Raw genomic sequence first — 113,234 nt, 5'->3', positions numbered from 1 at the left:
GCCACGATCTGCTTGAACATCTCGACCATGCTGCCGGCAATCGTGATTTCTTCCACCGGATACTGGATGACGCCGTTTTCCACCCAGTAGCCCGACGCGCCGCGCGAGTAATCGCCCGTCACGTAGTTCACGCCCTGCCCCATCAGCTCCGTCACCAGCAGGCCGGTACCCATCTTCTTGAGCATGCCGGCGAAGTCGTCGCCCGGCTGGGTCTGGGTGCTGGTCAGCGTCAGGTTGTGCGAGCCGCCGGCGTTGCCGGTGGTCTTCATGCCCAGCTTGCGCGCCGAGTAGGTGGAGAGGAAATAGCCTTCCACCACGCCATCGCGCACCACGTCGCGCTCGCGCGTGCGCACGCCTTCCTCGTCGAACGGAGCGCTGCCCATCGCGCCCGGCACGTGCGGCCTTTCATGGATCTGGATGTCCGGGCCGAACACGGCCTTGCCGAGCGTGTCGTACAAAAACGTCGATTTACGATACAGCGCGCCACCGGACACGGCCTGGACGAACGCGCCGAGCAGGCCGGCGGCCAGCGGCGCCTCAAACAGCACCGGGCACTTGCGCGTGGTCAGCTTGCGGGCGTTCAGGCGGGCCAGCGCGCGCTCGGCGGCGTAGCGGCCGATGTCCTCGGGCGCGGCCAGCGTCAGCGGGGAGCGCTTGGACGAATACCAGTCGTCGCGCTGCATGCCGCCGCCCGAACCGGCGATCGGCGCGCACGAGATGAAATGGCGGGAATACGGGTAGCCGCCCGAGAAACCGCGCGAGGTGGCCAGCACGAATTGCGAATGCTGCGCCGAGACGCTCGCGCCATCGCTGTTGCGGATCTTCGGCGAGACCGCGAATGCGGCGGCCTCGGCACGGCGGGCGATGTCGATGGCGCCCTCGGCGTCCACCGTCCAGGGATGGAACAGGTCCAGGTCCTGCGGGTTCTTCTCGAGCAGGTCTTCCTCGGCCAGCCCGGCGCAGTCGTCCTCGGCGGTGAAGCGGGCGATGTTGTAGGCGGCCTCGGCCGTGGCGCGCAGCGCCGCCGGCGAGAAATCGGACGTGCTGGCATTGCCGCGCCGCTGGCCGATCATCACCGTCACGCCGACTACCTTGTCGCGGTTCTGCTCGATCGTCTCCACCTGGCCCTTGCGCACCGTCACCGACAGGCCGCTGCCCTCCGAGATCTCGGTGGCGGCGTCGGTCGCCCCAAGCTCGCGTGCCACGCGCAGCACATCGGCCGCCATGGCCTTGAGCTGGTCCTGGGAATAGGTGAAATGCGAGGTTTTGTCGGCAATCTGGTCCATGCGGTGGTCCATGTGGGCAAGCGTGATCAAAAGTCCAAACGGGAATCATAGCAAGATAAAATGCCGGCTATGACGCGAAATACCCGTAGCCCCTCCAATTCCCGTTTCCCCGGCGGCTTTGCCCCCGAGCCGGACGACGACCTGCCCAAGAGCAAGTCGCAGCGCAAGCGCGACATGACCGCGCTGCAAGACCTGGGCGTCGAGCTCGAAGCCCTGGCCAAGGACCGCCTGGCGCGCGTGCCGATGCCCGAGTCGCTGGCCGATGCCATCCACGCCGCGCGCAAGATCAACAGCCACGAAGGCAAGCGCCGCCAGATGCAGTTCGTCGGCAAGGTCATGCGCGGGCTGGACGACGACGAAGTCGACGCCATCCGCGCCGCGCTGGAAGGCTTCAAGGGCACCAGCAAGGCCGAGACGGCCCGGCTGCACCTGATCGAACGCTGGCGCGAGCTGCTGCTGGCCGACGACGCGATGCTGACCAAGTTCCTTGGCGAGCACCCCAGCGTGGACGTGCAGGCCGTGCGCAACATCATCCGCAATGCCCGCAAGGAACGCGAAATGGGCAAGCCGCCCAAGTACTTCCGCGAGCTGTTCCAGGCCGTCAAGACCGCGCTGGAAGACAAGGATGCCGCCACGGGCGCCGCAGCCGACGCCACCACCCCGCCCGCACAGGAGCCCGAGGCATGACCCCTCCCCTGACCACCCCCCTCGGTTCCCCCGTATTGCGCAAGCATCCGGACGAACTGATCGTCGGTTTCGTGTCGATTTCTGACCGGGCGTCGTCCGGCACCTACCAGGACGAGGGCATCCCCGCCCTGCGCGACTGGTTCGGCCGCACCCTGACGTCGCCGTGGCAAGGCGTGGAACGGCTGATTCCGGACGAGCAGGCGCTGATCTCGCGCACGCTGGTCGAACTGGTGGACGTGGCCGGCTGCGACCTCGTGCTGACCACGGGCGGCACGGGTCCGGCCCGGCGGGATGTGACGCCGGAGGCAACTTTGGCGGTCGGCACCAAGGAAATGCCGGGATTTGGGGAGCAGATGCGGCAGGTCAGCCTGCATTTCGTGCCGACGGCGATCCTGTCGCGCCAGGTGGCGGTGATCCGCGAGACGCCGAGCCGTGCCGCGCTGATCATCAACCTGCCCGGCCAGCCGCGCGCCATCCGCGAGACGCTGGAAGGTCTGCGCGATGCCGACGGCAAGTCGGTGGTCCAGGGCGTGTTCGCGGCGGTGCCGTACTGCATCGACCTGATCGGCGGCCCCTACGTGGAGACCGACGAAGCCGTGGTCAAGGCGTGGCGCCCGAAGCACGCCATCCGCGCGAAGTCCTGACTAGATATATAGAGAAAGGGCTACTTCAGGCCGAGGTAGAGCCCGATGGGCACGAACACCACGGCCGCGATGTTGCCCAGCAGCACGATGGAGGCCACCTGATCCGGCTCCTGCCGGAAATGGTCGGCCACCAGGAAATTGAGCACCGCCGGCGGCAGGGCCGCGAAGACGAACAGCAGCCCGCGCTGGAGATCCGTCAGCGGCACCCACAGCGCCAGCGGCAGCGCCACCGCAATGCCCACCAGCGGGCATACCGCCGCGCCGAGCAAGCCCATCCCCCAGTTCCGCAGGCTGACGTCCTTCATCCGCACGCCGAGCGCGAACAGCATCAGCGGTACCGTGGCATCGCCCAGCAGCTTGATCGATTCAAAAACCGGCTCCGGCAGCGTGAACCACGGCCGCGCCAGCGACAGCGCCACCCCGGCCACGGTCGCCAGCACCATCGGGTTACGGGCGATCTGCGTCAGCGAGGCATGCCGGTTGACGATCTTGAGCCCCAGCGTGAAGTGCATCAGGTTCGATGCCGCGAACAGCGCCACCGCCGGCGCCAGGCCGGCCGGGCCAAACGCGAACACCGACAGCGGCAGACCCATGTTGCCGCTATTGTTGAACATCATCGGCGGCACGAAGGTACGCGGATCGGCCTTGATCAGCCGGGCCACGATCCACGCCAGGATGCCGGAGCCGATCACCACCGCCACCGCGCAACCGAGCAGCGACAACTGGTCCGCCAGCACGAAATCCTTGCTGACGAAGGCCGAGACCACCAGCAGCGGCGCGATCACGTCGAGCGTGGCGCGGTTGATGCCGGTCATGTCGGGGTGGGCGCGCCGGCCGTAGAGCCATCCGACCAGGATGATCAGGATGACCGGCGTGATGATCGAAACGATACGGGTGAACATGGCGGAGGGGGCGGCGTGGCCGGGGGCCCCTCCCGCCAGGCGGAAGGACGGACCGGCCCGCTGGGTTCTTGTTTTGCCTTAGGCAGCCGGGGCGGCCGGGGCCGCCGTGGCAGCGGGCGTCGCCGGGGTGTCCGTGGGGGCCGGCGTGGACGCCTTGATAAAGTGCGTGCGGTAGTAGCGCAACTCCTCCACCGACTCGAGGATATCGGCCAGCGCCGTGTGCAGTTGGCGCTTGGCAAAACCCTTGTGGATGGCCGGCTCCCAGCGCTTGCAGAGCTCCTTCAGCGTGGAGACATCGAGGTTCCGGTAGTGGAAGAACGATTCCAGCTTCGGCATGTAGCGGGCCATGAAGCGACGATCCTGGCAGATCGAGTTGCCGCACATCGGCGACTTGCCGGCCGGCACCCAGCGCTTCAGGAAGGCCAACAGCTCGGCTTCCGCCTGGGCCTCGGTGAGCGTGGACGCCTTGACCTTGTCGATCAGGCCCGAGCGGCCGTGCGTGCCCTTGTTCCAGTTGTCCATGCCGTCGAGCACGGCGTCGGCCTGATGGATCACCAGCACCGGGCCTTCGGCCAGGATATTGAGTTCGGAGTCGGTCACCACCACGGCAACCTCGATAATCCGGTCGGAATCCGGCTGCAGGCCGGTCATTTCCATATCCAACCAGATGAGGTTGTTTTCACTTTTGACGGAGGTGGCGGCTGGGCTTGTCATCTGGGTACGGCTCGATATTGGGGACAGGAAGAAAACCGGCCGGACAGGCGCCCGGCGCGAACAATTTATAATTCTCGCATATCCGCCACAATTGCCCGGTTGCGCACCCTCGCCGCCGGTCGGCAGTCTCACCGAGCGACTTTCGCGAAACTACTATGGCCTTGCCGATGTTCACGTTGATTTTCCTGGCCGCGCTGGTCGTCATGGTGCTGACCAAGCTCTGGCTGGCCGCGCGCCAGGTGCGCCATGTGGGCCGCCATCGCGGCGCCGTGCCGGCCCGCTTCGCCGACACCATCACGCTCTCCGCCCACCAGAAGGCCGCCGACTACACCATCGCCCGCACGCGGCTGTCGATGCTTGAGGTGCTGGCCGGCGCCGCCGTGCTGATCGGCTTCACCATGCTGGGCGGGCTGCATGCGCTGAACCATTTCTGGCTCGGCGTGTTCGACGGCGGCGGCTACCTGTACGGCGTGGCGCTGATTGCCAGCGTCGCGCTGATCGGCGGCCTGGTGGACCTGCCGTTTTCGCTATATGGCCAGTTCGGCATCGAGCAGCGCTTCGGCTTCAACAAGATGACCGTCGGCCTGTGGCTGCTCGACCTCGCCAAGATGACGCTGGTTGCCTGCGTGCTGGGCCTGCCGCTGCTGCTGGCCGTGCTGTGGCTGATGGAGCGCGCCGGCACCTACTGGTGGGTCTGGACCTGGCTGCTGTGGATGGCCTTCAGCCTGCTGCTCCAGGTGATCGTGCCCACCTTCATCGCCCCGCTCTTCAACAAGTTCGAACCGCTGGCCGACGAGGGCCTGCGCCAGCGCATCGAGGCGCTGCTGCGCAAGTGCGGCTTTGCCAGCAAGGGCCTGTTCGTGATGGATGGCAGCAAGCGCAGCGCGCACGGCAACGCCTACTTCACCGGCTTCGGCGCGGCCAAGCGCATCGTCTTCTTCGACACGCTGCTCTCCCGCCTGGACGGCGAGGAAGTGGAAGCCGTGCTGGCGCACGAACTGGGGCACTTCAAGCGCCGCCACGTGGCCAAGATGATCGCGGTCACCTTCGCGCTCTCGCTGGTGTTCCTGGCGCTGCTGGGCTGGCTGTCCACACGGGCGTGGTTCTACACGGGGCTGGGCGTGCTGCCGAACTTCGGCGCCAGCAACCACGCCCTGGCGCTGGTGCTGTTCTTCCTGACGCTGCCGGTGTTCACCTTCGTGCTGGGGCCGCTGGCCAGCCAGTCGTCGCGCAAGCACGAGTTCGAGGCCGACGAGTTCGCCGCCCATCAGACCGATGCCGGCCACCTGGTCTCCGCGCTGGTCAAGCTGTACAAGGACAACGCATCCACGCTGACGCCCGACCCCATCTATAGCGCGTTCTACTATTCGCACCCGCCCGCGGCGCAGCGGATCGACCGCCTGCTGGCGCACGCATGAACCGTCACGCGCGCCATCACAACGCCGGCAAGGGCACCGGCGAAGCCTCCCAGACCGCACTGATCATCGCCGCCCATGGCCGCCACTATGTGGTGGAGCTGGGCGACGGATCGCGGCTCCATGCCTTCCCGCGCGGCAAGAAGAGCGACTGCGCCGTGGGCGACCACGTGGCCGTGGACATGGCGGCGGCGGACCAGTGCGTGATCACCGTCGTCTCGCCACGCAAGAACCTGCTGCATCGCTCGGACCAGTTCAAATCCAAGCTGCTGGCCGCCAATATCGACCAGGTGGTCATTGTGCTGGCCACGGAGCCAAGTTTTTCCGAGGATCTGCTTGGCCGCGCGCTGGTGTCGGCGGAGGCGCTCGAAATTCGCCCCCTCGTCATCCTGAACAAGACCGACCTGACCGCGCGACTCGATGATGCACGGCGCCGCCTGAAGCTCTATCAGGACCTGGGCTACGACACTGTCGAGCTGTCCGTCCACGGCCGCCCGGAAGAGGCGCTGGCGGCACTCCAGCCGCGCACAGCCGGGGTGTCGAGCATCCTGATCGGCCAGTCTGGCATGGGCAAGTCGTCGCTGCTGAACCTGCTGATCCCGGGCGTGGAGGCGCAGACGCGCGAAATCTCGGCCAAGCTCGATTCCGGCAAGCACACCACCACGTTCACACGGCTCTATCACCTGCCGGCGGACTGGGGCACGGTCGAGGGCCGGCCCGGCTACCTGATCGACTCCCCCGGCTTCCAGGAATTCGGCCTCCATCACCTCAGCGAAGGCATGCTGGAGCGCGCGTTCCCTGAGTTCCGGCCCAAGCTGACCGAATGCCGGTTCTATAACTGCCATCACATCAACGAGCCCGGCTGCGGCGTGCTGGCGGCCATCGACGGCGGTGAGATCTCCGAGCGCCGCCATCAGCTCTACACGCAGCTGCTGCACGAGTCCCGGCAGCAGAAGCCGTGGTAACCGTGGAATAGTGGAATAGCCTGATGAAGCTGCTATTGCGGTCCACATCGCTGGTTCATGCCGCGCACTGCGAGAACGTGCTGCGGGCGGCGGGCATTCGCGCCGAGGTTCGCAACACGTGGCTGGGCGGTGCGGCCGGGGACATCCCGCTCCAGGAGAGCGCGCCGCAGGTCTGGATTCTCGACGATGCGGCCGAAGCCGACGCCTGGGCCGTGCTCAACGCCGCCGCCAACCCGCCGCCGGGGCCACGCTGGCAATGCGCGGGCTGCGCGGAATGGCACGAGGCGCAGTTCGCATCGTGCTGGCGCTGCGGGGCCCATCGGGATTGAGCAAGGGGAAATAAAAAAACGCCACGATCGTGGCATTTTTTGTTGGCGGATGCGGGCGGTCAGCCCACCCAGAGCGCCAGCGACACCATCGCCAGCAGCAGCATCCACAGGATGACCGCGCGCCAGACCAGTCCCACCGCCGACTGCAGCGTACGCACGCCGGGGTCGGCGCCGTATTCGGGCGGCACCGGCTCGGCGGTGTCTTCCATGCCCGGCGCGTAGTCCACGCCAGCCAGGCTCGTGCGCAGCATCACGCTGGAGTCGTCCTCGGCCAGCGGCGCGCCAAGCCGCACGCCAAGCGCCCCGCCGCCGCTGGCGAGCAGGATGCCGTTGATCGCATCATTCCATTTGCGCGCGTGGTTGCGCCACGCGTACACGGCATCCTCGAAATTGCCGACGATGGCAAACCCGATGGCCGTCAGGCGCGAAGGCACCCAGTCCAGCACATAGAACGCCTGCGAGGCAAAGCGCCCCAGCGCCGGGCTGCGCTCGTTCGACGGCAGGTTCCACTGCCGGCTCAGGAACTCGGCGGTGCGGTACAACACGACGCCGCCCGGGCCGATCGGCACCAGGAACCAGAAGAACACCCCAAATACATGACGATGGACAGCAATGATGGCCGCCTCCAGCGTATGACGCACGATCTCGCTGACCGGCATGTCGACGGTATCCAGCCCGGTCCACTCGTGCAGCAGCGTGCGCGCGGTGTGCGGATCGTCGCGGTTCAGCGCCTCGTGGATATCGGTGAAGAAATGGCTGAACTGGCGGAAGCCCAGGGTCAGATACAGCAGCAGGACGTTCCAGGCCAGCGTCAGCGCCACGCTGATCGACGCCAGCAGGTAGTGAACCAGCACGGCGGCTACCGTGAGCGGCAGCACCACGGTCAGCCAGGCCAGCGCGGCGTCGCGTGGGCGGCCCGTGTCGAAGGCGTGTTCGGCCCGCTCGCCCAATACGCGCACGATGTCGTAAATGGGGTTATTCCGGCCCAAGGCTCGGAACTGTTCGGCGATCAGCGCCAGAAGAATGGAAACAAAGGTCATCGCGTGACGGTGGCGACGGACGTTGGCGCGACGGCGAAGTGCCGGTCCGGTCGCATTGCGGTATAGCCAGACGATAGCATAGCGTCACGCCGCACCGTCAATGGGAAAGACCTGTAAGCAGGTGTTAAAGGCCAGATGGAAAACGCCCGCCGGGGGCACCGGCGGGCGGATGGCTACGGACTAATGTCGTGCTCAGGGCAGGTCGAAGACCAGCACTTCGGCCCCACTGCCTTGGGCCAGCGTGATGGCCTCGACCGCTTCCAGCTTCGCGGCATCGCCGGCCCCGAGCACCTGCCCGTTGACCGAGATCGCACCACGCGCCACGTGCACATAGGCACGGCGGCCCGGGGCGATGGCCAGCGTGGCGGCCTCGTCCCCATCGAACAACCCGGCATAGAGCCGCGCGTCCTGATGGATCACCACCGAACCCTCAGCACCATCCGGGCTGACGACGAGGCGCAGCTTGCCGCGCTTTTCCTCGGCCGGGAAATTGCGTTCCTCGTAGCCCGGCTCGATGCCGTTCTCGGCGGGGATGATCCAGATCTGCAGGAAGTGCGTGGTGTCGTGCGCGGCATGGTTGTATTCCGAGTGCCGCACGCCGGTACCGGCGCTCATCCGCTGCACATCGCCCGGACGGATCACGCTGCCATTGCCGATGCTGTCCTTGTGCGCAAGTTCACCATCGAGCACATAACTGATGATTTCCATGTCCCGGTGACCGTGCGTGCCAAAGCCCATGCCAGGCGCCACGCGATCCTCATTGATCACACGCAGCGGCCCGAACTGAACATGGCGCGGGTCGTAGTAATCTGCGAAGGAGAAGCTGTGATAAGACTTGAGCCAGCCATGGTCCGCATAACCGCGTTCGTCTGACTTACGGATTTCAATCATTTTGATGGCCCTCCTTGTGGCCTCCGAGATTCCCAAAATCGCCTGTCACTATCGGACTGGCTTGGGTCAGCGGCGTTTCGATGCTAGGCAGTTTAGGGGAGTCGGCGTATATTGACGGGCACCCGGTTAGAAGAATTCATTCAGATTTTCTGAACATGCCCCTCTCCCTCGAATCCCTCGAAGTCCTGGACGCCATCGAGCGCAAGGGCAGCTTTGCCGCTGCCGCTCACGAAATGGGCAAGGTGCCCTCCGCGCTGACCTATGTGGTCCGCAAGCTGGAGGAGGACCTGGACGTCCTGCTATTCGACCGCCGCCGTCACCGCGCCGAACTGACCCCGGCCGGCCGCGCCCTGCTGGACGAAGGCCGCCACCTGCTCCATGCCGCCGATGACCTCGCGCGGCGCGTCAAGCGCCTTGCCACGGGCTGGGAAGCCAACCTCAGCATTGCCCTGGACGACCTCGTCAACTTTCGCGCGCTGCTGCCGGTGATCCAGGATTTCTATGCCGAGAACACCGCCACGCGGCTGCGCTTTTCGAAGGAAGTGCTAGGCGGCGCCTGGGATGCGCTGGTCAGCAATCGGGTCGATCTGGTCATTGGCGGGGCCTATGAGGCGCCCAGCACGCAGGGTTTCCAGGTGCGGCCGCTCCGGTCGGTGCCGTTCGTGTTCGCGGTGGCCTCGCACCATCCGCTGGCCACCGAGGAAGGGCCGCTGACGACGATGCAGATCGCCAAGCACCGCATCGTGGCGGTAGGCGATACCTCGCGCAACCTGCCGGCGCGTACGCACGGCGTGCTGGCCGGGCAGGATGTCCTGGTGGTGCCGACCATGCGCGACAAGCTGGAGGCGCAGATCCGTGGCCTGGGCTGCGGCTGGCTGCCGGCCCCGATGGCTGCGCCCCATATCGAGAGCGGCGTGCTGCTGGCCCGCGAGACCGTGGAAGTGCGCGCGCCGGGCAATTTCAAGGTGGCGTGGCGCACCAGCTCGCGCGGCAAGGCGCTGCAATGGTGGACCAGCAAGCTTGAAGACCCCCGCCTTGCGCAGGCGCTGATGCAGCAGCCGCTGAACAGCCAGCCGGCCTGAGGGAGTTGCCGATGCCCCGCTATCGCGGGCGCTTTGCGCCCTCGCCCACCGGCCCATTGCACCTGGGCTCGCTGGTCACGGCACTGGCCAGCTGGCTCGACGCGCGCGCCCATGGCGGTGACTGGCTGGTCCGCATCGAGGACATCGACTATCCGCGCTGTGTGAAAGGCGCCGATTTCGACATCCTGCAGACCTTGGAACGGCTCGGGCTGCGCCCCGACGAGGCGCCGGAGTGGCAGAGCCGCCGCGAGTCCCTCTACGCCGATGCGCTGCGCCGCCTCGACGCCAGCGGCCAGCTCTACCCCTGCGGCTGCTCACGCAAGGAAATTGCCGACTCGCTGGTACACGTGCGCGAGCGCCACCAGACGCTCGGCTACCCCGGCACCTGCCGCAACGGCCTGCACGGCAAGCTGCCGCGTGCGTGGCGGGTGCGCGTGCCGGACGGCCCGGCCGCGACGATCTGCTTCGACGACCGCTGGCAGGGCCGCCAGTGCCAGGATCTGGAAAAGGAACTCGGCGACTTCGTCCTGCGCCGCGCGGACGGCCTGTGGGCCTATCAGCTCGCCGTGGTGGTGGATGACGCCGCGCAGGGCATTACCCATATCGTGCGCGGGTCCGATCTGCTCGACTCCACGCCGCGCCAGATCCACCTGCAACACCTGCTGGGCCTGCCCACGCCGTCCTACCTGCACGTGCCCGTGGTGGTGAACGCCGATGGCGAGAAGCTGAGCAAGCAGAGCGGCGCGCAGGCCATCGACACGGCCGCCCCGCTGGATGCGCTGCGCGTGGCCGGGGCGCACCTCGGCATCGCCAATGGCGAGACCAACTTGCCGGCCTGGCTGGCGGCGGCAACCGCGCAGTGGGCGGCGATGCAACGCTGACCAGGCTTTCCGCCAGACCAAACAAAAAATGGCACCCGAAGGTGCCATTTTTTGTTGCCCGAGCCGTCTGTTACGACTTGCGCGGCGCGCCGCCCAGCAGCGCGGCCACGGGGCGCTTCGGCGCCGGGCGGCCACGGCTCAGCGCGGCGGCCAGTTGCTCGTCGGCCGGCTGCGCGTTGGCGTGGTGGTTCGACGGCTCGTAAGGGCGCGAGAAGAACGGATCGTCCGACGGACGGAACGCCTGACGGCCACCGCTTTCGGTGCGACGACGACGGCCCGGCGCGGCTTCCGCCTCCGCCGCCGCTTCGCCACCGTTGTCACGGGCGCGACGCACATCGCCACGCTGGCGGCGACGGTCCGATTCCTCGCTGCGCGCACGCTCGCCGGTCGGGTCGAAGCCTTCCAGCGTGCCGCGCGGAATGCTGCGCTTGATCAGCTTCTCGATATCGGCCAGCAGGCGGTCATCGCCGCCCGGCACGTAGATCGACAGCGCATCGCCGCTGGCGCCGGCACGGCCCGTACGGCCGATGCGGTGCACATAGTCTTCCGCGCTGAACGGCAGGTCGAAGTTGATCACACACGGCATGGCCGGGATGTCCAGGCCACGGGCAGCCACGTCGGTGGCCACCAGGGCGTCGATCGTGCCGGTCTTGAAGCCTTCCAGCGTCTGCATGCGCTCGGTCTGGGTCTTGTCGCCGTGGATGGCGGCGGCGTTGATGCCCTCGCGCTCCAGGTGACGCGCCAGGCGCGAGCAGCCGATCTTGCTGTTGACGAAGACGATGCACTGGCGCGAGTCGGTTTCCGTCGCGCGCTGCTTGAGCAGGTGCACCACGGCGGCCTGCTTGTGGCCGTCTTCCACGCGGTAGACCATCTGGCGCACGTTCTCGTTGGTCGAGTTGCTGCGTGCCACTTCGATCGTCACCGGCTGCTTCAGGTAGCTCGAGGCCAGCCGCTTGATTTCCGGCGAGAACGTGGCCGAGAACAGCAGCGTCTGGCGCTGTGCCGGCAGCAGGTTGATGATGCGCTGCAGGTCCGGCAGGAAGCCCATGTCGAGCATGCGGTCGGCTTCATCCAGCACCAGCATCTGCACCTGCGACAGGTTCACCGACTTCTGCTGCACGTGGTCCAGCAGGCGGCCCGGCGTGGCGACGAGGATTTCCACGCCACGGCGCAGCGCATCGGTCTGCGGGTTCATGTCCACGCCGCCGAACACCACCGTGCTGCGCAGGTCGGTATGCTTGGCGTAGCGCGCCACGTTGTCGTAGACCTGATCGGCCAGTTCGCGCGTCGGCGTCAGCATCAGCGCACGCACCGGGTGGCGCGCGGGCGAGGCACTCGCGCTCGACATCGGCAGCAGGCGCTGGATGATCGGCAGCGCGAAGCCTGCCGTCTTGCCGGTGCCGGTCTGCGCGGCGCCCATCACGTCCTTGCCGAGGAGGACCACCGGAATGGCCTGCGCCTGGATCGGCGTCGGCGTGGTGTAGCCCTGTTCGGTCAAGGCGCGCAGGATGCGCGAATCCAGCCCGAAGCTTTCGAACGTTTGCTCTGCGGCTGGGGTCTGGTCTGGGGTGGTCGTCATCGTCATGGTTTCGGTGTCTGGCGGGCGAGGCCCGCGCCAACTGACACGCGTCTCGAGAAAGGCATGCCGGGCTGCGCCAACGCGGGGCGTTGGGTCACGATCGGCAATTGCCCAGAAAATCAAAGACTTGGATTCTACCATCAGTGCCCGGTGCTTCGTGAGTATCGCCAGATGTCATGTCAACGCCGTGTCACATGGCGCGGCGACGATACTGGCCCGACGATGTGCCGGCAGCGGCCCACCGGACCCCGATTCCAGACCCATCCATGCCGAATACGCCACAACTTGTGCCTTCTCCGACCGATCTGGCCCGCCGGCGCTTCCTGCGCACGTCGAGCCGCTTTCTGGGTCTCGGCGTCGGCCTGAGTACCTTTAGCGGCACATTGATCGCAGCGCCGGCCGTGGTGTCCTCGGCCCGGCCCGGTGCGCCGGCGGGCCTCCAACTGGGCGATCCCTCGGATGACGGCCTCGTGGTCTGGGCGCGCGCCGACCGCCCGGCGCGGATGGTCATCGAATACAGCGCCGACCCGGCGTTCCGCAACGCCGCCCGCCTCTCCGGCCCGCTGGCCAGCGCCGAGACCGATCTCACCGCCCGTACGCTGCTGACCGGCCTGGCGCCGGGCCAGCCGTACTTCGTGCGCGTGGCGTTCGAGAATCCGGGCGAGCGGCGCGGCCTGGGTCCGTGGCTGGACGGCAGCTTCCGCACACCCTCGCTGGCCGCCAACCGCCCGGTGCGCTTCGTCTGGTCCGGCGATACGGTCGGCCAGGGCTGGGGCATCAACCCGGAACTGGGTGGCATGCGCATCTACGACGCCATGCGCCAGCGCAACCCGGACTTCTTCATCCACAGCGGCGACACGATCTACGCCGACAGCCCCATCCAGGCCGAGCAGAAGGCCGAGGGCGGCCGGATCTGGAAGAACGTCGTCACCGAGGAAGTCAGCAAGGTGGCCGAGACCCTGAAGGAATTCCGAGGCCGCCATCGCTACAACATGCTCGATGAGAACGTGCGCGCCTTCGCCCGGCAGGTGCCGCAGATCTGGCAGTGGGATGACCACGAGGTGACCAACAACTGGTCCGCGTCGAAGGATCTGTCCGGCGATGCGCGCTACACCGAGAAGGACGTCAGCGTGCTGGTGGCACGCGGCCGGCGCGCCTTCCTCGAAAACGCGCCGATGCGCTGGCACCGCCAGGGGCTGGACGAGCGCGTGCATCGCCACATCGCCCAGGGCCCGCTGCTTGATGTGTTTGTGCTCGACATGCGCAGCTTCCGCGGCCCGAACGGCTACAACCGCGAAACCGTGGAAGGCGCGGACACGCCCTTCCTCGGCAACGCGCAGCTGGAGTGGCTGATGGCGGAGTTGGTGGCGTCGCGCGCCACATGGAAGGTGATTGCGGCGGACATGCCGATTGGCCTCGGCGTGCCCGATGGCAAGGATGCACAGGGCCGTGCGCGCTGGGAAGCCATCGCCAATGGCGACGGCCCGGCGCTGGGCCGCGAACTGGAAACCGCGCGGCTGCTGACGCGGATTCGCCAGGCCCGGCTGAAGAATGTGGTGTGGATCACCGCCGACGTGCACTACTGCGCCGCGCACCATTACGCGCCCGAGCGGGCGGTCTACCAGGATTTCGATCCGTTCTGGGAATTCGTGGCGGGGCCGCTCAACGCGGGCAGCTTCGGCCCCAATCCGCTCGACAACACCTTCGGGCCGCGCGTGGTGTTCCAGAAGGCGCCGCCCGCGCAAAACCTGTCGCCGCTGGCCGGTTTCCAGTTTTTCGGCGAGATCAACATCGATCCGGCCTCGCGCGCGCTGACCGTGGACCTGCGCGACCTGAACGGAGTGTCGCAGTACGCGCAGACCTTGCAGGCGCAGGGCTGAGCGGCTGGTGGCTCCCCGATCCCGGAGGGAGAGGGGTTGGAGGATAGGGCCGGAATATCAACGAAGTACGACATGTTGATCGGCAAAGGTCCGCCCTATCCCCCGCCCCGCTCCGCTCCGGTATAGGCGAGGAACCGCCAAACGGCTGTCTGAATCGTCAGCCAGCCTTAGTCGCTCTTGATGTTGTTGTCCTTGATGACCTTGCCCCACTTCGCATAGTCGTTGCGCATGCGCGTGGCGAGCTGGTCGGGCGGCATATAGGACGCCACCGTGCCGGCGCCCAGCATCTTCTGCTGGACGGTCGGATCGGCCAGCGCAGCCTTCAGTTCGGCAGACAACTTGGCGACGATCTCCTTCGGCGTGCCGGCCGGCACCAGCAGCCCGCCCCACGACGACGCATCGAAGCCCGGGAAGCCCTGCTCCGCCACGGTCTTCACATCGGGCGTGAAGCTCACGCGCTTGGCCGACCCCACCGCGATCGGCCGCAGCTTGCCGGCCTTGATGTGCGGCAGCGCGGCGATCATGTCCGCGAACATCATCGGCACCTGGCCGGCCAGCAGATCGGAAATCGCCGGCGCGCTGCCCTTGTACGGCACGTGCTGGACATCGAAATGACCGAGGTTCTTCAGCAGTTCCGTCGACAGATGACCGAAGCTGCCGTTGCCGGCGCTGGTGTAGTTGGTTTCACCCGGCTTGGCCTTGACCTTGGCGATGTACTGCTGGAGGTCCGTCACATCGGGCATCGACTGCGGATTGACCACCATCACGATCGGCAGCTCATAGGCCGCACCCACGGGCGCCAGGTCCTTGAACAGGTCGTAGCTCTTGCGCGGGATCAAATGCGGGGCCAGCAGCGTCGGCGTGGCCAGCATCAGCAGCGTGTAGCCATCGGGCGCGGACTTGGCCACGGCTTCAGCGCCGATGGTGCCCGAGGCGCCGGGGCGGTTGTCGATCACCACGGTCTGCTTCAGGCTCTCGCCCATTTTCTGGCCGATGATGCGCGCAGCGGTGTCGGTAGGGCCGCCGGCCGGGAACGGCACGACGAGCCGGATCGGCTTGTCCGGGTAGCCCTGCTGGGCCAGCGCGGGTGCGGCGGCCAGCGGCAGCGTGGCCGCGACGGACAGCGTGAGCGCGGAAATCGTAAAACGACGACGTTGGTAATGCACGGTGTTTCCTCCAATGGGCCGGTCATGGCCGGCCTGCTTCTTAGCGTTCACAAACTAATCGATTCAGTGCGAGATTCAGAGCGTCATCACGCCGGGGCGGAACAGGCGCGGGTCCATCTGGCGCAGGTCGTCGGCCACGGCCACGGGGGTGGCGCACTGGTCGAGCACGTCGCGCTGCAGGTCCATGCCCGGGGCGATCTCCACCAGCGTCAGGCGTGCTTCGCCATGCGCATCGGCGCGCATCTCGAAGACCGCGCGCTCGGTCACGTACAGCACCGGCACGCCGAGCGAGGCCACATACGGGCCGTTGAAGCTCAGGTGCGAGACCTCGGGCACGATCTTCTTGACGCGGCCTTCGCGCACGATGCGTAGTTGATCGTCCTCGACGCGGATTTCCAGCCCGCCCGCCGTCAGCGTGCCCATGAAGACCAGCGCGCGGGCGCTCTGGGTGATGTTGATGAAGCCGCCCACGCCCGCGATCAGCGCGCCCTCGCCTTCGCCAAACTTGCTCACGTTGACGTTGCCGTGGCCGTCGAGTTCGGCCAGGCCGAGGATGGCCAGGTCGATGCCGCCGCCTTCGTAGAAATCGAACTGGGCCGGCTGATCCACCACGGCCTCGGGGTAGGCGGAGGCGCCGAAGCTCAGGCCATCCGCCGGCGTGCCACCGATGGGGCCCGCCTCCACGGTCAGCGTGAAGCCGCCGAGCCCGGCCTGGTGCGCCAGCGCGCCCACGGCGGCGGGCATGCCCACGCCGAGGTTGACCACGCGCGGCTGGCGGCGCGCGATCTCCATGGCGGCGCGGCGCTGGACGATGGTGCGGGCGTCGAGCGGCGCGGCGGTGGTTGGCAGTGCCTCGGCCTCGCGAGCCGCTTCCGCAGCGGCGGCGGCCTCCCCGCGCCACGGCGTGACGTAAGCCGCGTTATAGGTCTCGGCGAACGTCATCTGGTGGTGCGCCGGCTCCTCGCTGACCACCACGTAATCGACCAGGATGCCCGGCACGTGAATCGCCTGGAGGTTCTCGTGATAGTCGACGATGGACTCCACCTGCGCGATCACGATGCCGCCCGAGTTGTGCGCGGCCTGCGCCATCGCCAGCAGCTCATGGTGGAACGCCTCGCGGTGCGTGCTCAGGTTGCCGCGCGTGTCCGAGGCGGTGCAGCGGATCAGCGCGCAGTCAATCGGAAAACTCGGATAGAACAGGTATTCGTCACCCCGGAAATCCACGGCCTCGACCCAGTTGGCACGGCCTGCCGCGATGGCGTCGCGCGCACGCTGGTTGATGGCGCCGCCGTGGTAGCGCGCGTCCTGCGCCGTGCGGGGATCGACAAACGTATGGAGGCCGATCTTCGTCATCACACCCGGCTTGCCGCCGGCGATGGCGCGGTACAGGTGGGTCAGCACGCCCTGTGGCAGGTTGAAGCCCTCGCAGTCCTCGTTCATGGCGAGCGTGGCCAGCCGCGTGGCCGAGCGCCAGTGGCCGCCGACGATGGCCCGGGTCATGCCGGCATTGCCGAAGTGATTCACCCCACGCGCGCCGCGGTCGCCCTGGCCGGCCGAATAGACCAGCGTCAGGTCGCGTGGCAGGCCGTGCTGCAGGAAACGCGACTCCAGTGCCTCGGTCACGCCCTCGGCGTGGCCGGCGCCCACGAAGCCCGCGCTGGCAACGGTCCAGCCGCTCTGGACAAGCTCGGCCGCCTGCCGGGTGGTGATCACCTTCATTGCTGTCTCCAGGTTCTTCTTGTGTCGTGGTTTCTACTGAGCCACGATTCCCGAACAAATGTTCGCAAAACGCCTATCATACGGATCGGACGCCCGGACGCAAGTCTGCGCCGCATCCCGACAAACCCCTACTTTCCCTTTATCCCCCTTTTCCACCCTCGCATGACGCGCTCCGACGCCACCGCCGCCACCGCCGCCAACGACGTCCCCCACGACGCCCCGAAGAAGGACGAGCTGCTCGATTCGCTCACCAAGGGGCTGGCGCTGCTGCGCCTGTATGCGAGCGGCGTGGAGCGGCTGACCATGCAGGAAGTGGCCGAGCACCTCGACGTCACCCGCGCCGCTGCGCGCCGGCTGCTGCTGACGCTCGAGCACAACGGCTACCTGGCGCAGGACGGCCGTTACTTTGCGCTGACGCCCAAGGTGATGGACCTCGGCTATGCCTACTTTGCCTCGATGAACCTGCCGCAACTGGCCCGCCCCTATCTCCAGGCGCTCTGCGCCGAGGTGGGCGAAAGCTGCTCGATCGGCATGTTCGACCGCGACTCGGTGGTGCTGGTGGCGCGCGAGGAGCCGAGCCAGATGCTGCGCGTGGACATGGCCATCGGCCGCCGCATGCCCGCGTATGCCCACTCGCTGGGCCGCGTGCTGCTGGCGGGACTGGACGATGCCGCGCTGGTGACCTATCTGGATGCCGCCGAACTGCGCAAGCTGACGCCGTTCACGATCGACTCGCGGGCGGCGCTGGCGCGCAAGCTCGAACAAGTTCGAGCCGATGGCTTCTGCACGCTGGTCAGCGAACTCGTCGATGGCTTCGCCGGCATTTCCGTGCCGCTACGCGACCAGACCGGCAAGACCGTGGCCGGCCTGGGGCTAAGCATGGTGCTGGGCAGCCGCAACCAGGCCTATCTGGAATCGCACTACCTGCCCCCACTGCGCGCGGCGGCGGAGAAGATCGAGGCGATCCTGCGCGCGCGATAGGAAGATTCCGAAACCTGGCCCCGGAATGAAAGAGCCCCGCAGGCCGGGGAGGTCGCGGGGCTGAAGTGGTAGCGGGGCAAGGATCCTGTCGCCCCGGGACTATCTTGCGCGAAGGCCCCTCTGCCGACATCACCCATTTGTGGGGAAATTAGTGGGGTATCGCACCTCCGGACGGGTGCACCCTCAGGCGTGTGGCCAATTGCGGAAAACGTCGAATTGCTCTATGGCGGCGGTAAATGCCGCGAGCGACGGATGTTGCGCAGGCGCCACCTTGCCCGGCAGCAGCGCCTGCGTGAAGGTCCAGACCACGGCGGTTGTCACGTCGGCCTGAGTCAGCGTGCTGGCATCGGCCGGCACGGCGCGCGTCGCAATTTCCTGTTCCAGCAGCGCATAGGCGCGGGCGAGTTGCCCGTCCACGCGGTCCAGCCAGGGCTGGTGCTGCTTCTCGGCCGGGCGCAGGTTGTGTTCGTAGACATCCTGCACGGCCTTCTCGCACGCAGCCAGCGCCAGGCCGATGATGCGCAGCACCGGCTGACGCGCGCCAAGCTCAGACGGCATGAGACTGCGCCCCGCCACGGCTTCCGCGTAGTCGATGATCAGCGAGGAATCCATCAGCACGGTGCCGTCGTCGCAGACCAGCGAGGGCGCCTTGACCACGGGATTGATCGCGCGGAATTGCTCGAAGGTGCTGAACACCGATACCGATTCATGCCGGAACGGCACGTCGAGCAACGCCAGCGAGATGGCCGCGCGCCGCACGTAGGGGGAATCGAGCATGCCGATCAGTCTCATTTCTTGGGCTCCGTGGAAGGACATCAATCAAGGGGGGGGAAATTCCGATCCCCATATGATGCGTCGCGCACGTGCGAATGCCAACGGTCTTGTAGGGCGCCGCTGAATTCCTGTCGACCTTTGTCGACATTGTCAATCGCGACTTCAGCGGATCAGACCGGTGACCGTTAAAGGCGTCATCGTCACCAACCAAGCTGTGCCATGTTCAACGACGGTGGCATCGTTCCGGCTGCCGGTGCTGTGGCGGGCTAAGTCGTCCCCGAAAAAAAAGGGGTTACGGCATAACCGTAACCCCTTTTTGCTACCACGTAAGTTGGTGGGCCTCCCGTGAGTCGAACACGGCACCAACGGATTATGAGTCCGCTGCTCTAACCAGGCATGAGCTAGAGGCCCTTGGAGGGCTTAGTTGCCTTCCAGGAAGCTCTTCAGCTTGTCGGAGCGGCTCGGGTGGCGCAGCTTGCGCAGTGCCTTGGCCTCGATCTGGCGAATCCGTTCACGTGTCACGTCGAACTGCTTGCCCACTTCTTCGAGCGTGTGGTCCGTGCTCATTTCGATGCCGAAACGCATCCGCAGCACCTTGGCCTCGCGCGGCGTCAGGCTGTCCAGCACGTCCTTCACCACGTCGCGCATCGAACCATGCAGCGCGGCCTCGGCCGGCGCCAGCGTGTTCGTGTCTTCGATGAAGTCGCCCAGATGCGAGTCGTCGTCGTCACCGATCGGCGTTTCCATGGAGATCGGCTCCTTCGCGATCTTCATGATCTTGCGGATCTTGTCCTCCGGCATCTCCATCTTTTCGGCCAGCGTTGCCGGATCGGGCTCGTTGCCCGTTTCCTGCAGGATCTGACGCGAAATCCGGTTCATCTTGTTGATCGTTTCGATCATGTGCACCGGAATCCGGATCGTGCGCGCCTGGTCCGCGATCGAACGCGTGATGGCCTGGCGGATCCACCACGTGGCGTACGTGGAGAACTTGTAGCCGCGACGATATTCGAACTTGTCCACCGCCTTCATCAGGCCGATGTTGCCTTCCTGGATCAGATCCAGGAACTGCAGGCCACGGTTCGTGTACTTCTTGGCGATCGAGATCACCAGACGCAGGTTGGCCTCGGTCATCTCGCGCTTGGCCTCGCGGGCGCGCTTCTCGCCCTCGGACATCTTGCGGTTGACGTCCTTCAGTTCCTTCAGCGGCAGCACCACGCGCGCCTGCAGGTCGATCAGCTTCTGCTGCAGTTCGTGCACGGCCGGCACGTTACGCTCGACGATCGTGCTGTAGCCCTTGCTGTCGGCCACCACGGTCTGGATCCAGTCCAGGTTCGTCTCGTTGCCCGGGAAGCGGGCGACGAAATCCGAACGCGGCATGCCGCACTTGTCCACGACGATGTTCAGGATCGCGCGCTCGAGCTTGCGCACCTCGTCCACCTGGCCACGCAGCGTGTCGCACAGGCGCTCCACGTTACGCGCGGTGAAGCGGATGCCCATCAGTTCGGCCTGGATCGCTTCCTGAGCCTTCACGTACGGCTTGGACTTGTAGCCTTCCTTCTCGAAGGCACGGCGCATCTTGTCGAACTGCTCGGCGATCACGCGGAACTTCTCCAGCGCGTTCTGCTTCAGTTCTTCCAGCTGGCGAGCCGAAGCCGCGCCGCCAGCAGCGCTGTCGTCCTCGTCTTCCTCGTCGCCGTCGCTTTCCTCGTCGGACTCGACATCTTCCTCATCGGCTGCCGCCGCGGCCGCAGCCGGGGCTTCCGCCACTTCGTCGGCGTTCGGGTCGATCAGGCCATCGACGAACTCGTCGATCTTGATCTCGTCGTTCGCCACGCGCTCGGCGTGCGCCAGGATCTCGGAAATCGTGACCGGGCAGGCCGAGATGGCCATGACCATGTCCTTCAGGCCGGCTTCGATCCGCTTGGCGATCTCGATTTCGCCCTCGCGCGTCAGCAGCTCCACCGTGCCCATTTCGCGCATGTACATGCGGACCGGGTCGGTGGTGCGGCCGAATTCGGAATCGACGGTAGAAAGTGCGGCTTCCGCCTCTTCCTCAGCCTCTTCCTCGCTCGTGGCGGACGGTGCGTTGTCGTTGAGCAGCAGCGTTTCGGCGTCCGGCGCCTGCTCGTAGACGGCGATGCCGATGTCGTTCAGCGTGGCGACCAGCGTGTCGATCGTTTCCGAATCGACCATGTCGTCCGGCAGGTGATCGTTGATTTCCGCGTAGGTCAGGTAGCCGCGCGACTTACCGAGCTTGATCAGCGCCTTGAGCTTCTGGCGGCGGACCTCGAGTTCCTCCTCGGTGCCCTGCTGGGTCGAGGCGAACTCCTTGAGCAGCGCCTTTTCCTTGGCCTTGCGGTCCTTGGCCTTCTGCTTCTCGGTCTTGGGCGCAGCGGCAGGTGCGGCGGCCGCTGGCGCGTCGTTTTCGTAAAACTCTTCAGTCACGTCTTCTGGGGTGCTGTCGTCTTGCTGCATCTCGGCCTTGGGCTTGCGGCCACGCTTCTTGGGCTCCGGCTTGACGGCCGGGGCAGCGGGACGCTCGGATGCAACGGGTGCGGGAGTCGCGGCACGGGCCTTGGGCGCCACGGCGTCAGCGCCAGTCTTGGCGCCTCCGTTCCGGGTGCTGGCCGTCGTTGCCGCACGCTTGCTCTCGACTTCGGTATTCTGCTGTTTCGCCACGGTGATACTCTTGCCTTTCACGGGTGCAGAAGCGGCATGATGCTTGCCGCTCGTATTGGCGCTCTCGCCGCTCTCGCGTGCCGAAGTCGAGGGCTTTGTCTTTTCGGATATGCGATTCCTGGCGGAAGTGGTCCCTGCCGGTGCAGTTGCACCGTGCGCGGGCTTTGCTGGCGCAGACCGGGCTGTTGTCGTCCTGACTGTCGCGGTCGAAGTCTTCGCCGCCGTTGTTTTCACGGACGCCTTGCCGCTCCCTGATTGGGGAGCTTTGGAGGGCGCCTTATCGGCTACCCTTTCGGTTGCTTTGGCCTTTGCCATTGGCACGCTCACTTTCGCCAGTACTGGAGAGAGATTTCGCAATCCAAACCGGGCATTGTAGCACGTCACCAACACCCGGCTTCCACTCAGGTAAGGTTTTCACCTGAAAAATCAAGGCTTAAGCACCGGACAAGCGCCAGATATCCCCGTCTGGGCACCCGCCGTTGTGCACTCAAGCCCCCATTTCACCTTTCCGCCGCATCCTGTCCAACCCTTGCCGGCTCAGGCCCCATCGGCCGTGGCGGGCCGCAAGCCGAGCTGACGGCGGCGCTGCACCTCGGCCACCAGCCAGACCATGCGGGTCTTGTCCGCCTCGCTGGCGCCACCGGCCGAAACTGCCTTTTGAAGCACTTCCAGCTCGCGTTGCAAGGGTTCTGCCAATAATTTGTGGATGGCGCCGTCGAATTCCATCGTCGCCGGCTCCTCGTCGATTTCTTCCTTGAGCACCGCCGTCCGAGCCCCTGCGTAGACCTCGGCATACGGCGTTTGCGCCAGGTGCTCGCTGAATGCCGCGAAGTTCACCGCCCCCTGGAGACCATCGCAGGCCTCCACCAAGTGAGCGAGCACTTCGGCTTCTGGCCTTGCGCTATCTAGCAGCAGCGCCCGTGTATCGGCATCGAGACGGCTGGCAAGTGACGGATAGCTCATCAGCAACTGAATCACGCGCTGTTCCAGCCCGGTGGGCGCCTGACGGCGCGCGCGCGGCCTTGGCTGGGCGAAACGCCCCACCCGCGACGAATCGCTGCCCAACCCACACACGGCCTCGATCTCGGCAGGTGTCGTACCGGTAGCATCGGCAAGTTCGCGCACGATCTGTAGCCGCAGGCCGCCAGCCGGCATCGACTGGAGCAGCGGCTTGGCCTCGTACTGGGCGCGGGCGCGGCCTTCGGGCTGGCGCAGGTCCTGCTCCTCCGTAACCACCTGGAGCAGGAAGCGCGACAGTGGCATCGCGGTTTGCACCTGGCGGGCAAAGGCGTCCGTGCCCTCTTCCCGCACATAGCTGTCCGGATCGTGTTCTGCCGGCAAAAACAGGAAACGTATCGTCTTGTTGTCGGCAACGTGCGGCAAACATGCCTCCAACGCCCGTCTTGCCGCACGACGGCCCGCTGAATCGCCATCGAACGAGAACACCACGGCGTCGGTCTGGCGCAACAGCTTCTGCACGTGCACGGTCGTGCACGCAGTACCGAGCGTGGCCACGGCGTTGGCAAAGCCGAGTTGGGCCAGCGCCACTACGTCCATGTAGCCTTCCACCACCAACACGTAGCCATTTTCGCGGATGGCGTGCCGGGCCTCGAACAAGCCGTACAGCTCGGTTCCCTTGCTGAAGAGCGGCGTTTCCGGGGAGTTCAGGTACTTTGGCTCGCCCTGGCCCATCACCCGGCCACCGAAGCCAATCACATTCCCCTTCGTGTTGCGGATCGGGAACATGATGCGGTCGCGGAATCGGTCGTAGCGGCGCGGCTTGCCGTCTGCGTCCCGCTTATCGCTCGACTCGATCAGCAACCCGCCTTCCACCAGCGGGGCAGCCACGTTGTCGTCCCGATAGCTGCCGAAGACCGCTTCCAGGCCCTGCCAGTCGTCCGGCGCATAGCCAAGGCCGAAATTCGCCGCGATCTCGCCGGTCAGGCCCCGCCCCTTGAGGTACTGGATGGCCTGCGGCGCACTGCGCAGCTGCTTGCGATAGAACTCGGTGGCGCGCGTCATGGCGTCGGATAACGCCACGGACTTGGCCTGTTGCTCGGCACGCTGGGCCGGCGGCAGGCGATCACGCTCCTCCGGCACCGTCACCCCCACGGACTGCGCCAGCTCGCGCACTGCATCGGGGTAGGACTGGCCCGAATACTCCATCAGGAAGCCGATGGCCGAACCATGGGCGCCGCAGCCAAAGCAGTGATAGAACTGTTTGGTCGGCGAGACTGTGAACGACGGGGATTTCTCGTTGTGGAACGGGCAGAGGCCCATGAAATTGGCGCCGCCCTTCTTCAGCTGCACATACTTGCCCACCACATCGACAATGTCGACACGGTTGAGCAGGTCCTGAATAAAGGATTGCGGAATCACCCGACTGACCGTCCTGATGGAGGCGGCCTGCCATGTTGGCGACCGCTTTTCTGTGAATGCGTGACCGGAACGTCGCCCGGTGGCTATCGAATCATTGTAGTGCAGATGCAACGTGGCGCCCGAAAAACCGGGCTTTCATCGCCAAGCCCCGTCAACCTGACGGCATCTTCGCCCAACGCCACGCCAACACCCTGAACCTGCCGATTACTTGCCCGTCAGCGCCGCCTTGACCAGCGCGGAGACGGCGGTCATGTCGGCGCGGCCTGCCAGGCGCGCCTTGACCAGGCCCATGACCTTGCCCATGTCCTGCGGACCGGCCGCGCCGGACTCGCTCACGGCCTTCTGGACTTCGGTGGCCACCTCGGCTTCGGACAACTGGGCCGGCATATAGGCGGTCAACACTTCCACCTCGGCCTTCTCCTTGTCCGCGAGGTCGGTACGGCCGGCCTGCTCGAACTGCGAGATCGAGTCCTTGCGCTGCTTGAGCATCTTGTCCACGACGGCGGTGATGCCGGCGTCGTCCAGTTCCACGCGGTCATCCACCTCGCGCTGCTTGATGGCCGCCATGAGCAGGCGGATGGTGCCGAGCCGCTCGGATTCACGGGCGCGCATGGCGGCCTTCATGTCGTCGTTGATACGGGCTTTGAGGGACATGGCAGATTTCCGAAAAAATGGATGGACAGCAACCGGGCCCGCCAGCGCGGCGTCGCCCGGACCGATTATTGGACCATAACGCAAAAACCCGCCGGAGCCATGCCCGCAGCGGGTTCGGAGCTGACGCAAGACGCGATCAGTAGAGCTTCTTGGGCAGCGTCTGGCTGCGGATGCGCTTGTAATGGCGCTTCACTGCAGCATCCCGCTTGCGCTTGCGCTCGGCGGTCGGCTTCTCGTAAAACTCTCGCGCCCGCAGCTCGGGAATCAGCCCATTCTTCTCGATAGTGCGCTTGAAGCGGCGCATCGCGACTTCGAACGGTTCATTTTCTTTGAGGCGAATCGTCGTCATTTGGCCAAAAAGGAAAGAAGAGATTGCCGGCTGCCAGCCCTTGCCAGCGTGATGAGAGCGCCGATTGTAGCGCAAGGCCTGTGACGCTGCACGCGCATCGGCCGCGCCTGGACGGACCGTGCCCGCTACGCCACAGCGCTCGCGCCACGTGACGCTTCGGCCACTGCCTCGCCGGCTGCGACGGCCGACGCCCAGGCCCACTGGAAGTTGTAGCCGCCCAGCCAGCCAGTCACGTCCACCACCTCGCCGATGAAGTACAGGCCGTCCACCTCGCGCGCCATCATCGTGGCGGACGACAGCCCGCGCGTGTCCACGCCGCCGATCGTCACTTCGGCCTTCTTGTAGCCCTCGGTGCCCGAAGGCACCAGCCGCCAGCGGTTCAGCGCGTCGCCTAGCTGGCGCAGGGCCTTGTCCGGTAGGTCCGCCACCGGCAGGGCGCCCGACAAGCCGGCCGCCGCGCACCATGCGTCGGCCAGCCGCGACGGCAGGCGCTCGCCGAGCAGGTTCGCCAGGTGCTTCCGGCTGCCCTTCTTATGTCCGATCAGCCACTCGGCGGCATCCTCGCCATCAAACAGGTCGATCTCGATTGGCGTGCCGGGGCGCCAGTAGCTGGAAATCTGGAGCACGGCCGGGCCGGACAGCCCGCGGTGCGTCCACAGCAGGTCTTCCTTGAACGCGCCGGCCGCCTTGCCGCTGCCCGTGCGGATATCGACTTCCATCGACACCCCGGCCAGCGGCACGAAGGGCTGCCACGCCTGGCCGTCGAACGTCAGCGGCACCAGCGCGGGCCGCGTATCGATCATCTTGAGCCCGAACTGGCGAGCGATGCGGTAGCCGAAATCCGTGGCCCCGATCTTCGGAATCGACAGACCACCCGTTGCCACGACCACCGCGCCGGCGCGCACCGCGCCTTGCGTGGTCAGCAGCAGATAGTCATCGCCTTCACGGCGAATTTCGTCGATGGTGCAGCCGGTGCGCCAGTGCACGCTGCCTGCGTCACATTCGGCGCGCAGCATCTGGATCACGTCCTCGGCGCTGTTGTTACAGAACAGCTGGCCGCGATGTTTCTCATGCCAGTCGATATCGTACCGGCGCATCAGCGCCAGGAAGTCCTGCGGGGTGTAGCGCGCCAGCGCCGACCGGCAGAAATGCGGGTTCGATGACAGGTAATTGGCCGGACCCGCCTGCAGATTCGTGAAATTGCAACGCCCCCCGCCCGAGATGCGAATTTTCTCAGCGAGCCGCGTCGCGTGGTCGATCAGCACCACGCGCGCCCCGCGCTGCCCGGCCACTGCGGCACACATCATGCCGGCCGCCCCTGCGCCCAGCACTGCCACGTCGAACCGGTCGGCCTTGCCCTTCATCGCCCCTGTTGTCATACCTGCCTTTCAAGAAGCGTGGATTGTAGCGAAAAGCCGCGCCGGCGCGCCGCCTGCCGCTGTGCTACCCTGCTGTCCTTCCCTGTTTATGCGCACTTGCCGGCACGATCGACGCCAATTCCGCGTTTGTCGCACCGGCCGTTCCTGTTTTTCATGCTCGTCCTCGGTATCGAATCCTCCTGCGATGAAACCGGGCTGGCCCTCTATGACACCGAGGCCGGCCTGCTCGCGCACGCGCTGCACTCGCAGATCGCCATGCACCGCGAATACGGCGGCGTGGTGCCCGAACTGGCCTCGCGCGACCATATCCGCCGCGTGCTGCCCCTGCTGCGCCAGGTGCTGGACGACGCCGGCCGCACGCGCCAGGACATCGACGCCATTGCCTACACCCAGGGGCCGGGGCTTGCCGGCGCACTGCTGGTGGGCGCTTCGGTCGCCAACGCGCTCGGTTTCGCGCTGAACGTGCCGATGGTCGGCGTCCATCATCTGGAGGGCCATCTGCTCTCGCCGCTGCTGACCGACGCGCCGCCGCCCTTCCCGTTCATCGCGCTGCTGGTCTCGGGCGGCCATACGCAGTTGATGGAGGTCAAGGGCGTAGGCGACTACACGCTACTCGGCGAGACCCTCGATGATGCTGCCGGCGAGGCCTTCGACAAGACCGCCAAGCTGCTCGGCCTGGGCTATCCGGGTGGCCCGGAAGTGTCGCGGATGGCCGCGTTCGGCTCGCCGGGCGCGTTCGACCTGCCCCGGCCGATGCTCCATTCGGGCAACCTCGATTTCTCGTTCGCAGGGCTCAAGACCGCCGTGCTGACACAAACCCGCAAGCTTTCGAACCCGTGCGAGCAGGATCGCGCGAACCTCGCGCGCGCGTTTGTCGATGCCATCGTCGATGTGCTCTCCGCCAAGTCGTTCGCCGCGCTCAAGCAGACCGGGCACAAGCGCCTGGTGGTGGCCGGCGGCGTGGGCGCCAACCAGCAACTGCGCGAGCGCCTGAACGAAATGGGGCGGCGCCGCAAGGTGGACGTCTACTATCCGGATCTCGCCTTCTGCACCGATAACGGCGCGATGATCGCGTTTGCCGGCGCAATGCGGCTCCAGGCCGCGCCACAGGTGGCTCGCCACGGCTACGACTACGGCGTCACGCCGCGCTGGGATCTGGCCGATATCCGCCTGCCTGCCTGAGGTCCGAGGCGGTGCTGGCAGTAAAAAAGCCACCCGAGGGTGGCTTTTTTCTTTGCGACGACGCGCTCAGGCGGGCTGCCGCTTGTCGTGCTCGATCACGGCGTAGGCGCTGTGATTGTGGATCGACTCGAAGTTCTCCGCTTCCAGCGTGTACGCGACGATCCGCGCATCGGCATTGAGCCGCATCGCGATGTCCCGCACGAGGTCTTCGACGAACTTCGGGTTCTCGTAAGCGCGCTCGGTCACGAACTTCTCGTCGGGGCGCTTGAGCAGGCCCCACAGCTCGCACGACGCCTCTTCCTCGGCCATGCGCACCAGCGCTTCCACGGGCAGGTCGCCAGCCAGCTCCACGCGCATCGTGATGTGCGAGCGCTGGTTGTGCGCGCCGTACTGCGAGATCTTCTTCGAGCACGGGCACAGGCTGGTCACCGGCACCAGCGCGGTCAGCCACAGGCGCGATTGGCCGTCGCGGACCTCGCCGGTCAGCGTGACCGCGTAGTCCATCAGCGATTCCACGCCGGACACCGGCGCGGTCTTCGAGATGAAATACGGGAACGAGACCTCGATGCGGCCGGCGTCGGCTTCCAGTCGTACCAGCATATCGTCCAGCAGCGTGCGGAACGCGGCCAGGTCGAGCGGGGCGCGGTGGTCTTCGAGCAGCGCCACGAAGCGCGACATATGCGTGCCCTTCTGGTCTGCCGGCAGGCGCACATCGAGATCGAAAGTACCCACGGTGGCCACCACGCCGGCCGGGGTCTTCAGCGAGAGCGGATAGCGTACGCCCTTGACGCCCACGCGCTGGATCACGATCTGGCGGGTGTCGACGCTCGACTGCACGTCGGGCATGACGAAGGCGGGATTGATATCGTTCATCTATGGTTTCCTTTACGGTCGCGGCGGTCATCCCCCGCGCAACGAGTGTGAAAAAAGAAACCGGCGCGGGATGAGCCGCGCCGGCTTTTACTGCCTGGTAATGCCGTGCGGGTCAGGCCACGCGCGGCGTGGCGACCTTGACGGGCGCCTCGGCGATGGCGAAGCGCTCGCGCACCGAACGCTCGATGCCAGCGGCGTCGAGGCCGCACTGCGACAGCAGGAACCCCGGATCGCCATGATCGATGAACTTGTCGGGCAGGCCCAGCACCAGCACCGGAATGTCGATGCCGGCCTCGGCCAGCGCCTCGAGCACCGCGCTGCCGGCACCACCCATCGTGCTGCCCTCTTCCACGGTCACAAGGTAGTCGTGGTTCGCGGCCAGCGACTTCACCAGCTCCACGTCCAGCGGCTTGACGAAGCGCATGTTGGCCACAGAGGCGTCCAGCGCCTCGGCCGCGCCCAGTGCCGGGTGCAGCATCGAGCCGAACGCCAGGAACGCCACGCGCTGGCCCGCGCGGGCATGGCCCTCGCGGCGCATCTCACCCTTGCCCACCGGCAGGGCGGTCAGCGCGGCCTCGGTGGCCACGCCGGCGCCGGCGCCGCGCGGGTAGCGCACGGCGGTCGGGCAATCCTGCTGGAACGCCGTGGTCAGCAGCTGGCGGCACTCGTTCTCGTCGGCCGGCGTCATCACCATCATGTTGGGGATGCAGCGCAGGTAGGCGATGTCGTAGGCACCGGCGTGCGTGGCGCCATCGGCACCCACCAGGCCGGCGCGGTCCAGCGCGAACACCACAGGCAGGTTCTGCAGCGCCACGTCGTGGATCAGCTGGTCATAACCGCGCTGCAGGAAGGTCGAGTAGATCGCCACAACGGGCTTCAGGCCCTCGCAGGCCAGGCCGCCGGCGAAGGTCACCGCGTGCTGCTCGGCGATGCCCACGTCGTAGTAGCGGTCCGGGAAGCGCTTCTCGAACTCGACCATGCCCGAGCCCTCGCGCATGGCCGGCGTCACGCCGATCAGGCGCTTGTCGGCGGCGGCCATGTCGCATAGCCATTCGCCGAAAACCTGCGTGTAGGTCTTGCGCGACGGCTTGGCCGACGGACGGATGCCCTCGGCCGGATTGAACTTGCCGGGGCCGTGGTACAGGATCGGGTCGGCTTCGGCCAGCTTGTAGCCCTGGCCCTTCTTGGTCACCACGTGCAGGAACTGCGGGCCGTGGCCTTCCAGCGCGCGCTGGCGGATGTTCTGGAGCGTCGGCACCAGCGAGTCGAGGTCGTGACCGTCGATCGGGCCGATGTAGTCGAAGCCGAATTCCTCGAACAGCGTGGCTGGCACGACCATGCCCTTGGCATGTTCTTCCAGCCGTTTTGCGAATTCCAGCACCGGCGGGGCCACCGACAGCACACGCTCGATGCCCTTCTTGGTGGCCGCGTAGAACTGGCCGGAGAGCAGGCGCGCGAGGTGGCGGTTCAGCATGCCCACCGGCGGCGAGATCGACATGTCGTTGTCGTTCAGCACCACCAGCAGCGGCAGGTCCTTGTACACGCCGGCGTTATTCATGGCTTCGAAGGCCATGCCGGCGGTCATTGCGCCGTCGCCGATCACGGCGATGCCGACGCGCTTCTCGCCCTTGGTGCGGGCGCCCAGGGCCATGCCCAGCGCGGCCGAGATCGAGGTGGACGAGTGCGCGGTGCCGAAGGTGTCGAACTCGCTCTCCGCGCGGCGCGGGAAGCCCGAGATGCCACCGTACTGGCGCAGCGTGGACATGCGGTCGCGGCGGCCGGTCAGGATCTTGTGGGGGTAGCTCTGGTGGCCCACGTCCCAGACCACGCGGTCAGACGGGGTATCGAACACATAGTGGAGCGCAATGGTCAGCTCCACCGTGCCGAGGTTGGACGACAGGTGCCCGCCGGTCTGGGAGACCGATTCCAGTACATAGGCGCGCAGTTCGTCGGCCAGCGTGTTGAGCTGGCGGCGATCCAGCTTGCGCAGGTCTGCGGGGTCGTCGATTTTGTTGAGCAGCGTGTAGGTCATGATGTCCGTTCGGCCGCCGGATTCTCTATGTCCGGCTTGTCAGTTCAATTGGAGCGCAGCACGATCAGGTCGGCCAGTTCGGCCAGCCGGCCTGCCCGGGTGCCGAATCCCGCCAATGCCTCGTGGGCATCGGTGCGCAACTGGGCGGCCAGCTCGCGCGCGGCATCGAGGCCCATCAGCGACACATAGGTCGGCTTGTCATTGGCGGCGTCCTTGCCGGCAGTCTTGCCGAGGGTCGCCGTATCGGCCGTGACGTCGAGAATATCGTCAACCACCTGGAACGCCAATCCCACGGCGGCCGCATAGCGGTCCAGCGCGGCCAGGCCGGCCGGATCGATGTTTCCGCACAACGCCCCCATGCGCACGCTCGCGCGCAGCAGGGCGCCGGTCTTCATCCGGTGCATGGCTTCCAGCGCGTCGCGCGACATCGCCAGGCCCACGTTCTGCAGGTCGATGGCCTGCCCGCCCGCCATGCCGACCGAGCCCGAGGCCACAGCCAGCTCGTCCACCAGCGTCAGGCGCGCTTCGGGCGCCAGCGCCGGGGTGCGGGCCAGCAGGATGAACGCCTGGGTCTGCAATGCGTCCCCCACCAGCAGCGCGGTGGCCTCGTCATAGGCCTTGTGCACCGTGGGGCGCCCGCGCCGCAGATCGTCGTCGTCCATGCAGGGCATGTCGTCGTGAACCAGCGAGTAGGCGTGGATCATCTCCACCGCGCAGGCTGCCGCGTCACATGCCTCGGGTGTGGCACCGGCCACTTCGCCGGCCGCATGTACCAGCAGCGGGCGCACCCGCTTGCCACCGCCGAGGACAGCATAGCGCATGGCCTCGTGCAAGGTGTGTGGAATTGTGTCCGTGGACGGCAGTGCCGAGTCCAGGGCGGCCTCGGTCCGGGCGCCCTGCGCCCGCATCCAGGTAGCGAAATCGCTCATTCGAAATCTGTGCCGTTGCTGTTGTTATCAGGACGGGACTCGCCAGCCAGCGGCTTCAGCGCGTCGCCCTCCAGTACTTTGACCTGCTGCGCCACCCGCTCCAGGCTCTGCTGGCAGTAGCGCACCAGTTCGGCACCGCGGCGATACGCGGTGAGAGAGGCCTCGAGGGGCAGTTCGCCGCTTTCCATGCTGGCCACGAGGGTTTCCAGCTCCGCCATGGCGGCCTCGTAAGAGGCTGGCTGCGCGCCGGCTGCGGGCGCGTCGTCAGGCTGGACCGGTGTGGTCGTCGGTTTTGGCATGTCGGGCCTTGTTCAGGGGAATTCGGGATTTTACGCCAATCCCGGACTTGGCCGCAGATACGTATCGTCAACGTGGTGTACGCGCACGCGATGTTATGCATAGATCACCCAATTTTATGGAAGTGACTTGTGCGCTATGGTCGTCATTCCGAATGCGATCCAAAGGGCACCTCCATGACGACCCGGGTCGACTTTTTCGCTAAAAAGGCAAAATAATCAGACCCTTAAGTTTTTGGCTCGGGTACAATTCCGCCCTCGTCAGCGAGATCGGCGGCGCCGTGCCATGGGTGCCCGTTGCCAGCTTTTACGTGTCTTGTGTAACGCAGCTCCCGCCCTGTGCCCGCCTGCACCGAATCTCAAGTTTCGGCCAGTCCCGCCGGGGAACCGGACCGCGCCCGGCTCGTCTGACAGGGTTTCCCAAATCGATTTCATATTTCGATGGTTGGGTTGTTCACTGCTTTCGCCTGTTACTAGGGAGTGGGGATAATGTCCAATCTCAGCACCGCGCTCAAGCTGGCGCCGGCTGATTCGCAGTTGCCCGTGGATGTCTACTTTGACGAGGCGCTGCATCAACAAGAACTGGAACTGCTGTTCAGGAAGGGCCCGGGATACGTCGGCCATACGCTGATGGTCCCGGAGACGGGCGATTTCCACACGCTCGCCGCCGAGGATGAGGGCCGCATGCTGGTCCGCAATCCGGACGGCATCGAGCTGCTGTCAAATGTCTGCCGGCACCGCCAGGCCATCATGCTGAACGGCCGCGGCAACGCCAGGAACATCGTCTGCCCGCTCCATCGCTGGACCTACGACCTCAAGGGTGACCTGCTCGGCGCGCCGCATTTCGCGCAGCGACCGTGCGTCCACCTCAACCGGTCGCCGCTCCAGAACTGGAACGGCCTGCTGTTCGAGGGCGCCCGCGATGTGCGCGCGGACCTCGCTCGCATGGGCGTGGCCGAGGACCTGAACTTCGACGGCTACATGCTCGACCACGTGGAAGTGCACGAGTGCGACTACAACTGGAAGACCTTCATCGAGGTCTATCTGGAGGACTACCACGTCGTGCCGTTCCACCCAGGCCTGGGCAGCTTCGTCTCGTGCGACGACCTGACCTGGGAGTTCGGCGAATGGCACAGCGTGCAGACCGTGGGCCTGCACCAGGGCCTGAAGCGGCCGGGTAGCCCGACATACCAGAAGTGGCACGACGCGGTGTTGCGCTTCAACAACGGCAAGCTGCCCAAACACGGCGCGATCTGGCTGACTTACTACCCCAACGTGATGGTGGAGTGGTACCCGAACGTGCTGGTCATCTCGACGCTGCATCCGGTGGGTCCACGCAAGACCCGCAATGTGGTGGAGTTCTATTACCCCGAGGAAATCGCGCTGTTCGAGCGCGAATTCGTCGAGGCCGAGCGCGCCGCCTATATGGAGACGTGCATCGAGGACGACGAGATCGCCGAGCGCATGGACGCCGGCCGCCTGGCACTGATGAAGCGCGGCGTCAGCGAGACCGGCCCGTACCAGTCGCCGATGGAAGATGGCATGCAGCACTTCCACGAGTGGTATCGGCGAGCCATGCGGTACACCGGCTGAGGCATTGACCAGCGGCAGTGGTCGTTTATCGCCCGCTATTCGCCCACCCCCTGTAGCCAGCCCGAAACGGACCGTGAAAACGGTCCGTTTTGCGTTGGAGTGACCATCAGGCCACTGTTAGAATCGGGGTTTTCCCGCGCTGCGCCGGCCGCCACAAAGCCCGGCCGGCTGCCGTTCCACCTCTCTCGCCCCCGCCATGCAATCGCTCTGGATGCTGTTCGCCGCCTTCGCCTTTTCCTTGATGGGAGTGGGCGTCAAGCTGGCATCCGAGTTCTACACCACCGGCGAAATCGTCTTCTATCGCAGCATCATCGGCGTGACGATCATGTGGATCATGCTGCGCTCGCAAGGCATTTCCGTGCGCACGCCGCACATGGCCACGCACATCAAGCGCAGCTTGTTCGGCGTGACTGCCCTGCTGCTCTGGTTCACCTCGATCACCCTGCTGCCGCTGGCCACGGCCATGACGCTGAACTACATGTCGCCGGTCTGGATCGCGCTGATCCTGGGCGCCAGCGCGGCGCTGGCCGGCACGGCGGGTGGCGCGGACCGCAAGCTGATCGGCGCCATCCTGCTGTCGTTCGCCGGGGTGTTGTGCCTGCTGCAGCCGTCGGTCGGCAAGGACCAGGTGACCGGCGGCCTCATCGGCCTGATCTCCGGCGTGTTCACGGCGCTGGCCTATGTGGAGGTGCGCCAGCTCGGCCAGCTTGGCGAGCCCGAAGGCCGCATCGTCTTCTATTTCTCCGCCGTCGGCATGGTCTGCGGGCTGGTCTGGATGCTCTACTCCGGCGTCAGCCACCATACCTGGCACGGCGCCGGGCTGCTGCTCGCCATCGGCATCCTGGCCACGCTGGGCCAGACCTCGATGACGCGCGCCTACAAGCGCGGCAATACCCTCCTGACCGCCAACCTCCAGTACGCGGGCATCGTGTTCTCCAGCCTCTGGGGCATCCTGGTCTGGGACGACAAGCTCAACTGGATCTCCTGGCTCGGCATGGTGCTGATCATCGCCAGCGGCATCGCCACCACCCTCACTCGCGCCCGCGACACCGACAAGCACCCGACCCCGGCCACGCCTGTGAAGTCGGCGGAGGCGGAAGTGCATCCCGAGGTGTAGCAGAACGCTGAAAGCCTGCTGGGCTTTGATGATGGTCAGATCGGGCTGAGCTTGGCTGAGTAGAGTCTGCCGTCGTACCCAACGACGGAGCTTTGTCATGCAGCAGTGCAGTTTGGTGTTGAACGACCAGCCGATGAGTGCGTTCCGTGCAGGAAGTGCCGAGTTTCCTGCCTTTTCTGGCCTGGCTCCCCATATCAACAAGCGAACGAGCATCTGTATTCCAGACCATGGCCCCATTCCACCGGGCACGTACTACATCGTTGATCGTGAATCAGGCGGACGACTGGGGTGGTTTTACGAATGGTACGAACGCCAAACGGATTGGTTCGCGCTATACGCCGACGATGGCCGCATGGACGACTGGACGTTTTGCAATGAAATTCGTCGAGGCAACTTTAGGTTGCACCCAAAAGGTAGGCGTGGCATCAGCAAGGGCTGCATCACGATCGAGCGCCCTACTGACTTCCACGTCATCCGTCATTTGCCGACGGCCTCGAAGAAATTCCCGATCCCGGGAACACGGCTCCTCGCTTACGGAAAAGTGGTGGTCAGATGAGTCAGCTCCGCAATACAGTCCTGCTGGTGATCTGGCTGGTCGTCGCCACGCATATCTACGGGCTCGTATGGAGCCGCTATCCCGACTATTTCCCTGAATACCCTGAGTCAGTGGGCCGTTTCATCGACTGGCTGACAAGGGACTATCAGCCAAGGGGCATCGAGTCGCTGACGACCTACTACTACCTGATCCTCTCGTTCCCGCCGGTGGCCGTCCTGACGGCACTTGGCCTGTTCCTCCGGCGCAAGCTCCGCCGACGCGCGAAACCGCACTGATCGATCCCGCGGTGTAGCATGGATGCCATCGCCAAACCCCATGCTCACCGCAATGCCGACCCCACTGATCACCGCCACCGAACTGAACCAACTGCTTAGCCAGGGCAGCCACGACGTCGTGCTGTTCGACTGCTCGTTCGATCTCGCCGACCCGGCTGCCGGGCGCGAGGCCTATCACCAGGGCCACCTGCCGGGGGCCTACTACCTCCATCTCGACAATGAACTGTCCGGGCCCAAGACCGGATTCAACGGCCGTCATCCGCTGCCCGATGCGGAGCTGTTCGCCGCGCGGCTGCGGGCGCTTGGCGTGAACAACGGTTCGCTGGTCGTGGCCTATGACGGGCAGGGCGGCATGTTCGCGGCCCGGCTTTGGTGGCTGATGCGCTGGATCGGCCATGCGGCCGTAACGGTGCTCGATGGCGGCAGGAATGCCTGGGTGGCGGCTGGGCTGCCGCTCGAGCGCGGGGCGACGCCCGAGCCGGATATGGACACTGATAACGGCACTGGCGGCGACCTGTCGCGCAAGGCGTCGCTAGTCCCGACCGTCGATGCCGAGGCGCTGCTGGCCAATCTCGCCGCCCCGTCCCGGCTGGTGGTGGATGCCCGCGCCGCCGACCGCTTCCGCGGCGAGAACGAGACGCTCGACCCCGTCGGCGGCCATATTCCCGGCGCGGTGAATCGCTTCTTCAAGGACAACCTCGCCCCGGACGGCTATTTCAAGCCAGCGGAGACGTTGCGTGCGGAGTTCGCTCAGGTGTTTTCCGGCAAGGCGCCGGCCGATACGGTGATGCAGTGCGGCTCCGGCGTGACCGCCTGCCACAACCTGCTGGCGATGGAAGTGGCTGGCCTGACCGGCGCGGCGCTCTATCCGGGGTCGTGGAGCGAGTGGTGCGCCGACCCGAAGCGGCCGGTGGCGACCGGCGCCTGAGTCCCGGCGCCAATACGCGAAGCGGCGTCAGTGCGACGCCGCCTCCGTCTTCGCCCCACGGTGGTGGTCGTGCTCCTCGCGCACGCCGTTCGTGATAAACACGATCGCCGCGATGCCCGCCGCCACCAGCACCACCTGCACTGCCGACTCCTTGAGGCGCGGCCGGCGCTGCATCTGCGGCATCAGGTCGCTGACGGCGATATAGACGAAGCTGCTCGACGCAATCACGAGCACGTACGGAATCCAGCCGCTCAACTGGTCCAGCAGGAAATATCCCACCACGCCGCCGATCACGGCCGCCAGGCTCGACAGCAGGTTGAACGCAAAGGCGCGCGCCTTCGAGAACCCCGCGTTGAGCAGCACGATGAAATCGCCAACTTCCTGCGGAATCTCATGCGCGGCAATGGCCAACGCCGTCACCACGCCGATCTTGGGATCGGCCAGGAAGGCAGCGGCAATCACGATGCCATCGGCAAAGTTATGGAAGGTATCGCCGACGAGGATGGTCAGGCCGCTGCGGCCTGCTTCCTCGCGGTCGTGGCCGTGATGATGGTGGTGCCCGTCGCCCTCATGGTGGTGCGAGTGGCGCAGCAACGAGATCTTCTCCAGCAGGAAGAAGCCCAGCAGGCCGGCCAGCAATGTGCCGAACAGTGCACGTGGGTCTGCGCCGGACTCGAACGCCTCGGGCAGCGAGTGAAGCAGCGCCGTGGCCAGCAGCACCCCTACCGAGAAGCTCACCATGCGCTCGACCACGCGCGAGGCCACGGTCAGCGACAGCAGCGCCGCCCCGAGAATGCTCCCGACGCCCGAAATGGTCGCCGCCAGCAGGATGTACAGAAGCGTGGAATGGATGATGGGCTCCCGGCGCCCGGTATGCGGCTGTCAGGCCCGCCGCATACCGATTAACGCAACAAGGTTGCAAAAACTGGAAAGCCGCATTGTACGTATGTCCGCGCCGACTTTGCAATGTCCGCGATGTCCAACTCGGCGCGGGGTCAATCGCCCCCCGCTCGCTCCCGCTCAGGCCACCTTGTTCGCGCGCAGCCAGGCCAGGCAGCGTTGCCAGCCATCCTTGGCAGCGGCTTCCACGTAGCTGGACCGGTAATCGGCGTTAAAGGCGTGGCCCGCTTCGGGATAGACCACGAACGTCGAGGCCTTCGCATTGGCATCGGGCGACGCTACCAGCGCGGCCTTCATCTTCGCGACGTGCTCCTGCGTGATGCCGGTGTCCTTGCCGCCGTACAGCCCCAGCACGGGCGCATGGAGCTGGTTGACGCTCTCCAGTGCGCTACGCGGCTTGAGCGGTGTCGGCTCGCCTACCAGCTGGCCGTACCAGGCCACGCCGGCCTTCACCCGGGGGCTATGGGCGGTGTAGAGCCAGGTGATGCGTCCGCCCCAGCAGAAGCCGGTAATGCCGAGCCGGTTCAGGTCGCCGCCATGGGCGCCGGCCCAGGTGCTGGCGGCGTCCAGGTCGCCCATGACCTGCGCGTCCGGCACCTTGGCGATGATGTTGGTCTGTAATTCCTGGATCGTGCCGAAGCTGCCCGGGTCGCCCTGCCGCGCGAACAGTTCCGGAGCGATGGCCAGATAGCCGAGCTTGGCGAAGCGCCGGCAAATGTCTGCAATGTGTTCATGCACGCCGAAGATCTCGCTGATCACCAGCACCACGGGCAGGTTGGTCTTGCCTTCGGGCTGGGCGCGGTAGGCGGGCATGTTGAAGCCGCCGGACGGGATGGTCACTTCGCCGGCGGTCAGGCCGTGAAAGTCGGTCTTGATGGTTTCGGCCGCCACCGGCAGGGCTGCCGCCGCGAAGGCGGAGCCCAAAGCGGTCTTGACGAAACGCCGGCGATCGAACGTCTGGGCGGGGACGAGGCTTTCCACTTCGGGCTGCAGCATGGGGCGGGCTCCTTGGGTTCGCTGGCGTGACGCATACGGTGCTCACGCAACGCCAGCGATTCTAAGCGCACTTTGCCGCCCCGTGCCACGCCCCCGTCCCCCTCCTCCTCAGTGCCCTCAATGCTCCTCAGTGCAGCTTCACGCGCGGGCTGGTCTTGCTGCGCAGCCAGTGCGTCACCGTATCGAGCCCCATGCCGATGGCACCGTGGAGCGCCAGCACGTGCATCCGATACAGCGAGGTGTACATGAAGCGCGCCATCAGCCCCTCGATAAACATCGATCCGCCGATCAGCCCGCCCATCAGGCTGCCGACCGCGCTGAAATGCCCCAGGGACACCAGCGAGCCGAAGTCCTTGAACGCAAACCGCGGCAGCGGCTTGCCGTCCATGCGGGCGCGGATCGCGTCATAGAGGAAGGTGGCCTGCTGGTGCGCCGCCTGCGCGCGCGGCGGCACGGCGGTCTGCTTCTCCGGCCACGGGCAGCTGGCGCAGTCGCCGAACGCGAAGATGTCCGGATCGGCCTCGGTTTGCAGCGTGGGGCCCACCACGATCTGGCCCTGCTTGCTGACCGGCAGGCCGAGCGTGCGGAGGACGCCCGGCGCGGTGATGCCGGCCGCCCAGACCGTCAGGTCGGCGTCGATGCGCTTGTCGCTGGCGGTGAGCACGGCGTCGTCGGTGACCTGCGTCACGCGCTCGGCGGTCAGCACGTCCACGTCGAGCTTGCGCAGCAGCTTGGTGGTTTCGGCGGAAACGCGCTCGGACAGCGCCGGCAGGATGCGCGGGCCGGCTTCGATCACGTGGATGCGCACATCGCGGCGCGGGTCCAGCTGGTGCAGGCCGTAGGCGTTGAGCACGTGCGCGGTGTTGCGCAGCTCGGCGGACAACTCCACGCCCGTGGCGCCGGCGCCGATGATCGCCACGTCCACGCGCGGCCGGCCATCCTCGCCCGTACGGCCCCGCCCATTCTGGGCGCGCACGCACGCGGCAATCAGCTTGCGGCGGAAGCGCTCGGCCTGCTCGACGGTATCGAGCGCAATCGCATGCTCGGCCGCGCCGGGCACGTTGAAAAAGTGCGTGACGCAGCCGATGGCCAGGACCAGCGTGTCATAGGGGAGTTCGCGCGCGGGCAGCAACTCGGTGCCATCCAGATCGACGCACGCGGCCACCTGGATGACCTTGCGCGCCCGATCGACACCGGTCAACTCGCCCTGCTGGAACTCGAAGTGATGCCACCGCGCCTGCGCGACGTATTCGAGCTGGTGGGTGTTGGGGTCCATGCTGCCGGCGGCCACTTCGTGGAGCAGCGGCTTCCAGATGTGCGTGGGCGAGCGGTCCACCAGCACCACCTGGGCCTGGCCGCGCTTGCCCAGCTTGTCGCCGAGCCGGGTCACGAGCTCAAGCCCGCCGGCCCCGCCGCCCACGACGATGATGCGATGGGCGGATGCCTGCGTCGCGCGCAGCATGTCGCGCTGAGCGTTGGGCGAGGGTTCGACGTGCGTATCGCCCTGTGTACCGATGTGTGCCGCCGTGCCCGCTGCTACCTCGTTACCGGTTGTACTGCCATCCGTGGTGCTCATGGTCTACCCGATCTTCTCTATTTGGAAACCGGTGTCGACCCGCGTCGGCGAGCGTTATGTTGTCGTTGTGGCGCCGCGCGGATCCTATTCGTTGGCCCCAGTTTGCTGCACGGCAATAGAACTGGCAAGCCTCCACGCGATGATGTCGCGCATTCACCGCAACGCCTCTCCTGTACGCATCCGCATGCAGGAGAGGCGTCACCTTCAATGCGCCTCTTCCCAGTTGCTGCCGCTGCCCACTTCGGCCACCAGCGGCACGCGCAGCGTCGCCACCGAGCACATCAGCTCGGGCAGGCGCGTCTTCACCAGTTCGAGTTCGGCCTGCGGCACTTCGAGCACCAGTTCATCGTGCACCTGCATGATCTGGCGCGTGCCGAGGTTGTCGCGCTCGAGCCAGTCCTGCACGGCGATCATCGACAGCTTGATGAGATCCGCCGCCGTGCCCTGCATCGGCGCGTTGATGGCGGCGCGCTCGGCGCCCTGGCGGCGCGGGCCATTGCCGCCGTTGATGTCGGGCAGCCAGAGGCGGCGGCCGAACACCGTTTCGACGTAGCCCTGCTCGCGCGCGGTCTGGCGCGTCTCTTCCATGTAGTGGGCCACGCCGGGATAGCGCATGAAGTAGCGGTCGATGTAGTGCTTGGCCGCCTCGCGCTCGATGCCGAGGTTGCTGGCCAGCCCGAACGCGCTCATGCCGTAGATCAGGCCGAAGTTGATGACCTTGGCGTAGCGGCGCTGCTCGCTGGACACCGCCTCGCGCTCCACGCCGAAGATCTCGCCCGCCGTGGCGCGGTGGATGTCCTCGCCGTTGGCGAAGGCGCGCAGCAGGTTCTCGTCGCCCGAGATATGGGCCATGATGCGCAGCTCGATCTGCGAGTAGTCGGCGGAGACGATCACGTTGCCCGGCGCGGCGATGAACGCCTCGCGGATGCGCCGCCCCTCCTCGGTCCGCACCGGGATGTTCTGGAGGTTCGGCTCGGTCGAGGCCAGCCGGCCCGTCACGGCCGTGGCCTGCCCGTAGCTCGTGTGCACGCGCCCGGTCTGCGGATTGACCATCTTCGGCAGCTTGTCCGTGTAGGTGGACTTCAGCTTCGACAAACCCCGATAGTCGAGCAGCAGCTTGGGCAGCGGATAGTCCTCGGCCAGCTTCTGCAGCACCTCTTCATCCGTGGACGGCGCCCCGCTGGCGGTCTTCTTGACCACCGGCAGCTTCATCTGCGTGAACAGGATCTCGCCGATCTGCTTCGGCGAACCGAGGTTGAACGGCTGCCCGGCGGCCTCGAAGGCGGCTTTCTCCAGTTCCATCATGCGCTGGCCGAGTTCGGCGCTCTGTGCGCCAAGCCGCGCGGCGTCGATCAGCACGCCATTGCGCTCGATCTTCTGGAGCACCACCGAGACCGGAATCTCGATGTTCTCGTACACGTACTTGAGCCCGCTTGCCGCTTCCAGCTGCGGATGCATCTTGCGATGGAGACGCAGCGTCACGTCGGCATCCTCGGCCGCGTACTCGGTAGCGCGCTGGAGATCGATCTGGTCGAAGCCGATCTGGCTCGCGCCCTTGCCGCAGACTTCCTCGTAGGTCAGCGTCTTCAGGTTCAGCAGACGCTCGGCCAGGCTGTCCATGCCGTGGTTACGGTGCGAAGCCAGCACGTAGCTTTCCAGCATCGTGTCCTGGGCGATGCCGAGCAGCTTGACGCCGTGGTTGGCGAAGACGTGGGAATCGTACTTCAGGTGCTGGCCGAGCTTCGGCCGCGCCGGGTCTTCGAGCCACGGGCGCAGCCGCTCCAGCACGTATTCGCGCGACAGCTGGCCGTGGTTCTCCATGCCGGCCACATCCGGGCCGCGATGGGCGACGGGGATGTAGGCGGCCTCGCCCGGCTCCACCGACAGCGACAGGCCCACCAGCTGGGCCTGCATCGGGTCGAGCGAGGTGGTTTCGGTGTCGATGGCAGTCAGCGGCGCATCGATGATCCGGGCGATCCAGGCGTCGAGCGCGGCCTCGGTGGTCACGGTCTCGTAGCGGATCTCGGCGGGGGTGGTGTCGGGCGCGGGGAGGTCGGCCGAGGCATCGGCCGGGCCATCGAACAGCCCGCCCTGCGGCGAAGGTGCCGGCGCCGCGCCGGCACGCGACGAGCGGGCGGCGGCGCGGGCGTTCGGCAGGGACTCGCCCGTGGCCTCGCGCAGCCAGGTCTTGAAGCCATAGCGCGAGAAAAAGGCGATCAGCTTCTCGTTGTCCTCGCCCAGCTCGCGCAGCGCGTGGAAGTCCGCCACGGCGTCGCTGAGGTCGCAGTCAGTCTTGACCGTAACCAGCTGCCGCGCGCGCGGCAGCCAGTCGAGCGTGTTGCGCAGGTTCTCGCCCACCACGCCCTTGATGCCGTCGGCGCCGGCCATGATGCTGTCCAGCGTGCCGTACTCGGTCAGCCACTTCACGGCGGTCTTCGGCCCCACCTTGGGCACGCCGGGCACGTTGTCCACCGCATCGCCAATCAGGGAGAGATAATCGACGATCCGCTCCGGCGGCACGCCGAACTTGGCCACCACACCGGGCGGATCGAGCACTTCGCCGCTCATCGTGTTGACCAGCGTGACGTGGTCGTTCACCAGCTGCGCGAGGTCCTTGTCGCCCGTGGATACCACGGTACGCACGCCCTGCGCCGTGGCCTGGCAGGCCAGCGTGCCGATCACGTCATCGGCTTCCACGCCTTCCACCACCACGATCGGCCAGCCCAGCGCGCGCACGGCCTCGTGGATCGGCTCGATCTGTTTGGCCAGATCCTCGGGCATGGACGGGCGGTGTTCCTTGTATGCGGGGTATAGCGCATCCCGGAACGTCTTGCCCTTGGCGTCGAACACGCAAGCGATATACTCTGCCGGGAAGTCGTTGCGCAGCTTGCGCAACATGTTGATCATGCCGTAGATTGCCCCTGTAGGCAGCCCTTCGCCATTCCTCAGGTCCGGCAGAGCGTGATACGCGCGATACAAGTAGCTCGATCCATCGACGAGCAAAAGCGTTTTTTGACTATCCGACATTCCCATGGACTCTAAATTGACTGGCGCCCCAGCTGGTGGCGCGGCGACCGGCCCCCAGGCCGATACGGACGTTTCCGACATCTCCGGCGATACCGTGAACCCGCCGCCCGAGAAAGCCTCGGCGCATGCCGCCGCCATCGCCGCGAAAGCCGATGCCGCGGCGGCGGGCAAATCGCCCGAAGCCCAGGATGCAGCCGCCGCGGCGGCAGCAGCGCGCGCCAACCCGCGCAAGATGATTCCGAGCCTGCGCGCGCTGGCAGATGAAGACCGCGCCACCGCAAAGAAGGCGCGTGCCTCGTGGCAAATGTTCACGATTATGGCAGAGTTCATCGAGGCCACCGAGTACCTCTCGGAGATCCGCCCGGCCGTCTCGATCTACGGCAGCGCACGCCTGCGCGAGGACTCGCCGTACTACCAGAAGACCATCGAGATCGCCCGGCTGTTCTCGGACGCCGGCTTCGCGGTGATCTCCGGCGGCGGCCCCGGCATCATGGAGGCGGCCAACAAGGGCGCGCACGCCGGCAAGTCGGCCAGCGTGGGCCTGAACATCGAGCTTCCGCACGAGCAGCAGGGCAATCCGTACCAGGACATCGCCATGCGCTTCCGCCACTTCTTCACGCGCAAGGTCACCTTCGTGAAGAATTCGGACGCATTCATCGTCATGCCCGGCGGCTTCGGCACGCTGGACGAGCTGGCCGAGGTGCTCACGCTGGTGCAGACCGGCAAGTCGCGCTCGGTGCCGGTGGTGATGTACGGCAGCCGGTTCTGGAAGGGCCTGCTGGACTGGTTCCGCTTCACGCTGCTGCCGATGGGCCTGATCGCCGAGCATGACCTCGACCTGATGAAGATCGTGGACGAGCCCCAGGAAGTGCTGGAAGCGGTCTATGACTATTACGAGAAGCGCGGCGGCGACCACCCGATCCCGCCGAAGGAAGAAATGTTCTATCTGTGAGGCATTGGCGGCGTCTCCGGTCGGCGAGGGGGCGCAGGACGCACGTGCCGGGGTGCCCCGGGGGTCACGAGAGCGGCCCGTGGGCGGCAGGAATTGCTAGAATGGAAGCCTGTCAGTCTGCCAGGTCCGGCGCCGCCGGGCCGCAGACTCAATCCGCGTGGCGGGGCCTGCCGGCCCGCACGCACAGGAGCCCCAGATGACCTCCCCTTCGCACCCGGCTGCCGTGCTTGCCGCGACCGTGCTGGCACTCGTGCCGGCCCTGGCCGCCGCACAGGGCAACGCGGAAAGCAGTGCGCTGACACAACAAGAACTGAACCAGATCAACAATCAGCCGATCGCCCCCGCGTCGAAAAGCCAGCTCAACCAGCCGCGCGAGCCGAGCTTCGTGCTGCGCGAGCGCGATGGGACCCAGGTGACCGAGTACCGGAACAAGGGGCAGGCCACCGATATCCAGGTGCGCTCCGGCGTGGGCACGAAATACGAGATGAGCAAGCCGGAAGACAGCTCGCCCAAGATTCGTGACCATGACGTGAACCGCGTGCCGTCGGTCAACCTGAAATTCTGAGCGTCTCAACGATCCTATTCACCCACGACCCGGCCGGACGACAACGCCCGACCGGATCGCGCCGGCCCTCCGGCAGTCATGCCGCGGCGGCGGACGGCCTTTGTCCAGAACGGCCTGCCGCGCCCGATTCGCACCAATAAAACAGTATGGCCGTATTCACCACGGTCTCGCAGGACGAGATCGCCCGCTGGCTGCTTGACTACGACCTTGGCGAAGTTCGCGCGCTGCGCGGCATTGCTTCCGGGATCGAGAACAGCAATTTCTTTCTGACCATGGAGCAGGATGGCGTCACGCGCGAGTACGTGCTGACCATCTTCGAGCGGCTGAGCTTCGCGCAGCTGCCGTACTACCTGCACCTGATGGATCATCTGGCCCGGCATGGCATCAGCGTGCCGGCGCCCGTGGCCGCGCGCGACGGGGAGATCCTGCGCGCGCTCAAGGGCAAGCCGGCGACCATCGTCACGCGGCTCTCCGGGGCCTCGCAACTGGCCCCGCAGGCCAGCCACTGCGCCGAGGTGGGCACCATGCTGGCCCGCATGCATCTGGCCGGGCAGGACTATCCGCGCCAGCAGCCCAACCTGCGCAGCCTGGCCTGGTGGCGCCAGACCGAACCCGAAATCCTGCCGTTCCTCGCCCCGGCCCAGCGCCAGTTGCTGGCCGGCGAGATCGCCCACCAGACCGCGTTCTTCGGCAGCGCCGACTACGCCGCGCTGGCCGGCGGCCCGTGCCACTGCGACCTGTTCCGTGACAATGTCCTGTTCGACACCGACGCCAGCGGCGCGCCGAAACTCGGCGGTTTCTTCGATTTCTACTTCGCCGGCAACGACAAGTGGTTGTTCGACCTGGCCGTGACCGTGAACGACTGGTGTATCGACCTGCCCACCGGCGCGCTGGACGTTGACCGCGCGCAGGCCATGCTGCGGGCTTATCATGCGGTGAGGCCACTCACGGCCATCGAGGCCGCGCACTGGCAGGACATGCTCCGCGCGGGTGCGCTGCGCTTCTGGGTATCGCGTCTGTGGGACTTTTTCCTGCCGCGCGAGGCCGACATGCTCCAGCCGCACGATCCGACCCACTTCGAACGCATCCTGCGCCGCCGTCTCGACGGTGCCGCACCGCTCCCCTGGATCTGATTCGCCATGCAACTACTGGAAGTTCCCGCCAAGGAAGGCTACGTCTGGTTCCGCCAGGGCATCTGGCTGTTCCGCAAGAACCCGCTCGCGTTCCTGATGCTGCTGTTCATCTACCTGATTGCCGCACAACTCGCGATCTTCGTGCCGCTGTTCGGCATCATCGCGCTGCTAGTGGTCACGCCGGGCATCAATGTGGGGGTGATGACGGCCTGCCGCGATGTCATCCAGAGCAAGCGCGTGCTACCCACGGTGCTGTTGGCGGGGTTCCGCAGCAATGGCAAGCAGGCCATGCGGCATCTGTTCGTGCTGGGCGGCATCTATGCCGCGATGGTGTTCCTGCTGAGCCTGATCGCCACGTCGCTGGTCGATATCGGCGCGCTGGCGCAGGTGGTGCTGAAGGGCGAGGAGCCCACGCCGGACGCAATGCGCCAGCTCTACCTGGCCATGCTGACTGGCGCGGCGCTCTACACGCCGATCGCAATGCTGTTCTGGTTCGCGCCGATGCTGACCGCCTGGCACGGCGTGCCGCCGGTGAAGGCGCTGTTCTTCAGCTGGACGGCCTGCTGGCGCAACCGGGGCGCGTTCTTCGCCTACGCCGGGCTGTTCGCCGTCCTGATCGTGGCGCTGCCGCTGTTCCTGGAAGTGATCTTCGCCGCGATCGGCGCGGAGACGGTGCTGTCGTTCCTGGTCACGCCGTACTCGCTGCTGATGCTGGCGATTCTGTACTGCTCGTTCTACGCCACCTATCGCGGGTGCTTCAACATCGTGCCGGCCGAGGCCACCGACGCCCAGAACGTCAATCCGTGACGTGTTAGGCACCTGGCCGGGGCAACCCCGGCCAGGTGCCGGTTTCAGTCGATGGTGTCGAGCTTGGCCACCGCCAGCGCCAGCCACTTGGCGCCGTGGCGCTTGAAGTTGATATTGGCGCGCGCGTCGGCGCCCTCGCCTTCCAGCGCCGTGATCTTGCCTTCCCCGAACTTGTTGTGGAACACGTTCTGGCCGACCCGGAAGCCGGTGTCGGCTGCGCGTTTTTCCTCGGCGTAGGTCTTGCCGGTGTCCATGCCGCCCGTGGGCCGGGTGCCGCTGTAAGGCACGTCCTCGGGCTTCTTGTACCAGTCGCGGCCCCAGCCGCTCTCCCGCTCCCCGCCCTGGCGGTTGCGGCCATAGCCCTCCCGGCCATAACCGCCGCCACCGCCCCCACTGTACGAACCGTAGGCCTGCGCCGGCGGCGTGATCCACTTCAGCGACGCCTCCGGCAACTCCTCGAAGAACCGCGAGCGGATGTGGTAACGCATCTGGCCATGCAGCACACGGCTCTGGGCGAAGGACATATAGAGCCGCTCGCGCGCCCGGGTGATCGCCACGTACATCAGGCGGCGCTCTTCCTCCAGCCCATCGGCCTCCATGGCGCTGTTCTCGTGCGGGAACAGCCCTTCTTCCAGGCCGGTAATGAACACCACGTTGAATTCGAGGCCCTTGGCCGCGTGCACGGTCATCATCTGCACCGCGTCCTGGCCAGCCTGGGCCTGGTTGTCGCCGGCCTCCAGGGAGGCATGGGTCAGGAACGCCACGAGCGGCGTCATCACCACCGGCAACTGCTCGGGATCCAGCACCTGGAGCACCTGGTCGCCATCGGCCAGCACCGGCGCGGCGTCGCCGATCCGGTTGGCGGGTAGCACGCTGGCCAGTGCGTCGAGCCCGTAGCCCTCTTCCACCACAAAGGCCTGCGCGGCGGTAACCAGTTCCTGCAAGTTCTCGATGCGGTCCTGACCTTCCTTCTCGGTCTGGAAGTGCTGGATCAGGCCGCTGGTGTTGATCACGTACTCCACCGTCTCCGGCAGGGTCATGCGCCGCGTCTCGGCCCGCATCTGGTCGATCAGGCGGATAAACGCACCCATCGTGCTGCCCGCCTTGCCCGGCACGTGGGCCACGGCCTCGGAGAGCGAGACGTTGTACTGGCGCGCGGCGTCCTGGAGCAACTCCAGCGAACGCGCCCCGATGCCGCGCGTCGGGAAGTTGACCACCCGCCCGAACGCCGCGTCGTTGCGCGGGTTCTCGATCAGTTGCAGATAAGCGAGCGCATGCTTCACTTCAGCCCGCTCGAAGAAGCGCAGGCCGCCGTACACCCGATAGGCGATGCCGGACGAGAACAGCGCGTGCTCGATCACCCGCGACTGCGCGTTGCTGCGATACAGGATGGCAATCTCGGAGCGCGACATCCCCTGAGCGATCTGGTCGCGGATCTCCTCGACGATCCACGAGGCTTCCTGCCCGTCCGACCCGGCCTGGAACACCCGCACCAGCTCGCCGTGGCCGGCATCCGTGCGCAGGTTCTTGCCCAGCCGCCGCGCGTTGTGGGCGATCAGATGGTTGGCCGAATCGAGGATGTGGCCGTGCGAACGGTAGTTTTGCTCCAGCTTGATCAGGTGGCGCACGCGGAATTCGTTCTCGAAGTCGCGCATATTGCCGACGTTGGCACCCCGAAACGCGTAGATGCTCTGGTCGTCATCGCCCACGGCGAACACCGCCGCCGCGCTGCCCGTGCCATAGCCGGCCAGCAGCTTGAGCCACTGGTACTGGAGCACGTTGGTGTCCTGGAACTCGTCCACCAGCACGTGGCGGAAGCGGTGCTGGTAGTGCTGGCGGATGGCGTCGTTGTAGCGCAGCAGTTCGTAGCAGCGCAGTAGCAATTCGGCGAAATCGACCACGCCTTCGCGCTGGCACTGCTCGTCGTAGGCGGCGTACAGATCGACGAAACGGCGGTTGAAATCGTCGTTCGCCTCCACGTCGCGGGGGCGCAGCCCCTGCTCCTTGGCGTTGTTGATGAAGTACTGGAGGTTCTTGGCCGGGTACTTCTCGTCATCGACATTCAGCGACTTCAGCAGCCGCTTGAGCGCGGAAAGCTGGTCCTGGGTGTCCAGGATCGAGAAGGTCTGCGGCAGCCCGGCGTCCTTGAAGTGCGCGCGCAGCATCCGGTTGCAGAGCCCGTGGAAGGTACCGATCCACATGCCGCGCGTGTTGATGGGCAGCATGGATGACAGCCGGGTCTGCATCTCCTTGGCCGCCTTGTTGGTGAAGGTGACGGCCAGCACGCCGGCCGGCGACACCCGGCCGTTCTGGATCAGCCAGGCGATGCGGGTGGTCAGCACGCGCGTCTTGCCGCTGCCCGCCCCCGCCAGGATCAGGGCCGGTTCATCGGGCAACGTGACGGCGGCGAGTTGTTCGGCGTTGAGATTGGCAAGCAGGCTGGACATCGGGGAAGGGGCCTTTTGGCCGCGTGGGGCCGGGGAATGGCGGCAATTATACCGGGGGGACCGGGGCCGCCAGCGGCGCCCGGCGGCGGTCGACGTCGGCAAATGCGCACCGGCACCCCCGCCTCCCCTATAATTTGACGTTTTCCCGGCCCGACGCCGTGGCGCCCCGACTGTTTTCGATGGAATCCGATCAGTCCGCCCAGCGGCCAGCCCCGACCCGCATACCTCGACATCCCCAAGCATGACCGCCCAAGACCAGTCCCTTGCCAAGAGCTTCGAACCCGCCGCCATCGAGGCGAAATGGGGCCCCGAATGGGAGCGCCGCGGCATCGCCCAGCCCACGATGGACGCCAATCGTCCCGATTTCGCCATCCAGCTGCCGCCCCCCAATGTGACCGGCACGCTGCACATGGGCCACGCGTTCAACCAGACCATCATGGACGGCCTGACGCGCCACGCGCGCATGCGCGGCGCCAACACGCTGTGGGTGCCGGGTACCGACCACGCGGGTATCGCCACGCAGATCGTGGTGGAGCGCCAGCTGGAAGCCCAGGGCGTGTCGCGCCATGACCTCGGCCGCGAGAAGTTCGTCGAGAAGGTCTGGGAGTGGAAGGAGGAGTCGGGCTCCACCATCACGCGCCAGGTGCGCCGCATGGGGGCGTCGATCGACTGGACGCGCGAGTACTTCACGATGTCGCCCGAGATGTCGCAGGCCGTGACCGAGGTGTTCGTCCGCCTGTTCGAACAGGGCCTGATCTACCGTGGCAAGCGCCTGGTCAACTGGGACCCGGTGCTGGGCACGGCCGTGTCCGACCTGGAAGTGGACAGCGTGGAAGAGGAAGGCTCGCTCTGGCACATCCACTACCCGCTGGCCGAGCCGGACGCCGTGCACGGCCTGACCCACCTGACCGTGGCCACCACGCGCCCGGAAACCATGCTCGGCGACACCGCCGTGATGGTCCACCCCGAGGACGAGCGCTATGCGCACCTGATCGGCAAGTTCGTGCACCTGCCGCTGACCGACCGCAAGATTCCGGTCATTGCCGATGAATACGTGGACCGCGCGTTCGGCACGGGCGTGGTCAAGGTCACGCCGGGCCACGACTTCAACGACTACGCGGTGGGCCAGCGCCACAACCTGCCGCAGCTCTCGATCCTGACGCTGGACGCCAGGATTGTCGCCGACGCGCCGGCCGCCTACGCCGGCATGGACCGCTTCGCGGCGCGCGAAAAGATGGTGGCCGACCTGAAGGAACAGGGCCTGCTGGGCGAGGTCAAGAAGCACAAGCTGATGGTGCCGCGCAGCGAGCGCACGAGCACCGTGATCGAGCCAATGCTGACCGACCAGTGGTTCGTCGCCATGAGCAAGCCGGCTCCCGAGGGCACGTTCTATCCGGGCCGCTCGATTGCCGAAGTGGCGCTCGACGCCGTGCAGAGCGGCGAGATCAAGCTCGTGCCCGAGAACTGGAACAGCACCTACAACCAGTGGCTGGCCAACATCCAGGACTGGTGTATCAGCCGCCAGCTCTGGTGGGGCCACCAGATCCCGGCCTGGTACGACGACGCCGGCAACTGCTTTGTCGCCCGTACCGAGGAAGACGCCCGCGCCAAGGCCCAGGCAGCCGGCAGCACCGGCCCGTTGCGCCGCGAGGAAGACGTGCTGGACACGTGGTTCTCGTCCGCGCTTGTGCCTTTTTCGTCACTCGGCTGGCCAGAAAAGACGCCGGAGCTGGAGCACTTCCTGCCGTCGTCGGTGCTGGTCACCGGCTACGACATCATCTTCTTCTGGGTGGCCCGCATGGTCATGATGACCAAGCACTTCACCGGCCAGGTGCCGTTCCACACCGTGTACGTGCACGGCCTGGTGCGTGACTCCGAAGGCAAGAAGATGAGCAAGTCCGAGGGCAATACCCTCGACCCGGTGGACCTGATCGACGGCATCGAACTCGAACCGCTGCTCAAGAAGCGCACCACCGGCCTGCGCCGCCCGAAAGACGCGCCGCGCATCGAATCCAAGACCAAGAAGGAGTTCCCGGACGGCATTCCCGCGTTCGGCGCGGACGCCCTGCGCTTCACCTTCGCCTCGCTGGCCACGCTGGGCCGCAACATCAACTTCGACACCGGCCGGTGCGAGGGCTACCGCAACTTCTGCAACAAGCTCTGGAACGCCACCCGCTTCGTGCTGATGAACACCGAAGGCCATGACTGCGGCATGGGCCCGTGCAGCAACGACTGCGGCCCGGACGGCTACCTGCACTTCTCGCAGGCTGACCGCTGGATCGTCTCGCTGCTCCAGCGCGTGGAGGGCGAAGTCGAAAAGGGCTTCGACGAATATCGTTTCGACAATATCGCCAGCGCAATCTACAAGTTCGTCTGGGACGAGTACTGCGACTGGTACCTGGAACTCGCCAAGGTGCAGATCCAGACCGGCACCGAGGCCCAGCAACGCGCCACGCGCCGCACGCTGCTGCGTGTGCTGGAGACGGTGCTGCGCCTGGCGCACCCGATCATCCCGTTCATCACCGAGGAACTCTGGCAGAAGGTGGCCCCGCTGGCCGGGCGCGCCAAGGGTGACGGCAGCGAGACCATCGCCCTGCAGGACTACCCGCTGCCAGCCGCCGCCAAGATCGACGAAGCCGCCGAAGCCTGGGTGGCCCAGCTCAAGGCCGTGGTGGATGCCTGCCGCAACCTGCGTGGCGAGATGAACATCTCGCCGGCCCAGCGCATTCCGCTCTACGCCCGCGGCGACAGCACATTCCTGAACGCCGCCGCGGCGCAAATCCAGGCACTGGCGAAACTTTCCGAGGTGAAGGTGTTCGAAGACGAGGTCGCCCTCCAGAAGGAAGGCGCCGGGGCGCCGGTGGCCATCGTCGGCGGCAATCACCTGCTGCTGAAGATCGAGATCGACGTCGCGGCCGAGCGCGTGCGCCTGGGCAAGGAGATCGACCGGATCAGCAACGAAATCGGCAAATGCCGGGGCAAGCTGACCAACGAAGCCTTCGTGGCCAAGGCGCCGCCCGCGGTTGTGGCGCAGGAAACACAGCGTTTGTCGGATTTCGAACAGACGCTGGCCAAGCTCCAGGATCAACTACAGCGTCTGCCCGCCTGACGGGCCCGCCACTTCTGCGTCGCCGGCACGGAAGTTGCGACTCGACTGGCATCCGGCCTCGTCCATGTGTAACGACATGTGACCATTACGTCAGCGTCGGACGAAGCCGGACAGACGGCGCCCTCCCTGTACGGCACGGTGTTACACCGGATTGAAAAGGAAAGCTGAAATGGAAAACCGCGTCACCAAGGCCGTCTTTCCGGTCGCTGGGCTAGGTACCCGATTCCTCCCTGCGACCAAGGCGAGTCCCAAGGAAATGCTGCCAGTGGTGGACAAACCGCTGATCCAGTACGCCGTGGAAGAAGCCATGGCCGCCGGCATCACGGAAATGATCTTCGTCACGGGCCGCTCCAAGCGCGCCATCGAGGACCATTTCGACAAGGCGTACGAACTGGAAATGGAGCTGGAGGCCAAGAACAAGCAGGCCCTGCTCGATGTGGTGCGTTCGATCAAGCCGTCGCACGTGGAGTGCTACTACGTGCGCCAGCCCGAGGCCCTGGGCCTGGGCCACGCCGTGCTGTGCGCGGCCAAGCTGGTCGGCGACACGCCGTTCGCCGTCATGCTGGCGGATGACTTGCTCGACGGCGAGGTGCCGATCATGAAGCAGATGGTCGACGTCTATAACCACTACAACTGCTCGGTCCTGGGCGTGGAAGAGATCGCGCCGGAGCAAAGCCGCTCCTATGGCGTGGTGGAAGGCCGCGAATGGGACGAGCGCGTGATCAAGATATCCGGCATCGTCGAGAAGCCGGCCCCCGAAGACGCCCCGTCGAACCTTGGCGTGGTGGGCCGCTACATCCTCACGCCGCGCATCTTCGACCATATCCGCGAACTGAAGCCGGGTGCCGGCGGCGAGTACCAGCTGACCGATGCCATCCAGTCGATGCTCGACCAGGAGCAGGTGCTGGCCTACCGCTACAATGGCGTGCGCTACGACTGCGGCAGCAAGCTCGGCTACCTGAAGGCCACCGTCGAGTTCGCCCTGAAGCACCCGGAAGTGCGCGACGAATTCCGCGCCTATCTGGCCCAGCGCGGATAAGCGCGCCGCCCCGGCATGAAAAAGCCGCCTCGATCGAGGCGGCTTTTTTTGTGGCCAGATGGGCCCAGATAGCCCAGGCGGCCTTAGCGGCGCTTCATGTAGAACACGAACACCTTGTCCACCTCGGCGTGCGACAGCAGCTCGTTGCCAGTCTGCTTGGCGAAGGCCTGGAAGTCACGCGTGGCACCCGGGTCGGTGGCCAGCACCTTGAGCACGTCGCCGCTGGCCATGTCCGCCAGCGCCTTCTTGGTCCGCAGGATCGGCAGCGGGCAGTTCAGGCCGCGCGCGTCCACTTCTTTCTGGAAGTCCATTCCTCTCATCCCACTTATTTTTGGTCGATGCCGTATTGTAACGAAGCGGCGACCAGGCTGAAGTCTGTCGGCCGGCGCGGGTCGGGGATGTCCTCGCCCGAGGCGCGGTCAAAGAAGCGCACGGGCAGCCCGCGCCGCTCCAGGAAATCGGCCACGGCAAAGCCGGTGCCGGCGTTCCAGATCCGCACCTTCTCGGGCGCCACGAGCTTGTATTCGGCCAGTTCCTCGGACAGTTCGATGCGCCCCGTCGCCTTCACGTGATAGGCGATGATCAACTCGTTCTTGCGCATGAACTCGTAGACGCCGATCAGCGACGCGGATTCCGTGTCGAGATTGGTCTCCTCCTTGAGTTCGCGCGCCACGCCCAGCTCCGGCGTCTCGTCGCGCTCCATGAAGCCGGTGACCAGCGCGAACATCCCCTCCGGCCATACCGCGTTGCGCGCCAGCAGCAGCTTGTCCTCGTACTCGACCACCGCCGCCAGCACCGGCAGCGGGTTGTTCCAGTGCACGAAGCCGCAGCCGTCCTGCACACAGGCATGGCGATAGCGGCCGGACATCGGCAGGTGTTCCAGCGGCGCCCCGCATTGGGGGCAGAAACGGTACGGTTGCATCGGAGGGGGCTCCAGGGGTTCAGAGGGCGCAGGCCGCGCGAATATCGGCGGCGAACGCTTCTACGGTCTCGGGCTGCAGGTCCCACGAACACATCAGCCGGCAACCGCCCGCGCCGATGAAGGTGTAGAACAGCCAGCCCTTGGCGCGCAGCGCCTCGATGGCCGGCAACGGCAGTTCGGCGAAGACCGCGTTCGATTCGGTCGGGAACATGATCCGCACGCCGGGAATATCGACGATGCGCTGGTGCAGCAACTGCGCCATCGCGTTGGCATGCCGGGCGTTGGACAGCCAGACATCGTTCTCGAGCATGCCCAGCCACGGCGCGGAGATAAAGCGCATCTTCGACGCCAGCTGCCCGGCCTGCTTCACCCGGTAGGCGAAATCCTCGGCCAGGCGGCGGTCGAAGAACACCACGGCCTCGCCCACCGGCAGGCCGTTCTTGGTGCCGCCGAAGCACAGCACATCCACGCCGGCCCGCCAGGTGATCTCGGACGGATGCACGCCGAGCGCCGCCACCGCATTGGCGAAGCGCGCGCCGTCCATGTGCACGCGCAGCTGCCGCCGCTTGGCAATGGCGGCGATGGCGCGCACTTCCTCCACCGTATAGACCGTGCCGACTTCCGTCGACTGCGTGAGCGAGACCACGCGGGGCTTCGGATAGTGGATGTCCGTGCGCCGCGTGACCAGCGCCTCCACCGCATCGGCGGTCAGCTTGCCGTTGACGCCGGGCGCCGTCAGCAGCTTGGAACCGTTCGAGAAGAATTCCGGCCCGCCGCACTCGTCCGTCTCGATGTGCGCCAGCTCGTGGCAGATCACCGAGTGGTACGACTGGCACAGCGACGACAGCGCCAGCGAGTTAGCCGCCGTGCCGTTGAACACGAAGAAGACCTCGCAGTCGGTCTGGAACAGGTCCCGGATGCGGTCGCAGACCTGCTGGGTCCAGGAATCGTCGCCATAGGCCTTCTCGTGGCCGCTGGCGTTGGCCTCGAGGAAGTATTTCAGCGATTCCGGGCAGAAGCCGGCGTAGTTGTCGGAGGCGAAGTGCTGCATGGGCCGGGCTTTACTTCTTGTCGATCCAGAGCTCGCCGCCGGTGGCCCAATTCTCGCGCTTGATATCGGTGATGATGATGTCCACTGCCGACACCGAGCAGCCCAGCGTCTCGCAGGTGACACGCGTCACTGCCTCGACAAACTTGCGCTTTTGCTCGACCGTGCGGCCTTCGAACATCTCGACGTGAAACGTGGGCATGCTGCTGACTCCTTTTTTAGGGATTTTGCGAGACTCAGTCTCGGTAAGAGGGATCGATTCTATCGAGTTTGCGCAGCAGCGAGGGCCATTCCATCTCGCCCTCGACGGCGCCGTTGTCGTACAGCTGCATCGAGGTGCGCTCGGCCACGTCGGCCGGCGGCTGCACCGTGGCGCGGCCCGCCTGCGCCCCAAGCTGGATCTCGCAGGCCTTGACCAGGGTAGCCATCAGCACGTAGGCCTCGGCCACCGTGCGGCCCACCGTCAGCGTGCCGTGGTTGCGCAGCAGCATGGCTGGGTGCTGGCCCAGCGACACCGTGAGCCGGGCCCCTTCGGCCGGAGTGAACGCCAGGCCCTCGTAGTCGTGATAGCCGATGCGGCCGTGGAAGCGCATGGCGTGCTGCGACAGCGGCAGCAGCCCGTCTGCCTGGGCCGAGACCGCGATGCCGGCCGTGTTGTGCAGGTGCATGACGCAGTGCGCATCGGCCCGCGCGGCGTGCACGGCGGCGTGGAGGGCGAAGCCGGTCACATTGACCGGGTGCACGGTCTCGCCGACCACCTCGCCCCGGCCATTGATCTTGACGAGGTCCGACGCGCGGATCTCGTCAAACGCGAAGCCGAACGGGTTGATCAGGAAGTGGTCCGGCTCACCGGGCACGGTGGCCGAGATATGGGTGTAGATCAGGTCGTCCCAGCGCGCCAGCGCAGCCAGCCGGTAGGCGGCGGCGAGATCGGTGCGCACGCGCGCCTCCTCGGCGCTGACGGGAACAGCCGGGCCCGCGGCACGCGCGGGCTGCAAGGCAAAAGACATGGGGACATTCGCTCCGCGGCCGCCCTGCTGCGAGGCGTGCTCCAGACACGTGCGGGTTCAGTCCCGGTCGAGTGGGCGGCGCAGGCGTAACTGTAGCGCAGTCAGCGCGGGGCGGCAGCGTGCCGCACCGGCATGGCGCGGACCATCCAGCCGAGGATGCCCGCCCCCACCATCAGCGCGGCGGCGGCCGTGGCCAGGGAGGCCGCAAAGCCGCCGGTGCGCGCCACCAGCGTGGTGGCCAGCGGCGGGCCGGCAATCTGCCCGAGGGCGTAGGCGGCCGTCATCAGCCCGATCAGCTTCGGCGCGGCGGCGCCCCACAGCCGGCGCGCCTCGCGCATCAGGAACGACACCAGCGCCGTGAACGGCAGGCCGACGAGCAGGCTGCTCAACGCGAAGCCCGGCACGGTCGGCCAGAATGCCGCCACGGCCACGCCAATCGCCTGCACCGTGTACAGGATCATCGCCACGCGGCGATTGTCGTGATGCATGCCTACGCGCGTGACCAGGAAGGCGCCCACAGCCACGCCGACGCCCAGGATCGGCCAGAACAGGTCCGCCCAGACCGTGCCGGGTATTGCCTGGCGGGCGATCACCGGCAGGAAGGTTGCCGTGATGATGTAGCCGAACCCGGCGAGGCCATAGGCCACGGTCAGGGCCCAGGTTTCGAGATCGAGCCGGGGTGCCGGGGCGGGCGCATCCTTGCTGCCCGCCTGCCCTGCCCGCGCCGGAACGGACGGCGGCGGCGCGCCGAATACGCGCCAGACTGGCACCAGCATCAGCACGCCCAGCACCGTGAAGGCGATCCAGCCCCAGTTCGCCAGCCAGTGCGCGCCCACCATGCCGAACACTGACAGCCCGGTCACAACAATCCCCACGCCGGGGCCGCAGAACATGAGCCCGCCCAGCGTGGGGTGGCCCAGTTCGTCCAGCCGCTGCATGCACCAAGCGGTGGCGTAGACCATCACCAGCGCACTGACCACGCCCGCAATCGTGCGCCATACCAGCCACGCGGGCATGCCGCCCGGCAGCGCCATGGCCAGCGTGAGCAATACGGTGAGCACCAGCGACACGCGCACCATCCGCGCGGGATCGGGGCGGATGAACAGGCACAGCAGCGCGCCCAGCAGGTAGCCGATGTAGTTCAGCGTGGCCAGTGCCCCGCCTTCGGCCAGCGTGACGGTGCCGTCGTGCAGCATCATCGGCAGCAGCGGCGTGAAGGCAAAGCGGCCGATGCCCATGGCCAGCGCCACCGACACGAAGCCGGCCATGGCCACCGCCCAGGGTCCGGCGGTTTGGGAGGCGGCCTGGGCGGCGGAGACATCGGTATTCACGAGCGACATGATCGGGGAGGGGTCGGGTTCGGCTGGCGGCCAGCGGGGTTCCTGACTATCCTAGTCGCATTCATCCATCACCTAAAATGAATTATTGAGATAGCATCAATCTCAATTCAAGAAGGAAGTCGATCATGGACCTCGCCGAACTCGAAATCTTCCGCGCCGTGGTGGAGGCCGGTGGCATCACACGCGCCGCCACGCGGCTGCACCGCGTGCAGTCGAACGTGACCACGCGCATCCGGCAACTGGAGCAGTCGCTCGGTGTGGAGTTGTTCCTGCGCGATGGCAAGCGCATGGTGCTCACCCCGGCCGGGCAGACGCTGTTCGACTATGCGCGGCGCATCCTGCAACTGTCCGACGAGGCCCGCCACGCGGTGCAGCCGGTGCGGCCCCATGGGCGGCTGCGGGTGGCATCGATGGAAAGCACGGCGGCCAGCCGGCTGCCGACGGTGCTGGCGCGCTATCACCAGGCGTGGCCGGACGTCGAACTGGAACTCGTGACGCTGCCGACCCGGCAGGCGCTGGACGCACTACGCCGCTTCGAGGTCGATTGCGCCTTCGTCGCCGAGCCGCTCGGCGATGCCGAACTGGTCACCCGGCCCGCTTTCACCGAGGAGCTGGTCATCATCGCCAGCGCAAAGCATCCGCCGATCCATTCGCCCGCCGACCTGGAGCGCCCCACCCTGCTCGCGTTCGAGGCCGGCTGCAACTACCGCACGCGCTTCGAGCAGTGGTACACCCGCGATGGCCACGCGGCGGGGCGGGTGATTCAGCTGGGCTCCTACCATGCCATCGTCACTTGCGCGGCAGCCGGTATCGGCGTGGCGATCATGCCGCGCTCGGTGCTGGCGCTGTACCGCGACCTGCCAGAGATCAGCATCCACGCGCTCGGCGACAAGGGCGACGTGACCACCGTGCTGGCGTGGCATCCGGCGATGGGCAGCGCAGCGCTGACGGCGCTGGCCGACATGCTGCCGGGTGCCCCGGACGCCACGCGGAAGGCCGCCTGACCCTTCCGCTTCGGGTCCCTTGCCCGCGCCGCGGCGTGCAAGATGTGGCCGGTCGCCTACACTCGAAGTGGCGCGGCCACGGCATACTCGCGGGCCGCGCCCCGCCATGACATTCGTCTTTGCGTCGCTACGATCTTTGGTTTGCCAGATGGCGTTGGGGGTAGCCTTGCTCTTCGCCCTGCCCCCAATGGTCTCCGCCCAAGGCGCCTCCGCGCCGGCCGCGAAGGCAGGCGTGGCCCCTGTCTATGTCATCCCGATCAAGGGCGCCATCGGGCCAGCCAGCGCCAGCTTCGTCACGCGCGGCATGGCGCAGGCGCAGAAGCACAACGCGCAGTTGATCGTGCTGGAGATGGACACGCCCGGCGGGCTCGACGTAGCCATGCGCGACATCATCCAGGCCATCCTCGCCTCCCCCGTCCCCGTGGCGACCTTCGTCCACCCGGGCGGCGCGCGGGCCGCTAGCGCCGGCACCTACATCCTCTATGCCAGCCACATTGCCGCGATGGCGCCCGGGACCAATGTGGGTGCGGCGAGTCCCGTCGCCATCGGGGTGGGCGGCCCCAAGCCAGGCGCCGCCCCCTCCCCCGCCAGCGCACCGGCCAGCGCCCCTAGCAACGAGGACACCATGGCGCGCAAGCAGATGCACGACGCCTCCGCCTACCTGCGCGGGCTGGCCCAACTGCGCCAGCGCAACGCCGACTGGGCCGAACGCGCGGTGCGCGAGGCCGTGAGCCTCTCCGCCGACGAGGCGGTGGCCCAGCACGTGGCCGACCTCGTGGCGCCGGACTTGCCCGCCCTACTGCGGCAGGTCGATGGCAAGCGGCTCCAGGCGGCCGGGGTGTCCCGCGTGCTGCACACCGCCGACGCGCCCATCGTCACGGTCACCCCGGACTGGCGCGCGCGGCTGCTGGCTGTCATCACCGAGCCCAGCGTGGCGCTGATCCTGATGATGATCGGCATCTACGCGCTGCTGTTCGAGTTTTCCACGCCGGGCATGGTCGTGCCGGGCATCGTCGGCGCCATCTGCCTGCTGATCGGCCTGTTCGCGCTGCAAATGCTGCCGGTCAACTATGCGGGGCTGGCGCTGATCGCGCTTGGCATTGGCTGCATGGTGGCCGAATTCTTCCTGCCGACGTTCGGCGCGCTCGGGGTGGGCGGCATCATCGCCTTCGCCTTTGGCGCGGTCATGCTGATCGACACCGACGTGCCCGGCTTCGGCGTGCCGCTTACGGTGATCGCCGCGCTGGCCGGGGTGTCAGCGCTGTTCCTGGTCGGCATGTCCGCGATGATGATGCGCTCACGCAAGCGCCCCGTGGTCAGCGGCGCGGACACGCTGGTCGGCAGCCTGGCCGTGGTCATCGACGACACCCAGGCCGACGGCTGGGCGATGTTGCACGGCGAACAGTGGCGAATTCATGGCGAAGGCCCCCTTGCGCGCGGTCAACGGGTACGCGTGACCGGGCGGCGCGGGCTGGTACTGGAAGTCGTGGCCGACATGGCCGCATCCCTGGAACACAACGGAGCGTGATATGGCATTCGGAATCAGTTTCGGCGGGCTGATCTTCCTGCTGGCATTGCTCGTGGTGGCCGCGATCCGCGTGCTGCGCGAATACGAACGCGGGGTGGTCTTCATGCTCGGGCGATTCTGGGGCGTCAAGGGGCCCGGGCTCGTGCTGCTCATTCCCGGCGTGCAACAGATGGTCCGCGTGGACCTGCGCACGGTCGTCTTCGACGTGCCGCCACAAGACGTGATCTCTCACGACAATGTGTCGGTAAAGGTCAACGCCGTGGTCTATTTCCGGGTCGTGGACCCCGAGCGGGCCATCATCCAGGTGGCCAACTTCCTCGAGGCCACCAGCCAGCTCTCCCAAACCACGCTGCGGTCCGTGCTAGGCAAGCATGAACTGGATGAAATGCTAGCCGAGCGCGAGAAGCTCAATCTCGACATCCAGAAGGTACTCGATGCCCAGACCGACGCGTGGGGCATCAAGGTGTCCAATGTCGAGATCAAGCATGTGGACCTGAACGAGACCATGATCCGGGCCATCGCCCGGCAGGCAGAGGCCGAGCGGGAACGGCGGGCCAAGATCATCCACGCCGAAGGGGAATTGCAGGCGTCGGTGAAACTGCTGGAAGCGGCGCAGATGCTGGCGCAACAGCCGGAGGCGATGCAGTTGCGGTATCTCCAGACGCTGACGCAGATTGCCGGGGATAAGAGTTCTACGATTGTTTTTCCGTTGCCGATGGATTTGGTTAGGGGGTTGATGAAGTAATTGGCGTTTGGGTTTTGGCGGCGTTGGCTGTTGATGGCAACGGCATGCTTCACATCGCCCTGCGAACAAAATCCCCCACCGCAACAAAAACAAAAAGGGCGCCCCAAACTCCAGGGCGCCCTTCTCAAAAAGCTAGTAAAACCTTCAAACCTTACCAGCCACCCACTCCTTCACCCCAGCCAGCGCCGCCGGCAGATTCGCCGGCTCCGTCCCGCCAGCCTGGGCCATATCCGGCCGGCCGCCGCCCTTGCCGCCCACCTGCTGGGCCACAAAGTTGACCAGTTCCCCAGCCTTGACCTTGCCAGTCGCATCGGCGGTCACGCCCGCAATCAGCGAAACCTTCCCGTCGGACACCGCCCCCAGCACGATTGCCGCGCTCTTGAGCTTGTCCTTGAGCTTGTCCATGGTTTCGCGCAGCGTCTTCACGTCGGCGCCGTCGAGTTGGGCGGCCAGCACCTTGAGGCCGTTGATGTCGATGGCCTGCTCGGCGAGTTCGTCGCCCTGCGATGCCGCGAGCTTGCTCTTGAGCTTCTCGAGTTCCTTCTCCAGCGCCCGCACCTGCTCCTGCACCTGGCCGATACGCGGCACCAGTTCCGACGGCTGTGCGCGCAGCGCGGCGGCGGCTTCGTTCAGGCGGGCGTCGAGCGATTGCAGGTAATGCAGCGCGTTGTCGCCGGTAATCGCCTCCACGCGGCGGATCCCCGCGGCCACGCCCGCTTCCACGACGATCTTGAACAGCCCGATGTCCCCGGTGCGCGTCACGTGCGTGCCGCCGCAGAGTTCCTTCGAGGTACCGATCGACAGCACGCGCACGTCATCCGCGTACTTCTCGCCGAACAGCGCCATCGCGCCGCTCTTCACCGCGTCGTCGAACGGCATGATCTCGGCATGGGTCGGCGCGTTGGCCAGGATTTCGGCGTTGACGATTTCCTCGACCTGACGGATCTCCGCGTCGCTCAGCGGCGCGTTGTGCGAGAAGTCGAAACGCGTCTTGTCGGCATCGACCAGCGAGCCCTTCTGCTGCACGTGGGTGCCCAGCACCTCGCGCAGCGCCTTGTGCATCAGGTGGGTGGCCGAATGGTTACGTACAGTGCGTGCACGGCGGATCGCATCGACCTGCGCCGCCACCGTGTCGCCCACCTTCAGCGGACCGTTGGTCAGCGTGCCCTGGTGGCCGAACACATCGGCCTGCACCTTGGTTGTGTCAGCCACGTTGAACACAGCCGCACCCGCCACCAGCGTGCCCTGGTCGCCCGCCTGACCGCCGGACTCCGCATAGAACGGGGTGTGATCCAGCACCACCACGCCGGTCTGGCCCGGCTGCATGGTGTCGACGGACGCGCCGTCGACGTACAGCGCCGTCACGCGGGCGCGCTCGAAACCCAATTCGTCATAGCCGTGGAACACGGTCTTGTCGCCCGTGTACTCCAGGCCGGCAGCCATCTTGAACTTGCCGGCCGCACGGGCCTGCTCGCGCTGGCGGTTCATGGCGGCGTCGAACGCGGGTTCGTCCACCGCAATCTCCTGCTCGCGCGCCACGTCCTGCGTCAGGTCGAGCGGGAAGCCGAAGGTGTCGTGCAGCTTGAACGCCAGTTCGCCGTCCAGCACCTTGCCACCCTTGGCCTTGAGGTCGGCCACGGCGGTGTCGAGGATGGTCATGCCGTTCTCGATGGTCTCGAAGAAGCGCTCTTCCTCGGCCTTGAGCACTTCCACCACGCGCGCCTGCGCGTCGGCCAGCTCCGGATAGGCCTCGCCCATCTGCGCCACCAGGTCCGGCACCAGCTTGTGGAAGAACGGCGTCTTCTGGCCCAGCTTGTAGCCGTGGCGGATCGCGCGGCGCACGATGCGGCGCAGCACGTAGCCGCGGCCTTCATTGCCCGGGATCACGCCATCGACGATCAGGAACGAGCACGCGCGGATATGGTCGGCAATTACCTTGAGCGAGTTCTGGTTCAGGTCGTCCAGATGGGTCTCGCGCGCGGCGGCCTTGATCAGCGCCTGGAACAGGTCGATCTCGTAGTTGCTGTGCACGTGCTGGAGCACGGCGGCAATCCGCTCGAGGCCCATGCCGGTGTCCACGCACGGCTTGGGCAGCGGCGTCATGTTGCCCTGCTCGTCGCGATTGAACTGCATGAACACGAGGTTCCAGATCTCGATGTAGCGGTCGCCGTCTTCCTCGGGCGATCCCGGGGGGCCGCCCCAGACGTCCGGGCCGTGATCGTAGAAGATTTCCGAGCACGGGCCGCACGGGCCGGTGTCGGCCATCTGCCAGAAATTGTCCGAGGCGTAGCGCGCGCCCTTGTTGTCGCCGATGCGCACGATGCGCTCGGCCGGCACGCCGACTTCCTTGGCCCAGATGTCGTAGGCTTCGTCGTCTTCGGCGTAGACCGTGACCCAAAGCTTCTCCGCCGGCAGCTGGTAGGTCTTGGTCAGCAGTTCCCAGGCGTACTGGATGGCTTCGCGCTTGAAGTAGTCGCCGAACGAGAAATTGCCCAGCATCTCGAAGAACGTGTGGTGACGTGCCGTATAACCCACATTTTCGAGGTCGTTGTGCTTGCCGCCGGCGCGCACGGAGCGTTGGGACGACGTGGCGCGCGTGTAGGGACGCTTATCGGTGCCCAGGAACACGTCCTTGAACTGCACCATGCCCGAATTGGTGAACAGCAGCGTCGGGTCGTTCGCCGGCACGAGGCTGGACGAGCGGACCACGGAATGGCCCTTCGACTCGAAGTACTGCAGGAACTTGCTGCGAATGTCGGAGACTTTCATGTTGTATCGGGCGCATCCCGCATCGTGGCAGGGCGCAGTCAGTCAGGTTGGATTTGCAAACCGTTGATTATACGGGGCAAGCCCCCTCCCGGGGCATTCTCGCGGCCGGCCGCCCGGCGGCGTGCGCCCGGCGCGCTGGCGATGGCCGAATATCGCCCACCGTTGGCCCGGCGCCGCCCCGTACAGGTGCATCGGCGCGGCGGGCCGGTGGTAGAGTGCTCCCCCACTATATCTACCGAGCCGCCACTGCCATGGGAGCCTTGAGCCATCTCCGCGTCCTCGACCTGACCCGCGTCCTCGCCGGGCCATGGTGCGCCCAGAACCTCGCCGACTTTGGCGCCGACGTCATCAAGATCGAACGCCCCGGCGCAGGTGACGATACGCGCACATGGGGTCCGCCCTGGCTCAAGGCCGAGGATGGCCGGGACACCACCGAAGCCGCCTACTACCTGGCCGCCAACCGCAACAAGCGCTCGGTGACCTGCGACATCAGCACGCCCGAGGGCCAGCAGCTGGTGCGCGACCTGGCCGCCCAGAGCGACGTGGTGCTCGAGAACTACAAGGTCGGCCAGCTCAAGAAGTATGGGCTGGACTATGAATCGCTCAAGGCGGTGAAGCCGGACATCATCTATTGCTCGGTCACCGGCTTCGGCCAGACCGGCCCGTACGCCCAGCGCCCCGGCTACGACTTCATCATCCAGGGCATGGGCGGCTTCATGAGCCTGACCGGCGAGCGGGACGACCTGCCCGGCGGCGGCCCGCAGAAGGCCGGCGTGGCCATCTCGGACCTGATGACCGGCCAGTACGCCACCATCGCCGTGCTGGCCGCGCTGGCCCACCGCGACCGGACCGGCGAAGGCCAGTACATCGACATGGCGCTGCTGGACGTGCAGGTGTCGATGCTGGCCAACATGAACACCAACTACCTCGCCAGCGGCGTGGCGCCGCGCCGCTGGGGCAACGCCCACCCGAACATCGTGCCCTACCAGACCTTCCACGCCGCCGACGGCTGGATCATCGTGGCAGTGGGCAACGACGGGCAGTTCCGCAAGTTCGTGACGGCCGGCGGCCGCCCGGAACTGGCCGATGACCCGCGCTTCGCCACCAACCCGCAACGTGTGGCGCACCGCGACGTGCTGGTGCCGATCATCGCCGAGATGGTCCAGCCGCGCACCCGCGAGCAATGGATTCTCGATCTGGAGAAAGCCGGCGTGCCGTGCGGCCCGATCAACACGCTCGACGAGGTCTTCGAGAACGAGCAGGTGCTGGCGCGCGGCCTGCGCGTCGATTTGCCGCACCCGACGGCCGGCGAGGTCAAGCTGGTCGGCAGCCCCATGAAGATGAGCGCCACGCCGCCCGAGGCGCTGCGTCATCCCCCGTTGCTCGGAGAGCACACGGAGGTGGTGCTGGGCGAGACACTCGGCTACAGTGCGGAGCACATCGCCGCACTGCGCGCCAAGGGCGTGGTCTGACCCCGATTCGGTAACAACGCCGGCCGCAGCCGAAGGCGAGATTCTCTGTTTGCGTCCCCTGACTAATTAGGAGCATGCATGCTGACCGATGCCTTCCTGGCGTTTTTCCATTTTCTGGCGATCTTCCTGCTGGTCACGCTGCTCGCCGCCGAGGCCGTGGTGCTGCGCCCCGGGATGACGCCCGCCATCGTGCGCCGGCTGTCGCTGTACGACCTGTTCTACTTCCTGTCAGCCATGGTGGTACTCGCCACCGGGCTGCTGCGGCTGTTCTACGGTGCCAAGGGCGTGGATTTCTACCTGCACAACCCGTGGTTCCACGCCAAGGTGACCGTGTTCGTGCTGATTGCCCTGTGCTCGCTGCCGCCGACGCTCGCCATCGCGCGCTGGCGCAAGCAGGCGCGCAAGCTGCCCGATTTCGTGCCGATGCCGGACGAGATCAAGCGCGCCCGCCGCTGGGTCATGATCGAGGCCCATGTGTTCATCCTGCTGCCGCTCTGCGCCGTGATGATGGCGCGCGGCATCGGCGCGCGCTGACCCTTTCATCGATTTGTTGAAGACTCCCGAGATGCTGAAGACCCTGCTGACGGCCACGAAGATGGCCGCCTCCGCCACCGCGCTGGTGGCGGCCACCCTGGCCACGCCGGCCCACGCCGCTGCCCCTGCCTCCGCGCCGACCAACTGGCCGACCAAGCCGATCAAGTTCGTGGTGCCCTACCCCGCCGGCGGCCCGCTGGACACCGTGGCGCGCGCCATCGGCGAGCGCCTGCGCGAAAGTCTCGGCCAGCCCATCATCGTGGAGAACAAACCCGGCGCGGGCGGCAACCTCGGCGCGGACTACGTTGCCAAGCAGCCGGCGGACGGCTACACCATCGTGATGGGCGCGGTGGCCACGCACGCCATCAATCCCACGCTGTTCGCCAGGATGCCGTACGACCCGGTGAAGGATTTCGCGCCGATCACGCTGGTCGCCGACGTACCGAACGTGCTGGTCATGCACCCGGGCAAGGCCGCCGAGCTGCATATCAATACCGTGCGTGACCTCGTGGAGTACGCGCGCAAGCATCCGGGCAAGCTCGACTACGCCTCCGGCGGCAACGGCAGCGCCGGCCACCTGTCGGGCGAACTGTTCAAGAGCATGGCCCGCGTCAGCATGGTCCATATCCCGTACAACGGGGCGTCGCCGGCGCAGCTGTCGGTGCTGTCAGGCCAGACCGACCTGATCTTCGACAACCTCGCCTCGGCGTCGGCCAACATCAAGGCCGGCAAGCTCAAGGCCTTCGCCGTGACCACGCCGGCCCGCGCCGCCGCGTTCCCGGAACTGCCGACCATCGCCGAGGCCGGCAAGGGCCTCGGGCTGGAAGGCTTCGACATCTCGACGTGGTTCGGCGTCCTGGCCCCGGCCGGCACCCCGCGTGAGATCGTCGAACGTCTCAACCACGACATCGTGGCCATCCTCAAGACCGAAGACATGAAAGCCCGCCTGGCCCGCATCGGCGCCCAACCGGCCCCCACCACCCCTGAGCAGTTCGGCGCGCTGATCCAGCGTGAACTGAAGAAGTACGGGCAAGTGGTGAAGGTGTCGGGGGCGAAGGTGGATTGAGGGGGTAGGCCCGGTACCGCCGCCGTCAGTCAATAGTGATAGCGGCAAGCCACGATGTTGACCTGGTCTTCCGTGGCTTCATAGACGAGGCGGTTCGCATCATCGATCCGCCTCGACCAGAAGCCGGTGAGGTTGCCGACCAAAGGCTCGGGCTTGCCAATCCCCTCGAACGGCGTGCGTTGCACTTCCTTGATCAACTGATTGATGCGTTTCAGGGTTTTACGATCCTGACCCTGCCAATACACATAGTCTTCCCATGCATCCGGCGTGAATAAGACCTTGCGGGTCATTCATCGCCCTCGGGCTCATGGAGCGCGCGCTCCTTCGTGTTGCCTCCACGCAATTGCGCAATCGAGCTGGCCAGACGGTCTGCATTGGCACGCGAACGGAGAAGATGCAGGGTTTCGGCGATGCTCTCGTAGAGATCCTGAGACATGAGCACGGCGTTCGGCGCGTCACGGCGCGTAATTAGCGTGACGTCGGCGTCGTCGATGGTCTGATCGATTACTGCCTTCAGATTGTTCCGGGCATCCGAGAAGTGGACGGTGCGCATCATGGCCTCACTTGTTCAAGTACTTGTACAAGTATAGCCGATCGGGCGCAGCCGAAGAAGAAGACGATTCTGAAATTTGAAATTGAACCGTCAAGGCGCCTTGCGCCTTAACTGCCACATCTTGTCCTTGATCGTTTCCTCGGTGGCCGGGCCGCGCGGCAGGAGCAGGCCGACCTGGACGATCCGCGGGCCTTCCATGCGGGTCACGGTCAGGCGCAGGCCGGCGATTTCCAGGGCGTCGCCTTCCACGGGGGGCGATGGGAACACCGCCAGCATCGCCTCTTCCAGGGTCCGCGCCGCCTCGTCGGCGGTCAGGGGGCGGGTGGCGTAGAGGGGGGCCACGTCGCGCAGCAGGGCGTCGCCAGTCAGCAGGAAGTCGTGCGAGAGCTGCGCCCAGGCCGGGGCGCGCGCCGCGCTTTGGAACAGCCGCGACAGCAGCGGCACCGACCCGCCCGGGGCCAGCACCGAGACCGCATCGCCCGCGCGCAGCACCACCTGCTCCAGCGGCACCAGCGCGCCGTCGCGGGCCACGGTCATCAGGCGGCTGCGCGGGGGGAGTTCGAGCTGGTCCGCGCGGAGGTTCTCCACCGGCGCGTTGGCCGCCACCACGAACTGCATCAATTCCAGCGCCGGCGACCGCGTACCCTGCAGGCGCTCGCGCGAGACCGGATCCTGGTAGGCCGGCCGCAGCACCCGGGCCAGCCGTGCCGCCAGCGCCACCGTGGTGCCCTGGCACAGCAGGCTGAGCAGCACCACGGCGAACGCCACCCGGAACAGCAGCCCCGAATCCTCCATGCCCTTCAGCAGCGGGAACAGGGACAGCACGATCGGCACCGCACCGCGCAGGCCCATCCAGGCCAGGAATCCCTTCTCGCGCCCGTTGAAGCGGAACGGCAGCAGGGCGATCCAGACTGCCACGGGCCGCGCCACCACCATCAGGAACAGCGCCACGGCCCCAGCCGGCAGCGCCACGTCCCAGATCCGGCTCGGCGTGACCAGCAGGCCGAGCAGCAGGAACATCACGGATTGCGCCAGCCACGCCATGCCGTCCATGGCGCGCATGGTGTCGTCGGTCACGGCCCGCTCGCGATTGCCGACGATCATCCCGGTCAGGTAGACCGCGAGGAAGCCGCTGCCGTGCGCCGACTGGACCAGCGCGAAGACCATGCAGCCGGCCGCGCAGACCAGGATGGCCTGGAGGCCCTCGGCCACATGGATGCGCTCCATCACCCGCGCCACGCCCAAACCCAGCACCACGCCGAGCACCCCGCCCACGCCGAACTGCACCACCAGCCGCCACGCCAGCGCGCTGGCAGTCAGGCCGTCCGGGGCGGTGATCCATTCGATCAGCGTCAGGGTCAGGAAGATCGCCATGGGGTCATTGATGCCCGACTCGATCTCCAGCACGCTCGCCACCCGCTCCTTGAGACGGATGCCGCTGCCGTTGAGCAGCGAGAACACCGCGGCGGCGTCCGTCGACCCGACAATGGCGCCCAGCAGCAGGCCGAGTTTCCAGTCGATGCCCAGCATCCACGCCGCAAACAGCCCGACCAGCACCGCCGTGATGCCCACCCCCACCGTCGCCAGTGACAGCGATGGCCGCAGCGCCACGCGGAAAGTGGCGAAGCGCGTACGCAGCCCGCCGTCGAGCAGGATCACGGCCAGCGCGATATTGCCCACCAGGAAGCTGAGCCAGGTGTTGGCGAAGCGGATGCCGCCGGGCCCGTCCACGCCGGCCAGCATGCCGACCGCCAGGAACACCAGCAGGAACGGCACGCCGAAGCGCGCCGAGAACACGCCGAGCAGGATGCCCAGCGTCATCACCACGGCGCCGATCAGGATGGCATGGTCGATACTTTCCAAACGATTCCTTTCGATGCGCCACGCTGCGCCGGGGAGTGCGACCGATGATAGCGCACACCCTCCGCCATCCCTTCCGCCGTCTCTTCCGCTGTCTCTTCTGCCGCCCCTTCCGGTACCGGCGACGACACCTCCACCGGATACCCCTTCGCGCAAATTCCCTTGCCTTGTCAACGACTTACGTTCGGCTTTCGGACAACTTTCGGCTGACTTTCAGACGTCTGCGTAGGGAGATACCCTGAAGTTGACCCTGATTGCAGACATATGAAAGGTAGCTGAAAGGATGCGCTTTTAACTTCCACCCTGCTCGTGACGGGGTTGGGGGGAGCTGTCCCTTCGGGACGGTGCGCAACACGCGTACACCAATCACCGCACGCGGATTTCAAGCTTTATATCGAGGAGAATCATTTTGCGCATACGTAGCCAAAAGGACTTTGCCTCCGGCCTGCTGTTCATGCTGGTCGGATTCGGCTTTTCCTTCGTCGCCCGTGGCTATTCCATGGGAACGGCCGCCAAGATGGGACCGGGATACTTCCCGTTCTGGCTCGGCATCGTGCTCGCCATACTCGGCGCGCTGGTCCTGTGGGGATCGTTGTCGTCCAAGGGCGAGGAAGACCAGCTGGCCCGCTGGGACATCAAGTCCCTGCTCTGGATCCTGGGTGCCGTGGTGTTGTTCGGCCTGCTGCTCAAGCCGCTTGGCATGGTGCTGTCAGTGCTGGTACTGGTGCTGGTCTCCTCGATGGCCAGCCATGAATTCAGCTGGAAGGGAGCTATCCTCAACTCGATCATCCTCGTGCTGATCAGCCTGGGCGCCTTCGTGTACGGCATCAACCTGCAGATGCCGGTGTGGCCGGCTTTCCTGGCAAACTGAGGAGACGGCCGAAATGGAACTGTTGACCAACCTTGGTCTGGGCTTCTCCACCGCCCTGACCTTCCAGAACCTGGCATACGCCTTCGCGGGCTGTATCCTCGGGACCCTGATCGGTGTGCTGCCGGGCCTCGGGCCCCTGGCCACGATCGCCATGCTGCTGCCGGTGACCTACACGCTGCCCCCGGTGGCGGCGCTGATCATGCTGGCGGGCATTTACTACGGCGCCCAGTACGGCGGCTCCACCACGGCTATTCTGGTGAACCTGCCGGGTGAATCGTCGTCGGTGGTGACCACCATCGATGGCTATCAGATGGCGCGGCGCGGGCGGGCCGGGGTGGCACTGGCCACAGCCGGTATCGGCTCGTTCTTCGCCGGCTGCGTGGCCACGCTGATCCTGGCTGCTTTCGCGGCCCCGCTGTCGGAACTGGCGTTCAAGTTCGGCCCCGCCGAATACTTCTCGCTGATGGTGCTCGGCCTGATCGGTGCCGTGGTGCTGGCTTCGGGCTCGCTGGTGAAGGCCATCTCGATGATCGTGCTGGGCCTGCTGCTGGGTCTGGTCGGTACCGACGTGAACTCGGGTGCGGCGCGCTTCTCGTTCGACGTGCCTGAGCTGACCGACGGCCTGAACTTCGTGTCGGTGGCGATGGGTGTGTTCGGCTTCGCGGAAATCATCGCGAACCTGGAGCAGAAGGAACACCGCGAGACGTTCACGGATCACGTGACCAACCTGTTCCCGACCAAGGCAGACTTCAAGCGCATGATCCCGGCCATCCTGCGGGGCACGGCGCTGGGTTCCGCGCTGGGTATCCTGCCGGGCGGCGGTGCCGCACTGGCCTCGTTCGCAGCGTACTCGCTCGAGAAGAAGACCTCGAAGTACGCGAGCGAGTTCGGCAAGGGCGCCATCGAAGGCGTGGCAGGTCCGGAATCGGCCAACAACGCCGCGGCACAGACCTCCTTCATCCCGCTGCTGACGCTGGGCATTCCGCCCAACGCGGTGATGGCGCTGATGGTGGGTGCGATGACCATCCACAACATCCAGCCCGGCCCGCAGGTGATGACCAGCAACCCGGCGCTGTTCTGGGGCCTGATCGCCTCGATGTGGATCGGCAACTTCATCCTGATCATCCTGAACCTGCCGATGATCGGTATCTGGGTCAAGCTGCTCAAGGTGCCGTACCGCTTCCTGTACCCGGCCATCCTGACGTTCTGCTGCATCGGCGTGTACTCGGTCCAGAACACCACGTTCGACGTGTTCCAGACCGCGGCCTTCGGCGTGATCGGCTACCTGTTCATCAAGCTGAAGTGCGAACCGGCGCCGCTGCTGCTCGGCTTCGTGCTGGGGCCGATGATGGAAGAGAACTTCCGTCGCTCGCTGCTGCTGTCGCGTGGTGACTTCACCGTGTTCGTGACGCGCCCGCTGTCGATGGGCCTGCTGATCGCCGCGGCGGTGCTGGTAGCGATCGTGGCGATGCCGTCGATCAAGTCCAAGCGCGAAGAAGCGTTCCAGGAAGAATAAGCCTTACCCTGGCCGGGGGTACCGGCCACACAACGCAAGCTCAGGGCGCCTTATGGCGCCCTTTTTTTATGCGCTTTCTTCCTGAAATGCCAATGGCCATGCGGCATACGCGACGGTCATTGTTGGCAGCCATGGCAATCGTGCGATTGGTGTTGAAACGTACATAAGGCACCCCGGCGTGCCGGCAACATGCGCGTGTATTCCCTCAAATACATGCGTCCAGAGGACTTGCCATGATGCGTAACGCAAGCCATCGACCGCACGGGTTCTCCCACGGGTCTGCCACGACGCCCGCCGGGATGGTCACGGCCTTGGTCATTGTGTTTTTCTTCAGCCTCGCCATGCTGCTGTCCAGCGGGCGGCTGGCCAGCGGCGACGCAGGCGAGCAGTACCGTTCGGCGCAGTTGCTGGCGTCCACGGGGAAGCTGGGCAGCCCCGTCAATCCGCCTGTGCTCACGTACTGGAACAAGGGGCCGGACGGCCTCTACTACGAACCCCACGACGTGGGCGCGCTGATGCTGATGATGCCCGGTGCCCTTATCGACGAAGCGCTCGGCGACATCGCCCCCTACCACCTGGTGCGCGACCGCTACGTCGGCCGCACGTATGGCAAATTGATCACTTCGTTCGTCTACGCGGCCTACAACACGCTCGGCGCAATCTTCATGTTCCTGCTGATGCGCGAGTTCTGCTCCGCCCGCGCGGCCTTCGGGCTGGCGCTGGTGTTCTATGCCGGCACAACCTTCATGCCCTACGCCAAGACAGCGTGGGATGTGACCCCGGCGGCAGCCAGTCTCTGCGCCTGGCTCTACTTCATGGCGCGCGCGCTGCGGCCACCCACATCACTGTGGGTCTTCGTGGCCGCCGGCGTGGCGCTGGGCCTGGCCTGCTCGTTCCGCTACTCGCTTCTGCCGTTCTTCGGCATGGGCGTGCTCTGGCTGCTGTGGATGGAGCGCGCTCGCCACAAGACCGGCTTCGCCGTGCTGCTGGTGGCGCTCGGCATCACCATGCTGCCCGCGTTCTACTACAACCACATCCGCACCGGCCTGTTCCTGCGGCCGGCCATCGCTGCCGACCTGCACATCTCGGACAGTCTCGCACTCAACGGCAACCCGGTGACCGGCCTGCTTGGCCTGCTGGCCAGCCCCAACATGGGGCTGTTCCTGTTCGCGCCGGTGCTGCTGCTGGCCCTGTTCGTATTCAAGATGCGCCACACGCTCCCCGCGCGCCAGAAGCAGCTGCTGTACGCGGCGCTGGCGTCCGCAGTCTGCTACCTGCTGATGATCGCGCACATGAAGAACTGGGGGCACTTCGGCTGGGGGCCGCGCTACATGGTGCCGCTGCTGCCGGTACTGTTCTTCGCGGCGGCCCCGGCGCTGCAATGGATGTGGCAGCACGCGCGGCGCACGGCGGTGCCGCTGCTGGTCATCTCGATCCTGCTCAACCTGGCGCCCACGCTGATCAACTGGCATGTGATCGTTGGCGAGTTCCCCGGCGCGCGGCCGCAGAACTCGGCCCTGCCCTACCAGCACATCGGCGTCTGGACCGGCATCCAGATGAGCCTGGCCGGCGAGCCGCTGGTCTTCCCGAAGACCAACGACCCCAAGACCGCCATGACCGATGCCGCGCGACGCTTTCCGGACCTCTTCGCGATGCGGCTGGTCGAGCTGTCCCCGGCCGGCAAGGCGGCGGGCATGCTTTGGACCCTGCTGTTCCTGGGCGCGATGCTGCTGTCGCTGCGGCATATCCTGTCCGCCACGGCGCCGCCGGGCGTGCCGGGGTCATCCCAGCGCGGCATGAGCGCAGCCCCGGCGCATGTGAAGACATCGCCACATCAAGCGTCCCGCCACGCGGGTGCCGACCGGCCATAGGCGCCCGGCCGCCCTGGATGCCCGCCTAGCTGCCGAACAGCGCCTCGCAGGCTGACCGGATCGCCTCCGTGACATGGGCGCGGCCGTGGTCGCGCCGCTCCAGCATGCCGAGCGTGCGCACCACGGGCTCGCCGCCCGCCTGCAGCGGCAGCAGGCGCAGTGCGGCATCCTCGTGCCAGCGTGCCAGCCGCAACTGCGGCACCACGGTCACACCCACCTCCTGCCGCACCAGTTCCACCAGCGCCTCGATCGAATTCAGTTCGAGGAATTCGTTGGTGCGCAGGTGCGCGCGCCGCAGCGCCCGCTCCACCAGCGCGCCGGTGCGCTGGCCCCGGTCGAAGCGCAGGAAGGGGTTGGCCGCCAGCGCCTCGCGCGCGGTCTCGCCGGGGCTGCCGCGCGCGGCAATCGCCACCAGCGGCTCCTGGTAGAGCGGCGTCCAGCGCAGCGTGCCGGCGGGCCGGCCCGAGCCCTCCACCAGGAACGCGGCATCCAGTTCGCCACTTTCCACCTGCTCGGCCAGATCGATGGACTTGGCACCGACCAGCCGCACGTCCAGCGCGGGATAGGCCCGCTTGAGCCGCGCCACCACATGCGACAGCCCGCCCATCACCGAGACGACAGCCCCCACCGCCACGGCGCCCGCCATGTCCTCGGCGCCGCCCTGCGGCAGGCGCATTTCCTCATACAGCGCCAGCAGCCGGCGCGCCTGCGGCAGCAGTTCGCGGCCGTCCGCGTTCAGCACGGCCACCCGGCCGCTGCGGTCGAACAATTCACGGCGCAGTTCCTGTTCGAGCGAACGCATCTGCAAGCTGACCGCCGCCTGCGTCAGCGCCACCCGGCCGGCAGCGGCGGCAAACGAGCCCTGCTCGGCCACGGCGACGAAGGTACGGAGAAAACGGATGGTACTCATGAAGGTCGAACCACAAGTTTTTCTTGTTGATCACAAAAGGAATATTAGCTTTCATTGTGACTCGGCGCACGGAATAATGATGGGCGAGCCTTGATTTGGCTCGGTTTTTGCTGCCTGCCCGTTATCCGCATCGGAGAAGAAGAATGACTTCCTGGCTACGCCTGCTCGGCATCGGCCTTACCACGAGCCTGACCCTGGTTGCCGCGCCGTCGCACGCGGATACGTACCCGTCCAAGCCGATCCGGCTGATCGTGCCGTTCCCGGCCAGCGGCGCCACGGACCTGCTGGCGCGCGCCATCGCCCAGAAGGTGGGCACCAACATGGGCCAGCAGATCGTGGTGGATAACCGTCCGGGCGCAGGCGGCGCCATCGGCTCCGACATGGCGGCCAAGGCCCCGGCAGACGGCTACACGCTGCTGATTGCCACGACCAGCACGCACTCGATCGGCCCCTATATCAATACGCACCTGCCGTACAACACCGAGACCGACTTCACGCCGATTGGCCAGGTGGCCGTGGCCACCAACGTGCTGGTGGTGCCGAACCAGCTGCCGGTGAAGAACGTGAGGGAGCTGATCGACTACGCCAAGAAGCACCCGGGCGAGCTGAACTACGCGTCCAGCGGCAACGGCACCGTGGTACACCTGACCGCCGAGGCCTTCAAGGCGCAGGCCGGCGTGTTCATCACCCATATCCCGTATCGCGGCACGGCACTGGCGGTGCCGGATTTGATCTCGAACAAGGTGCAGGTGCTGTTCGACAGCATTGTCTCCGGCATGCCGCACGTGAAGGACGGCAAGCTCAAGGCGCTGGCCGTGACCAGCGCGAAGCGCTCGCCGCTGGCGCCGGACCTGCCCACGGCCAGCGAATCGGGCCTGCCGGGCTTCGAGTCGGACACGTGGTTCGGCATCTACGGCCCCAAGGGGCTGCCGGCTGACGTGGTTAGCCGGCTCAACGCCGAGTTCAACAAGGCGATCCAGTCGCAGGACGTGCGCGACCGCCTGGCCAAGCTCGGCGCCGAGCCGGTCGGCGGCACGCCGGCGCAGTTCGCAGCCATGGTGAAGAAGGACAGCGCCCGCTGGGGCAAGCTGATCAAGGATCGCAAGATTCAGGTGGACTAAAACGAGACAACCCATGAAGAACTTCAACTGGACCAACCCCTACCCCACCGTGCGCATTCCGCTGTTCGCGCGCAACGTGGTGTCCACCTCGCACCCGCTGGCGGCACAGGCCGGCCTGCGCATGCTGCTCAAGGGCGGCAATGCCGTCGATGCAGCCATCGCCGCCGCTGCCGCCATCACGCTGGTGGAGCCGGTCTCGTGCGGCCTGGGCAGCGATGCCTTCGCGATCCTCTGGGACGGCAAGGAACTGCACGGCCTGAACTCGTCGGGCGTGGCCCCGGCCGCCTGGAACCCCGAATACTTCAAGAACAAGTACGGCGTGGACGGCAACGGCCTCGCCAATCGCCCGGTCCGCGGCTGGGATGCGGTCACCGTGCCGGGCATGGTGGCCGGCTGGGCCGCGCTGCACGAGAAGTTCGGCAAGCTGCCGTTCGAAGACCTGATGGAGCCGGCGATCGAGATCGCCGAGCGCGGCTACGCCGTGCCGCCCGTGGTGGCGCACAAGTGGGCCGCCGCCGTGCCGGACCTGAAGACCCAGCCCGGCTTCGCCGACACCTTCATGCCGCATGGCCGCGCGCCGAACGTAGGCGAGAAGTTCGTCTTCAAGGCCGCCGCCGACACGCTGCGCAAGATCGGCGCCACCAAGGGCCGCGCCTACTATGAGGGCGAGATCGCCGAGAAGATCGCCGCCTTCAGCAAGGAATGCGGTGCGGCGATGACGCTGGACGACCTGCGCAACTATCGCCCGGACTGGGTCAAGCCGATCAGCCAGTCCTATCGCGGCTACGACGTGCACGAGATTCCGCCCAACGGCCAGGGCATTGCCGCGCTGATCGCGCTGGGCATCCTCGACCAGTTCGACGTCGGCTCGCTGCCGGTGGACTCGGTGGACTCGCAGCATCTGCAGATCGAGGCGATGAAGCTGGCCTTCGCCGACCTCTACCGCTACGTGGCCGACCCGCGCACCATGGAAGTCACGCCCGAGCAGATGCTGGACCCGGCCTACCTGAAGTCCCGCGCGAAGCTGATCGACATGCAGCGCGCCACGGCTTTCACGCCGGGCATGCCGAAGACCGGCGGCACGATCTACCTGACCGCCGCCGACGAGAACGGCATGATGATCTCGTTCATCCAGTCGAACTACATGGGCTTTGGCTCGGGCGTGGTGGTACCGAATACCGGCATCAGCCTGCAGAACCGTGGCGTGGGCTTCTCGATGGACCCGAAGTCCGCCAACGTGGTGGCCGGCGGCAAGCGCCCGTTCCACACCATCATCCCGGCCTTCCTGACCAAGGATGGCCAGCCGGTAATGAGCTTCGGCGTGATGGGCGGCGACATGCAGCCGCAGGGCCACGTGCAGACCGTGGTGCGCATGCTCGACTACGACCAGCAGCCGCAGGCCGCCTGCTGCGCGCCGCGCTGGAAGGTCAACCGTGACTTCACGCTCGACGTGGAAGGCACGATGGACCCGACCACCGTGGCCGGCCTCAAGGACCGTGGCCACCAGCTCAAGTCCGTGAACGACCCGTACATGGACTTCGGCTCCGGCCAGTTCATCTGGCGCCTTTCCGACGATGCCGAGCAGGGCTACGTAGCCGCCAGCGACAGCCGCCGCGACGGCCAGGCCGTGGGCTTCTGACCGCCCGCCTATATATAGATAGAAGCACCGCAGTACCGCTATAGCCGTCCTGCAAGGCGCCAAGGGGCAACCCTGGCGCCTTTTTTCATGGCCGACGGGCGGGCGGCGCGCCAACTGTTCTGTTCGCGGCGCGTGGAACTGTGCATGGTGTGCCGCGCCGTGCGCACTACACTGGCAATTCGTCCAATTTCCTGCCCGCTCCCGCCATGGCCTCCTACGCTTTCCGCATCGTCAACGTCTTTGCCGAGACCACGCTTGGCGGCAATCCCCTGTGTGTGTTCGAGGACGCGCGCGGCCTGGACGACGCCACGATGCAGGCGCTGGCGCTGCAATTCAACCTCTCCGAGACCACCTTCGTGCTGCCGTCCGAGCGCGCGACGGCAGCCGTGCGGATCTTCACCCCGGGTTACGAGATGCGTTTCGCCGGTCACCCGACGCTGGGCACTGCCCACGTGGTGCGCGACCTCGCAAAAACCGGCGATGCGCTGACCCTCGAATTCAAGGCCGGCGTGGTGCCGGTGACCGCCGCCGGCGACCGCTGGACCCTGACCGCGCCGCACGCGGGCGCCCCGCGCACCGCGCCGGCCGGTCTGCCAGATGCCGAGATGGCCTCGCTGCTGGGCCTGTCCGCAGACGACCTGGCCGGCTCGCCGATGTGGGTGGATACCGGCGCCGACCAGCTGCTGGTGCCGCTGAAGACGCCCGACGCCGTGCGCCGCGCCGCCCCCGACAGCAGCCGGCTGGACCAGTGGCCGCAAAGCAGCCTGGGCCGCAAGACCGCCTATGTGTTCGCCTTCGACCCCGCGCAGCCCGGCAAGGTGCTCGTGCGCTACTTCTTCACCAAGCAGGGCGGCGGCGTGGCCGAAGATCCGGGCACCGGCTCGGCCTGCGCCAATCTCGGCGGCTGGCTGCTGGCCACTGGCCACGCGCTGCCGGCCACGTACGAGGTGGATCAGGGCGAACAGGTCGATCGCCGCTGCCGGCTGGACCTCGCCGTGACCGCCGACGGCGCGATCCGCGTGGGCGGCCGCGTGGTCGAGATCGGCCGTGGCACTATTACGATCTGACACGATCCGATCCCTCGCCTCCCTCCCCCTCCCCGCCATGACCTCACACGACATCGCAGCGCTCGCCGACCTCGAATCGCTGTACGCCGAGCCCGCCGGGGCCTCGCTGGCCAAGGAAGTCGACTACCTGCACCCGCACTACCGCGCCTTCGTGGACGCCTCGCCGTTCTGCCTGCTGTCCACCCTGAACGAGCACGGCGGCGACTGCTCGCCGCGCGGGGACCAGCCCGGCTTCGTGCAGGTACTGGACGACCGCACGCTGCTGCTGCCGGACCGGCGCGGCAACAACCGCATCGATAGCCTGCGCAATATCGTCAACGACCCGCGCGTGGGCCTGCTGTTCCTGGTGCCGGGCGTCAACGAAACGCTGCGCGTGAGCGGCACGGCGAAGATCTCGACCGATCCCGCGTTGATCGCGCGCTGCGTGCATGACGGCAAGGCGCCGACCACGGTGCTGGTGATCTCGATCCGCTCGGTGTTCTTCCAGTGCGCCCGCGCCCTCGTGCGCTCGGCGTTGTGGTCGCCCGAAACCCAGATTCCGCGCGACCGCCTGCCGAGCACGGGCACCATCGTCGCCGAACTGAGCAAGAACGCGATCGATGGCGTGGCCTACGACCGCGAAATGCCCGAGCGCATGCGCAAGACGCTGTACTAGCTGTACTGGCCGCACTAGCGGCCTGCCCCACTCCACAAGAAGAGAACCCTGCCATGTACATGCCGTCCCACTTCGCCAGCGACGACCCCGACCTGATCGACGAGGTCATGCGCCGCTACGCCTTCGCCACGCTGGTTGGCACCGATGCGGACGGGTTGCCGTTCGCCACGCACCTGCCCGTGGTGGCGGAGCGGGCGTCCGAGGGCGGCTGGCGCATCGAGGGGCACGTCGCGCGCGCCAATCCGCACTGGAAATGGCTGGAGCAAACCCCGAAGGCGTTGCTGGTGTTCCAGGGGCCGCATGGCTACGTCTCGCCGTCGCTCTACGACCAGAAGCTGTCCGTGCCGACCTGGAACTACGTGGCGGTGCATGTCTACGGCGAGGTCACCACCGTCCACGACGCCGCCGACAAGGACGCCCTGCTCAAGCGGCTGATCGGCCGCAACGAACCGGGCTACGCCCAGCAGTGGCGCGACCTGCCCGAGGATTTCCAGCAGAAGATGCTGGGCGCCATCGTCGGCCTGCGCCTGGTGCCGACGCGGGTGGAAGGCAAGTTCAAGCTGAGCCAGAACCGCCCCGCCACGGACCGCGCCCGGATCCTGGAAGCCCAGCGCGCCGGCTCCGCCATCGAGCAGGACATGGCCGACTGGATGGCACGGCTGACCGGCGCAAACTGAGTCCCCCGAACTGAGTTCCATCAAGGCTCACCCGCGCGGCAGCCGCCACTCCGGCGCATGGGTGCCGAGCGGCACCGAGGGCAGCGCCCAGTGCGCCGGCGTCTCGGAGAGCCGCGCGGCATGGCGCACCACGGTCAACTCGCCAAAGCCTGACTCCTGCACCTCGAGCAGGTCTGACATCTCGTCGAAATGTGGGTCCGGCACGCGCCAGCCCTCCGGCACGCGGCCCAGGCCGCGCAGCCATTGCCCCACCTGCGCCAGCGACACCCGTACGTGCCAGCTTCCGCCCTCCACCGCGCGCCGGTGCAGCGCGGCCATCGCCCCAAACGCCAGCAGGTAGCCGGCCGCGTGGTCCAGCACCTGGGCCGGCAGCGGCTTGGGCTCGGCACTACCGGCCGCGCGCGCCTCGTCGTCGTTGAAGCCGGTGGCCGTCTGCACGAGGGAATCGAAGCCGCGCTTGCCCGCCCACGGCCCGACATGCCCGTAGGCCGACAACGACACATAGACGATGCCCGGCCGTGCGCGCGCCGCCGCCTCCGGGCCGGCGCCGAGTTCGGCCAACCCGCCTGGGCGGTAGCCCTGCACCACCACGTCGGCGCCATGCAGCAGCTTGTGCAGCGTGCGCTTGTCGTCCGGGTCGCGCAGGTCGAGCTGGCAGGACCGCTTGCCGCGCCCGGTATCGATCACCAGCGGCGCGATGGCCGGCAGGTGCGCCGCCGTCACCAGCAGCACGTCGGCCCCGTGCGCGGCCAGCGTGCGCCCCGCCACCGGGCCAGCGATGATCCGCGTGAAGTCGAGCACGCGCACGCCGGTCAGCGGGCGGGCATCGACATTGATCTCGGCATGGGGCGACAGCGCCGGCAGGGGCTGCGGCGGCGCCTCGCCGATCTTCTCGATCGTCACCGGTGGCAGCCCGGCGATGGCCTGTGCCTGCGGATGCGCGCGCCAGGTGTCGTAGGGCCGCATGGCGGCCACCACCAGCCCGGCGTCAGAGGCGGCGGACTCGAATGCCTCGGCCTCCCAGCGGCCCAGCGCCGCGCGCACCGCATTCTTGTCATGCGCGCACTGGAGCAGGCGCAGCACGCCGTCGCGGTGATGGGGAAAATTGGTGTGCAGCCGGACCCAGCGCCCGTCGCCGCACGGGTACAGGCCGGCGATCTTGTCCCAGAGCTCGGGGGCGGGCCCGCCGTTCACGCGCAGGTAGCGCTCGCTGCGGAACTCCGCCAGCGCGTGACGCATGTCCACCGCCACGTCCTGCCAGCGGCCCGTGCGCTGCGCCCAGAGCGCCGCCGCGGCCAGCGCGGACGCCCCGAGGCTGGCCTGCGCCGCCGTGCCCACCGCGAAACTCGATGGCAGCACCGGGTCCGCACCGGTGAGCGCCAGGTGCGCCAGGGCCTCGGGCGGCAGGCCGGCGCCGTGCCAGAGGCCGGCCAGGGCGTCCGCCGGCAACGTGGGCGCGGTGGACGAAGTGGCCGAGAGGGGCGAATCAGGAGAGGAAGCAGTGTTCATGGGTTGTGTTCCCGCAACATGGCCCAAGCTTTTCATGCCACGATGGCGGCATGCGATGACCTGCCGTGGATTCTGCACCACTTGCAGCCACCGCGCTGTGAGCCGATTCTGAAAATCGCGCCGCACCGCCGGGTTGCCCCGCTGGCACGGTAAAATCCCGCCATTCCACCGAACAAGGGGCGCCGGAGCACATCTCTCCGGTACCCCACACCATGCCATATGGCCGCGTGCGACGCGGCGCCACCATGAGCCAAGACAACAAGCCTACCGACAAGTCCACCGACAACCCGGCCTCCTCGAACTTCCTGCGCAGCATCATCGACCAGGACCTCGCTGCGGGCACCTACGCCGGCCGCGCGGACAGCCAGGGCGCCGCGCTGCCGCCGGTCATCACGCGCTTCCCGCCGGAGCCGAACGGCTACCTGCACATTGGCCACGCCAAGAGCATCTGCGTGAACTTCGGCCTGGCGCGCGACTACGCCGGCCGCTGCCACCTGCGCTTCGACGACACCAATCCGGTCAAGGAAGACACCGAGTATGTCGACTCGATCATCGACGCCGTGCACTGGCTCGGCTTCTCGTGGGACGCCACCCAGCCGGGCGGTCAGCCGCACCTGTACTACGCGAGCGATTACTTCGAGCAACTGTACGCCTTTGCGGAAACGCTGATCGAGCGCGGCGCCGCCTATGTGGACAGCCAGACCGCCGAGCAGATCGCCGCCACGCGCGGCAACTTCTCCGAGCCGGGCAAGCCTTCGCCGTTCCGTGACCGCACGGTGGCGGAGAACCTGGCGCTGTTCCGCGACATGCGCGCCGGCAAGTACGGCGACGGCGAGCACGTGCTGCGCGCCAAGATCGACATGAGCGCGCCGAACATCGTGCTGCGCGACCCGGTGCTCTACCGCATCCGCCACGCCCATCACCACCGTACCGGGGATGCGTGGTGCATCTACCCGATGTACGACTTCACGCACTGCATCTCGGACGCGATCGAGAACATCACGCATTCGCTGTGCACGCTGGAGTTCGAGAACAACCGCCCGCTGTACGACTGGGTGCTCCAGCACCTGCGCGAAGCCGGCGTGTTCCGCGACCCGCTGCCGCACCAGTACGAATTTGCGCGCCTGAACCTGACCTACGCCATCACCAGCAAGCGCAAGCTCAAGCAGCTGGTGGACGAAAACCGCGTGGACGGCTGGGACGACCCGCGCATGCCCACCATCGTCGGCATCCGCCGCCGGGGCTATACGCCGGAATCGATCCAGCTGTTCTGCGACCGCGTGGGCGTGTCGAAGGCCGATAGCTGGATCGACATGAGCACGCTCGAAGGCGCCGTGCGCGACGACCTGGACGGACGCGCGCCGCGCAGCGTGGGCGTGCTCGACCCGGTCAAGCTGATCCTGGACAACTACCCGGAAGGCCAGACCGAGGAATGCTCGGCGCCGGTACACCCCAAGCAGCCCGAACTGGGCCGCCGCGTGTTCCCGATCTCGCGCGAACTGTGGATCGAGCGCGACGACTTCACCGAGACGCCGCCCAAGGGCTACTTCCGCCTGTTCCCGGGCAACAAGGTGCGCCTGCGCTACGGCTACGTGATCGAGTGCACGGGCGTGGACAAGGACGCTGACGGCAACGTGGTGGCCGTGCACGCGAACTACCTGCCGGAAACCAGGAGCGGCACGCCGGGCGCGGACAGCGTCAAGGTCAAGGGCAACATCCACTGGGTCAGCGCGCCGCACGCAGTGGAGGCCGAGGTGCGCCTGTACGACCGGCTGTTCAGCGACCCGAACCCCGACGCGGGCGGCAAGAACTTCCTCGAGGCGCTGAACCCCGACTCCAAGAAGGTGGTCAAGGCCTACCTGGAGCCGGGCCTGCGCGACGCCAAGCCCGAAGACCGCTTCCAGTTCGAGCGTCACGGCTACTTCGTGGCGGACCGGACCGATTCGCAGCCGGGCAAGCCCGTCTTCAATCGCACGGTTGGCCTCAAGGACAGCTGGGGCAAGTGACGATGACGACGCAAACCATCACATTTCCGCTCGAGGGCGAGTTCATCGCCCTGAACGACCTGCTGAAGCTGGCCGGCGTCTGTGACAGCGGCGGCGCCGGCAAGGCGCTGGTGGCGGCCGGCGAGGTCTCGGTGGATGGCGCAGCCGAATCGCGCAAGACCGCCAAGATCCGCGCCGGGCAGGTGGTAACCATGGCCGGCGTGCGCATCAAGGTGGTGGCCGCCTGATATAGAACCCAAAGGAGCGATATGCCGATTGCGTTCTGGTGCGTGCTGGTGGCGGGGCTGCTGCCCGTGCTGACGGTGGCCATCGCCAAGGCGGGCGGGCGTGGCGGCTTCGACAACCACGACCCGCGCGGCTGGCTGGAGAAGCAGAGTGGGCGGGCGCGGCGCGCCGATCTCGCCCATCGCAACCACTTCGAGGCTTTCCCGTTCTTCGCGGCTGGCGTGTTGATTGCCACGCACATGAGCGCGCCGCAGGCCCGCATCGACGAACTGGCGATGGTGTTCGTCGTCGCGCGCATCCTCTATACGGTCTGCTACCTGACCGACCGGGCCACGCTGCGCACGCTGTGCTGGACCATCGGCTTCCTGACCGTGATCGGGCTGTTCCTGCTGCCGGTGTTCGTCCACTAGCTACTAGCTACCAGCCATGCTGCCCCGTCTACTGATCGCCGCCCTCCTGGGCGCCAGCGCCCCAATCTGGGCGGCGCCCGTGAACTACAACGTCGATCCCACCCATACCGCGGTCTATTTCGGCGCCAGCCATTTCGACCGCACCACGGTGCGCGGCCGCTTCAACAAGCTGGATGGCCGCATCCTCTATGACCCGGCCACCGGGGTGGGGTCGATCGACTTCACGGTGGATACCGACTCGGTCGATACCGGCAATCGCAGCCTCGACGGGGTGCTGCGCTCGCCACAATTCTTCGATTCCCAGAATTTCCCGGTCGCGCGCTTCCAGGGCAACCGTTTCGTCGTGGAAGGCGGGAAGCTCGTGGCCGTGGAGGGGCAGGTGTCGCTGCTGGGCGTGACCCACCCCCTGCGGCTGGAGGCCGACCGCTTCAGTTGCGGGCGCGTGGTGCTGTTCGGCGTGGGCCGCGACGTCTGCGGTGGGGATTTCCACGCCAGCCTGCCCAGGAGTGCCTTCGGCATGACACGGTTCCTGCCCGACGTCGGCGATACCGTGACGCTGCACATTGCGGTCGAAGCGACGCCCGCGCAGTAGGCCCGGGGCGGACGGCAGCGTGCCGCCATCCTGAATAGGGGAAATCGATCTTCGATATCGGCCCCGATGACGACCCCGCGTCACCTTTGCCGGGAAAAATTTCAGTAAAATCAGCGCCTTGCCATCCCCCATCCTGCCGCGTTCCGCCCCCAGCGTACCCGGCGATTCGCGAGTCGAGATGATCACTATTCACGTCGGAGACGTCGTTGCGGCGTCCCTGGCCGCAGCCGGCGCCTGCCTGGCCTGCAGCATCCCTGCCCAAACCGTCCGCAAATTCCCGCTCTGGGCCTACCAGACCTATGGCCGTGGCGCCCTGCTGCTGCCGCTGCTGGCCGTCATGGTCGGCACGCTGCTGGTCAGCGTGGCCGTCGAAGGCCAGATCAACAGCAACGCCGGCCTCGCGCTGGTGGCGGCCGCCGCGTTCCTGGCGCTCGTGCTGGTATCGGCGGTGCTGCGCTTCTGGGTCAGCCACAAGCGCAAGTCCTAGTGCCCGCCGCGCCCGGGCAGCGCGCGCCAACGCACCTTGGGGCGATGGTTTTCCATCGCCTGCCCACGCGGATCACGTATGATGCGGCCTTCGCGCGCCGTGCCGGATGGCATCCCGGGGCCGGCGCGAGCCCGCATTTCCCGTGATTCCATGGCGCTCAAGTCCACCATCTTCAAGGCCGAACTGTCCGTATCGGACATGGATCGGCCCTACTACGGCAGCCATACGCTGACCATCGCCCAGCATCCGTCCGAAAACGACGCGCGGATGATGGTGCGCCTGCTGGCCTTCGCCTGCGAGGCGTCCGAGTCCCTCACCTTCACGCGCGGCCTCGACGAGCCCGACGAACCCGACCTCTGGGACAAGACGCTGACCGGCGAGATCGCCCACTGGGTGGAACTCGGCCAGCCCGACGAAGCCCGGCTGCGGCGCGCCTCGTCCCGCGCGGACCGCGTCACCGTCTATACCTATCAGAGCGCCAGCGCGCGCGAATGGTGGAAGGGCATGGCCGGCAAGGCCAGCAAGCTCCGTAACGTGACCATTTACAATGTGCCGTCGGAAGCCGTGGAGGCACTGGCCGGCATGGCGCAGCGCGCCATGCGCCTGTCCGTGACCATCCAGGACGCCGAGATCTGGGTCAGCGACGACGACCACAACGTGCAGCTGACGCTCGACGTACTCCAGCGCGCCGCCGGCTGAGGCGGGCCGCCCGAGCCCCAGATAACGCTTCATCAACCAAAAACAGGAAGATTGCGATGCAAACCACTCCCTCCGGCCTGCAATTCGAAGACACCGTTGTCGGCGCTGGCAACGAAGCCACGGCAGGTCAGCACGTGACCGTGCACTACACCGGCTGGCTGTACGAGAACGGCCAGGCTGGCCGCAAGTTCGATTCGAGCAAGGACCGCAACGACCCGTTCGTGTTCCCGCTGGGCGCCGGCCACGTGATCCGTGGCTGGGACGAAGGCGTGCAGGGCATGAAGGTGGGCGGCACGCGCCGCCTGGTGATTCCGGCCGACCTGGGCTACGGTGCCCGTGGCGCCGGTGGCGTGATTCCCCCGAACGCCACGCTGCTGTTCGAAGTGGAACTGCTGTCGGTCTGAGCTTCGGCCTGGCCTGACCCAATGAAAACGGACGCCTCGGCGTCCGTTTTTACATCGTGGAATCTGAAAGCCGGGGCTTCAGAGCCCGTCAGAACCCGATCGCGGCGTTGCCCACATCCACGCGCACCTTGTCGCGGTCCAGCAGCCGGCCGGCGTGCCGCGCGAAGTCCTGCGCCCACTCCGTATTGCCGCTGAAGCGGTTCTCACCCGAGAACTTGGCCACGTTCAGGATCTTGTCGATGACGAGCACCTTGCCCACCGGGCTCGAGGCCTGGCAGTCCAGTTCGGCATATTCGCGGTCGAACCAGCGCCACGCGGCCTCCTCGGTCACGGCCGCCAGCTCGGCATCGCCAAGCGTGAAATCGAATTCCTTGCCACTGCCGAACACCACGGTAAGCGTACGCGCCATGACCGGTTCTCCAAGAAGTCAGGCCCCCATTGTAGAGACTTGCCGGCCCGGCGGGCGCATTGCAAACCGTTGCCTGTGACACACACCCCGCTCGCCGCGTGTGGCTTCCTTGCGACGGATCAATACGCTTTGGATTATCCTTCCATCCATGGCCATCACCAGACAGGACCTCGAAGCGGACAGGCTGCGCGCATCGCTGTGCAGCACACCGGTCGCGTCCTCGCTGCTGCCTGAGGCCGATATCGAGCAATCGCTCCATGCCACGCTGGCCGCCCGGCCTGATGGCGATGCCCTGCAGGGCGATGTCTGGCTGTTCGGCTACGGCTCGCTGATCTGGAACCCGATGGTGGTCCATACGGACCGGCGTCTGGCCACCGTGCACGGCTACCATCGCGGCTTCTACCTCTACTCCCGTATCAATCGCGGCACCTGGGACAACCCCGGGCTCGTGCTCGGCCTGGACCGGGGCGGCTGCTGCACGGGCATGGTGTTCCGCATCCCGGCCCATGTGATCGAGCAGGAATTCCGCGTGCTCTGGCGCCGCGAGATGCTGACCGGCGCCTATCACCCGCGCTGGCTGCGCGTGAAGCTCGACAATACCCCGGACGCACCGGAAGCCCGCGCGCTGGCTTTTGTGATGAACCGCGAACATCCGGCCTACGCGGGGCGGCTGCCCGATACCCGCGTGGTGGACTGTCTACGCCACGCCTGCGGCCTGTACGGCCCGGCCCGCGAATATCTCCAGCAGACGTTGCTGGGCCTGGCCACCAACGGGGTGGACGACCCCTACCTGGGCCGCCTCTGGCGCCTGCTCCAGGACAGTGACGGTGCCGATGCCATGCACCCGGCCGGCGACGATCCGCACCGCCACCGGCCGCCCGTCATGCAGGCCGACGGCACGGACGGCATCGCCGCCGCCAACGCGCCGCACGAAACCGTCTGAGCCACCCCAGCGCCTTCGACACCCCCCACATGACGCGCTCCCAGACCCGCCCCCGCCGCCAGGCCATCGCCGAAATGCTCGGACTGTTGGGGTTGTTGATGGCCGGCGGCCTGCTCGCCGGCCAGGGCGGCCAGACGCTGGCGCGCACCCTGACTGGCATCGGCAACGGCCCCACCCTCGCGCAGGGGCCGCGTACGCGTCCGGTCGATCCGCCCACCCTGCCGCCGCGCAGCGATGGCATGGCCGCGCTGGACCGCAACCTGATCACCGCCGCCAGCATTGGCGACGCGGAACTCGTCAATCGGCTACTCGCTGCCGGGGCGTCGATGCAGGCCGTGGACGAACGCGGCCGCAGCGCGCTGCTGGCCGCCGTCTACAACCGCCGCAACGAGGTGGCGCGGGCACTGATCCTGGCCGGCGCCGATGTGAATCGCAAGGATGGGGAGTCGAACAGCCCGTTCCTGGTGGCGGCCGCCACGGGACAGATCGACATCGTGCGGCTGGCGCTGTCCCACGGCGCCGACCCGCGCAGCACGGACCGCTACGACGGCACGGCACTGATCGCCGCGAGCCAGCACGGCAATGTCGAAATCGTGAAACTGCTACTGAAGGGCGGGCTCAGCGTGGACCACGTGAACCAGCTCGGCTGGACCGCGCTGCTCGAGGCCGTGGTGCTCGGCGACGGCAGCGCGCGCTACGAGGAAGTGGTGCAACTGCTGCTGGATGCGGGCGCGGACGCCAACCTCGCCGACCGCGAAGGCGTGACGCCCACGCGCCATGCACGCGAGCGCGGCTACAAGACCATGGTCAGGATGCTGATGCGCGCCCGCGGGCACTGAGGCCCGCGCACGTCACGCGCCGGTACGCGTGTTCTCGCTCTCCTGCAGCTGGCGCCACATCACCTTGCCGGTGCCGGACTTCGGCAATGCATCGACGAACTCGACCACGCGCGGATACTTGTACGCCGCCATGTTCTCCTTCGCCCATTCGATGATCTCTTCCGGCGTGGTATTGCCCTTGGCGGCGGTGCGCAGCACCACCACGGCCTTCACGGTCTCGCCGCGATAGGCGTCGCGCGTGCCGATGATGCACGCCTCCTGCACGGCCGGATGCTTGTAGAGCAGGTTTTCCACCTCGGCCGGCCAGACCTTGAAGCCGGACGCATTGATCATGCGCTTGAGGCGGTCGGTGATGAAGAAGTAGCCGTCGTCGTCCATGCGGCCCAGGTCGCCGGTGCGGAACCAGGTCCGGCCTTCGAACTCGATGAATGCGTCGCGCGTGGCATCGGGCTTGCCCCAGTAGCCCTTGAAGACCTGCGGGCCGCGCACGATGATCTCGCCCACTTCGTTCGGCGGCAGTTCGGCCAGCGTGACGGGGTCGATCACGCGCGCCTCGGTGTTGAAGGTCGGCACGCCCAGGCATTGCAGCTTGGCGCGGTCGGCCGGGTTGCTGTGCGTCGGCGCCATGGTCTCGGAGAGGCCATAGCCCTCCAGGTAGCTGAGGCCGAACTGTTCCTTGAGCCGCTCGGCCACGGCCTGCGGCATGGCCGCGCCGCCGCCGCCGATGTAGCGCAGGCTGGTCAGGTCGAAGCTGGCCAGGTTCGGGCTGCCCAGGAAGTCGATCACCATGGTCGGGATGTTGGTCCAGTGCGTGACCTGGTAGCGCGAGATCAGTCGCCCGGCCACCTCGCGGTCCCATCGCGGCAGCATGACCACGGTGGCGCCGCTGTAGATCGGCCCGTTCATGCCGTACTGCATGCCGGTGACGTGGAACAGCGGCAGGACCGACAGGATCACCGATTCCGCGCCGCTGCCCGACCACGTGCCGCCGCCGATCACGTTGTGCATGACCGAGCGATGGGTGTGGATGCAGCCCTTGGGGAAGCCCGTGGTGCCCGAGGTGTACGGCATCACGGCGATGTCGTCCGGGCCGGCCGTGTGCGGGCCGGGTTGCAGGCCGGCGCCGAGCGCCTCGGCCCACGGCGTGGCGCCCGCCGGCAGCGGATACTCGGCGGTGATCCACGCGGGCGGCGCGTCTTCAGGGTGTTCGTAGGAAGCCGGCAGCGCGTCCGCGTACTGGGTGGCCAGCACGTGCTGGAGCTGCTGGTCGGCCGGCAGTTCGGCGTTGGCCTGGGCCACGCCGGCGGCAAGGTCAGCCGTGCAGATCGCCACGCGCGCCTGGCCATCGGTCACGTAGTGCTTGAACTCCTCGGCCCGGTTCATCGGGTTGACGGGTACCACCACCGCGTCCGCACGCAGGATCGCGTAGTAGCTGACAATGAACTGCGGGCAGTTCTGCATGTACAGCAGCACGCGATCGCCCTTCTTCACCCCGGCCTTCTGCTGGAGCCAGCCCGCCAGCGCCGTGGCCTGCGCCTCCAGCGCGCGGAACGTGATGGCATTGCCGAAGTAGCGGATCGCCGGCTTCTCGGCGTAGCGGCGCGCGGAGACTTCGAGGTTGTACCAGAGCGAGGTCTCAGGCAGCACGATCTGCGTGGGCAGCCGCTTCGGCCAGAACTGGAAATGCGGACGCGCGGGCGTGGTGGTCATCTTGTCTCCTGGGTCTTTGCGACCGGCTTTTTGGTTTCGTCAACAGAGGGCCAATATAACTGAACGACCGTTCTATTTTCAAGCGGAGGTTTTCCCGGTCGGGGTCGGCCAAAGGTTGCTTTCCGCGGCGTCGCCCTCACAATAGGGAGATCCGGCCGCATGCCGGCCCCCATCATTCCGAAAGGCAGAACATGAGCGACGTCACCCTGCAGAATTTCGAAGCCGACGTGATCGAGATGTCGCGGCAGGTGCCCGTGCTGGTCGATTTCTGGGCGCCCTGGTGTGGCCCATGCCGCACGCTGGGACCGATGCTGGAAAAGCTCGAAGCCGAATCCGGCGGCAAGTGGAAGCTCGCCAAGGTCAATGTGGACGAGAACCAGGAGCTGGCCGCGCATTTCGGCGTGCGCAGCATTCCCCACGTGGTGGCGATTGCCGATGGACAGGCCGTGGACCAGTTCGTCGGCGTGCTGCCGGAGTCGGGCCTGCGTGAATTCCTGGACCGCCTGACCCCGAACCCGGGCGAGCAGGCGCTGCACGAGGCCCGCGAACTGGTGGCCGCCGGCGATGCCGAGGGGGCGCGCGCCGCCTTCCAGGCCGCGCTGGCCTTTGATCCGGGCGCCGATGACGCGCGGCTGGCCTACACCAGCTTCCTGCTCGATCACAACGAGGTCGAGGCCGCCGAGGCCGAGTTTTCCCGGCTTTCGCCGCGCGCCCCGCAGGAGGACGGTTACGCCGCCGTGCAGACCCAGCTGGAGGCGCTGCGGAACGTGGGCGACCTGCCCGACGCCGCCGCGCTGATCGCCCGCGTGCAGGCCAATCCGGCCGACCTGGGCGCGAAGCTCGACCTGGCGAACGCGCTGATCGCGCGCCGCGAGTACGAGCCCGCCCTGGAACAATTGCTGGAAATCGTGCGCCGCGACCGCGGCTTCGAGGAAGACATCGGACGCAAGACCATGCTGTCGGTGTTCGACCTGCTCGCCGGGCGGCCCGACGTGGTCTCGCGCTGGCGCCGCCAGCTCAGCGCAGCGCTGAACTGAGTCGTGAACTAAGGCCCCCCGGCTTCAGCCCTGGGGGCCTTCTACCAGCGTGAAGCCGTTGGCCTGCATGTGTTCGACCATCATGGTGTCCATCGACTTCACGTGATGGTCGAACCAGCCGGACAGTTCGCCTACGAGCCGCCGCCCCAGGCTCACCACCCCCTCCTCCGCCACCTTGTCGCGCACGGCCTGCGCAACGGCCAGCACCTGCTGGTGCTCGCCCGCATGGCAATGACGCGGGCCGAAGCCCATCGCCTCCATCCACTGTTCCTCCTGCGCGAAGTGATGCCGCGTGTGGTCCATCCACGCGTCATAGGCGGCCAGGAAGCCGGCATCGTCGGCGCGCGCGGCCGCATCGAGCAGTTGGAGGAATTCGGCGTGGGTGGCGTCGGTCACGGGCTCCCCGAGGCGTAGCGCTTCGGGCAGGCCCTCGGACGACAGTCCTTGATAGGGATCGTGCGTATCGAGTGCGGCGGCGGACATGTGGTGGGCAAGGAGCAAGGTCGGTAACGCGGCAAGGATACCGATTTCCGGCCCCGCCGATCTGATTTTCCGCAAAGCCACGGGGCGTGATCGGTCCGATGCGGGGTATCCTTGCCGTTCGCAACCCTGCTGTGGCCGACGCGCCCCTTCCCGCCATGCCAAGACTGATCTTCTTCTGCGGCCACGCCGGCACCGGCAAGACCACGCTGTCCCACAAGCTGATCGGCCCGTTGATGCAGGCCACCGGCGAGCCGTTCTGCCTGCTCGACAAGGACACGCTCTATGGGCGCTACAGCGCGGCGGCGATGGCCGCCATCACCGGCGACCCGAACGACCGCGACAGCCCGGCCTACCTGGACAACCTGCGCGACCCCGAATACCAGGGCCTGCTGGACACCGCGCGCGAGAACCTGATGCTCGGCATCAGCGTTCTGGTGGTGGGGCCGCTCTCGCGCGAGGTGCGCGCCCACCAATTGACCGACCCGGCGTGGCTGCACATGCCGGCTGGCACGCGCACGCAGGTGGTATGGGTGCACCTGTCCGAGGACGAGGCCCACGCGCGCATTGTCCGGCGCGGCAATCCCAACGATGCCTACAAGCTCACGCACTGGGAGGCGTATCGGACACGCCGCTTCATGCCGGACCCGGCCGAGTATCCCGAACTGATCTTCTTCGACAACCTGGCCCCGGACGCCGCCGCGCTGGACCGCCTGCTGCGCACCCTGGCGAGCTAGCGCCCAGTCCCCAGTCCTCAGTCTTCCTCAGCCGCGTCTTCGGACCCCGCCCGGGCGTCATTGCCGGCCACAATGGCACCGATCACGGCCGACGCCGCCACGAAGCCGAACACCGCCGTCACCGCCACCGACGAGCCATACCCGGCGCAGGCCAGTCCTTGCGGGGCCTCGCGCGGCGCGGGCGGGGCCTCGTCGATCTCGCAGGCCTGCTGCTCGGGTTCCGGATAGCGCACCGGTTCGTCCGAATACACGGCCAGGATGCCGAACTTCCGCTTCGGATTGCGCGGAAAGCCAAACTGGCGGCGCAGGTTGCCGCGCACCTTGGCCAGCAGCGGGTCCTGCACCGTCCGGGAAAGATCCTCGAGCCGCACCCGCGTGGGATCCAGCTGCCCACCTGCGCCGCCGCACGTAAGAATGCGCGCGCCGCGCCCCGACCCCCGCGTCCAGCCGAGGATCGCGGTCTTGATCTTCGCGGCGTCGATGGCGTCGATCACGTAGTCGAAGCCGCTCAGCAGTTCGGCCACGTTGTCCTCGGTCACGAAATCGTCGATCTGCGAGACGCGGCAGCGCGGGTTGATCGCCACGATGCGCTCGCCCATCGCCTCCACCTTGGCGCGGCCATAGGCATCCCCGAGTGCATGGATCTGGCGGTTGGTGTTCGATGGCGCGATATGGTCGAGGTCGATCAGCGTGATGCGGCCCACGGCGTTGCGCGCCAGCGCCTCGGCGGCCCAACTGCCCACGCCGCCAATGCCAATCACGCAGACGCTGGCCGCCTCCAGCCGGGCCATGCCTGCCGCCCCGTACAGCCGCGCCACGCCGCCGAAGCGGCGGTGGTAGTCGTCGTCCTCGGGGGTCTCGTGGGTCAGGGGCTCGGGCAGGCCGGGCAGGCCGGGTAGTGCGGCAATGGTCATGGGGGGGATAAGCGGGGAAAGCTGGATAAATCGCGAATTTCGCTATTTTATGTCACCCCGGCAGACCCGGCTGGCGCCAAAAATCGGCGGTCCGGCGACCGCAATGTCAGCGCAAGGCCGACAAGCCGGCGCGGCGCCCGCCCCTAAAATTGATTGTGCAGTGGTTGATCCGCCGCATGGCAGGCCGGGCTTACCCACTCCGGCCCGGCCCTGCGCGCCAACAGGAGTCCGCCCTCATGCCCGCCTCGCGCCGACAGAAGATCATTCTTTGGAGCGTGTTCACCCCGCTCGCCCTGATTGCGATCCTCGTCATCGTCATCCTGACCTTCGACTGGAATCGTCTCAAGCCGTGGCTCAACGACAAGGTGTCGCTGGCCATCGGCCGCCCGTTTGCGATCAATGGCGACCTGATGGTCACCTGGAAGCGCGCGCAGGGCGAGACCGGCTGGCGCACGCTGGTGCCATGGCCGCGCCTGTCGGCCCGGGATATCACCGTGGGCAACCCGGACTGGGCGAAGGCCCCCAATATGGCCACCGTGCGGGAGGTCATCTTCATACTGCGCCCGCTGCCGCTGCTGGCGCACCAGATCGCCGTGCCGACCATCGTGGTGGACAGCCCGGCCGTCTGGCTTGAGCGGCTGGCGGACAAGCGCAACAACTGGACTTTCGATACCGGGCCCAAGACCGGCAAATCGAGCTGGGAACTCGATATTGGCGAGGTCGTGCTGCAGCGCGGCAACCTGGCGCTGGCCGATGCAGCCGAGAAAATCGACATGCAGGCCACGCTGGACACCGTGGGCGACCAGGCGCTCTACGACAAGGCCCGCGACGGCGCGCTGGTGCCGCCGACCGATGCGTCCGCCGTGGACCCCTCCGCGCCGGCGGCCAAGGACACCAAGGACACCAAGGACACCAAGGAAGCCAAGGACGCCAGGGACAGCCGCTACGGCATCCGCTGGAAGGCGGTCGGGCACTACAACCAGGCCACCATCAACGCCAGCGGCAAGGCCGGCACGGTGCTGAGCCTGCGCGACGTCAACACGCCCTACCCCGTGCAGGCCGATGTCCGCGTGGGCGCCACCCGCGCGGTAATCGAAGGCACACTGACCAACCCGGCCCATCTGGGCGCGCTGGACGTCAACCTGATGCTGTCCGGCGACAACATGGCCAAGCTCTACGCGCTGACCGGCATCGTCCTGCCGTCCACCCCGCCGTATGAAACGCGCGGGCGGCTGGTGGCCACGCTCAAGAAGGGGGCGTCGTCCTATACGTATCGGGATTTCACCGGCAAGGTCGGCGGCAGCGACCTGGGCGGCACGCTCACCTTCGCGCAGCGCTCGCCGCGCCCGCTGCTGTCTGGCGAGCTGGTGTCCAGGCAACTGCTGTTCGCCGACCTCGCGCCGCTGATCGGCGCCGATGCCAAGCCGGGGCAGGCGGCCTCCGAGAGCCCGGTCAAGCAGCCGGCCAACAAGGCGCTGCCGGTGGCGCCGTTCCGCACCGAGCGCTGGGACGAGATCGACGCCGACGTCAAATTCACCGGCAAGCGCATCGTCCGCGACGAAGACCTGCCGATCACCGACCTGAAGACCCACCTGAAGCTGACCGATGGCGTGCTGCTGCTCGACCCGCTCAACTTCGGCGTGGCGGGCGGCAACCTCGTCTCCACGATCCGGCTGGACGGCAAGCGCGAGCCGATGGGCGCCATGGTCGACATGACCGCGCGCCACCTGAAGCTCAAGCAGTTGTTCCCGAAGGCTGACTCGATGCGCGCCAGCATCGGTGAGGTGAATGGCAGCGCCAAGCTGTCCGGCACCGGCAATTCCGTGGCCGCGCTGATGGGCTCGTCGAACGGCGAGGCCAAGCTGCTGGTGGAGAACGGCACGGTCAGCAAGTTCATCCTGGAGGCCATCGGCCTGAACGTGGGCAGCGTGGTGGTCTCCAAGCTGTTCGGCGACAAACCCGTGCAGATCAACTGCGGCGTGAGCGACTTCGCGATCAAGGACGGCATCGCCCGGGCCCGCACCTTTGTGCTCGACACCCAGGACGCCGTGATCACCACCGACGGCGCGATCGATTTTGGCGAGGAGCGGCTGGCGCTGACCATCCACCCGGACTCCAAGGGCCTGCGCATCATCTCGCTGCGGTCGCCGCTGTATGTGGGCGGCACGTTCAAGAACCCGTCGGTGAGCCCGAACATCGCCGTGCTGGCCCTGCGGGCGGGCGGCGCGCTGGCGCTGGCGCTGACCGCGCCGGTGGCGCTGGTGGTGCCGCTGCTGGACATCTCGCCGGGCGGCGACGAAAGCCAGTGCGCCCGCCTGCTGGCCGAGCTGAAGAAGCGCCCGACCGCCCCACCGCCGGGCAAGTCCTATCAGGACCCGGCCACCGGCCGTGCCGGCAAGCAGGCCACCGGCCCGGCGATTCCCGAGTCGCCATCGAAGTCGGCCGCCGCCCAGGGCCAGCCGGGCCCGGCCCCCACCGAGCCGCGCAAGCCCACGCCATCGGTCGAGCAGAAGCCAATGCAGCCAGCCAACGACGCCCAGCTTTATCAGGGCGGCTAGACGGGTCGCCAGGCGGCCTCACATCGTCATTCGACGAAATCCGCAACATCCGATCCGTGTCGATTCACGCCAGGTGTTGCGGATTTGCACTTCCCCCCACGCAGCCATTGTGTCCGGACCCGGGACGGCCGCATAATTAAACGGCCATTTACAAGCAAAGCACTAAACAGAATGGCATGCATCGGTCGTCGCTGCCGGTTCCAGTCCGGTGATGGCGCCCTTGTGAGGTGCGGCTACGGCCGCACTTATTTTTTTCGCGCACTTTTCGACCCGGACGGAGACCTTGCCGGCGGCGCGATCCACGCAGCACCCCCTACCCGCCCCCCGTCCCATGACGTTGCCTCACGCCGCCGTTCCGCCGATCAGCTGGCTGATCGCCCTGACGGTGTGCAACCACGTGGCGTTCAACGCCAGTCGCGTCGTCGTTTCCCTGTTTGCGATTTCGCTCAAAGCCTCCACGGTCACGCTCGGCCTGCTGATGGCGCTCTATGCGTTGCTGCCGATGTTCCTGGCGATCCGCGCCGGACGCCGCATCGACGAGATCGGCCCGCGCCTGCCGATGACGGCCGGCTCCCTGATGGTGGTAGGCGGCACGCTGCTGCCGGCGATCTGGCCGGACATCGGCGCGCTCTACGCGGCGTGCGCGCTGATCGGGGTTGGCTTCATGCTGGTCCAGGTGGCCATGCAGTTGCTGATCGGGCAGGTCTCCACGCCGGACACACGGCTGCGCAACTACACCTACCACGCGCTCGGGCTGTCGGTGTCCGGCACCCTCGGCCCGGTGGTGATGGGATATGTGATCGAACACGCCGGCTTCCGGCCCGCGTTCTGCGTGCTGGTGGCGGTGGCGCTGCTCGGCCAGGCCGGGCTCCAGTACGTGCGGCCGCGCCTGCCGGCCACAGGCGGCAACGCCGGCCGGATCGCGGTGGAAGACGGCAGCCGCCGCTCCACGCTGGACCTGCTCCAGCATCCCGAACTGCGCGCGGTGTTCATCGCCAGTGCGGTGCTCTCGGCCGCGTGGGACCTGCACGCGTTCCTGATCCCGATCCAGGGTTCGCGCATCGGCCTGTCGCCGTCGTCCATCGGCTGGGTGCTGGGCGCGTTCGCCATCGCCACGCTGGCCATCCGCATCGCCATGCCGGTGGTGTCGCGCCATCTGTCTGAATGGAAGATCATTCGGTGCGCGCTGATGGTGGGCGCCATGGCCTACCTCGTCTACCCGTTCGTCGCCGAATTCTGGCTGATGTGCGGGCTGGCCTTCGTGCTTGGCCTCGCGCTCGGCAGCGCGCAGCCCAATGTGATGAACATCCTCCATACCGCCTCGCCCTCGGGCCGCGCCGGGGAAGCGCTCGGGCTGCGCTCGGCCGTGCTCAACACGAGCCAGGTGGTGTGGCCGCTGACCTTCGGCGTGGTCGGCACGGCGCTCGGCATGCTGCCGATCTTCCTCTCGATGGCCGGCGCGATGGGCATGGCGGGTTACTACTCCCGCAACCAGTCCCGCAAGCCCCGGGTGGCGGAAATCGAATAAAACTTAAAACAGGCGCGGCAGTTTGCGGCACCGCAAATGCGCTGCGCGGCGCATTCGCTATACTCGAAGTGCATCTTTCTTCGTGATCGCGACATGACCCAACTAGCCGACCTGCGCCGCAACTACATGCTGAGCGCGCTTTCCGAATCCGACGTGGCCGCCGACCCGATCCGCCAGTTCCAGACCTGGTTCGACGAGGCGCTCCAGGCCAAGCTGCCCGAGCCGAATGCGATGACGCTGGCCACGGTGGCCGCCAATGGCCAGCCATCGGCCCGCATCGTGCTGTTGAAGGGCATGGACGCCAACGGCTTCACGTTCTTCACCAACTACGAGAGCCGCAAGGGGCTCGACCTCCAGGCCAACCCGCGCGCGGCGCTGCTGTTCCACTGGGTGCAGCTCGAGCGGCAGGTGCGCGTGGAAGGCATCGTGGAGAAGGTGGATGAGGCCGAGAGCGATGCGTACTACGCCTCGCGCCCGCTTGGCTCCCGGCTGGGCGCGTGGGCGTCCGAGCAAAGCCGCGAGGTGCCTGGCCGCGACGTGCTCGAGGCCCGCGAGGCCGACTTCCGCAGCAAGTTTGGCGACAACCCGCCGCGCCCCGCGCACTGGGGCGGCTATCGCGTGGCGCCCACCTGGATCGAGTTCTGGCAGGGCCGCCCGTCGCGCCTGCACGACCGCATCGGCTATCGCAAACAGGATGATGGCACCTGGGATATCGTGCGGCTGTCGCCCTGACTGTCGCCCTGAGGCCCCGCGCCACGTACTTGTCTGCCTGTTCAGACAAGTACGTGGCAGAAGGTGGAGTCCGGGGACCCGCACTGCACAATTCAAAGTTTTGGCGTAAAGTTTTAGGGTCGTACGAGAGGTGTGCCGCAACCAATTCGGGAGGAAGCCGCATGTTTTTCAAACAAGCCCTGGACAAGCAGCTCGATAGCTGGATCGCCGACGTGCGCGAGCACGCCAACCTGCCGGTGAAGCTTCGGCTCTGGAATGGCAACGAGTACCCGCTCGGCCATTTCGAGAAGCCCGACGTCACCCTGACGGTGCGCGAGGCCACCGCCCTGCCGCTGCTGCTGGTACCCAGCCTGGACAACCTCGGCGAGGCGTATGTCCAGGAGAAGATCGACCTCGAAGGCCGTCTGGCCGACATCATCAACGTGGCCTACGGCTTCTCCGCCGCCGCCGCGCGCAGTGCCGGCGGCGCCCTCGCCCGCGTGGCCCAGCACTTCACCCACACCAAGCAGGAAGACAAGGCGTCGATCCAGTATCACTACGATGTCTCGAACGACTTCTACAAGCTCTGGCTCGATCCGAACATGGTCTACTCGTGCGCATACTTCGAGCACGGCAATGAAGACCTTGCCACCGCGCAATTGAAAAAGATCGACCACATCCTGACCAAGATCCGGCTCCAGCCGGGCCAGAGTCTGCTCGACATCGGCTGCGGCTGGGGCGCGCTGGTGCTGCGCGCCGCGCAGAAGTTCGGCGCGCGCTGCGTGGGCATCACGCTCTCGCAGAACCAGTTCGACCTCGCCACCGAGCGCGTGCGCGCTGCCGGGCTGACGGACCGCATCGAGATCCGACTCCAGGACTACCGCGATACCGCCGGCCAGTTCGACCGCATCACCAGCGTCGGCATGTTCGAGCACGTGGGCAAGGCCAACCTGCCGGCCTATTTCGGCCGTATTCGCGACCTGCTGACGGACGACGGCGTGGCCATGAACCACGGCATCACCTCCACCGACCCGCAGAGCGGCGAGGTGCCGATGGACGGCTCGGGCTTCATGGACCGCTACGTGTTCCCGCAGGGCGAGCTGCCGCACATCGGCATGGTGCTCCAGACCCTGCAGCAGGGCGGGCTCGAAGGCTTCGACGTGGAACTGCTGCGCCGGCACTACGCCCAGACGCTGTTCCACTGGGCCAACAACTTCGAGGCCAACGGCGAAACGATCCGGAAGATGGTCGGCGAGAAGAAATACCGCATCTGGCGCATCTACCTGGCCGGTACCGCCCACGCGTTCACGACCGACCAGATGTCGATCTACCAGGTGGTGTGCCACAAGGCGCGCCGCCCGGCCGACACCCTGCCGTGGTCGCGACGCTATATCTATGACGCCACGATCGGCAATACCGTCTGAATCGATTGAACGATACGCTTGACCTCTTTGGCGATGATGGCGATGGCGGCGCTGGCGGCGATACGCCCGCAGCGCCGCTCCCCGCCCCCTCCGACACCGCGTCAGCCGCCGATCCTGCGGCTGGCGAGCCCCCCAGGAAAAAGCCCGCCGGCAAGGTCGTCGCGCCGTGGACGCCCGACGCCGCGCTGGTGGCGCTCGGCCAGCGGCTGCCGCCCAACCTCCATTTCGGCACCTCGTCGTGGTCGTATCCGGGCTGGCACGGGCTGGTCTACGACGGCCAGTACAGCGAGAGCCTGCTGTCGCGCAAGGGGCTGCGCGCCTGCGGCCAGCATCCGCTGCTGCGTGCGGCGGGGATCGACCGGGGCTTCTACGGGCCGATTCCGCTGACCGACTATATGCAGTATGCGGCACAGGTACCCGAGGGCTTCCGCTTCCTCGTCAAGGCACCGGCCAGCGTCTGCGATGCGTGGCTGCGCGGGCCCGATGGCGCCGGGCGGCTGCCGAACGCGGCGTTCCTGAACCCCGAGATCGCGATCCGGGACTGCATCGTGCCGGCCACGGGCGGGCTCGGCCTGCATTGCGGACCGCTGCTGTTCCAGCTGTCGCCGCTGGCGGGTGTGGGCGATGACGGCCCGGCCTTCCTCGCCCGGCTGGACGCCTTCCTGGCCGCGCTGCCGCCGCTGGACCCCACGCTGACGCCGCACGCCTGCTACGCGGTGGAAATCCGCGACCCGGCGCTGCTCACGCCGCGCTACATCCGCCTGCTGCGGGATCGTGGCGTGCGCTTCTGCCTGGCCGCGCGCGACCGCCTGCCGCCCGTGGCCCGCCAGGCCGCCGCGCAAGCCCTGATGGACGACGGCGCGCCCGGCCCGCTGGTGCTGCGCTGGATGCTGCGCGAGGGCCGCTCCTACGCGATGGCCGAGAAAGCGTACGGCCCGTTCGACAAGATCGTCGAGCCCGACCCGGAGACGCGCGACGCCATCGCCGACGTGGTGGCACGCACGCTGCGCACGGGCCAGCCGGCCTACGTGATCGTCAGCAATAACGCCGAGGGCTGCGCGCCGCTGAGCATCGCGCGGCTGGCCGAGGCCATCGCGGACCGGCTCTGAACGCACGCCCCGGGCCGGCCGGCGCGAAAGACCCTACCGTCAGGGCAAATGTCCGGACTCCGCTACAATCGGGGGACGATCGGCGCCGGGCTTCCGGCGCCGCGATTCCGGCCCGTTTTGTACGAAATCCCACCGACGCGCCCGCGCGTGCGGCGCAAGGTGACATCCGTACAAGGCGTACCGGCTGACGATGCAATGAAAATCATGGATTTGTGTGGAGCCCGAGACATGGGCATGCCTGCCGAGGACGACGACCCCATCACGGGCCGCAAGGCCGCCTCGCCCGACTTCGATACGCAGCATTTCAAGCGGACGCTGTCGCAGTTCGCCACGGGCGTGACCGTCATCACCACGCGCGCGGCGGGGCATCCCTATGCCAACGGTGCGCCGTTCGTCGGCATCACGGCCAGCTCGTTCAACTCGGTCTCGCTGGACCCGCCGCTGGTGCTCTGGAGCATGGCCAACCGCGCCAACAGCCTGCCGATGTTCCGCGATGGCACGCACTACATCATCAATGTGCTCTGTGCGTCGCAAATGGACCTGTGCCAGCGCTTCGCCTCGCTCAAGGGCGACCGCTTCGCCGGGGTGGACTACCGCCTCTCCGAAACCGGCCTGCCGATCCTCGCCAATGCGCTGGCCTGGTTCGAATGCCATAACCGCAGCCGCTACGACGAAGGCGACCACGTGATCTTCGTCGGTGAAGTGGAGCGCTGCGGCTTGCAGGACTGCGGCGGCCAGCCGCTGGTGTTCCAGGGTGGCCAGTTCTCCACCGTCTCCCCGCTGGACCGCTAAGCCTGCCCTCTCCCCTCCCTATGCTTTCCCGCCCTGGTCGGCATGCAGCGCCGCCAGCGGCGAGCCGTCGGTCTTGATCCGCTGGAGCACGATGTTCGAGCGGATGTCCATCACCCCCGGCGTGCGGTAAAGCCGGTTGACGATGAAATCCGAGTAGTGTTTCAGGTTGCGCGCCTGCACGCGCAGGATGTAGTTGCTGTCGCCGGTAATCACATAGGCGGTCAGCACTTCCGGCCACGCCTGTACGGCGGCGTTGAAAGTATCGTGCCAGCCTTCGAGGTCGTGGCGCATCGACACCTGCACGATCGCCTCGATCTCCAGCCCCAGCCGCTCGGCATCGAACCACGCGCGATAGCCGCCAATCACCCCCTGCTCCTCCAGCAAGCGCACGCGCCGCAGGCACGCGGAGGGCGATAACGCCACTTTATCGGCGAGATCCTGATTGCTGATGCGGCCGTTCTCCTGCAGGCAGGTGAGGATGCGCAAATCGATGGGGTCGAGGGTCATATCCGTGTTTCTCGCAGAATCTGCGAATCTTTGGTCGATCCACACAATTCTATGCGAAACATGCCCATCAGGACGGGGCATTTCGCAAGCCTCTTCTGGGCGCTTTTGACTATGATGCGGTCATCGACGCGACGATCCTCACGATCCCGGCCGCCCCCATGCCCCACGCCCCCGATTTTCACGATGCCCGCCGTATTTGGGACATTACCCCGCCCGTCTCACCGGCCACGCCGGTGTGGCCCGGCGACACCCCGTTCCAGCACGACCCGGCCTGGGTCATGGATGGCCAGTGTCCGGTCAATGTCGGACGGATGACGATGTCACCCCATACGGGCGCCCATGCCGATGCCCCGCTCCACTACGTGGCGGATGGCGCGCCGATTGGCGCGGTGCCGCTCGATGCCTACCTCGGTCCGTGCCGCGTGATCGACTGTATCGGCGCCGGCCCGCACGTGTTGCCGCGCCACGTGGAAGCCGCGCTGGCCGGCACGCCGCCGCGCGTGCTGCTGCGTACCTACGCCACGGCGCCGCAGGGCACGTGGGATGCAGGCTTCTGCGCGGTGGCCGCCGAAACCATCGCGCTGCTGGCGCGCCACGGCGTGAAGCTGGTCGGCATCGACACCCCTTCGCTAGACCCCCAGGACTCGAAGACGATGGACGCGCACCACGCCGTGCGCGACCACCGGCTTGCCATTCTCGAAGGCATCGTGCTGGACGACGTACCGGCGGGCGATTACGAACTGATCGCCCTGCCACTACGCCTTGCCACGCTCGATGCCAGCCCGGTACGCGCCATCCTGCGCGCCCTTGCCTGACCTTTTTCAGAATCGTCTGATTTCCAGCCCATGAATTTGACCCGTGAATATTGCGTCGCGCTCGACCGTGACGACCCCCTGCGCGGCCTGCGCGAGCAGTTTGCGCTGCCTGCCGGCGTGATCTATCTCGATGGCAATTCGCTCGGCGCCCGCCCGCGTGCCGCCGCCGCGCGCGCCGCCGAAGTGGTATACGCCGAATGGGGCGAGGGCCTGATCCGCAGCTGGAATTCGGCGGGCTGGTTCGACCTGCCGCGCCGGCTGGGCAACCGGCTGGCCCCGCTGATCGGCGCCGGCCACGACGAAGTGGTGGTCACCGACACGACCTCGATCAACCTGTTCAAGGTGCTCGCCGCCGCGCTGCGCGTGCAGCAGCAGCGCGACCCGGCGCGCCGCGTGATCGTCTCCGAGGCCAGCAATTTCCCGACCGACCTCTATATCGCCCAGGGCCTGGCCGACCTGCTCCAGCAAGGCTATTCGGTGCGCCTGGTGGACAGCCCGGAAGAGATCGAGGCCGCCGTAGGCGCCGATACCGCCGTGCTGATGCTGACGCACGTCAGCTACAAGACCGGCGAGATGCTCGACATGGCCGGCCTGACCGAGCTGGCCCATGCGCGCGGCGCGCTGACGGTGTGGGACCTCGCCCACTCGGCCGGCGCGGTGCCCGTGAACCTGACCGCAGCCGGCGCCGACTACGCCATCGGCTGCACCTACAAGTACCTGAACGGCGGCCCCGGCTCGCCGGCCTTCGTCTGGGTGGCGCCCGCGCTGCGCGACGCGTTCTGGCAGCCGCTGTCCGGCTGGTGGGGCCATCAGGCGCCGTTCGCCATGTCGCCCCAGTACCGCCCCACCGAGGGCATCGGGCGCTTTCTGTGCGGGACGCAGCCGGTGACCTCGCTGGCGATGGTCGAATGCGGGCTGGACATCTTCGCCCAGACCAGCATGACCGCGCTGCGCGCGAAGTCCCTGAAGCTGACCGATGCCTTTATCGCACTGGTGGAGGCACGCTGCGCCCAGCATCCGCTGACGCTGGTCACACCGCGCGAGCACGCCCGGCGCGGCAGCCAGGTCAGCTTTGCCCATCCGGACGGCTACGCGCTGGTTGCGGCGCTGATCGAACGTGGCGTGATTGGCGACTATCGCGAGCCCGGCATCGCCCGTTTCGGCTTCACGCCGCTCTACACGAGCTTCACCGAAGTGTGGGACGCCGTGGAGATTCTGCGAGACGTACTCGACAGCGGCGCCTATCGCGATGCGCGCTTTGCCGTGCGGACGGCAGTGACCTGAGCGGAGCGGACCATGAGCGAATTCAAGGGATGTCCGATGGGACACGGCGCATCGGCCAACGCCGGCGATGCGGATAGCGACAAGTGGCACGGCGCGCAGATGGACTTCGCGCAGGACATGAGCTACGGCGACTACCTGGGTCTGGACCAGATCCTGAACGCCCAGCATCCGCGCTCGCCGGACCATAACGAAATGCTGTTCATCGTCCAGCACCAGACCACGGAACTGTGGATGAAGCTGATGCTGCACGAGCTGCGCGCCGCACGCGACGGCGTGCGCAACGACGAACTGCGCCCGGCCTTCAAGATGCTGGCGCGCGTGTCGCGCATCATGGACCAGCTGGTGCAGGCGTGGAACGTGCTGGCGACGATGACGCCGCCCGAGTATTCGGCGATGCGGCCCTACCTGGGCGCGTCGTCGGGGTTCCAGTCGTACCAATATCGCGAGATCGAGTTCATCCTCGGCAACAAGAATGCGGCGCTGCTGCGCCCGCACGCGCACCGGCCCGAGCATCTGGCGCTGGTGGAGGCCGCGCTGCACACGCCGTCGATGTACGACGAGGCGATCCGCCTGATGGCGCGGCGCGGGTTCCAGATCGACGCCGAGGTGGTGGACCGCGACTGGACCCAGCCGACGAGCTACAACGCGTCGGTGGAGACGGCCTGGCTCGAGGTGTATCGCAATCCGTCCAAATACTGGGAGCTTTACGAGCTGGGCGAGAAGTTCGTCGACCTGGAGGATGCGTTCCGACAATGGCGTTTCCGCCATGTGACCACGGTGGAACGCGTGATCGGCTTCAAGCGCGGCACGGGCGGCACCGAGGGCGTCGGCTACCTGCGCAAGATGCTCGACGTGGTGCTGTTCCCGGAACTGTGGAAGCTGCGCACGGACCTTTGATGGCGGAGACCGGCGGGTCGCTCAGCGCGCGCCGGGGTCGGACAGCCGCAGGGCCAGCGCCTGCAGCGCCGGGGCCAGGGTCTCGTGGAATACCTGCTCCGCCACCGTGCCGTACGACGCGCTGCAGCTGATCATGTGCAGGTCCTTCTCCCCCACCGGCCGGAATGCCACGGCGCAGGCGTGGATGGCAGGATGCCAGTCCCGGAACGAGGCCGAGTAGCCCAGGCGCTCGGCCTCGGCCAGTGCGGCGCGCATCGGCGCCTCCTGCTGCTTCCACTGCTCGGGGTAGGCGAGCGCGAATTCAGCCAGCACGCGCTCGCGTCGCGCGGCCGGCAGCGCGGCCAGATAGGCGCGCCCCATCGAACTCGACATCAGCGACAGCCGCGACCCCACGCCGAGGCCGAGCATCACGCCGGCATCGTTTCGTATCGATTCGAGATAAATCACCTCCATCCGCTCGCGCTTGCCGAGCGACACCGACACGCCATACGCCTGCGCGAACGCCAGCATGTGCGGACGCGCCAGCGCCACCACGTCCGAGGCGGATAAATACGAGAAACCGAGCGCGAGCACACCCGCATCGAGCGCGTACTTGCCCAGGCTGTCGTCATAGCGCAGGTAGCCAAGCTGTACCAGCGTGCCAGCCAGCCGGCTCACCGTGGCCTTCGGAAAACCCGTGCGGCGCACGAAATCCTGATTGCCGAGCATTGCTTCGCCGGTGCGGAAACAGCGCAGCAATTCCAGGCCGCGCGCCAGCGCCGTCACGAAGTTCGGATCGCTCTCCCGCGCGGGACGCTCGGTATCGGCGGTGGCCGTCGGGGCGGGCAATGAGGAAGTGGCCAAGGCGTGGCTCCATGAGAAGGATGATCCACCTGGCGTGCGGCAGGGCGGGATCGGGTCCACCCCCTGTTGCACTGCGGATCGGTTCGGCTATACTAGCTCATCGGAACAAGGTTCCGCAATGCGGAACTTCACACCATCTGTTCGAGGGTGCCACCACCCCTCGGCGCACCACCAAAGAAGGAGACCTCCATGGCTGCCAATGCCGAATTCAACTGGATCGACCCCCTGCTGCTGGATCAGCAACTGACCGACGAAGAACGCATGGTGCGCGACGCCGCCGCCGCGTACTCGCAGGACAAGCTGATGCCGCGCGTGCTCCAGTCCTTCCGCAACGAGAAGACCGACATCGAGATCTTCCGCGAGATGGGCGAGCTGGGCCTGCTGGGGCCGACCATTCCCGAGCAGTACGGCGGCCCGGGCCTGAACTACGTCAGCTACGGCCTGATCGCCCGGGAAGTGGAGCGTGTGGATTCCGGCTACCGCTCGATGATGAGCGTGCAGTCGTCGCTGGTGATGGTGCCGATCTATGAATTCGGCACGGAAGCGCAGAAGCAGAAGTACCTGCCCAAGCTGGCCACCGGCGAATGGATCGGCTGCTTCGGCCTGACCGAGCCGAACCACGGCTCCGACCCAGGCTCGATGGTCACCCGCGCCAAGAAGGTGGACGGCGGCTACGAGCTGTCCGGCGCCAAGATGTGGATCACCAACTCGCCGATCGCCGATGTCTTCGTGGTCTGGGCCAAGCTGGTGGGCGACGACGGCAAGGAAGCCATCCGCGGCTTTATCCTCGAAAAAGGCTGGAAGGGCCTGTCCGCGCCGGCCATCCACGGCAAGGTGGGCCTGCGCACGTCGATCACGGGCGAGATCGTGCTCGACCAGGTCTTCGTGCCGGAAGAGAACCTGATGCCGGGCGTGAGCGGCCTCAAGGGCCCGTTCACCTGCCTGAATTCGGCCCGCTACGGCATTGCCTGGGGCGCGCTCGGCGCCGCCGAGTTCTGCTGGCATACCGCCCGCCAGTACACGCTGGACCGCAAGCAGTTCGGCCGCCCGCTGGCCGCCACGCAGCTGGTGCAGAAGAAGCTGGCCGACATGCAGACCGAGATCACGCTGGGCCTGCAAGGCTGCCTGCGCCTGGGCCGCATGAAGGACGAAGGCACGGCCGCCGTGGAAATCACGTCGATCATGAAGCGGAATTCGTGCGGCAAGTCGCTCGATATCGCCCGCGTGGCCCGCGACATGCTCGGCGGCAACGGCATCTCGGACGAATTCGGCGTGATCCGCCATGTGGTCAACCTCGAAGTCGTCAACACCTACGAAGGCACCCACGACATCCACGCGCTGATCCTGGGCCGCGCCCAGACCGGCCTGCAGGCGTTCTTCTGATCGCGGTTTTTCAGCGAACGACGATGTAAAAAAGCCCGGCCGAGCCGGGCTTTTTTGCGTCTGCCTGCCTGCCGGCCGGCTTACTTGTTCGGCTGCGGCGTCAGGCGCAGGTAGGGGCGAACCGCCTTGTAGCCCTTCGGGAATTTCTGGCGGATGACTTCCTCGTCCTTCAGCGACGGCACGATCACCACGTCGTCACCATCCTGCCAGTTGCCCGGCGTGGCCACGCTGTGATGGTCGGTCAACTGCAGGGAATCGATGACACGCAGGATTTCGTTGAAATTTCTACCGGTACTCGCCGGGTAGGTAATGATCAGTCTTACCTTCTTCTTCGGATCGATCACGAACAGCGAACGCACGGTCAGGGTCTCGTTGGCGTTCGGGTGAATCATGTCGTAAAGCTCAGACACTTTGCGGTCTGCATCGGCCAGAATCGGGAAATTCACCGAGGTCGACTGGGTGTCGTTGATATCGCCAATCCAGCCTTTATGGGACTCCACGCTGTCCACGGACAGGGCGATAGCCTTGACATTGCGGCGCTCGAACTCGCCCTTCAGCTTGGCCGTCAGGCCCAGTTCGGTGGTGCAGACCGGGGTGTAGTCCGCCGGGTGGGAGAACAGCACGCCCCAGCCGTCGCCCAGCCAATCGTGGAAGCGGATGCGGCCCTCGCTCGATTCTTGCTCGAAGTCCGGTGCGATATCGCCAAGACGCAGTGCCATTGTGAAAATCTCCAGGGGGAAGGTTGAAGGAACCAGCTTAGTTGGATTGCGATCCAACCGAAACGAATATAAAGTCACTATAAAATCACTCGAAGTCATAAAGACGCTCGGGTGAGCGGCTTGCCTTGAAACGATGGGCAACCGCCACATATCCTAAGTGGAAGACAGAAAGCGCCACAAGCGAGAGCGAGCAAGGCAAAATGTCACCATTCGAACCAACCGCCCGCAAACAGGAGAAACTGATGAGCGATGTGAAGACCGTTCTGTCCGATGCCGAAGAACTGCTTAAGCAAGCGGCCTCGACCACCGGCGAGAAGGCTGCCGAGTTGCGCGAGCGCGGCATGGGCCTGCTGAAGCAGGCCAAGGAAAAAGCCCAGGATCTGCAGGACGCCGTGGTCACCAAGAGCAAGGCCGCTGCGCGCGCCACCGATGACTACGTGCATGACCACCCGTGGAAGGCCGTGGGTGTGGCGGCCGGCGTGGGCCTGCTCATCGGCCTGCTGCTGAACCGCAAGTAAGACAGGCGCAAGCCGGCCGGCATACGGGCTCAGCGCCCGCGCCGGCCCGCGCCGAAGGCCCGGGAGGCGCGGCGCCATGCCGCCGCCCGGTCCGCTCATCGAGGATGCCGCCAATGCCGGCGCATCGATTCTTCGCCGGAGCCGCATGAGCGAATCCCCATCCCCCAAGTTCCTGGAATCCCTCCGAAACCTGACCAGTTCGATGGTGTCGATGGTCCAGACGCGCCTGGAGCTTGCCAGCGTGGAGCTGGCCGAGGAACGCACCCGGCTGATGAAAGTGGCCCTGCTGGCCTGCTTCGGGCTGGTATTTTTCGGCATGGCGCTGATGACGTTCACGATCCTCGTCGCCATCCTGTTCTGGGAAACCTACCGCTGGCAGGCCATCGGCGCGATCGTCGTGATCTATCTCGTCTGCATGGCCGCCTGCCTGCTTACCGCGCGCCGCATGGTGCGCAACGCCCCGCCGCTGTTCGCGGACACGCTCGCCGAACTCGACAAGGACCGGGAGATGCTGCGCCGATGACCACGCCCGACGACGACTCCATGGACGAACGCCGCGCCGACCATCCGCGCCCGGTGCGATTCTCGCGCGAGGTGCAACTGCCGCTGGCCGTGCGCAAGGAACTGCTGATCACCCGCGCGGCGCTGGAACGCTACGACGCCGTACAGGCGCTGCGCCAGGTGCGCGGGGGCGCGCGCCGCATGACCAACGTGGGCGCCTGGCTGCCCCGGCTGACGCGGCCCTCGGGCTGGCTCAAGATGCTGGGCGTGACGCGCGATTACCCGATGCTGAGCACCGCCATCACCCTGGCATTGCCCCTGCTGCGCCGGACCGCCATTGGCCGCGTGGCCTGGAAGCTGTCGAAATACGGCATGGTCGCCGGCGCCGGGTACTGGGCCTACAAGACCTGGCAGGATACAAGGACCCCGGCCAGCGCGGCCGAGGTCGTGGCCGCCAAGGCGTTCGATACGGGCTTCCGGGACCCGCTGGTGCCCTCCCCCACGCCGAACGCGCCGCCCCCGCCGGCCCAGCCCTGAACCTGTCCTGAAGCTACCCTGAAGCTAGCTCAGAGGGTGACGGCGAACCGCTCGGCGCCGTCCACCACCACGGCGTTGCCGCGCGCGAAGGGCGCCGGCGCGCCGATCAACTGGCCCTGGGCGTAGTCCACGCCCAACGCCCGCAGCCGCTCCCGCATCGCCTCCGATTCGACGAACTCGGCGATGGTCTTCTTGCCCATCGCGTGCCCGATCCGCTGGATCACTTCCACCATCACCGCGTTGACCGGGTCATCGAGCATCTCGCGCACGAAGCTGCCGTCGATCTTCAGGTAAGCCGCCGGCAGATGTTTCAAATAGGCGAATGACGACATGCCTGCGCCGAAGTCGTCGAGCGCGAAGACGCAGCCCATGCCCTGCAGTTGCTCGATGAAGGCCGCCGCCTGCGCCAGGTTGTTGATCGCCGCCGTTTCCGTGATTTCGAAACAGATGCCGGACAAAGCGATGTCATGGCGGACAGCCTGCTGCCGCACGAAGCCGGGGAAGTGTGCGTCGGCCAGCGAAGCCCCGGACATGTTGATCGAGCACATGCCGATCTCGCCGGGCTGCTCGGCATGCATCCGCGCCAGCGCCGCGAACGCAGTTTCCACGACCCATCGGTCGATCATCGGCATCAGGTTGTAGCGCTCGCACGCCGGCACGAAGGCCATTGGCGGCACCAGTTGACCCTGCTCGTCCACCAGGCGCAGCAGCAGCTCGATATGGCGGCCTGCCCCGCCAGCCGAACGCGCCGTGCCCAGTTGTGACGGCTGCAGCGGCACGATGTCCTGCGCGTAGAGGCAGAAGCGCCCCGCGCTCAGCGCCGCGTGCACCCGGCTGACCCACTCCATCTCGCCGTGCCGGGCGCGTACCACGCTGTCGTTCGGCAGATACACCTGCACGCGGTTGCGGCCGCCCTCCTTCGCCATGTAGCAGGCCGCATCGGCGGCGCTCAGCGCCTCCTCGACCTTACCGGTACCGGCATCGATACGGACCAGTCCGATGCTGACCCCCAATGAGAAGACTCTCTGCCGATGCGCGTAGCGGAAGGTGGCAATGGCACGCCGCAGGGCCTCGGCCACGCGTTCGCCATCGCCCGCCTCGCAGTGTTCCAGCAGCACGCCGAATTCATCGCCGCCAAGCCGCGCCAGCGTATCGCCCTTGCGCAGCTGCTGGCGCATGACGGCGGCCATCTGGCGGATCAGCTCGTCGCCGGCGGCATGGCCGCAGGTGTCATTGACCACCTTGAACTGGTCCAGATCGAGGTACATCAACGTGTGCGCGGCGCCCTCCTGCCGCACGCGGGCGATGGCGGCCGCCACGCGACGTTCGAATTCGACGCGGTTGACCAGCCCGGTCAGCGCATCGTGGCTGGCCTCGTGCGCCAGCTGGGCGGCGTGGGCGCGCTCCATGCTCACGTCGTGCAGCACCAGCACCACGCCAATGGCGTGCCCGCCCTTGTCGCGCATCAGCGCCACCGAAGGCTTGACCACCACCGCCCCTTCTTCGGCGCGGCCCGCCAGCAGCATCACCGATTGGCTCGGCCAGCGGTCTTCCAGCGCGCGCGGCACCAGGTCGGTCACCGGCGTGCTGGTCGATTCATCGAGCAGCGGGCAAACCTGGGCCAGGAAGCAGCCGGCTGCCTCGGCCTCGAACCAGCCGGTCAGGCGCTCGGCAGCCGGGTTCATCGAATCGATGCGCCCCCAGACATCGGTCGTCACCACCGCCTCGCCGATGGCGCGCAGCGTGACCTGGGCACGCTCCTTCTCGGCGAACAACTGCGCCTCGAAGCGCTTGCGGTCGGAAATGTCGCTCAGGGAGCCCGCCATTCGCACCGCCTTGCCCACCGGGCTGCGCACCATGCGGCCGCGCGCGCGGACCCACAGGTAGCCGCCCGGCTTGCGGCGCAGGCGGATCTCCACATCGTAGGGCGTGCCCTCGCGCACGTGGCGGGCCAGTTGGCGGTCGAACTCGGCCACATCGGCCGGATGCATCAGCGCCAACAGGGTTTCGCGTGCGTGCGGCAGCTCGTCGGCGCCAAAGCCGAGCATCTCGGCACAGCGCGGCGAGAAATAGAGTTCGCCATGGTGGGGATGCCAGTCCCAGAGGCCATCGTTGCTGCCCGCCACAGCCAGTTGCAGCCGCTGCTCGCTCTTGGCCAACGCGGCGCGCAGCTGGCGCTCCTTGCGCTGGGTGCGCATCGACAGCCACGAGGCACAGCCCAGCAGCAGAATCGTCAGCAGCACGGTGCCGGACAGCAGCACACCCCGCACGCGCCGCGATGCCTGGCCGAGCGTGGCCGAGAACGCAATCTCCATCGGCCCGAGCCGCGCGTCGAGCTCGGCAATCTCGCGTTGAAGCGGGGGCAGACAGGCCGGCTCCGCAGGCGTGCCGACACATTCGCGCAAGTTGTCCGCCACCACCGTCAGCCGGGCGATGTCCACGTCGGCGGCGGCCCAGACGGCAATCGCCCGGTCGATTTCGGCCGCATTCCGGAAATAGCGGTACAGCCGGATCATCCCGGGGATGTCGTCGTGGTGATTGCCGCCGATGAGCAGCCCTTCCACGGCCACCTGGCGATTGAAATCGGGACGTTTTTCGAGTTCGAGACGGGCCTGCCTGTCCCCGAGCGGCACGGCGACGGCGGCCCGGTAGGCGTCGAAGTCGGCAGGGTCGCGCGTATCCGCATAGCGCAGCAGATGCATCACCGCGTCCTTCTGCCCCTTCGACCACAGGCTCTCGCCAGCCACGAAGCCGCGCGCGGCGGACAACATGTCGACGCTGGCCAGACAGAACAATGCGAGCGCCAGCACCACGGGCAGGAACGGCCAGATGATGCGCAGAACATGCTCATTGGCCGGGAGGGCGGTACCGCCTTGCTGCATAGAGACTTCCCGCGCCGGCGTGCGGCGCTGACCCAGTGGACGAATGAAGCGATGGCCACGCCGGGGTGCAGCGCGCCAAATGCATTTTCGATGACCGGGAACGGCGCTGTCTCTAACTCAGACTGGTTAATTGAACCCTAGCGGCTGACGAACACCGCCAGCAGCAGGATCGCGTTCAGCGCCAGCAGCGTGCCGAGCACGATGGCCACGCGGGAGATGGCAGGACGATGGCGGGCCACGCCGGCGGCGCCGGCAGCTTCCGGCTGACCCCCGGCCTGGGATGGCCGTTCGCGGCGCTTCAGCACCCAGTCCAGCCCGACGCTCGCCACCAGCAGCAGCCCGAGCCACAGCAGCCAGGCCCAGGCCATCGCATGCCGGGTGGAGAAGTTCGCGAAGGTGGCGCCGATCTCCTCCTTGGGCAGTGGCGGCCGGGTATCGTGCACCGAGGAGAGCAGCGACGACTGCGGGACGGCGTCAGGCGCCGCCAGCGTCAGCGCCAGCACGGGGGCCGCGTCGGGCAATGCAGGCGTCGATTCGGCGGTGGGCGGCGAGGCGGGTTCGAGGGGAGCGGGCGGCACCTCCGGGCGAGCCGCCACGGCGAACTCCTGCGCCGGGCGCACCTGCACCGGCCTGGCCGGCGGCGGCGCGTGCGGCTTGGCGGCGGTCAGCCGGTCGCCACGATGACGCCACCATTCGGCGAACACGGCGTCGAGGCACGGCACGGAGGTACAGGCATCGCGCTTGCGGCGCCACGCCTGCAAGTCGCCCATGCGCAGCGTGCCGGCGCGCAGTTGGCGGCGCTGGTCGTCGTCGATACGCAGGTAGCCCATGTGGAGCATCGCGTATTCGCAGATCATGCGCTGGGCCACGGGGCGGCGGTCCGGCGGGCTGCCGCAGCGCTGGCCGGGCGACACCGGATCGTCACAGCGCGCCGTGGCGGACTGCGGCGCTGGCTGGCAGGCGATGTCAGACGCCTGCGCGGCGCCTACAGCGACCAGCCCCCACGCCAGCAGCGCGGCCAGGCGAGCCAGAAGGCTGTTCATCGTGTCGTCTCATCGCATCCGAAATGAGGGGTTCGCGCGCTGGCAGAGGCGCACGGGATGAACCATGGATTTTGGACGCACGGCGCAGGAGTTCTGTGCGGCGGCACACGCCGGGGGCGGAAAGGCCAAACAAAAAGGGCCTGTGACATGCGCCACAGGCCCTTCTGCAATGCTGGTGGGTCGTGCGTGACTCGAACACGCGACCAACGGATTAAAAGTCCGCTGCTCTACCGACTGAGCTAACGACCCGCAAAAATCGAATCCGCGATTATAGAGAGGTACCTGTCAGGCGTCAACCCTCAGGCCATGCGCTCCAGTCGCCATATCTGGTACTTGAAGGCCCGCCACGCGCCGATCACTATGCCCGCGAGCGCGATGAAGGAGCCCACGGCCAGCGTCGAGACGCCCGAGAGCCCCTGCCCGATGGTGCAGCCCAGTGCCGTCACGCCGCCCGCGCCCATCAGCATGCCGCCCACCATGTGGTTGGCCACATCCTCGGCATTGCCGAAGCCTTCCCAGCGGAACGAGCGCGTGGCCAGCGCGTACACCGCCGCGCCGGCAATCACGCCGATCACGCTGACGATGCCGATGGTCAGCACCTTGCTCCTGTCGCTGAACATCATCAGCCAGTCCAGCGTGTAGGCGTACGGCGCCACGAAGCTCAGGCTTTCCATGCGGCCGCTGTTCGTGCCGACGAACAGTTCCTCGAGCGTGTTCGGGTCTTCCGACACATAGCCGAGATGGCCGGACACGTACCACATGCCGACGATAATCAGCCCCACGCCGAGGCCCCCGAGCACGTTGTCGAAGGTCCGGAATCCGCGTCCCGCCAGCGCCCACAGCACCAGCGCCGCACCGATCGCGCCGCCCAGCGCCAGTTGCAGCGTGCCGCGCGCC

General features: G+C 66.8%; 105 protein-coding genes and 2 tRNA genes (2 of these 107 only partly in view). 60 read left to right on the top strand and 47 right to left on the bottom strand.

Annotated elements, in window-relative coordinates:
• Nucleotides 1-1,286 carry the 5' portion of a metalloprotease PmbA gene (gene pmbA, locus AB4120_RS01070; protein WP_144199657.1) on the bottom strand. 82 nt of this gene lie to the left of the window's left edge, so the window shows 1,286 of its 1,368 coding nt (coding positions 1-1,286); the start codon lies at nt 1,284-1,286; the stop codon falls past the left edge of the window.
• 69 nt (nt 1,287-1,355) lie between these two features.
• Here pmbA and yjgA point away from each other — a divergent pair, with 69 nt between their 5' ends.
• Together yjgA and mog are read left to right on the top strand one after the other, a co-directional pair.
• Nucleotides 1,356-1,973: a ribosome biogenesis factor YjgA gene (gene yjgA / locus AB4120_RS01065; RefSeq protein WP_280527759.1), complete on the top strand. Its 618-nt coding sequence runs from the start codon at nt 1,356-1,358 to the stop codon at nt 1,971-1,973.
• Nucleotides 1,970-2,617, top strand: a complete 648-nt coding sequence (mog, locus tag AB4120_RS01060) for a molybdopterin adenylyltransferase (RefSeq protein WP_441641755.1) — start codon at nt 1,970-1,972, stop codon at nt 2,615-2,617. The genes yjgA and mog overlap by 4 nt, the downstream gene beginning before the upstream one ends.
• Nucleotides 2,618-2,637: 20 nt before the next feature.
• Here the strand turns inward: mog and AB4120_RS01055 are convergent, their stop codons facing one another.
• Nucleotides 2,638-3,519 carry an AEC family transporter gene (locus AB4120_RS01055; protein ID WP_149135501.1) on the bottom strand — a complete coding sequence of 294 codons (882 nt, stop codon included), beginning with the start codon at nt 3,517-3,519 and terminating at the stop codon, nt 2,638-2,640.
• A 78-nt stretch (nt 3,520-3,597) separates the two neighbouring features.
• On the bottom strand, nt 3,598-4,233 hold the full coding sequence (orn, locus tag AB4120_RS01050) for an oligoribonuclease (RefSeq protein WP_149135500.1): 636 nt from the start codon (nt 4,231-4,233) through the stop codon (nt 3,598-3,600).
• Nucleotides 4,234-4,400: 167 nt separating this feature from the next.
• On the opposite strand from orn, the gene AB4120_RS01045 reads away from it, so the two are divergent.
• From AB4120_RS01045 to AB4120_RS01035, 3 genes are read left to right on the top strand one after another with little or no spacing between them, the layout of a single operon-like run.
• Nucleotides 4,401-5,651, top strand: a complete 1,251-nt coding sequence (locus AB4120_RS01045; RefSeq protein ID WP_149135499.1) for a M48 family metallopeptidase — start codon at nt 4,401-4,403, stop codon at nt 5,649-5,651.
• Nucleotides 5,648-6,613: a ribosome small subunit-dependent GTPase A gene (rsgA, locus tag AB4120_RS01040; RefSeq protein WP_149135498.1), complete on the top strand. Its 966-nt coding sequence runs from the start codon at nt 5,648-5,650 to the stop codon at nt 6,611-6,613. The genes AB4120_RS01045 and rsgA overlap by 4 nt, the downstream gene beginning before the upstream one ends.
• A 23-nt stretch (nt 6,614-6,636) precedes the next feature.
• On the top strand, nt 6,637-6,942 hold the full coding sequence (locus tag AB4120_RS01035; RefSeq protein ID WP_149135497.1) for a putative signal transducing protein: 306 nt from the start codon (nt 6,637-6,639) through the stop codon (nt 6,940-6,942).
• 59 nt (nt 6,943-7,001) lie between these two features.
• Here the strand turns inward: AB4120_RS01035 and AB4120_RS01030 are convergent, their stop codons facing one another.
• Together AB4120_RS01030 and AB4120_RS01025 are read right to left on the bottom strand one after the other, a co-directional pair.
• The gene (locus AB4120_RS01030) at nt 7,002-7,982 is read right to left on the bottom strand and encodes a CobD/CbiB family protein (RefSeq protein ID WP_144199673.1); all 981 of its coding nucleotides are present in this window, start codon (nt 7,980-7,982) and stop codon (nt 7,002-7,004) included.
• A 192-nt stretch (nt 7,983-8,174) separates the two neighbouring features.
• Nucleotides 8,175-8,873: a pirin family protein gene (locus AB4120_RS01025; RefSeq protein ID WP_144199675.1), complete on the bottom strand. Its 699-nt coding sequence runs from the start codon at nt 8,871-8,873 to the stop codon at nt 8,175-8,177.
• A 155-nt stretch (nt 8,874-9,028) separates the two neighbouring features.
• Between AB4120_RS01025 and AB4120_RS01020 the strand changes: the two genes are divergently transcribed.
• Both AB4120_RS01020 and gluQRS read left to right on the top strand, forming a co-directional pair.
• Nucleotides 9,029-9,955 carry a LysR family transcriptional regulator gene (locus tag AB4120_RS01020; RefSeq protein ID WP_441641754.1) on the top strand — a complete coding sequence of 309 codons (927 nt, stop codon included), beginning with the start codon at nt 9,029-9,031 and terminating at the stop codon, nt 9,953-9,955.
• Between the two features lie 11 nt (nt 9,956-9,966).
• Nucleotides 9,967-10,836, top strand: coding sequence for a tRNA glutamyl-Q(34) synthetase GluQRS (gene gluQRS, locus AB4120_RS01015; RefSeq protein ID WP_149135495.1), 870 nt, complete (start codon nt 9,967-9,969; stop codon nt 10,834-10,836).
• Nucleotides 10,837-10,906: 70 nt separating this feature from the next.
• Here the strand turns inward: gluQRS and AB4120_RS01010 are convergent, their stop codons facing one another.
• A complete protein-coding gene (locus AB4120_RS01010; RefSeq protein WP_149135494.1) occupies nt 10,907-12,421 on the bottom strand; it encodes a DEAD/DEAH box helicase in 1,515 nt (504 codons plus the stop codon).
• Between the two features lie 260 nt (nt 12,422-12,681).
• Here AB4120_RS01010 and AB4120_RS01005 point away from each other — a divergent pair, with 260 nt between their 5' ends.
• Nucleotides 12,682-14,295: an alkaline phosphatase D family protein gene (locus AB4120_RS01005; protein WP_149135493.1), complete on the top strand. Its 1,614-nt coding sequence runs from the start codon at nt 12,682-12,684 to the stop codon at nt 14,293-14,295.
• A gap of 167 nt (nt 14,296-14,462) precedes the next feature.
• Here the strand turns inward: AB4120_RS01005 and AB4120_RS01000 are convergent, their stop codons facing one another.
• Together AB4120_RS01000 and AB4120_RS00995 are read right to left on the bottom strand one after the other, a co-directional pair.
• The gene (locus tag AB4120_RS01000; protein ID WP_149135492.1) at nt 14,463-15,461 is read right to left on the bottom strand and encodes a Bug family tripartite tricarboxylate transporter substrate binding protein; all 999 of its coding nucleotides are present in this window, start codon (nt 15,459-15,461) and stop codon (nt 14,463-14,465) included.
• A 75-nt stretch (nt 15,462-15,536) separates the two neighbouring features.
• A complete protein-coding gene (locus tag AB4120_RS00995) occupies nt 15,537-17,180 on the bottom strand; it encodes an acyl CoA:acetate/3-ketoacid CoA transferase (protein ID WP_149135491.1) in 1,644 nt (547 codons plus the stop codon).
• 162 nt (nt 17,181-17,342) lie between these two features.
• On the opposite strand from AB4120_RS00995, the gene AB4120_RS00990 reads away from it, so the two are divergent.
• Nucleotides 17,343-18,161, top strand: a complete 819-nt coding sequence (locus AB4120_RS00990; protein WP_441641753.1) for an IclR family transcriptional regulator domain-containing protein — start codon at nt 17,343-17,345, stop codon at nt 18,159-18,161.
• Nucleotides 18,162-18,344: 183 nt separating this feature from the next.
• Here AB4120_RS00990 and AB4120_RS00985 read toward each other — a convergent pair whose 3' ends face one another.
• The 3 genes from AB4120_RS00985 to rpoD all read right to left on the bottom strand — a co-directional run bounded on the left by AB4120_RS00985 (nt 18,345) and on the right by rpoD (nt 21,635).
• Nucleotides 18,345-18,953, bottom strand: a complete 609-nt coding sequence (locus tag AB4120_RS00985; RefSeq protein WP_441641752.1) for a glutathione S-transferase family protein — start codon at nt 18,951-18,953, stop codon at nt 18,345-18,347.
• A gap of 314 nt (nt 18,954-19,267) precedes the next feature.
• Nucleotides 19,268-19,346: transfer RNA gene (locus AB4120_RS00980), tRNA-Ile, on the bottom strand.
• Nucleotides 19,347-19,355: 9 nt separating this feature from the next.
• Nucleotides 19,356-21,635: an RNA polymerase sigma factor RpoD gene (rpoD, locus tag AB4120_RS00975; protein WP_149135489.1), complete on the bottom strand. Its 2,280-nt coding sequence runs from the start codon at nt 21,633-21,635 to the stop codon at nt 19,356-19,358.
• 22 nt (nt 21,636-21,657) lie between these two features.
• On the opposite strand from rpoD, the gene AB4120_RS00970 reads away from it, so the two are divergent.
• Complete coding sequence (locus AB4120_RS00970) at nt 21,658-21,990, top strand: hypothetical protein (RefSeq protein ID WP_255370671.1); 333 nt, start codon at nt 21,658-21,660, stop codon at nt 21,988-21,990.
• 161 nt (nt 21,991-22,151) lie between these two features.
• Here the strand turns inward: AB4120_RS00970 and dnaG are convergent, their stop codons facing one another.
• The 4 genes from dnaG to AB4120_RS00950 all read right to left on the bottom strand — a co-directional run bounded on the left by dnaG (nt 22,152) and on the right by AB4120_RS00950 (nt 26,360).
• Nucleotides 22,152-23,993: a DNA primase gene (gene dnaG / locus AB4120_RS00965; protein ID WP_441641751.1), complete on the bottom strand. Its 1,842-nt coding sequence runs from the start codon at nt 23,991-23,993 to the stop codon at nt 22,152-22,154.
• A gap of 204 nt (nt 23,994-24,197) precedes the next feature.
• Complete coding sequence (locus AB4120_RS00960; RefSeq protein WP_149135488.1) at nt 24,198-24,647, bottom strand: GatB/YqeY domain-containing protein; 450 nt, start codon at nt 24,645-24,647, stop codon at nt 24,198-24,200.
• A 136-nt stretch (nt 24,648-24,783) separates the two neighbouring features.
• Entirely contained in the window at nt 24,784-24,996 is a 213-nt protein-coding gene (gene rpsU, locus AB4120_RS00955; protein WP_144199698.1) for a 30S ribosomal protein S21, read from the bottom strand.
• Between the two features lie 125 nt (nt 24,997-25,121).
• A complete protein-coding gene (locus tag AB4120_RS00950; protein ID WP_144199722.1) occupies nt 25,122-26,360 on the bottom strand; it encodes an NAD(P)/FAD-dependent oxidoreductase in 1,239 nt (412 codons plus the stop codon).
• A 168-nt stretch (nt 26,361-26,528) separates the two neighbouring features.
• Here AB4120_RS00950 and tsaD point away from each other — a divergent pair, with 168 nt between their 5' ends.
• Entirely contained in the window at nt 26,529-27,557 is a 1,029-nt protein-coding gene (gene tsaD, locus AB4120_RS00945) for a tRNA (adenosine(37)-N6)-threonylcarbamoyltransferase complex transferase subunit TsaD (protein ID WP_092290352.1), read from the top strand.
• 66 nt (nt 27,558-27,623) lie between these two features.
• Here tsaD and folE2 read toward each other — a convergent pair whose 3' ends face one another.
• The 4 genes from folE2 to AB4120_RS00925 all read right to left on the bottom strand — a co-directional run bounded on the left by folE2 (nt 27,624) and on the right by AB4120_RS00925 (nt 31,690).
• The gene (folE2, locus tag AB4120_RS00940; protein ID WP_149135487.1) at nt 27,624-28,430 is read right to left on the bottom strand and encodes a GTP cyclohydrolase FolE2; all 807 of its coding nucleotides are present in this window, start codon (nt 28,428-28,430) and stop codon (nt 27,624-27,626) included.
• Between the two features lie 112 nt (nt 28,431-28,542).
• The gene (gene dxs / locus AB4120_RS00935; RefSeq protein WP_149135486.1) at nt 28,543-30,462 is read right to left on the bottom strand and encodes a 1-deoxy-D-xylulose-5-phosphate synthase; all 1,920 of its coding nucleotides are present in this window, start codon (nt 30,460-30,462) and stop codon (nt 28,543-28,545) included.
• Nucleotides 30,463-30,506: 44 nt separating this feature from the next.
• The gene (locus AB4120_RS00930; protein ID WP_149135485.1) at nt 30,507-31,391 is read right to left on the bottom strand and encodes a polyprenyl synthetase family protein; all 885 of its coding nucleotides are present in this window, start codon (nt 31,389-31,391) and stop codon (nt 30,507-30,509) included.
• The gene (locus AB4120_RS00925) at nt 31,388-31,690 is read right to left on the bottom strand and encodes an exodeoxyribonuclease VII small subunit (RefSeq protein WP_149135484.1); all 303 of its coding nucleotides are present in this window, start codon (nt 31,688-31,690) and stop codon (nt 31,388-31,390) included. The genes AB4120_RS00930 and AB4120_RS00925 overlap by 4 nt, the downstream gene beginning before the upstream one ends.
• 486 nt (nt 31,691-32,176) lie before the next feature.
• On the opposite strand from AB4120_RS00925, the gene AB4120_RS00920 reads away from it, so the two are divergent.
• From AB4120_RS00920 to AB4120_RS00900, 5 genes are all read left to right on the top strand, one after another.
• Entirely contained in the window at nt 32,177-33,280 is a 1,104-nt protein-coding gene (locus AB4120_RS00920; RefSeq protein WP_149135483.1) for an aromatic ring-hydroxylating oxygenase subunit alpha, read from the top strand.
• 196 nt (nt 33,281-33,476) lie between these two features.
• Entirely contained in the window at nt 33,477-34,397 is a 921-nt protein-coding gene (locus AB4120_RS00915; RefSeq protein ID WP_149135482.1) for a DMT family transporter, read from the top strand.
• A 97-nt stretch (nt 34,398-34,494) separates the two neighbouring features.
• On the top strand, nt 34,495-34,953 hold the full coding sequence (locus AB4120_RS00910) for a DUF2778 domain-containing protein (protein ID WP_149135481.1): 459 nt from the start codon (nt 34,495-34,497) through the stop codon (nt 34,951-34,953).
• Complete coding sequence (locus tag AB4120_RS00905; protein WP_149135480.1) at nt 34,950-35,228, top strand: hypothetical protein; 279 nt, start codon at nt 34,950-34,952, stop codon at nt 35,226-35,228. The genes AB4120_RS00910 and AB4120_RS00905 overlap by 4 nt, the downstream gene beginning before the upstream one ends.
• A 52-nt stretch (nt 35,229-35,280) precedes the next feature.
• Nucleotides 35,281-36,156, top strand: a complete 876-nt coding sequence (locus tag AB4120_RS00900) for a sulfurtransferase (protein ID WP_441641750.1) — start codon at nt 35,281-35,283, stop codon at nt 36,154-36,156.
• Between the two features lie 27 nt (nt 36,157-36,183).
• On the opposite strand, the gene AB4120_RS00895 is transcribed toward AB4120_RS00900, so the two are convergent.
• The 4 genes from AB4120_RS00895 to polA all read right to left on the bottom strand — a co-directional run bounded on the left by AB4120_RS00895 (nt 36,184) and on the right by polA (nt 42,655).
• Nucleotides 36,184-36,993, bottom strand: coding sequence for a ZIP family metal transporter (locus tag AB4120_RS00895; RefSeq protein WP_262389637.1), 810 nt, complete (start codon nt 36,991-36,993; stop codon nt 36,184-36,186).
• A gap of 183 nt (nt 36,994-37,176) precedes the next feature.
• Entirely contained in the window at nt 37,177-38,052 is an 876-nt protein-coding gene (locus AB4120_RS00890) for a dienelactone hydrolase family protein (RefSeq protein WP_441641749.1), read from the bottom strand.
• A gap of 127 nt (nt 38,053-38,179) precedes the next feature.
• The gene (locus AB4120_RS00885) at nt 38,180-39,514 is read right to left on the bottom strand and encodes an NAD(P)/FAD-dependent oxidoreductase (protein ID WP_149137471.1); all 1,335 of its coding nucleotides are present in this window, start codon (nt 39,512-39,514) and stop codon (nt 38,180-38,182) included.
• A gap of 318 nt (nt 39,515-39,832) precedes the next feature.
• Nucleotides 39,833-42,655 (bottom strand): DNA polymerase I, encoded by a 2,823-nt coding sequence (gene polA / locus AB4120_RS00880; protein ID WP_149135478.1) that lies wholly within the window; start codon nt 42,653-42,655, stop codon nt 39,833-39,835.
• A gap of 4 nt (nt 42,656-42,659) precedes the next feature.
• Between polA and AB4120_RS00875 the strand changes: the two genes are divergently transcribed.
• The 4 genes from AB4120_RS00875 to AB4120_RS00860 all read left to right on the top strand — a co-directional run bounded on the left by AB4120_RS00875 (nt 42,660) and on the right by AB4120_RS00860 (nt 46,112).
• Complete coding sequence (locus AB4120_RS00875; protein WP_187645127.1) at nt 42,660-43,607, top strand: TIGR00730 family Rossman fold protein; 948 nt, start codon at nt 42,660-42,662, stop codon at nt 43,605-43,607.
• 196 nt (nt 43,608-43,803) lie between these two features.
• A complete protein-coding gene (locus AB4120_RS00870) occupies nt 43,804-44,172 on the top strand; it encodes a DUF2782 domain-containing protein (RefSeq protein ID WP_092290380.1) in 369 nt (122 codons plus the stop codon).
• A gap of 146 nt (nt 44,173-44,318) precedes the next feature.
• Nucleotides 44,319-45,305, top strand: a complete 987-nt coding sequence (locus tag AB4120_RS00865) for a homoserine kinase (RefSeq protein WP_149135477.1) — start codon at nt 44,319-44,321, stop codon at nt 45,303-45,305.
• Nucleotides 45,306-45,311: 6 nt separating this feature from the next.
• Complete coding sequence (locus AB4120_RS00860) at nt 45,312-46,112, top strand: BPSS1780 family membrane protein (RefSeq protein ID WP_149135476.1); 801 nt, start codon at nt 45,312-45,314, stop codon at nt 46,110-46,112.
• Nucleotides 46,113-46,156: 44 nt separating this feature from the next.
• Here AB4120_RS00860 and AB4120_RS00855 read toward each other — a convergent pair whose 3' ends face one another.
• Entirely contained in the window at nt 46,157-48,559 is a 2,403-nt protein-coding gene (locus tag AB4120_RS00855) for a UvrD-helicase domain-containing protein (protein ID WP_441641748.1), read from the bottom strand.
• A 241-nt stretch (nt 48,560-48,800) separates the two neighbouring features.
• On the opposite strand from AB4120_RS00855, the gene AB4120_RS00850 reads away from it, so the two are divergent.
• Together AB4120_RS00850 and galU are read left to right on the top strand one after the other, a co-directional pair.
• Entirely contained in the window at nt 48,801-51,668 is a 2,868-nt protein-coding gene (locus AB4120_RS00850; RefSeq protein ID WP_149135475.1) for a valine--tRNA ligase, read from the top strand.
• 169 nt (nt 51,669-51,837) lie between these two features.
• Nucleotides 51,838-52,707, top strand: coding sequence for a UTP--glucose-1-phosphate uridylyltransferase GalU (gene galU, locus AB4120_RS00845; RefSeq protein ID WP_149135474.1), 870 nt, complete (start codon nt 51,838-51,840; stop codon nt 52,705-52,707).
• An 83-nt stretch (nt 52,708-52,790) separates the two neighbouring features.
• On the opposite strand, the gene AB4120_RS00840 is transcribed toward galU, so the two are convergent.
• From AB4120_RS00840 to AB4120_RS00815, 6 genes are all read right to left on the bottom strand, one after another.
• Complete coding sequence (locus AB4120_RS00840) at nt 52,791-53,018, bottom strand: sulfurtransferase TusA family protein (protein ID WP_092134760.1); 228 nt, start codon at nt 53,016-53,018, stop codon at nt 52,791-52,793.
• A 14-nt stretch (nt 53,019-53,032) separates the two neighbouring features.
• Nucleotides 53,033-53,629: an NUDIX domain-containing protein gene (locus AB4120_RS00835; RefSeq protein ID WP_144198102.1), complete on the bottom strand. Its 597-nt coding sequence runs from the start codon at nt 53,627-53,629 to the stop codon at nt 53,033-53,035.
• A gap of 19 nt (nt 53,630-53,648) precedes the next feature.
• Complete coding sequence (locus tag AB4120_RS00830; RefSeq protein WP_149135473.1) at nt 53,649-54,680, bottom strand: threonine aldolase family protein; 1,032 nt, start codon at nt 54,678-54,680, stop codon at nt 53,649-53,651.
• A 10-nt stretch (nt 54,681-54,690) separates the two neighbouring features.
• Nucleotides 54,691-54,879: a 4-oxalocrotonate tautomerase gene (locus tag AB4120_RS00825; RefSeq protein WP_144198100.1), complete on the bottom strand. Its 189-nt coding sequence runs from the start codon at nt 54,877-54,879 to the stop codon at nt 54,691-54,693.
• 34 nt (nt 54,880-54,913) lie between these two features.
• Nucleotides 54,914-55,687 (bottom strand): class II aldolase/adducin family protein, encoded by a 774-nt coding sequence (locus tag AB4120_RS00820; RefSeq protein WP_149135472.1) that lies wholly within the window; start codon nt 55,685-55,687, stop codon nt 54,914-54,916.
• A gap of 101 nt (nt 55,688-55,788) precedes the next feature.
• On the bottom strand, nt 55,789-57,027 hold the full coding sequence (locus AB4120_RS00815) for a YbfB/YjiJ family MFS transporter (RefSeq protein WP_441641747.1): 1,239 nt from the start codon (nt 57,025-57,027) through the stop codon (nt 55,789-55,791).
• 125 nt (nt 57,028-57,152) lie between these two features.
• Between AB4120_RS00815 and AB4120_RS00810 the strand changes: the two genes are divergently transcribed.
• From AB4120_RS00810 to AB4120_RS00800, 3 genes are all read left to right on the top strand, one after another.
• Nucleotides 57,153-58,031, top strand: a complete 879-nt coding sequence (locus tag AB4120_RS00810) for a LysR family transcriptional regulator (protein ID WP_149135470.1) — start codon at nt 57,153-57,155, stop codon at nt 58,029-58,031.
• A gap of 106 nt (nt 58,032-58,137) precedes the next feature.
• Nucleotides 58,138-59,559, top strand: coding sequence for an NfeD family protein (locus AB4120_RS00805; RefSeq protein ID WP_441641746.1), 1,422 nt, complete (start codon nt 58,138-58,140; stop codon nt 59,557-59,559).
• Between the two features lies 1 nt (nt 59,560).
• Nucleotides 59,561-60,304, top strand: coding sequence for a slipin family protein (locus AB4120_RS00800; protein WP_149135469.1), 744 nt, complete (start codon nt 59,561-59,563; stop codon nt 60,302-60,304).
• Nucleotides 60,305-60,448: 144 nt separating this feature from the next.
• Here AB4120_RS00800 and alaS read toward each other — a convergent pair whose 3' ends face one another.
• Nucleotides 60,449-63,073, bottom strand: coding sequence for an alanine--tRNA ligase (gene alaS / locus AB4120_RS00795; protein ID WP_149135468.1), 2,625 nt, complete (start codon nt 63,071-63,073; stop codon nt 60,449-60,451).
• A 251-nt stretch (nt 63,074-63,324) separates the two neighbouring features.
• Between alaS and AB4120_RS00790 the strand changes: the two genes are divergently transcribed.
• The 3 genes from AB4120_RS00790 (at nt 63,325) to AB4120_RS00780 (ending at nt 66,145) form a co-directional block, all read left to right on the top strand.
• Nucleotides 63,325-64,545: a CaiB/BaiF CoA transferase family protein gene (locus AB4120_RS00790; RefSeq protein ID WP_441641745.1), complete on the top strand. Its 1,221-nt coding sequence runs from the start codon at nt 63,325-63,327 to the stop codon at nt 64,543-64,545.
• A gap of 78 nt (nt 64,546-64,623) precedes the next feature.
• A complete protein-coding gene (locus AB4120_RS00785) occupies nt 64,624-65,079 on the top strand; it encodes a DUF2214 family protein (RefSeq protein ID WP_149135466.1) in 456 nt (151 codons plus the stop codon).
• Between the two features lie 31 nt (nt 65,080-65,110).
• The gene (locus tag AB4120_RS00780; protein ID WP_149135465.1) at nt 65,111-66,145 is read left to right on the top strand and encodes a tripartite tricarboxylate transporter substrate binding protein; all 1,035 of its coding nucleotides are present in this window, start codon (nt 65,111-65,113) and stop codon (nt 66,143-66,145) included.
• A gap of 29 nt (nt 66,146-66,174) precedes the next feature.
• Here the strand turns inward: AB4120_RS00780 and AB4120_RS00775 are convergent, their stop codons facing one another.
• The 3 genes from AB4120_RS00775 to AB4120_RS00765 form a co-directional block, all read right to left on the bottom strand.
• Nucleotides 66,175-66,435: a Txe/YoeB family addiction module toxin gene (locus AB4120_RS00775; protein WP_149135464.1), complete on the bottom strand. Its 261-nt coding sequence runs from the start codon at nt 66,433-66,435 to the stop codon at nt 66,175-66,177.
• Complete coding sequence (locus tag AB4120_RS00770; protein WP_144198136.1) at nt 66,432-66,698, bottom strand: type II toxin-antitoxin system Phd/YefM family antitoxin; 267 nt, start codon at nt 66,696-66,698, stop codon at nt 66,432-66,434. The genes AB4120_RS00775 and AB4120_RS00770 overlap by 4 nt, the downstream gene beginning before the upstream one ends.
• A 90-nt stretch (nt 66,699-66,788) precedes the next feature.
• Complete coding sequence (locus AB4120_RS00765) at nt 66,789-68,561, bottom strand: potassium/proton antiporter (protein WP_441641744.1); 1,773 nt, start codon at nt 68,559-68,561, stop codon at nt 66,789-66,791.
• Between the two features lie 406 nt (nt 68,562-68,967).
• Between AB4120_RS00765 and AB4120_RS00760 the strand changes: the two genes are divergently transcribed.
• The 3 genes from AB4120_RS00760 (at nt 68,968) to AB4120_RS00750 (ending at nt 72,816) form a co-directional block, all read left to right on the top strand.
• A complete protein-coding gene (locus tag AB4120_RS00760; protein ID WP_149135463.1) occupies nt 68,968-69,429 on the top strand; it encodes a tripartite tricarboxylate transporter TctB family protein in 462 nt (153 codons plus the stop codon).
• 13 nt (nt 69,430-69,442) lie between these two features.
• A complete protein-coding gene (locus tag AB4120_RS00755; protein ID WP_441641743.1) occupies nt 69,443-70,945 on the top strand; it encodes a tripartite tricarboxylate transporter permease in 1,503 nt (500 codons plus the stop codon).
• A gap of 311 nt (nt 70,946-71,256) precedes the next feature.
• Nucleotides 71,257-72,816, top strand: a complete 1,560-nt coding sequence (locus AB4120_RS00750; RefSeq protein WP_149135462.1) for a hypothetical protein — start codon at nt 71,257-71,259, stop codon at nt 72,814-72,816.
• A 25-nt stretch (nt 72,817-72,841) separates the two neighbouring features.
• On the opposite strand, the gene AB4120_RS00745 is transcribed toward AB4120_RS00750, so the two are convergent.
• Nucleotides 72,842-73,726, bottom strand: coding sequence for a LysR substrate-binding domain-containing protein (locus tag AB4120_RS00745; RefSeq protein ID WP_149135461.1), 885 nt, complete (start codon nt 73,724-73,726; stop codon nt 72,842-72,844).
• 143 nt (nt 73,727-73,869) lie between these two features.
• Between AB4120_RS00745 and AB4120_RS00740 the strand changes: the two genes are divergently transcribed.
• The 5 genes from AB4120_RS00740 (at nt 73,870) to AB4120_RS00720 (ending at nt 78,885) form a co-directional block, all read left to right on the top strand.
• Entirely contained in the window at nt 73,870-74,847 is a 978-nt protein-coding gene (locus AB4120_RS00740) for a Bug family tripartite tricarboxylate transporter substrate binding protein (protein ID WP_149135460.1), read from the top strand.
• Nucleotides 74,848-74,860: 13 nt separating this feature from the next.
• Nucleotides 74,861-76,486 (top strand): gamma-glutamyltransferase, encoded by a 1,626-nt coding sequence (ggt, locus tag AB4120_RS00735; protein WP_441641742.1) that lies wholly within the window; start codon nt 74,861-74,863, stop codon nt 76,484-76,486.
• A gap of 206 nt (nt 76,487-76,692) precedes the next feature.
• Nucleotides 76,693-77,553 carry a PhzF family phenazine biosynthesis protein gene (locus AB4120_RS00730; RefSeq protein WP_441641741.1) on the top strand — a complete coding sequence of 287 codons (861 nt, stop codon included), beginning with the start codon at nt 76,693-76,695 and terminating at the stop codon, nt 77,551-77,553.
• Between the two features lie 37 nt (nt 77,554-77,590).
• Nucleotides 77,591-78,208 carry a pyridoxamine 5'-phosphate oxidase family protein gene (locus AB4120_RS00725; protein WP_441641740.1) on the top strand — a complete coding sequence of 206 codons (618 nt, stop codon included), beginning with the start codon at nt 77,591-77,593 and terminating at the stop codon, nt 78,206-78,208.
• Between the two features lie 53 nt (nt 78,209-78,261).
• Entirely contained in the window at nt 78,262-78,885 is a 624-nt protein-coding gene (locus AB4120_RS00720; RefSeq protein ID WP_149135457.1) for an FMN-binding negative transcriptional regulator, read from the top strand.
• 27 nt (nt 78,886-78,912) lie between these two features.
• Here the strand turns inward: AB4120_RS00720 and AB4120_RS00715 are convergent, their stop codons facing one another.
• The gene (locus AB4120_RS00715) at nt 78,913-80,394 is read right to left on the bottom strand and encodes a CoA transferase (protein WP_441641739.1); all 1,482 of its coding nucleotides are present in this window, start codon (nt 80,392-80,394) and stop codon (nt 78,913-78,915) included.
• Nucleotides 80,395-80,639: 245 nt separating this feature from the next.
• Here AB4120_RS00715 and AB4120_RS00710 point away from each other — a divergent pair, with 245 nt between their 5' ends.
• From AB4120_RS00710 to AB4120_RS00680, 7 genes are all read left to right on the top strand, one after another.
• Nucleotides 80,640-82,400 (top strand): glutamine--tRNA ligase/YqeY domain fusion protein, encoded by a 1,761-nt coding sequence (locus AB4120_RS00710; protein ID WP_149135456.1) that lies wholly within the window; start codon nt 80,640-80,642, stop codon nt 82,398-82,400.
• Between the two features lie 2 nt (nt 82,401-82,402).
• Nucleotides 82,403-82,627: an RNA-binding S4 domain-containing protein gene (locus AB4120_RS00705; RefSeq protein ID WP_144198077.1), complete on the top strand. Its 225-nt coding sequence runs from the start codon at nt 82,403-82,405 to the stop codon at nt 82,625-82,627.
• 21 nt (nt 82,628-82,648) lie between these two features.
• Nucleotides 82,649-83,035 carry an MAPEG family protein gene (locus AB4120_RS00700; RefSeq protein WP_149135455.1) on the top strand — a complete coding sequence of 129 codons (387 nt, stop codon included), beginning with the start codon at nt 82,649-82,651 and terminating at the stop codon, nt 83,033-83,035.
• A 16-nt stretch (nt 83,036-83,051) separates the two neighbouring features.
• Nucleotides 83,052-83,627, top strand: coding sequence for a YceI family protein (locus AB4120_RS00695; RefSeq protein ID WP_441641738.1), 576 nt, complete (start codon nt 83,052-83,054; stop codon nt 83,625-83,627).
• 178 nt (nt 83,628-83,805) lie between these two features.
• A complete protein-coding gene (locus AB4120_RS00690; RefSeq protein WP_149135453.1) occupies nt 83,806-84,114 on the top strand; it encodes a hypothetical protein in 309 nt (102 codons plus the stop codon).
• Between the two features lie 150 nt (nt 84,115-84,264).
• The gene (locus AB4120_RS00685) at nt 84,265-84,813 is read left to right on the top strand and encodes a YaeQ family protein (protein WP_144198135.1); all 549 of its coding nucleotides are present in this window, start codon (nt 84,265-84,267) and stop codon (nt 84,811-84,813) included.
• A gap of 56 nt (nt 84,814-84,869) precedes the next feature.
• Nucleotides 84,870-85,217 (top strand): FKBP-type peptidyl-prolyl cis-trans isomerase, encoded by a 348-nt coding sequence (locus tag AB4120_RS00680; RefSeq protein WP_144198073.1) that lies wholly within the window; start codon nt 84,870-84,872, stop codon nt 85,215-85,217.
• Nucleotides 85,218-85,305: 88 nt separating this feature from the next.
• Here AB4120_RS00680 and AB4120_RS00675 read toward each other — a convergent pair whose 3' ends face one another.
• Nucleotides 85,306-85,626: a hypothetical protein gene (locus AB4120_RS00675; RefSeq protein WP_149135452.1), complete on the bottom strand. Its 321-nt coding sequence runs from the start codon at nt 85,624-85,626 to the stop codon at nt 85,306-85,308.
• A gap of 148 nt (nt 85,627-85,774) precedes the next feature.
• Between AB4120_RS00675 and AB4120_RS00670 the strand changes: the two genes are divergently transcribed.
• Entirely contained in the window at nt 85,775-86,569 is a 795-nt protein-coding gene (locus AB4120_RS00670) for a gamma-glutamylcyclotransferase (protein ID WP_441641737.1), read from the top strand.
• A gap of 29 nt (nt 86,570-86,598) precedes the next feature.
• Nucleotides 86,599-87,408, top strand: a complete 810-nt coding sequence (locus AB4120_RS00665; protein ID WP_149135451.1) for an ankyrin repeat domain-containing protein — start codon at nt 86,599-86,601, stop codon at nt 87,406-87,408.
• A 12-nt stretch (nt 87,409-87,420) separates the two neighbouring features.
• Here the strand turns inward: AB4120_RS00665 and AB4120_RS00660 are convergent, their stop codons facing one another.
• Entirely contained in the window at nt 87,421-89,118 is a 1,698-nt protein-coding gene (locus AB4120_RS00660) for a long-chain fatty acid--CoA ligase (protein ID WP_149135450.1), read from the bottom strand.
• A gap of 191 nt (nt 89,119-89,309) precedes the next feature.
• Between AB4120_RS00660 and trxA the strand changes: the two genes are divergently transcribed.
• Nucleotides 89,310-90,155, top strand: coding sequence for a thioredoxin (gene trxA, locus AB4120_RS00655; protein WP_149135449.1), 846 nt, complete (start codon nt 89,310-89,312; stop codon nt 90,153-90,155).
• 24 nt (nt 90,156-90,179) lie between these two features.
• Here trxA and AB4120_RS00650 read toward each other — a convergent pair whose 3' ends face one another.
• Complete coding sequence (locus AB4120_RS00650) at nt 90,180-90,638, bottom strand: bacteriohemerythrin (protein WP_149135448.1); 459 nt, start codon at nt 90,636-90,638, stop codon at nt 90,180-90,182.
• 155 nt (nt 90,639-90,793) lie between these two features.
• On the opposite strand from AB4120_RS00650, the gene AB4120_RS00645 reads away from it, so the two are divergent.
• Nucleotides 90,794-91,372 (top strand): AAA family ATPase, encoded by a 579-nt coding sequence (locus tag AB4120_RS00645; protein ID WP_149135447.1) that lies wholly within the window; start codon nt 90,794-90,796, stop codon nt 91,370-91,372.
• A 17-nt stretch (nt 91,373-91,389) separates the two neighbouring features.
• On the opposite strand, the gene AB4120_RS00640 is transcribed toward AB4120_RS00645, so the two are convergent.
• Nucleotides 91,390-92,286 (bottom strand): tRNA threonylcarbamoyladenosine dehydratase, encoded by an 897-nt coding sequence (locus AB4120_RS00640; protein WP_441641736.1) that lies wholly within the window; start codon nt 92,284-92,286, stop codon nt 91,390-91,392.
• Between the two features lie 236 nt (nt 92,287-92,522).
• Here AB4120_RS00640 and AB4120_RS00635 point away from each other — a divergent pair, with 236 nt between their 5' ends.
• From AB4120_RS00635 to AB4120_RS00610, 6 genes are all read left to right on the top strand, one after another.
• Entirely contained in the window at nt 92,523-94,844 is a 2,322-nt protein-coding gene (locus tag AB4120_RS00635; protein WP_441641735.1) for an AsmA family protein, read from the top strand.
• A 331-nt stretch (nt 94,845-95,175) separates the two neighbouring features.
• Nucleotides 95,176-96,372, top strand: a complete 1,197-nt coding sequence (locus AB4120_RS00630; protein ID WP_149135444.1) for an MFS transporter — start codon at nt 95,176-95,178, stop codon at nt 96,370-96,372.
• A 93-nt stretch (nt 96,373-96,465) separates the two neighbouring features.
• The gene (pdxH, locus tag AB4120_RS00625) at nt 96,466-97,104 is read left to right on the top strand and encodes a pyridoxamine 5'-phosphate oxidase (RefSeq protein WP_149135443.1); all 639 of its coding nucleotides are present in this window, start codon (nt 96,466-96,468) and stop codon (nt 97,102-97,104) included.
• Nucleotides 97,105-97,265: 161 nt separating this feature from the next.
• Nucleotides 97,266-98,507, top strand: a complete 1,242-nt coding sequence (locus AB4120_RS00620) for an SAM-dependent methyltransferase (protein WP_149135442.1) — start codon at nt 97,266-97,268, stop codon at nt 98,505-98,507.
• Between the two features lie 5 nt (nt 98,508-98,512).
• Nucleotides 98,513-99,616, top strand: a complete 1,104-nt coding sequence (locus tag AB4120_RS00615) for a DUF72 domain-containing protein (protein WP_441641734.1) — start codon at nt 98,513-98,515, stop codon at nt 99,614-99,616.
• Nucleotides 99,617-99,844: 228 nt separating this feature from the next.
• Nucleotides 99,845-100,408 (top strand): flavin reductase family protein, encoded by a 564-nt coding sequence (locus AB4120_RS00610; RefSeq protein WP_144198060.1) that lies wholly within the window; start codon nt 99,845-99,847, stop codon nt 100,406-100,408.
• Nucleotides 100,409-100,426: 18 nt separating this feature from the next.
• On the opposite strand, the gene AB4120_RS00605 is transcribed toward AB4120_RS00610, so the two are convergent.
• Nucleotides 100,427-100,915, bottom strand: coding sequence for an Lrp/AsnC family transcriptional regulator (locus AB4120_RS00605; protein ID WP_092290478.1), 489 nt, complete (start codon nt 100,913-100,915; stop codon nt 100,427-100,429).
• A gap of 158 nt (nt 100,916-101,073) precedes the next feature.
• Here AB4120_RS00605 and kynB point away from each other — a divergent pair, with 158 nt between their 5' ends.
• Genes kynB through kynA form a run of 3 tightly spaced genes read left to right on the top strand, consistent with a single transcriptional unit; the run spans nt 101,074 to nt 103,911 of the window.
• Complete coding sequence (gene kynB, locus AB4120_RS00600) at nt 101,074-101,730, top strand: arylformamidase (protein WP_149135440.1); 657 nt, start codon at nt 101,074-101,076, stop codon at nt 101,728-101,730.
• Nucleotides 101,731-101,760: 30 nt separating this feature from the next.
• Nucleotides 101,761-103,014 (top strand): kynureninase, encoded by a 1,254-nt coding sequence (gene kynU, locus AB4120_RS00595; protein WP_441641733.1) that lies wholly within the window; start codon nt 101,761-101,763, stop codon nt 103,012-103,014.
• A gap of 12 nt (nt 103,015-103,026) precedes the next feature.
• Complete coding sequence (gene kynA / locus AB4120_RS00590) at nt 103,027-103,911, top strand: tryptophan 2,3-dioxygenase (protein WP_149135438.1); 885 nt, start codon at nt 103,027-103,029, stop codon at nt 103,909-103,911.
• A 21-nt stretch (nt 103,912-103,932) separates the two neighbouring features.
• Here kynA and AB4120_RS00585 read toward each other — a convergent pair whose 3' ends face one another.
• Nucleotides 103,933-104,754, bottom strand: coding sequence for an IclR family transcriptional regulator (locus AB4120_RS00585; RefSeq protein WP_149135437.1), 822 nt, complete (start codon nt 104,752-104,754; stop codon nt 103,933-103,935).
• 189 nt (nt 104,755-104,943) lie between these two features.
• Between AB4120_RS00585 and AB4120_RS00580 the strand changes: the two genes are divergently transcribed.
• Entirely contained in the window at nt 104,944-106,137 is a 1,194-nt protein-coding gene (locus tag AB4120_RS00580; RefSeq protein WP_144198054.1) for an acyl-CoA dehydrogenase, read from the top strand.
• A gap of 80 nt (nt 106,138-106,217) precedes the next feature.
• On the opposite strand, the gene AB4120_RS00575 is transcribed toward AB4120_RS00580, so the two are convergent.
• Nucleotides 106,218-106,856 carry a peroxiredoxin gene (locus AB4120_RS00575; RefSeq protein ID WP_149135436.1) on the bottom strand — a complete coding sequence of 213 codons (639 nt, stop codon included), beginning with the start codon at nt 106,854-106,856 and terminating at the stop codon, nt 106,218-106,220.
• A 200-nt stretch (nt 106,857-107,056) separates the two neighbouring features.
• Between AB4120_RS00575 and AB4120_RS00570 the strand changes: the two genes are divergently transcribed.
• The 3 genes from AB4120_RS00570 to AB4120_RS00560 all read left to right on the top strand — a co-directional run bounded on the left by AB4120_RS00570 (nt 107,057) and on the right by AB4120_RS00560 (nt 108,412).
• Nucleotides 107,057-107,374, top strand: coding sequence for a DUF883 family protein (locus AB4120_RS00570; RefSeq protein WP_313818631.1), 318 nt, complete (start codon nt 107,057-107,059; stop codon nt 107,372-107,374).
• Between the two features lie 145 nt (nt 107,375-107,519).
• The gene (locus tag AB4120_RS00565; RefSeq protein WP_144198052.1) at nt 107,520-107,897 is read left to right on the top strand and encodes a phage holin family protein; all 378 of its coding nucleotides are present in this window, start codon (nt 107,520-107,522) and stop codon (nt 107,895-107,897) included.
• Entirely contained in the window at nt 107,894-108,412 is a 519-nt protein-coding gene (locus AB4120_RS00560) for a DUF3318 domain-containing protein (protein ID WP_149135435.1), read from the top strand. Before AB4120_RS00565 ends, AB4120_RS00560 begins: the two co-directional genes overlap by 4 nt.
• A 29-nt stretch (nt 108,413-108,441) precedes the next feature.
• Here the strand turns inward: AB4120_RS00560 and AB4120_RS00555 are convergent, their stop codons facing one another.
• The 4 genes from AB4120_RS00555 to AB4120_RS00540 all read right to left on the bottom strand — a co-directional run.
• Nucleotides 108,442-111,294 carry an EAL domain-containing protein gene (locus tag AB4120_RS00555; RefSeq protein ID WP_441641732.1) on the bottom strand — a complete coding sequence of 951 codons (2,853 nt, stop codon included), beginning with the start codon at nt 111,292-111,294 and terminating at the stop codon, nt 108,442-108,444.
• Nucleotides 111,295-111,431: 137 nt separating this feature from the next.
• Nucleotides 111,432-112,337 carry a hypothetical protein gene (locus AB4120_RS00550; RefSeq protein WP_441641731.1) on the bottom strand — a complete coding sequence of 302 codons (906 nt, stop codon included), beginning with the start codon at nt 112,335-112,337 and terminating at the stop codon, nt 111,432-111,434.
• A gap of 173 nt (nt 112,338-112,510) precedes the next feature.
• Nucleotides 112,511-112,586 (bottom strand) — tRNA-Lys (locus tag AB4120_RS00545).
• A gap of 50 nt (nt 112,587-112,636) precedes the next feature.
• Nucleotides 112,637-113,234, bottom strand: the 3' portion of a protein-coding gene (locus tag AB4120_RS00540; RefSeq protein WP_441641730.1) for a YeeE/YedE family protein. Its footprint extends 518 nt past the window's final position; 598 of the gene's 1,116 nt are visible here — the last part of the coding sequence; its start codon lies beyond the right edge, outside the window; it ends in the stop codon at nt 112,637-112,639.

This window comes from Cupriavidus sp. 2KB_3, from assembly GCF_052115685.1.
GTDB lineage: Bacteria > Pseudomonadota > Gammaproteobacteria > Burkholderiales > Burkholderiaceae > Cupriavidus > Cupriavidus campinensis.
The sequence above is the reverse complement of the archived record's forward strand: the minus strand, read 5'-3'. Positions and strand labels throughout refer to the sequence as shown.

Coding starts and splice junctions, on each gene's coding strand:
- yjgA (WP_280527759.1), top strand. CDS start 1,356: ATGACGCGAAATACCCGTAGCCCCTCCAATTCCCGTTTCCCCGGCGGC.
- mog (WP_441641755.1), top strand. CDS start 1,970: ATGACCCCTCCCCTGACCACCCCCCTCGGTTCCCCCGTATTGCGCAAG.
- AB4120_RS01055 (WP_149135501.1), bottom strand. CDS start 3,519: ATGTTCACCCGTATCGTTTCGATCATCACGCCGGTCATCCTGATCATC.
- orn (WP_149135500.1), bottom strand. CDS start 4,233: ATGACAAGCCCAGCCGCCACCTCCGTCAAAAGTGAAAACAACCTCATC.
- AB4120_RS01045 (WP_149135499.1), top strand. CDS start 4,401: ATGTTCACGTTGATTTTCCTGGCCGCGCTGGTCGTCATGGTGCTGACC.
- rsgA (WP_149135498.1), top strand. CDS start 5,648: ATGAACCGTCACGCGCGCCATCACAACGCCGGCAAGGGCACCGGCGAA.
- AB4120_RS01035 (WP_149135497.1), top strand. CDS start 6,637: ATGAAGCTGCTATTGCGGTCCACATCGCTGGTTCATGCCGCGCACTGC.
- AB4120_RS01030 (WP_144199673.1), bottom strand. CDS start 7,982: ATGACCTTTGTTTCCATTCTTCTGGCGCTGATCGCCGAACAGTTCCGA.
- AB4120_RS01025 (WP_144199675.1), bottom strand. CDS start 8,873: ATGATTGAAATCCGTAAGTCAGACGAACGCGGTTATGCGGACCATGGC.
- AB4120_RS01020 (WP_441641754.1), top strand. CDS start 9,029: ATGCCCCTCTCCCTCGAATCCCTCGAAGTCCTGGACGCCATCGAGCGC.
- gluQRS (WP_149135495.1), top strand. CDS start 9,967: ATGCCCCGCTATCGCGGGCGCTTTGCGCCCTCGCCCACCGGCCCATTG.
- AB4120_RS01010 (WP_149135494.1), bottom strand. CDS start 12,421: ATGACGATGACGACCACCCCAGACCAGACCCCAGCCGCAGAGCAAACG.
- AB4120_RS01005 (WP_149135493.1), top strand. CDS start 12,682: ATGCCGAATACGCCACAACTTGTGCCTTCTCCGACCGATCTGGCCCGC.
- AB4120_RS00995 (WP_149135491.1), bottom strand. CDS start 17,180: ATGAAGGTGATCACCACCCGGCAGGCGGCCGAGCTTGTCCAGAGCGGC.
- AB4120_RS00990 (WP_441641753.1), top strand. CDS start 17,343: ATGACGCGCTCCGACGCCACCGCCGCCACCGCCGCCAACGACGTCCCC.
- AB4120_RS00985 (WP_441641752.1), bottom strand. CDS start 18,953: ATGAGACTGATCGGCATGCTCGATTCCCCCTACGTGCGGCGCGCGGCC.
- AB4120_RS00960 (WP_149135488.1), bottom strand. CDS start 24,647: ATGTCCCTCAAAGCCCGTATCAACGACGACATGAAGGCCGCCATGCGC.
- rpsU (WP_144199698.1), bottom strand. CDS start 24,996: ATGACGACGATTCGCCTCAAAGAAAATGAACCGTTCGAAGTCGCGATG.
- AB4120_RS00950 (WP_144199722.1), bottom strand. CDS start 26,360: ATGAAGGGCAAGGCCGACCGGTTCGACGTGGCAGTGCTGGGCGCAGGG.
- tsaD (WP_092290352.1), top strand. CDS start 26,529: ATGCTCGTCCTCGGTATCGAATCCTCCTGCGATGAAACCGGGCTGGCC.
- folE2 (WP_149135487.1), bottom strand. CDS start 28,430: ATGAACGATATCAATCCCGCCTTCGTCATGCCCGACGTGCAGTCGAGC.
- dxs (WP_149135486.1), bottom strand. CDS start 30,462: ATGACCTACACGCTGCTCAACAAAATCGACGACCCCGCAGACCTGCGC.
- AB4120_RS00930 (WP_149135485.1), bottom strand. CDS start 31,391: ATGAGCGATTTCGCTACCTGGATGCGGGCGCAGGGCGCCCGGACCGAG.
- AB4120_RS00925 (WP_149135484.1), bottom strand. CDS start 31,690: ATGCCAAAACCGACGACCACACCGGTCCAGCCTGACGACGCGCCCGCA.
- AB4120_RS00920 (WP_149135483.1), top strand. CDS start 32,177: ATGTCCAATCTCAGCACCGCGCTCAAGCTGGCGCCGGCTGATTCGCAG.
- AB4120_RS00915 (WP_149135482.1), top strand. CDS start 33,477: ATGCAATCGCTCTGGATGCTGTTCGCCGCCTTCGCCTTTTCCTTGATG.
- AB4120_RS00910 (WP_149135481.1), top strand. CDS start 34,495: ATGCAGCAGTGCAGTTTGGTGTTGAACGACCAGCCGATGAGTGCGTTC.
- AB4120_RS00905 (WP_149135480.1), top strand. CDS start 34,950: ATGAGTCAGCTCCGCAATACAGTCCTGCTGGTGATCTGGCTGGTCGTC.
- AB4120_RS00900 (WP_441641750.1), top strand. CDS start 35,281: ATGCCGACCCCACTGATCACCGCCACCGAACTGAACCAACTGCTTAGC.
- AB4120_RS00890 (WP_441641749.1), bottom strand. CDS start 38,052: ATGCTGCAGCCCGAAGTGGAAAGCCTCGTCCCCGCCCAGACGTTCGAT.
- AB4120_RS00885 (WP_149137471.1), bottom strand. CDS start 39,514: ATGCTGCGCGCGACGCAGGCATCCGCCCATCGCATCATCGTCGTGGGC.
- polA (WP_149135478.1), bottom strand. CDS start 42,655: ATGTCGGATAGTCAAAAAACGCTTTTGCTCGTCGATGGATCGAGCTAC.
- AB4120_RS00875 (WP_187645127.1), top strand. CDS start 42,660: ATGGACTCTAAATTGACTGGCGCCCCAGCTGGTGGCGCGGCGACCGGC.
- AB4120_RS00870 (WP_092290380.1), top strand. CDS start 43,804: ATGACCTCCCCTTCGCACCCGGCTGCCGTGCTTGCCGCGACCGTGCTG.
- AB4120_RS00865 (WP_149135477.1), top strand. CDS start 44,319: ATGGCCGTATTCACCACGGTCTCGCAGGACGAGATCGCCCGCTGGCTG.
- AB4120_RS00860 (WP_149135476.1), top strand. CDS start 45,312: ATGCAACTACTGGAAGTTCCCGCCAAGGAAGGCTACGTCTGGTTCCGC.
- AB4120_RS00855 (WP_441641748.1), bottom strand. CDS start 48,559: ATGTCCAGCCTGCTTGCCAATCTCAACGCCGAACAACTCGCCGCCGTC.
- AB4120_RS00850 (WP_149135475.1), top strand. CDS start 48,801: ATGACCGCCCAAGACCAGTCCCTTGCCAAGAGCTTCGAACCCGCCGCC.
- galU (WP_149135474.1), top strand. CDS start 51,838: ATGGAAAACCGCGTCACCAAGGCCGTCTTTCCGGTCGCTGGGCTAGGT.
- AB4120_RS00840 (WP_092134760.1), bottom strand. CDS start 53,018: ATGGACTTCCAGAAAGAAGTGGACGCGCGCGGCCTGAACTGCCCGCTG.
- AB4120_RS00835 (WP_144198102.1), bottom strand. CDS start 53,629: ATGCAACCGTACCGTTTCTGCCCCCAATGCGGGGCGCCGCTGGAACAC.
- AB4120_RS00830 (WP_149135473.1), bottom strand. CDS start 54,680: ATGCAGCACTTCGCCTCCGACAACTACGCCGGCTTCTGCCCGGAATCG.
- AB4120_RS00825 (WP_144198100.1), bottom strand. CDS start 54,879: ATGCCCACGTTTCACGTCGAGATGTTCGAAGGCCGCACGGTCGAGCAA.
- AB4120_RS00820 (WP_149135472.1), bottom strand. CDS start 55,687: ATGTCTTTTGCCTTGCAGCCCGCGCGTGCCGCGGGCCCGGCTGTTCCC.
- AB4120_RS00815 (WP_441641747.1), bottom strand. CDS start 57,027: ATGTCGCTCGTGAATACCGATGTCTCCGCCGCCCAGGCCGCCTCCCAA.
- AB4120_RS00810 (WP_149135470.1), top strand. CDS start 57,153: ATGGACCTCGCCGAACTCGAAATCTTCCGCGCCGTGGTGGAGGCCGGT.
- AB4120_RS00805 (WP_441641746.1), top strand. CDS start 58,138: ATGACATTCGTCTTTGCGTCGCTACGATCTTTGGTTTGCCAGATGGCG.
- AB4120_RS00800 (WP_149135469.1), top strand. CDS start 59,561: ATGGCATTCGGAATCAGTTTCGGCGGGCTGATCTTCCTGCTGGCATTG.
- alaS (WP_149135468.1), bottom strand. CDS start 63,073: ATGAAAGTCTCCGACATTCGCAGCAAGTTCCTGCAGTACTTCGAGTCG.
- AB4120_RS00790 (WP_441641745.1), top strand. CDS start 63,325: ATGGGAGCCTTGAGCCATCTCCGCGTCCTCGACCTGACCCGCGTCCTC.
- AB4120_RS00785 (WP_149135466.1), top strand. CDS start 64,624: ATGCTGACCGATGCCTTCCTGGCGTTTTTCCATTTTCTGGCGATCTTC.
- AB4120_RS00780 (WP_149135465.1), top strand. CDS start 65,111: ATGCTGAAGACCCTGCTGACGGCCACGAAGATGGCCGCCTCCGCCACC.
- AB4120_RS00775 (WP_149135464.1), bottom strand. CDS start 66,435: ATGACCCGCAAGGTCTTATTCACGCCGGATGCATGGGAAGACTATGTG.
- AB4120_RS00770 (WP_144198136.1), bottom strand. CDS start 66,698: ATGCGCACCGTCCACTTCTCGGATGCCCGGAACAATCTGAAGGCAGTA.
- AB4120_RS00755 (WP_441641743.1), top strand. CDS start 69,443: ATGGAACTGTTGACCAACCTTGGTCTGGGCTTCTCCACCGCCCTGACC.
- AB4120_RS00745 (WP_149135461.1), bottom strand. CDS start 73,726: ATGAGTACCATCCGTTTTCTCCGTACCTTCGTCGCCGTGGCCGAGCAG.
- AB4120_RS00740 (WP_149135460.1), top strand. CDS start 73,870: ATGACTTCCTGGCTACGCCTGCTCGGCATCGGCCTTACCACGAGCCTG.
- ggt (WP_441641742.1), top strand. CDS start 74,861: ATGAAGAACTTCAACTGGACCAACCCCTACCCCACCGTGCGCATTCCG.
- AB4120_RS00730 (WP_441641741.1), top strand. CDS start 76,693: ATGGCCTCCTACGCTTTCCGCATCGTCAACGTCTTTGCCGAGACCACG.
- AB4120_RS00725 (WP_441641740.1), top strand. CDS start 77,591: ATGACCTCACACGACATCGCAGCGCTCGCCGACCTCGAATCGCTGTAC.
- AB4120_RS00720 (WP_149135457.1), top strand. CDS start 78,262: ATGTACATGCCGTCCCACTTCGCCAGCGACGACCCCGACCTGATCGAC.
- AB4120_RS00715 (WP_441641739.1), bottom strand. CDS start 80,394: ATGAACACTGCTTCCTCTCCTGATTCGCCCCTCTCGGCCACTTCGTCC.
- AB4120_RS00710 (WP_149135456.1), top strand. CDS start 80,640: ATGAGCCAAGACAACAAGCCTACCGACAAGTCCACCGACAACCCGGCC.
- AB4120_RS00705 (WP_144198077.1), top strand. CDS start 82,403: ATGACGACGCAAACCATCACATTTCCGCTCGAGGGCGAGTTCATCGCC.
- AB4120_RS00700 (WP_149135455.1), top strand. CDS start 82,649: ATGCCGATTGCGTTCTGGTGCGTGCTGGTGGCGGGGCTGCTGCCCGTG.
- AB4120_RS00695 (WP_441641738.1), top strand. CDS start 83,052: ATGCTGCCCCGTCTACTGATCGCCGCCCTCCTGGGCGCCAGCGCCCCA.
- AB4120_RS00690 (WP_149135453.1), top strand. CDS start 83,806: ATGATCACTATTCACGTCGGAGACGTCGTTGCGGCGTCCCTGGCCGCA.
- AB4120_RS00685 (WP_144198135.1), top strand. CDS start 84,265: ATGGCGCTCAAGTCCACCATCTTCAAGGCCGAACTGTCCGTATCGGAC.
- AB4120_RS00680 (WP_144198073.1), top strand. CDS start 84,870: ATGCAAACCACTCCCTCCGGCCTGCAATTCGAAGACACCGTTGTCGGC.
- AB4120_RS00675 (WP_149135452.1), bottom strand. CDS start 85,626: ATGGCGCGTACGCTTACCGTGGTGTTCGGCAGTGGCAAGGAATTCGAT.
- AB4120_RS00670 (WP_441641737.1), top strand. CDS start 85,775: ATGGCCATCACCAGACAGGACCTCGAAGCGGACAGGCTGCGCGCATCG.
- AB4120_RS00665 (WP_149135451.1), top strand. CDS start 86,599: ATGACGCGCTCCCAGACCCGCCCCCGCCGCCAGGCCATCGCCGAAATG.
- AB4120_RS00660 (WP_149135450.1), bottom strand. CDS start 89,118: ATGACCACCACGCCCGCGCGTCCGCATTTCCAGTTCTGGCCGAAGCGG.
- trxA (WP_149135449.1), top strand. CDS start 89,310: ATGAGCGACGTCACCCTGCAGAATTTCGAAGCCGACGTGATCGAGATG.
- AB4120_RS00650 (WP_149135448.1), bottom strand. CDS start 90,638: ATGTCCGCCGCCGCACTCGATACGCACGATCCCTATCAAGGACTGTCG.
- AB4120_RS00645 (WP_149135447.1), top strand. CDS start 90,794: ATGCCAAGACTGATCTTCTTCTGCGGCCACGCCGGCACCGGCAAGACC.
- AB4120_RS00640 (WP_441641736.1), bottom strand. CDS start 92,286: ATGACCATTGCCGCACTACCCGGCCTGCCCGGCCTGCCCGAGCCCCTG.
- AB4120_RS00635 (WP_441641735.1), top strand. CDS start 92,523: ATGCCCGCCTCGCGCCGACAGAAGATCATTCTTTGGAGCGTGTTCACC.
- AB4120_RS00630 (WP_149135444.1), top strand. CDS start 95,176: ATGACGTTGCCTCACGCCGCCGTTCCGCCGATCAGCTGGCTGATCGCC.
- pdxH (WP_149135443.1), top strand. CDS start 96,466: ATGACCCAACTAGCCGACCTGCGCCGCAACTACATGCTGAGCGCGCTT.
- AB4120_RS00620 (WP_149135442.1), top strand. CDS start 97,266: ATGTTTTTCAAACAAGCCCTGGACAAGCAGCTCGATAGCTGGATCGCC.
- AB4120_RS00610 (WP_144198060.1), top strand. CDS start 99,845: ATGGGCATGCCTGCCGAGGACGACGACCCCATCACGGGCCGCAAGGCC.
- AB4120_RS00605 (WP_092290478.1), bottom strand. CDS start 100,915: ATGACCCTCGACCCCATCGATTTGCGCATCCTCACCTGCCTGCAGGAG.
- kynB (WP_149135440.1), top strand. CDS start 101,074: ATGCCCCACGCCCCCGATTTTCACGATGCCCGCCGTATTTGGGACATT.
- kynU (WP_441641733.1), top strand. CDS start 101,761: ATGAATTTGACCCGTGAATATTGCGTCGCGCTCGACCGTGACGACCCC.
- kynA (WP_149135438.1), top strand. CDS start 103,027: ATGAGCGAATTCAAGGGATGTCCGATGGGACACGGCGCATCGGCCAAC.
- AB4120_RS00580 (WP_144198054.1), top strand. CDS start 104,944: ATGGCTGCCAATGCCGAATTCAACTGGATCGACCCCCTGCTGCTGGAT.
- AB4120_RS00575 (WP_149135436.1), bottom strand. CDS start 106,856: ATGGCACTGCGTCTTGGCGATATCGCACCGGACTTCGAGCAAGAATCG.
- AB4120_RS00570 (WP_313818631.1), top strand. CDS start 107,057: ATGTCACCATTCGAACCAACCGCCCGCAAACAGGAGAAACTGATGAGC.
- AB4120_RS00565 (WP_144198052.1), top strand. CDS start 107,520: ATGAGCGAATCCCCATCCCCCAAGTTCCTGGAATCCCTCCGAAACCTG.
- AB4120_RS00560 (WP_149135435.1), top strand. CDS start 107,894: ATGACCACGCCCGACGACGACTCCATGGACGAACGCCGCGCCGACCAT.
- AB4120_RS00555 (WP_441641732.1), bottom strand. CDS start 111,294: ATGCAGCAAGGCGGTACCGCCCTCCCGGCCAATGAGCATGTTCTGCGC.
- AB4120_RS00550 (WP_441641731.1), bottom strand. CDS start 112,337: ATGAACAGCCTTCTGGCTCGCCTGGCCGCGCTGCTGGCGTGGGGGCTG.